The sequence below is a fragment of the Spiroplasma helicoides genome (genome assembly GCF_001715535.1).
GTDB classification, from domain to species: domain Bacteria; phylum Bacillota_I; class Bacilli_A; order Mycoplasmatales; family Mycoplasmataceae; genus Spiroplasma_A; species Spiroplasma_A helicoides.
In genome coordinates this window covers 461,372-576,714 of record NZ_CP017015.1, presented here as the reverse complement: position 1 = coordinate 576,714, position 115,343 = coordinate 461,372, and the positions used below count along the sequence as shown (strand labels likewise).

The following is a 115,343-nucleotide window of genomic DNA, read 5'->3' as shown; positions in this document are numbered from 1 at the left end:
TGAAGTTTCTTCATTATCTATTTTTGTAATTGCTTCATCAAATGAAGTATATTGTTTAATGTAATCAGCAGTTCCATCAGCAGATGTAGTTTTTACTTTCGCATCATAACTTCCTGAGCTATTTTTTGTAAGTAATCTTGAGACACCTGTATATGTGCTTAAATCACCATTGATAGCAATTGTATTTAAATATGTGGCTGGGTCAGCGTAATCAGGCCCTCAACCACCAATATATAGGTCGTAGTTACCTTTTTGAGCACTAGCTATATATTCATCTGAAGAAGTTGCTGCAATTGATTCTATTTTAATTGGATTATTTGGAATAGCATTAAATCTCTCAAACATTATGTTTAATTTTGGATTAAGACTTGCTACATGATCTGGATTTTGTAGATAATTTATTGTAAAAGTATCTTGTTCATTATCAATAATACCTTCATTTTTCATATATTTTCTTAATTCTTTAATTAATGAATCTAAATCCTTTTTAGTGTAAAGTTTAACATTGTCTTTTAAAGGATCTGAACCATCTGATAAACTAAGATCTGTTTTTCCAGCTATTTTATTAACTGCCTTTTCAACAGTTTTTGAATAATCTTCATTTTCAAATGAAGCAACTCCCGGTGCTGTATACACATTTCTTAACATTTTTGATTTATCAGAATCACCATCAAATTTTTCAGAATAAAGTTTAACAAAAACACTTCTATCAATTCCAGTTGCTATTAAAGCTCTAGCCAATTTATTTTGTAAAAGTTTACTTGCTTTAATTTTATTTTGATTATTATCATCAATTAAACTATTATATGTATTCATATATAAAACATATGTTGATACACTATCTGCTGATGGTGCATCATATAAATAGTTAAAAGTTGGATTATCAATATCAGAACCAATGTATCTTTCTCATCCTTGATTATCTGAACTACTTATTTTAAATTCTGAAGTATCTCCTGCTTCAAATAAAGTTCTTCCTAATGAAGTAGTTCCTTTAGCAGCATTTAAATATTTAATTTTATTAATTGTTACTAAATCTTTAAATCAATAATTTTGATTTTTTTCTAAAACCATCTCTGTTTGTGAGTCAACCTTAGTTGGTAAATAAGCTCCTGAATAATAACCTTTTGTAAAATCACTAATTTGACCTACATCTGCTACATTTTCACTTTCTGAATGCATTGGTGAAAACACAGCATAACATAATAATGATTCAAAATAAGGTGCTGATTTTTTTAATTTATATGTAACTGTTCCATTATCATCATTAACAGTTAGTCCAAAACCACTTGTTCCAGCTTTTGATTTAGCCTCACTTCAGCTTGCTGTTGGATTTTTTGATAAATATTCACTCACTTCTTGAGCGCCAACAATAAATCCTTTTCATAAATTGGCAACTTGTGATCCAGTTTGAGATGCTCTCATAATAAATTCTGCTGCTTTTTCAAAATCACTTGCTTTTATTTTTCCAGCATCTGTTCCATCATATTTATATCAATGTGCATTATCTCTTATTTTATATGTTCATGTTTTGTAATCATCTTGTGGTTTACCTATGTATTGTTCTTTTATATCCCCTGATTCAAATATATCTCCATAAACTCTTCCATATTCATCTACTCCTAATGGAGTTGCGTTTGTGTTAGCTAAAACCTTGTGATCTTCAGCTTGCATTGTATATGCAGTATTTCATGAAGTCATTGCATAAGAAAAAGTTTTAATGTATGTATCAGTTGCTGCTTCTCTATCAATAATTTTTTGAATATTGAATCCACAAGCCACAACACTTGAACTTGCTAATCCTACTCCAGCAAATGCCGATAGTGTTGATAGCAATTTTTTACTTGTAATTTTCATTTTTTATTCCTCTTTTCTAAAAAACGTTTGGATTGCAAAAATTTTTCCCTTATTTAGTATATATAGAAGACAATAAATTTACAATAAACTATTAGATAAAACTAAATAAAAAAAACATTCTTTAAGAATGTTTTTCATAAATTATTATTTTTTATATAAGATATAGTTTCTATCGTTTTGATCATCTTTTTTATAATTATTTTCAAAAGTTAAAGAATTAGCATAATCTTGAACTCTTTGTTTTTGAGCATTTGCTTCATCTCTTGAAACAATTTTATTTTTTAGCATTTTTGTAAAATCTTTGTATGAAGCTGTTCCATATGCAAATGCATAATTATTTGTATAAGGTATTTCTTGAGAAACGCTATAGTTAACAGGTGATGAATCAATAAAGAATGGGAAGATTATAAAGTTTTTATACATATAATCTACTTCTTGCTTTGCAAATTCTTTAAATCTTTGACTATTTGGTAATTTTGCAACATCTGCTTTGATAATCTCATTATTAAATGTTGTATAGGCATCAGCAAAATCTTCTGAAACACTTGACTTGGTTTTTGCGGCATTTTTGATTGAATACGTTTTTGTACCATCATCATTTACTTTTTCATCAAATGCTCTACTTGTTCCAGTAATAGTTTTCATATCCCCATCAACTGTTAAACTGTATAAATAACATCCAGGATCTTGATAATCAGGGGTTCAATCAGTTCAACCAAAATCAATGTCTCCTTTTCAAGATTTAGCATATGCCTCTGTTCCACTATTCACTTTTTCAGCGCCCAATTTAATTGGATTACCAGGTATTTCATTAAATCTTTCAAACATATTATTTCTTGCTGCATTTAAAGCTGCATCATTTGAAGGTGATTGAATTGTGTCAATTTCAAACTTTTCATCACGGCTACTAATGATTCCTTCATCTAGCATAAAATCAGTTATCTCTTTAATAATTTGCTCAGTTGTTTTATTAAAAAATAGCTCTGAATTATTACCAAGAACATCCACTCCATCAGATAAATCTATTTTAGATAACTCTTCTTTTTTATCTGGATTTACATTAACAAATGCTTCTTTAATATAATCAATGTAGTCTTTGTTGTTTTCATCATAAGCAAAATTTGCTGGTGTATAAATATTTCTTAACATTTTTGAAACATTTGAATCACCATCAAATTTTTCAGAATAGTATTTAACTAATGCGCTTCTTTGAATACTTGTAGCTATAAATCCTTTTACTAGTTTATTTTGTAAAAGTTTACTTGCTTTAACAGATCTTCTACTTTTTTCAGTACCCATTGGGTTATCAGGATCAATATTGCCATTATATGGATTAAAGAAGAAAAATGATGATGCTAATGAATTTCTTACAGGTGTATCATATAAGTGATCAAATGTTGGATTATATACATCATCACCTATATATCTTTCTCAACCAAAATTATCAGCACTATTTATTTGAAAACCTGATGAATCTCCAGCTTCAAATAATTCTCTTGCTTTAGTTGCTCCATTAGCTTGTAAGTATTTGATAGATTTAATTGTAACCATATCTTTAAATCAATAATTTTCATTTTTAACTAAGTCAATTTCAGTTGAATCAAATGATTTTGGTAAATATGCTCCTGAATAATAAACATCTTTATAAGATATGTCTGCACTTATGTCCTTAGCTTTTTTACCATTATCTAAGTGAATTGGAGCATATGATAGATGACATAATAAAGTCTCAAAATACTCTGCACTTTTAATAAGAGAATACTTTACAGTACGTGTATCTTTATCAACTGTCATTCCAAAACCATCTTTAACACCTTGAACAGTTATTGGTTTACCATCAGTTCCAGGGTAATCTCAATCATTTTCAATCGCTGCAAAAGCCTCTTTTATAGTTTTTTTAGGATTTTTAGTTAAATATAAATTTAACTCTTTTGCTCCTCTAATAAAACTATTTCAAAAACCAGTAACTTGAGAAGTATTAGTTGAGCTTCGCATTATATAGTCAACAGCTGTTATAAAATCATCAGTAGTAATTTTAGCCTCTTCACTACCATCTCATTTATATCAATTTATATTATCTCTTATTTTATATGTTCATTCTGTAAATTCTTTATTTGGTTTTCCAACGTATTTTGAAGGATTATTTGTATCACTATTTGATTCAAAAATATCACCATAAACTCTTCCATATTCATCAACACCAAGTAATGATGCATTTGTATTTGCCAATACTTTATGATCATTTGACATATAAGTCTGAGCTGTATTTCATGATGTTATAGTTCCACCAAATGTTTTTATTAGTTCATCTGATGACTTTTCTCTATTAATAATTTTTTGTAAACTAAAACCACATGCCACTACGCTTGATGCAGTTAATGTCATTCCAGCAACTGCAGCTAATGTAGTTAATAATTTTTTACTTGTAATTGCCATTTTGTTTTCTCCTATATTGTTCTATTTTTTTTCCGTATTTTTTAAAATTATTTTCAAAATTGTTACAATTTGAATTTCTTTAAAAAATATAATATCATTTTGCAACAATTTTATATTATCTTATAGTGTGTGAAATATTTTTTCTTTGTACAAAATGAAAAAAAAATACTATCTACAAATTGTAAATAGTATTTAATAAGATTTTTATGAGTTATTTTTGTGGTGCAAATAAAATATGGTTTCTTTCATTTACATCATCTTTTTTCATGTTTGAATCATTTTTAAATGAAGCAACATAATCTTTTACTCTTTGTTTTTGAGCTTCTGCTTCTACAGTAGAAACAATATGTGAACTCAATTGTTTTGATCAATCTTTGAAACCTGCAATACCATATGATCAAGCATAGTTTGTGCTATATGGTACAACATAACTAACTGAGTAGTTTTTTGGTGCAGATCTAATATAGAAAGGCATCATAAAGAAATCTTTATACATGTAACTTGCTTCTTGTTGTGCAAATTCTTTAAATCTTTCTACTTTATTATCAGTTGTTGTTGAGTCTGTTTTAGCAACATTTTTATCAAATTCTTGATAATCTTTAACAAAATCATCTGATACATCTGTATGTAATGCACTGTAATTTTTATTACCTTTATCATTTAACACTTCCATAATTTTTGCTGAACCAGTGTATGTGTTCATATCTCCTTCAACTCTAAGAGTATTTAAGAAAGTTCCTGGGTCTGCATAATCTGGACTTCACCCTGATATATCTAAATCAAATTCACCTTTATTTGTTTTTGCTTGATAGTCTTCTTTTGATGCAGCGTCTACTGCAACTAAGTGAATTGGGTTGTTTTGAATTTGATTAAATCTTTCAAACATTTGATTAATTTTTGGGTTTAATGATTGGTTTTGATCTGGGTTTTGTAACAAATGTAATTCAAAGTAACTTTGTGAATCACTCAAAATGCCTTGTGCTTTCATTCACGTTCTTAATTCTTCCATTAAAGCACTTTGTTCTTTACCTGAATATAGTTTTGCTTTACCTAGTAATGGGTCTTGACCATCAGATAAATTTATAGATGAAGATCCATCATTAGCTTTTACATTGGCCAATTCTTTAACTGCATCTTCAACATATGATGAAAAATCTTTACCTGTGTCATCAGCTGCAACACCAGGTGCTGTATAAACGTTTCTTAGCATTTTTGAAGTTGTTGAACCACCATCAAATTTTTCTGAAAAGTATTTTACAAAAACACTTCTATCAATACCTGTAGATATTAAAAGTCTTGCTAATTGATTTTGTAATAATTTACTTGCTTTAACAGCTCTTTCTTTTTTTGTATCTTCTCCTCCATCAATATCAGAATGATACATATTAAAAAATAGTACAAATGAAGCCAATGCATCACTTGTTGGGGCGTCATACACATAATCAAACACTGGTTTTTCTATGTCGCTACCAACATATCTGTTTCAACCTTGTGAGTCATCGTTATTTACTAAGAAACCTGATGTTTCCCCTGACTCAAATAACTCTCTACCCTTAGAAGAAGTACCTCCTGATGCATTTACATAAGTTATTTTTTTAATTGAAACCATATCTTTAAATCAATAATTTTCATTTTTTTCTAAAACTATTTGGTTTCCATCGTTTATTTTTGGTAAATATGCTCCTGAGTAATAACCTTTTGTAAAGTCAGCTCTTTTATCAACATCTTTAACTTCTCCCTCAGGAACATAAAGCGGTGAAAACACTGCATAACATAGTAATGATTCAAAGTATGGTGCAGCTTTTGTTAATTTATAAGTTACAGTATTGTCATCACCAATTATTAGACCAAAACCTGCTTCAACCGCTTTAACCTCTACTACTTTTTCATCAGACCCAGTACCAGTTTTATAACTAAATCCCTTTTTAATTGCAGCTTTAGCATCTGTTCATGAACCATCACCTTTACTTCCTTGAACACTATTATAGTTACTTAAGTAAAGATAAATTTCTCTTGCACCAACAATAAAGCTAGATCATAAACTAACTAATTGTGACCCTGTTGTTTTAGCTCTTAAAATATACTCAGCTGCTTTTTCAAAATCACTAGCTTTTATATCTCCTGCTTTAGTTCCATCAGATTTATATCAGCTAATATTTTTTCTAACAGAGTATTTTCAAGTTTTTCCTCCATCTGAAGATTCACCAACTTGACTTTTTGAAAGGTCTGGGTTAGGTGCAAAAATATCACCATAAACTCTTCCATATTCATCAACACCCAATGCGGTTGCATTAGTATTTGCAAGAACTTTATGATCTTCTGCTTTAAATGTATATGATGAGTTTCAAGACTCAACTGGATATTGATAAGTTGTAAAGTATTCTTCATCAGATCTTACCCTATTAATAATTTTTGAAAGGTCAAAAGTACCACATGCAACTACACTTGATGCTGTTAAACCAACAGCACTTATAGCTGACAATGCAGACAGTAACCTTTTGCTTGTTATTGCCATTTTTTTTCTTTCTCCTTAATTTTTTTATTCATTCATCTCATAAAAATTTTTTAATGTGGAAATCAACAATATAAACTATTTATTTCCAATTTGATTATATATGAAAAATATTTTAAATCAACTTTTTTGATTAGTAAATTTTTATTTTTTAAATAAAATATAGTTTCTATCATTTTCATCATCTTTTTTATGAGTTGATGATTGTGATATTTGTTTTGCATATTCTTCAACTCTTAATTTTTGAGTTTCTGCTTCTTGTTTAGAAACAATTTTGTTACTTAATATTTTTGATCAATCTTTATATCCTGCTATACCATATGATCAAGCATAGTTTGATGTATATGGTAAAACATAACTTACAGTATAATTTTTAGGTGCTGCTCTTTTATAAAAAGGCATTATGAAAAAGTTTTCATAAATATATGAAGCTTCTTCATCAGCAAATTGTTTATATCTTTCACTTCCTGATGCATCAACATCTGTTTTTCCAACTGCTTCATCATAAACTTTGTAACTATCCATATAATTTTTAGAAACATCAGATGATTTTGCAAATAGTGAATCATATTTTTGTCCACTACCACTTGATAAAACATTCATTATTTTAGCTGAACCAGTAAATGTATTCATATCACCATTAATTCTTGTAGTGTTCAAATATGTACCTGGGTCAGCATAATCTGGTCCTCATCCTGCTATATCAAAGTCAAATTGTCCTTTGTTTTCTTTTTCTTGAAAATCTTCTTTAGTTGATCCTGAAATAGAAACTATTTTAATTGGATTATCTGGAATTGCATTAAATCTGTCAAACATTTGGTTCATCAATGGGTTAGCTCCATGGTTTTCATCTGGGTTTTGAATTGTTCTAATTTCAAAAGTAGATTCACCATCACCCAAGATATGTTCATCTTTCATATAAGTTCTTAACTTTGAAATAATACTTGCTTGGTCTTCTCCAGTATAAACTTTTACATTATCTTTTAATGCATCATTACCATCTGCTAATTGAAGGGAAACCCCACTTTTTTTTACAGAATCTAAATTTTTAACAGAATCTTCTACATATGAAGAATAATCTTTTCCAGAGTTATCTTGTGCTACCCCTGGAGCTGTATAAACGTTTCTAAGCATTTTAGAAACACTAGATCCACCATCAAACTTATCTGAAAAGAATTTAACAAAAACACTTCTATCTAAACCAGTAGAAATAAACGCTCTTGCTAGTTTGTTTTGTAACAACTTACTTGCTTTAGCCGCTCTTACTGATTCATCTCCACCAGCATCGATATCAGAATTATACATGTTGAAAAATAATGTACGTGTATATAAAGAATCACTTGTTGTTACATCATATATGTAATCAAAACTAGGTTCATCAATATTACTTCCTACATATCTACTTCATCCTACATTATCATCACTTGCAAGACTAAATCCAGAAGTACTTCCAGATTCAAAAAATTCTCTATCTTTTGTTGAAGTATTTGCAGAAGTGTTTACATATTTAATTGATTTTATGCTAACCATGTCACTAAATCAATAGTTTTCGTTTTTTTGTAAAACCATTTCATCCCCAGTAACATTTTTTGGTAAATATGCTCCTGAATATCTTCCGTTTTTAAAATCATCTACTCTACCAACTTGCTCTACAGTTTCACCATTTTTAAGAAAAAGTGGTGAAAATACTGCATAACATAATAATGATTCAAAGTATGGAGCTGGTTTTGTTAAATGATATGTTATTTCCCCTGATTTAGATGTATCTAAACCAAAACCTTCACTAACTCCTTTAACTTCCACTTTTTTACCATCACTACCTGTATAACTAAAACCTTTTCGAACAGCTGACAAACCATCTTCTCAGCTATATTTTCCCTTTGATGCATCAGAATTAAAATATGTATACATTTCTTTAGCACCAACTATAAAACTAACTCAAAGGTTAAATAATTGTGATTGTGTTGTTTTTGCTTTTAAAATAAATTCTGCTGCACTTTGAAAATCTTTTTCTGTTATATCTCCAAGTTTAGTTCCATCATATGAATATCAATGCAAACTAGATCTAATTTTATAATTTCAAGTTTGTTCATCTATTTTTTTACCTACTGTTTCAGATTTAACATCATCATTAGGTGCAAAAATATCGCCATAAACTCTTCCATATTCATCTACACCAAGTGGAGTAGCATTTGTATTTGCTAAAACTCTATGATCATAAACTTTAAAAGTATATGAGCTGTTTCAAGATTGAACTGGATATTGATAAGTTAATACATATTCATTAGTAGCTCTTTCTCTACTAATTATTTGACTAAGATCAAATCCACGACAAGCTACAACACTAGACGCAGTTAAAGCAACTGCACTCATTGCAGAAAGTGTAGACAATAATCTTTTACTAGATATTGACATTTTTTTTATTTTCTCCTTTTATTCACTATTCATTCATTCATTTATACTTTTTTAAATTAAACTTTTTTTGATAATTTTTAATTCTCTTTTATTTGCATGAACATAATGACCTTGTTTAACTTCAACAAAACTTGGTAAATCAAAATCATAATCAAAATGTTCTTTTTGTGCATCATAGACTACTAAATCTTTTTTAGAAGATAGTTCTGGATCTGGAATCGGAATTGCACTTAAAAGAGATTTTGTATATTGATGCAGAGGATTTTTAAATAATTCCTCCGCTTCTGCTAACTCAACTATTTGTCCATGATATATAACAGCAATTCTATCTGCAATAAATCTTACAACTGACAAGTCATGAGTAATAAATAAATATGTTAAATCATATTCTTCTTTAAATTTTTTAAACAAGTTTAAAACTTGAGCACGTATTGAAACGTCAAGTGCAGATATTGGTTCATCTGCAATAATAATCTTTGGTCTCATTGCTAAACTTCTAGCAATACCAACTCTTTGTCTTTGTCCTCCAGAAAATTCATGAGGATATCTTGACAAGTGTTCAGGAAGTAAACCAACTGAACTAATTAATTTTAAAATAATATGTTTTTTTACATCTTTTGATTTTACATCCTCAAAAGATATCATTGAATCTGGAAATTCTTCATTATGTTCATTGATATATCTTTGCATTGCTTCTTGAGATTTAAATAATTCTGTAAAGTTTTCTAAACCTTCTGCAATAATTTCTTCAATAGCCATTCTATCATTTAGTGAGCTACCTGGATCTTGGAAAATCATTTGAATATTTTTTCTATTTAGTCTTTTTTGTTTTCTGGTTTGGTTTTCAAACAAGTAAGAAGACTTAACAAGTTCATCAATTGATGGTAACTCTAAAAATTCACATAACTCAATAATCGATTCTCTAGATTCTAGTGAATAATCAATTTCAATATTTCTTCATTTATAAAAATACTGAATAGATTCTTCATCTTTAACAATATTTTGTTTAACTATTTTTTTAATACTTTTAAATTCTTTATTTAAATCATCTATCTCTTTTTGCGACAAAACTTTTTGCTCATTAATAATTTTTTTCAAATCATTTTCAAAATGGGTATTTTTTAAAGTTTCTAAAAGTGCAGATACATTAACATTTTGTTTTTTGTCTTTATTTGAAATATAGTCAAGTAATTCTTCACATGACTTTAAATTAATATTACTTTTAGATCAAAAATCACTAATAAAATCTTGAATTTTTAAAATCAATTCTTTATTTTTAGAAGGATTATTTAATTCAATTTCTAATTGTTTTTTTGATTCTAAAAAGAATTCATCTCTATCGATGTAAACCATTTTTCAATAATAATGTTTGAACTTATCTCTTTTAGTTGTTGGAGCAGATAAAGCTAGGTTTTGAAATTCATATTGAATTGTTTTTTTAATTTCTTCTAAAACCGTTTTTTGTTCTGCAACTGCTATTTTAAGTTCACTAAAAACATCAATCATTAATTTTGAAATATTGGTTTCTTCTTTTTTGTTAAATTTTTTTATAATGCTTTTAACTTTGCTAATTGATTTATAAATTATTTCAAAAGATTCTTTAATTCCCATTACAGATTCTTTTGTTTTATTATTTTTTAAAATAATTGCTTTTTCTAGTTGCACAGAAATTTCAGGATTGTATTCATTTATCCCATTTGTAAATTTATTAATTCTATCAAAGTATTTAATTATTGTGTTTACATATTTTAAGTTATTTAAAACAATGTCTTCTACAAAAGTTAATTTATTTTTTTTCAACATTTTAGAAGCTTGTTTTGCATCTATATCAGAATTACTTTGTGAAAAGTTTTCATAAACTTTTTTTAAATCTTTAATTAAATTATTTATATAACTTGTTGTCATAGATAATTTAACATCAATATTTTTTAATCTTTTATAAATTTCTTTATTTAAAGTATATAAGCTCGTTGGCTTTCCAGCAACTAAATTATTTTCTAAAAAAACTGATCCATCCTTTAAAGGTTGAACACCAACTATTGCTCTACCAATTGTTGTTTTACCACTACCAGATTCACCAACTAAACCAAAAATCTCTCCTTTAAAAATATCAAAGTTAGCTCCTTTAACGGCTTGAAACTTTTTACCTCTATTTCTAAATTCGATAACTAAATCTCTTACATTCAAAAAGTTTTCTGCTTTTGAGTTAGACATAATTTAATTTCCTTCCTGACTTTCTTTGATGATACTTTTTAGTTCTTTTAATTGTTCTGGTTTTGTAATCTTTGGTGCATTTTCATGTAACAATCATGTTTTTGCATAATGTGTTTCTGAAACTTTAAACATTGGTGGTTCAGCTATGTAATCAATTTTCATAGCATGTTTATTTCTTGGTGCAAAAGCATCACCTTTTATATTTGAAAATAATGATGGTGGTGTTCCTGCTATAGAATAAAGTTCTTCACCTTTTGTTCCTAATTGAGGAAGTGATGAAAGTAATGCTCAAGTATATGGGTGTCTTGGATCATAGAAAATATCTTTTGCAGTTCCTACTTCCACTATTTGTCCAGCATACATAACAGCAATTCTATCAGCAATAGAAGCAACAACTCCTAAGTCATGAGTAATAAAAATTACTGAGAACTTTAATTCTTTTTGTAAATCTTTAATTAATTCTAATATTTGTGCTTGAATTGTAACATCTAAAGCTGTTGTTGGTTCATCACAAATTAAAACTTTTGGACGACAAGCAAGAGCAATTGCAATAACAACTCTTTGTCTCATACCTCCAGAATATCTTCCAGGAATATCTTTAAAACGTTTTTCAGGTTCAGGTATTCCAACTTTTCTTAATAATTCTATCGCTTCTTTTTTTGCTTCAGACTTTGACATTTTTAATTGTTTTCTTAAAACTTCTGTAATTTGATGCCCAACTGTTAACAATGGGTTTAAAGAAGTCATAGGATCTTGGAATATTGTTGCTACAGTTTTCCCTCTTAAATGTCTAATTTGTCTAATAGCTTTCATTTTATTTAAAATATCAAAATTAGATATTTTACTTCAGTCAGATAAAATATTTTCAAAGTGATCAACATCAACTGTTTGTGAATTTATAATTTCATTAACAATATCTTTTAATTCAGATTCAAATCTAATCAAATGTTTTCTTGAATCAAAATAATTTTGTGTAATATTTATTTGTTGTTCATTAAAAGGAACTTTATTAGTTATAAATGTTGCAACTCATTTAACAATTTTTTTCAAAGCAAATCTTTGCAAAATATTTAAAGGTTTAACTTTTGAAGTATCTGAATATAAATTTTGTATTTCTTTTGTTGCTAAATCCACTTTTTTTTGACGATATTCTTTATCATTGATAATTTTCTTTTGTTCTTCTAACTTCTCAAGTTGATGTTCTGCTTTTGTAACTTTTTTAAATACTCTATTTGAATTTGAAAAAGTTTGTGACTCTTTCATTTTATTTAAAGTTTCTTGAGCTTGAGAAATTTTTTGATCAATAACTAAATTATTTTTTTTAATTGTTGCTTTATAAGTTGCTTCATCAATTCCTCTTTTTTGATCTTCTTCAACCAAACTTGGATTTAATAAAAAATATTTTTTTATTTCTGATTTTAATTTTCTGACTTGTTTTTTATTTCTTTTAGAAATAAATTTAATAACATCTTTTGAAATCAAAGGTTTTTGTAAGTTAACTAAGTCAACTGCTTTTTTAAAATATGCATTAGGATCTTCTTTAGAAGCTTCGTTAGGTCTATAAATTATTGAACCATCACTTATTCATCCGTTATCTTCTAACATTCCTGTAAATGTTTTTGTTACAACAGATTTACCACTACCAGATTCACCAACGATTGCTAAAATTTCTTGATCGTAAACATCAAAAGAAACATTTCTAATCGCTGTTAAGTATCTTCCTCTAACTTGGAATCTTACTTCTAAGTTACGTACTGATAAAAGTCTATTTTCTTTGTTTTCCATTATCTGTTTCCAACCTATCTATGTGTTTTTGGATCTAATGAGTCGGCAAATACTTTACCTGCTAAGAAGAATATCAATGAAATTCCTCCAACAAATGCAACTGGCACAATTAATAAGTGCGGTGATAGTTGTCATTGTGATCCTGATAACAATTCATTAAGGATTGATCCTAATGAAGCTTCTTTATTTGTTGTTGTTGGAACAAAACCAAATCCATAGTACGCTAGTAGTGAATCGATTGAAATTGCATTTGGAATTGCAAATGTTGATGTTTGAATTACAATTGGTAAAATTTTTGGCATAATATTTTTTCTAATAATTTTTGGTCCTTTAGATCCTAAAACTTTTGAAGCAATATTATATTCAGTGTTTTTTGTTAATAAGATTTGTACCCTAATAACTGAAGATAATCCAACTCAACTTGTAATTGATATTGCAAATGTAATAACACCAACACTTTTGTCTCCACCAAACAAGAATATAATTATCAATCATAAAATTAATGAAGGTATTAATGTTAAAAACCTTGTAATTTCGATAAATAAAATATCAAATTTTGAATAGTATCCTCAAATTGCTCCAATAATAATTCCTAAAACAATTTGAATACCTGCAATCATTGCAGTAAAGATTAACGTTGTTCTTGTACCAATTCAAATTTTATTTCACAAATCTTCTCCATATAGTCCAATTCCAAAAAAATGTTCTGCACTTGGTGCTGCATTTGTTGGACCATCTGGATATGTAGGAACAGCAGGTATTCCTCTCGCTAAAAAAGCTGCCATAAAAATAATAATTGTTAACAATATAGATGAAATAATAAAAGTCGGACTTTTAGACATTCTTTTAAAAACTGATTTTCAATAACTATATGGCTTTGAAGTAATTCTTTCAGCCATTTCTGGACTTGCCCCAACAACCTCAAAAAGAGATTTATCAAGATTTTGTAAGTCTAAATTTTCAAATGATTCCAAGTCTAAACTACTTGGATCAAAATGTTTTTGCATTTCCATAATAATCTCCCTTCTTATTTTGTTGTTAGTTTTACTCTTGGGTCTAATACAGCCAATAGTAAGTCTCCTATTAATGTTGCAAATACTCCAGCTGATGCTGAACAGAAGATATAACCTAGAACAAGGAATGTATCTTTATCAGACACCCCATCTAGAATAAACCTACTCATACCATTAACTGTTCAATGTCTTTCTACTAAAATACTTGAACCAAACATTGTTAAAATAAATATTTCTGGTATGTATTTTACAATTCTTATTCCTGCATTTCTAAAGACATGGACAAAGAATACATATGAACCCGATAGTCCTTTAGATACAGCAAACTTAGTATAGTCTGATGTCATTTCATCAATAACATACCTTCTAGTTTCAATAATAACAATTGGCATTATCATCAACATAATCCCTATGACCGGAAACATCTTTGTATATAAAGTTGAATCAGTCCATCTGGCTCCTGCACCAAAGACATATATTGCCATTTGATATAGTAATTTAATAAGTACCAACGCTGGAATAGCTGTAATAGCTAAACTTGTACCATTAATTGTACTGTCTTTTCATTTTTCTTTATTTCTAGCAGCAATAATACCAAGTGGTACTCCTAAAATATAAGATAGCGCTACAGCTGTTCCCCCAAGCATAAACGATACTGGCATTGCAGTTTTAAATGCATCTTGTACAAGTGAACCTGGAACTAATCCAGATGATCTTCCAAATACAACTCCTAAATAGAATCACATTCTTTCTGTTCTACCTTGAATTTCTCCGCTTGAGTTAATGATTGGATCTCTAATAATATCCTTTGGAATAATTGGTGTCACGTTTCGCAAATATATAAATATTTGTTTTAACAATGGACCATCTGCTCCATAAAGTTTTTTCCTATTATTTACTAAGTTGTTATACTCAGGTGATCCATATTTGATACCTAACTTATCAAGATTTAAATCCATAATATATGTAGTATCTGTTGTAACCGCCCTTAATAAAGCATATGAAACAATAATTGCAACATAAAGCGTAATAAAAGCATAAATTATTCTTTTTAATGAATAACTAAATAATGGAACTTTTTGCACAAATTCAAGTCTTGATTCATTCACTTTTAATAAAAAATATTTGAACTTTTCAAAAAATGACTTGTTTGTTTTTTTGACTTCATGATCAAGTGAAACTTCGTTAAATAATTGATCTATTTGTGAAGCCTCAGTTAAATCATTTGACCTGTTTTCCATAATAATTCCTTTCTAGTTAGCTTTTTAAAGTGATAACCACTTATAAATGCTGTATTGATTTTTTAAAAAAGCACCTTTATTATTTTACAATAATTTTGCTAATTGCTCTTTTAGTTTTATTTTTTTATCTTCTGTTAGTCTTAATAACTTGTCTCGACTGTTTTTCTTGTTTTTTACTCACTTTTCCAAAAAAAAATTCATTTAATTTATAGATATAATTCTTTTGAAGAAATTGCACTCTATAAATTAAATGAATTAATAATTATTCAAGTAAACATTCTCATTTTACACAATGTATATGAGCAAATGTAATCAAATAGTTTTTTTAACTTATAAAATACTTAGGAATTTCTCTCCATATTAATATTTTTGTATGCGCCATAAATAGAAGCGCCGCGTAATGGCGTTTTAATTGAGTACGCAAAAGAAGCATTAAAAAACTTATTTTCTAATGACAAAGAAGATACTAAAAATGAAACTGTTGAAAGTAGTCAATTTTTCTTAAATAACTTGTTCATTTTTAGCACCTCCATGCCTAAAAAAATAATAGCAAATAGTTGGTAAAAAAACAAGTTAATTATGATATAAATGTTATTTTATAACCTAGATTTATTAAGCTTTTTTTGAAGTTTTTTTATCATACACTTTTTTAATTTCAATATTTGTACTTATAGGTTTTTTATAATAGCTCATGTTGAAAATAAATAAAATAATCGTAAATATTGCTCCTACAACAAAAGTAAAACCAAACATAATTACAATTGAATATAAATCAAATGAAAGTGTGTTGTTTTTGTAAAAAATATATAGAGGTGTATAAACAATAAAATTGACAATTATTGATTGAATTAGTATATATTGAATTTTTCCTTGACCATATAGTGAAGAGTTAATTGTGTCAGAAACAACATACGCAATATAAAATCAAATAATATTAATAAAAATATAATATGAAACATTTACTTGATATTCATTGTTATTAATTACACTAGCTAAGGGCTTTCATAAACCAATAAAAACGAATGTTACACCTAAAAATAAGCTTAAATTTATAGCTAAATAATTAAAAAGTATTTTTAGTTGCTCTTTTTTATCTTCAATATTTTGACTGACAGCTGCTTTTTGTATATAACCCATCATACTTAAAGGCAATAAAATTCAATTTCAGATAATTGAATTTGCAAGTCAGTAAGTTCCTGCACTTTGAATTGTATTAACCATTTTTGCAACCATCATTAAGTAAAAAATATTTCTTACAAATGATTCTAAAAAACTATATGTAACATTTAAAATAATTTCTTTTGAAAACTGTATTTTTTTAAATATGAAAAACTTTTTATAACCTATTTCTTTTAATATAAGTAAAAAGCTTGCTAAAAATAGGAAGAGTCCAGTTATTAAAGTACTTAAACCAATTCCAACATATCCATTTTCTTGTCCAACAACACTTGCATTAACTAGTGTGAAGTCAAATGTAATACCAAGAAGTAGTTTAACAAGAGCTATAATAAGAACTCATTTTCATTTATTCAAAGAACTAAGAACTGTAATTGATATTAAAAATAAAATATTTGGTATTTTTGCTCATAATTCTAATAAAAAATAGGTTTTTTGTAAAGATCCCTCATTACTTCCTGTAGTTAATTGAACAAAATCAGATACAAAGAAAGATAAAATTATAATTATTGATGTATAAATAATAAAATTTATAAAATAACTTCACTTAACTCTATCTTGAAATTCTGATTTTTTATTAGATTTTAAAGATACACCAAATCATCAAAACAAAGGTAAAACAAAACCCTCTTGTAGCATCTCAAGAGCAGAATTGACAAATTCTCATTGTGCCATTGTATTAATATCGGCCTTAGCAACATTTGTAATTACAAATGTTCTTACTAGTGTTCAAATTGCTGGCACAAGAGAAAAAACTAAAAAAGAAAGAAAAAGTTTTCAATCTATACTTTTAAAATCTAATTTAATATTTTTCATATAACTCCTTCATTTTTTTAGATTATAGCCAATAATACAAAAAAATAACACTTATGTTGTTATTTTTTTAAAGTTTTTTATTCATCATTTAGTACAATCTTCATGTCACTTTTTAATTTCTGTACTTGATTTGTATATATTTGTTTTTAAATTCTTTTTAGAATAGTCTAAAAAATCTAAAACATATTCATTCAACTTAGAAGGATTAAATTGTGGTTCTTTTTTAAGAACATATTTATAAACTTTATTTAAAACTTTTATTTTATAAGATTCAGGTTTTTTATTAGATAAAATATTTCCTCACATTATAAAAATGTACATAATATCATAATAAATTTCATCAAATCTACAATGATCTCAATCAATAAAGCCTTTAATTTGCTTAAATTTATATGAAAATACCACATTAAATGGTGAAATATCCCCATGAATAATGGTTTTTCCATATATTATCTTTGCTTTTTGATACATTTTGAACAAAATATTAAGCATTTTCTTACGTGTTTTGTAACCAAAGAAGTCATAATTGGTGTCAACAGAGCCTCTAATGTATTGCAATACATTAAAATCTCCCTGCTTTCCATAAAATACAGGACAATATTTAGGTTGAATTTTTCTTATAATGTCAAAAGATATTTGTTCTTTTACAACTTGTTTGTATATCTTATTCCCTTTTTTATATACTTTTTTACCTGATAAACCACCGGATAACTCTTCAAATTCATTTTTTATATTTTTTAAAATATTCATTTCTTCCTTTTTTAGCTTCAAAAGCATTAAACATAGTACAAAATAAAAAAACTAAACTATCAATCAGTTTAGTTTTTTTAAAGCAAATCATATAATTATTTGTTATTTGTGTTTTTTTGATTTGCATGATTGTCTGTATTTGATTTATAAGTTTTGTTATTATGGTTTAATGTTGTGTTATTGCTATTGTTAGCATTTGATTTTTGGTTATTTGCGTTATTATTTTTACTCATTTAACACACCCCCTTATAAGGTTTACTACAATCAAACTTATAGTAAACATTTATATTTTAACTCTGTTAATTTGAAAAACTTTTTTATAAAAATAATTTTAAAAACAAAAATTTTTTTACATATTAAAAAACACCCTCAAAAACATTAATATAAATGCTTATAAAGATGTTTTATTTATTTGTTAGAAAAATGTCTTATTTTTTTATAATAAATTTTCGATTTTAATTGTATCTATATTTAATAGTAATTCATCAATCAATTCTTTAGAAGCTATTTTGTTTGAAAATGCTGTTGCACTTCCGCATGTTATACCCATTTTTAATGAATCTTCTAACTTTTGAGTTTTTATATAATTATAAATAAATCCTCCAAGCATACTATCTCCAGCGCCCGCAGCATTAACAAGTGATTTATTTCACTTACCAATACTTGATTTAATAATTTTATCTTTATTAATTAGAATAGCTCCTTCGCTTCCCATCGAAACGATAACATTTTGCGCTCCTAATTCTATTAATTTTTTTGCAGCACCAATAGCATCTTCTTGAGTGTTTATTGGTTTGTTAAATGTTAGTGATAATTCATCTTTATTAGGTTTTATCAAAAATGGTTTGTGATTTAAACTATCTAGCAAAGCTTTACCAAATGCATCAACTACACAATAAGCTTCTAATTTTTGTGCTAATTTTGCAATTTTTGAGTAGATATTTTCATCTACTCCTTTTGGAATACTTCCTGTTGCAATAATATAATCATTTTTTTGAACATTTTTTTCAAGATATTCAAACATTTTTTCTATCTCTTGATCATCTATTGATGGACTTTTTACACTACATTCTGTTTGATTACTATCTATTAGTTTTAAATTAATTCTTATATCACCATTTGCTTTAAACTTTTTATAATTAATATTAAGTGAATCTAAATCTTTATAAAAGTATTCTTCAAAACTTCCGTTTGAAAAAATTATGGACTCATTTTTTAAACCTAAATTATTAAGTAACATGGAAATGTGAATCCCCTTCCCAGCAGCATACATTTCTGTATAATACGGTCTATTGGTTTTATCTTTTATAAAGTCATCAAACTTTAAGATGTAGTCAATTGCTGGACTGAGTGATATTACATATATATTATTTGCCATAATTCTCTCCTTTGTAATTTTTAAGCAACTTGAATTATTCTTGGTTTTAAAAGATTTTCTTTAATTTCTAAACTATGGATATCATTGTAGTATAAATATTTAATTATTGTTAAATCTTTATTTTTAATTGATTCAACTTTATTTACATATCCTTCAATGTTTGAATAGTATTTTAATGTTTCACCACTTAAATCTTTTTCACTTACAGATAATAGTTTTTCTAATTCTACTACTTTGCTTTTTAAAGCTTCTATTTTTGCTAATTTATAATTTGATGTATTAGAAACTTCTACAAGTTGTCTACCTTTTTCCATTTTTTCTTTATTATTCATTCCCAATAACTTTTGACCTTTGTTAAATAATGATGCATTTTTATCTTCTCTTAATTGAGTAAATCGATTGATTGTGTATTCTAAGTTTGATTTTTTAACACTTAATTTATAATGTTTTTTTGTAAATACATTTAGTTTTTTAAGATCTGCTAATGATTTTTTTAACTCATTGTACACATTATTTAATTGAACTTGTCTATCAGAGTTGATAACTTTTAATTTTTTAATAAGTTCATTATTAAACACTTTGTCTTGTTTATCACCTTTAATATTTTCAATTAAAGTTAAGATATCTTTTTCGATTTCTTTATTTATTTTAATTATTTCATTTTTAGAAATTTCAATATTATTTAATAATCACTCTTTATCAATACTTTTTTTATTTGATTTTCTAACTAATCTAATTAACTCTTGTGCTGAATAATCGTTTAATCCTTTTAAGTGCTCTAGTTTTGCAAATTTACTTGTAGTTTTTAGAGTTAAAGTTTTTTCAGTTTTTTCTTCTTTTCATAAGAAGTATGTTATTAAAATTCCTAATCCTAGTGAAGCTAAATCTATTACAATAGCTAATACTAAGTCATCTGTATATGCTAGGAATCCAACTATTCCACCAAGTCCAGCTAGATTATCAAGAGTTACTTTGAATATTCCAATCATTCAACCCCCAATACCTCCAGCTAAAACCCCTGTTAAGAATGGCAATCCTTTTGGTAAGTTTACACCATATATACATGATTCTGTTGGTCCTGAAATAATTCCAGGTAATGCTGCTAAGAAAGCTGCTGATTTATCAATAGTTTTTTTAGTTTTTAGTCCAACTGCAATTGTTGCTCCCATTTGTGCTCATGCTGCTGCAAATGCTGCTGCAAGGAAAATTGATGGATTATTATTTACACTTAGATCTGCAACTGCTGCAAAGAATAATATGTTGTGTACCCCAAGAACAACTAATGGTTGTCAAGTTAATCCAACAATTAATGCTCCAATTCCAATTGGTAAATTCATAAATCAGTTAAATGCTTTTAATAAAGCGTTTTCAACAATTCCCATAATTGGTCCCATAACAAAGAATGCTAAGAAACCTCCAATTAAAATAGTTAAGAATGGGTTTAAAATAAAGTTTGCTACTGGATGGAAATGTTTTTCCATAGCTTTTTGTGAGTAAGCAATAATAACACCCATTACAATAAATACTAGTATTGTTGAATAGAAAGGTTTGATTGATATTTGTCAGTCACCTAATTTAAATAAGTCAATTCCTGCTTCTGGTATTATTGGTGAAACCATCAATAAAGCTAAAGCTAAAGCGGTTGGTACTTTACCCCCTAAATATCTAACAACTGATCACATTGCAATTACACCCATCATTTTAAATCCATTAGATGAAATTACATTTAATACATAATCAAACATGTTATAGTCAACACCAAGTGTTCCTTTACTTGGATCTGACCCTAAATGAGTTCTTATTAAGAATTGTTGGAACGCCATAATTAGTCCAACTCCAATTAAGAATGGGATTAAAGGTCCAAAAAATGCTGATACAGATTTTAAAAATCTTCTTCATAAAGATACATTTTGCTCAGCAACAACTTTTTTAGTATTAAAATCTGTATTTGCTATTTCTTTTTTAGTATTATTATTGTTTAATTTTGATTTTAACAATTCTGTAATACTTGATACTTCTGCTCCAATGATTAATTGTAATTCACCATTAGCTCACAAAGCACCTCTTATGTTTGTAATGATCTTTAATTCATTAATTTTGGCTAAATCAGGGTTTACTAATGTAAGTCTCATTCTTGTTGCACAATTATAAACATCTTTTACATTATCGCTGCCACCAACTTTTTCCAAAATATTTTGAACCATAAGCTCTTGTCTTTCACTTTTGTTCATAAGCATAAGTCCTTTCTATCATAAAACTTTAAAATTATGATAGATTCATATCTAAACTTTAAAATTATTATGCGACAATTATATTTCCTATAAAAATTGAAGGACTTTCTTCACAAATTAGAGTTATATTTTTATCAGTTTCTACTTTAACTCTATTTTTTGAATTAAACTTACTTGAATCCATTAAAATAAATGATTTTTCAGAGTTTTTGATTACTTTTTCTTTGATCATTGCCTCTGGTATATTTGTTGTGTAAAAATTTTTATTATCGTAATTGTTCATACCAATAAAAGATTTATCAAAATAAAAATTATCTATAAACTTAAGTGATAGTTCACCAACTGTTGCATGAGTTGAAGGGATTATTGTACCCCCAACTAGGCAAACTTCAAAATCAAGTTCAATTAGTTCTAAAGCTATTGAATATCCATTGGTTACTATACTTATATTTTTATTTTCTAAATATTTAATCATTTGTTTAGTTGAAGAACCAGTATCGATAAAAACTAAATCACCATCTTCGATTAGATCAACCGCTTTTTTAGCAATTCTATCTTTAGAATCAGTGTTGATTAGTTGTTTTTCTTCATCAAAATGCTCTTGCATGGGCTTTGTTTGATGTTTTAAAGATTTTGCTCCACCATATACTTTAATTATTTTTCCTTCTTCATGTAACTCATTTACATCAGTAATTATTGTAGCAATAGTAGAATTTGTTAACTTGGCAAGCGTTATATTTTTAACAAAACCCTTATCATTGATTGTCTCAACTATTTTTTGTCTTCTTTCATCTTTTAACAAAGAAACATCCTCCTAACTCAATAATAACATATATTTTATAAAAGTTTATAAAACTTTATAATTATTTAAAAAACTTTATAAAAGTTTATAAAATAGATGTATTATAAATATATATTTATATTATAAGGAGAAAATAATGAAAGCAAGTTTAAAAGAAGAACTAATTAAAGCAAGAAATGGTAAATATGCCGTTCCTGCATTTAACTTTGACAATTTAGAAATGATGAAAGGAATTATTGAAGCCGCAGAAGAAGAAAAGTCACCAGTTATTCTGATGGTAACTGAAAGTGCTGCCAAATATATGGGGTTAGACTATGTATTTTCCTTTGCAATGACAGCAACTCAAAATGCATCTGTTCCAGTAGTATTACATTGAGATCATGGATTTGATATTGAATTAATCAAAAGAGCGATTGATGCTGGATTTTCGAGTGTAATGCTAGATTCATCTTTAAAACCATTTGAAGAAAATGTAAAAGAAACCTTAGAAATAGTAAATTATGCAAGAAGTAAAGGTGTTGATGTTGAATCAGAAATTGGTCATGTTGGAGGAAAAGAAGATGATAGAAACTCAGCTTCAAATGGTTATACAGATGTTAATGAGGCATTAGAGTTTGAAAAACAAACGCAAATAGATGCATTAGCAATTGCAATTGGTACTAGTCACGGTTTATTTAAAGGAGAAATCAAATTGCAATTTGATTTATTAAAAGAATTAAATGAAAAAATCAAAACCCCTCTTGTACTTCATGGGTCAAGTCAAGTCCCTCTAGAAGATTTACAAAAAGCTATTAGTCTTGGAATAACAAAAATAAACATCGGAACAGATTTAAAAATAGCTTGTGCACAAGGTATCAAGGATTGATTTGAAAAAAATACCAATGGTTATGATGCAAGAAAATATGGAAGAAAAGGAGTTGAATACGTAAAGCTTGTGGCAAAGAAAAAAATTCAAGCTTTTGGTTCAAATAATAAGGGATAAAAAAACACCTTTGCAAATGTACATCACACATTTTGCATCAAGGTGTTTTTATTATAACCAATTAAAACTAATTAGTTGTTGTTGTTGTTGTTATTGTTGTTGTTACAATTACATGAATTATTATCATTATTGTTATTATTGTTGTTGTTGTTGTTTGAATTCATAACTTATTCTCCTTCCTCATTCATATGGTTTATTATAAAAATATATAATAAACACTTATATTTTAACATTTATCTATAAAAATTTTTTTCAGTATTTTAAATATATATCCAAAATACTAATTAAGTAGTTTTTTTTAATAAATATTGTAGAATTGTGTTCCACTATCATTAAATGACTGTACATCAGCTATTACTCAATATGGTTTATCTTTATCATCACTTATATTTTTTCACACAACTTTATATTTATGTTTAACATTTCCAAATGTATTTCCATAACCATCATATTTTTTAAGAGCTTCATCATCCATGCTCAATTGTTCTTTTCCTAAAATAACTCCAGATTTTCTTGATGTATCGATTTTATCTTTTAAAGCATCACTTTCTGCAGCATCTTTTTGGTTCGCAACTATTGTTTGATATGGATTAAAGTTTTCAGGCACATCAACTTTTGTAGTTTGTTTACTTGCTGTTGATTCAGTATCACCAATTCCTGAGTATTCTAAAGTGAATTCCATAGTTCCACCAACTTCACTAGCAGTTTTTGCATTAACTTTTACATCTGATTCTTTTCAATATTCTTTATTATTGATGTATTGTAAAGCATTTTCATGTAGAGGTGCCATATCTTTATCTGTAAATGCTTTGAATGTATCCATAAATTCTTGGAATTTTTTAGTTCCAGCCGCATCTTGATTTGCAAATAAATCATATAATCTTTTTAGTAGTGAATTGTCTTTAAATTTGTGTTTTGAATAATCATATCCAACTTTATCAATAAGCTCTGCTTTTTTAGAAACAGTTAAATCATTAATTGATGTGTTATCATAATTTTCTAATAGTGAATCAATCATTGTTTTCATATCTGTTGATCCTAATAAATCATAAGAATTAGCAAGTCAATCAGCAAAGTCAGCTCCACCAGAACCATCTGCTTTGATTATATTTGATCACCCATCAGCACCTAAACCCCCTAGGTCTAATATCATTGCATTAGCTCTAATTAATAAACTATAACTTTTAGCAAAAGGTGTCTTTTGATTTCCCATTAAACCCAATTGGCTTGGATCACAATAAAATAGTAAATCTACAAATTTTTTCTTCAAATCTTCTGTTTTTAAATTTTTATGAAATTTACTCAATTCTTTTAAAAAGATAGAAACTTGTTTTAAATTTTCAAGTGGATCTGCAATATTATCCCCAGCTTTATAAATATTTTTTATTGTAACATCTTTTGCACCTGGGAAAGCCAGTGAAGGCACACCTAATGCATCAACTTTATTAATTTTTTTAGATAAAATTTCTTCACTAAATCCATTAGTTTTTAAAAACTCTTGAATATCAGCACTTTTGTTTTCATCTTGAATTTGATTTATAGCACTTTGAGCGTTGTATATAAGCATTGAAGCTGCTCCTTGCACTCTTAATTCTGTTGTATTTCCAGATTTTGTAAGCATTGGCATTAATCAGTTTGCTAATCTAAATGTTTCTTCTGCCCCAAAATCACTTTCTGCAACACTATCTTTTACAGATGCAAATCAATCTATATAAGATTTTTTTGATAAGCTATTTGTTGCCATCATCAATTGGCTACCTACTTTATTAAATTCTTTAGAGTCAACTTTTGGTGCTCCACCATTTTTTCCAGGCTCATATTTAACATTTTTCATTTTGCTGGAAATATCAGTTTTTGTTCCAGCGTTTGAAGATCCTTTAGAAAGAATTGAATTATAGTACAAGTAACCTGCACCATTAGTTCCACCATTATCTACTCTAGCTCCAGATTGTGGATTTGAAGTTCCTGCAGTTCCTCCAGGATAACCACCGTCAAATCCATTACTTAATAAGTAGTTAGATAGTGCTCCAGTGTCTTGAACACCTCAAGCAAGATTTCTTCTAGCTTGATCTTCAGATAATTTTAAGTCTTTATTAAGTCCTGCAAGAATTCCAGTGGCGTTATTTTTATCACTTTTATTATTTCCAACCCACCCTTGTCATTAAATGAATCTGCAAAATATCCATTTTTAATAAGGTTTTTATAAAAGTCATCATTGTACATACCCATAATATAGCTAGAATATATACCTGCATAACCTTCACCATTCATATTTTTTATTAATTCTGGAGCTAATAAACTTTTATATCTATCAATAGCAGCACCCATATTAACTTGTCTATTTTTGTATGTATATCCAGTTGGTAATCCTAAAGTTGTTGGATATGGTGCTAAATAATTTGATAGTATTTCATTTGCATTATAGTTAAGATTTTCATGTCTACTTGCAAGAATTAGTCTTGAAATTACTTCTGCTCCTGCTTTCATTTCGTTTTGTTCAGATGAAAGCTTTGTATTTCAGTTATAGTCTGCTAAATCGGCTGCAGGTGAGCTTAAGTCTGGTAAATCTGTACCAGGTTCATTAGTTCCGGGTGTATTTGTTCCCGGTTTATCGTTGTTATCTTTGTTTCCTTCATCACTTGGCGCTGCATTTTTATTACATGCAACAACACTAACAATTGGCGAACTTACAAATGCTAAGCTTGCTAATGTATATAGTAGTTTTTTCATATTAACAATCTCCCTTTTTAAATAACAAATCCCTTAAACTTGTTATTTATAAAATTTTAATATAATAGTCAAAATTAACAATAATTTCTAAATTTTAATTATAAATTAAAAAAATTTTAGACCTTTGAAAAACTTTTAATAAAAAACGCCTTATTTTATTATAATCATATTAATTGAATGGAGTTTTTAATGATGGTAGAACTCAAAAATGTAGTTAAATCCTATAAAAAAAGAGCTATTTTAGATATTGAATATTTTAAATTAGAAGAAAATCAATGCTTAGGGATTATTGGTCATAATGGTTCAGGTAAAACAACACTAGGTGAGATATTAATTGGTGTTTTAAGGCAAAATTCGGGTGAGGTTATTTTTGAGGATAATTCAATAATTAGAAATGCAGTTTTTCAAAATTTTCTAATACCCTATAATTATAAATTACTGAAAATAGCTAATTTTTATAGAGATATTTTCAACTCAAAAGAAGATCTTAAACCCATATTTGAAAATTTAGATTTAAATGATTTTAAAACACATAAGTACAATAAATTATCTGAAGGAGAAAAGCAAAAATTCAAGTTATTAATAGCCTCTCAAACAAACCAAGTTTACAACTACTTGATGAACTAACAACAAATATGGATGATAAATGAAGAGATAAAATACTTAATTACATAATAGAATATATAAAAGAAAATAAGGCCACAGTTATTTTTATATCTCATGATATTCCAGCTATTGCTCAAATGTGCAATAGAGTAGTTATGCTAAACAAGGGTCAAATTAAAAAAGACTTTTTATTAACCAATGATTATGAAAAAAACATGTCTATCTTAGAAAAAGAAACCATTTATAGTTAAAAATAGAATAAAACTTATAGTATACTTTTATAAAAAGGAGTAAACGAAATGATAGAAATTATTAATTTAAAAAAATCATATAGCAAAAATGAAGTTTTAAATATTAGTAATTTAAAGATTGAATCAAATCAGTGCTTAGGAATAATGGGCCAAAACGGTTCTGGTAAAACAACTTTATCAGAAATTATTATGGGTTCTAAAAAACAAAGTAGCGGTGAAATAAAACTAGAAATTGAAAATATATCTAAAAATGCTGTTTTTCAAGAATGTCAGTTTGAACCTGATTTGAGTTTAAAATCAATAGTTAAATTTTATAAAGGTCTTTTTAAATCAAAAGAGGATACTGATGAACTTTTTAAAAGGTTTGATCTAGAAAATTTGAAACGTAAAAGATTTAATAGACTATCAGGTGGGCAAAAACAAAAATTTAAACTATTAGTAGCATTTATAAATAGACCTAATTTATTATTATTAGATGAGTTAACAACTTCTCTAGATTATGTGTGAAGAGAAAAGATTCACAAAATTATTATTGACTATGTTAAAAATAACCCAACAACAGTTTTATTGGTTTCTCACGATGTCAACGAAATCGCTAAAATTTGTAACCGTGTTATTCTTTTAGATAATGGTTCAATAGTAAATGATCTAAATTTAACTGATGACTTTAAAAAAAATTTAGATATTTTAGAAAAAGAGGTTGTTTATGCTACAGATAATTAAACAAGAGTTTATAAAATATGCTAAAAACCCTTTTGGCATCGTTTTTGGTTTTGGATTTCCAATTTCATGAACAATAATTTATGGTATGGTTTGAGGAAAAGAAGATGTTCAAGGGTCATTACTAATGAATTATTTATTCCCCCCATTATCAATTATGGCTATATTGTCCTTTTCAATATCATCAATACCAATAACAATGTGCGCCAACAGAATTGACAAAAGAATAAAAATAATAGCATTAGCAAATATTACTAAATTAAAATATATATTTTCTTTAGTGGCTACATATTACACAATGTATTTTGTTGAATTTATGATTTGTTTAATCACAGCAATTGCAGCATTTAATTTAAGTACTTCAGCAACTATGATTTCAACTTTGTTGTTTTTACCAATTCCTATTTTTATAGTTCATTTTATGATGTCTGTTACAATGGCTAACTTTGGTAAATCAATTAACTTTATTACTTCAATGTCATTTTTTATTTTAATGATAAGCTTATTTTTCTCAGGTGCAACAGTTCCAGGTTTAGCTATTGATACTAATGATGTTTGATTTAAATACTTTCAATATATTTTACCAACAGGAAACGCTGTTTTACTTATGGAGTATATTGCAAATGGTTTAGATACAACTCAGATATGGTGAGTTTATGTTACATCGATTATTTATACAGCATTATTTGCTTTTTTAGCTATAAAATATTTCAAATGAGATTAAAAATAAAAATGCATCAACAAAATGCATTTTTTTAATAACTAATTATCTTTGCTCTTAAAAATAAATATGTTAAAGTAGGAATAAGAACTAATAAACTATAAATTATATTCACATATTTGTAAAAACCATTATATAAGAAAGTTAAAAAAGAATATATAAATATAACAAATGAATAATAATTATTTATATTAATAAAAGATTTGGCTGAATCAAATGATATAACAATAAAAAAAATAATATAAATAATAATTATAAAAATTAATTCCAATCATATAAATAAGTTTTTATTTCTACTACCAGTATAGTTTATTATTGATAAATTTATTAAACCAAAAATTCCCGATAAAGCAAAAGTTAAGATGAATATATTAAAACCTAAAAACATATAGTTTGTTATGAAATCGTTTTCTTTAAAAATAATGTAAAAAACATAATTAGAAAATAAACCCAAACATAGAATTGTTAAATGAAATATAATAAAACTTATAAAACTAATAGTTGCTATTTCTTTTTTGGTAACACCCAATAACATTAACATTCTATTGTAATTTGTAACTATTAAATAATAATAAAAATAATATGCAGAGAAAAAAGCTGCGAACAGATAAACTGCATAATTAACAATAGAATAAGTTAAATAAAAACCACCAGTATTATGAAATCCTATTAATTCAAAAATGCTATATAGAGTCAAATCTTTTATAAAAAATATCACAAAAAAAGTCATTAATAAAATAAGTAATTTTTTTTGTATTAGATATAATTTTTTTTGTAAAGTTTTCACAGTTTTTCCCTTTCTTTAAAAATTTAGTTTATTAAAGTTTTTATACAACAAATAAGATAATGGTGGAATCGAGATCAAACCATAAATTATGTTTATATATTTATAAAAACCATTATAACAAACTGATATATGAGAACAAAATAAGATAAGCAATGAAAAATAGTTAAAATTAAATGTAAATTTATTTTTAGCTGATGAAAACATAACTAAAGTTATTTGAACGAAAAATGCAACAACATGTAATAAAATTATTAAACATAAAATTGCTTTAGCTCAAAATCTACTTTTCATTCTATAATAAAGATAAAATATGTTGTAAAATAAAACACCTACAAAAGCAGCATAAATAAATAAATTTAAATTTAAAATAAAATACTCATTTACAAAAACTTTATTTTTACTAATAATGAAAAAGATAAAAAGATAAAAGAAATTTAATAACAAAGTTAAAAAACAATAAGCAAAGTAATTTAATAAATTAGATCAAAATAATTGCTTTCTACTAATACCAAGAAATATTATTAACCTATTTTTAAAATTTATAGTATTCAATATCAAATATAAAAATGGAATAAATATTGTTAAAAAATAACTAAATAATAAATCTAACATGGTTATAACTAAATTAGTTGTATATATATTATCATTACTACCACTTACATAACTATGCGATGATATTGCAATAATTACAGTTTTTACAAAGTAAACTACAAAAAATATCAATAAAAAAGAAAGAAAGTTTTTAAATGTTAATCTTTTTAATCTAATATTTTTTGTCATAATTCCCCCTATTATTTGTATAGTTCTGCGTATTTTTCAAAAACTTGACTATCTTTAACTTTAAATACTTTTTCTATTCTATTATTATTTAAAACAATAACTTCATTACATAAATCTCTTATTTCTTCTAACTTATGTGATGAAAAAATAATTAACTTATCTTGCAAATTATTTTTAATAAAACTTATAATATCTTCACAACTAATAGGATCCAATCCTAATGTAATTTCATCTAACAAATATATATCTCTTTGATAACCAAATGCTAAACATAATTTTATTTTTTGATACATTCCAGTGCTTAGCTCTTTTATATACTTTTTTGAATGAATATCTATGTCTAGCAAATCTGAAATTTTATCAAAGTCATCTTTTCTATCTTTATTTATAAATCTAGCTAATTTAAATACTTCAAAAACTTTTATAGTTTCAGGTAAATCTTTATCACCACTAACTAATGCAATTCTTTCTAGATTAAAATTATTTTCTTTATTGTTTAAATCATTTATAATTATTTTTCCATCGTTATAAAAAGTTATTCCAGATATTAGTTTTAACAAAGTTGATTTTCCACTACCATTTTTTCCAAGTAATCCATAAAAACCCTTTTCAAAATTGTATGTAATATTTTTAACTCCACTAATATCATCAAACATTTTTGAAAGATTTTCTATTTTGATCATATATTTACTCCTCTCTTTTAAAAACTTTACGGTAATTTGTTATAACTTCACTGTTTTCATCAACATTAAAAATGGTCTCTACTTTATTATTTCTTAAAACAATTGCTTTACTACATAGTGCCTCAACTTCTTCTAATTTATGAGAACTATAGATTACTAAGGCGTCTTTTGAAAAATTTTTGATAAATGAAATTATTTGATCTGTTGATACAGGATCTAAACCCAAAGTTATTTCATCTAATAAATATATTTCTCTAGGATAACCAAAAGCTATACAAATCTTTAATTTTTGTAGCATTCCTGTTGATAGTTGACTTATTAGTTTTGTGGAATTTATGTCAAAGTTAAGAGCTGCTGCCACTTCATCAAATGTATCTTTTATATCATCATTAAATTCTCTTACAAATTTAAAAAACTTTTGAATTGATAATTGCATGGGTAAATCTTGTTCTGCACTAATATATGCAATATTTTTTAAATCAAACTTATTATTTTTATTACTTAACCCATTTATAACAATGTCTCCTTTTTTATAATGAATTATACTTGCTATTAATTTTAAAAGCGTTGATTTACCACTTCCGTTTTTACCAAGTAATCCATAAACACCCTTATCAAGTTTTAAGTTTACATCTTTTATACCACTATGTTTATCAAACATTTTAGTCAAATTAATTATTTCAAGCATAAGTAACACACCTTTCAAAATCTAATAATTATATTTTTTAGATAATAAATATTCAAAATAAGTGAAAATTGGAAATAAAACAATAAAATAAATCAAGTTTATAAATTTATAAACACCTTCATAGTTTGATGTTATTTTTGAGAATGTAAGCGGTATAAATGAATAAAATGATTTATGAATATCTACATCTGGTAATGCAGAATACGATAAGCTCACCACCATAAATCAAATATAAACATAAAATATAACAAGAAAAAAATATAAAAGTTTTTTATTTCTCATTTTAACAAACAAACTATAGAAAATTATAAATAATGTTGCAAACAATAATGCTTCAATAAAATAATTAAAACTTAAAAATAAATCATCTTTATAACTCATTTTATAATCTAAAACATTATCATAATAAACAAAGAGTAAACCATACAAAATTTGATTAATTAAGTATAAAACTATGATTCCTAAAAATATTAATACTCTGTTTGAAAAATAAATCTCATTTCTATTTAATCCACAAACCAGAAAATACCGATGTGTATTTTTTTTAAATCCTAAATAATAAATACGATAACTTAAAACCAAAGAAAACAAAATATAAAATGCAAATGTTATCCCCTCAAACACTTCAATGTAAGTACCAACGAATTGCTCATAAAAAGATGATCCTTCAAAAATATTTGCTGCTGAAGAAGAAGACACAACTGAAAGTAAAGTTAAAAATATATTTCCACATCCAATAACTAAAAATAATGATCAGTTTTTTAAAAAGTTTTGCTTCGTTGCAATTAATATCTTATTAAGTCTCATACTACCTTTTTCCTTTTAATTTACACTTATTGTATACCTTTTTTATTTATATAACTAATAATTTTTTAAAATAACTTTTATAAAATAAAAAAAGCGTAATGAATTTTTAAATCACCACACTTTTAAAATTAAATTAATGTTAGTTTTCTATAAATTAAATATCCAGCAGTTAAAAATAAAACTCCTAAAACAAAATATCCTATATACACATAATCAACATTAATAACATTTTCTGTTACAAAAACATTTTTTATACCTATATTTTCATACTTATTATATAATGTATTTTTTTCTCCAAATTTTCAGTTATATAAATCAATATATTCATAGTTTTCATTTTTCTCATATTTCACTATTTTTAGTGGTAAATGATCAAAAGGTGAAAGTTGCATTGCAAATTTATTTTCTTTTAATGATTGATTTTTATTTGTATACATCAGCATAAATGTTTGAAAATATAACGGATTACTTAAAAAATATTGTCTATATGAACCAGGATTTTTTTGATATGTTTCATAATCATAGCCAAAAAATATACCACCATTAATAATAAAATCTGGATAATACATCAAATTATCAATCATATCAAATAATAGAGCCATATATAGTCGATTACCATCTTTTAATAAAGCATTATCATACAAGTCTCTTTCTGAAACAAACAACATCTTTGTAGAGTTATCTATAGTAGAGTTATTATTAAAATTACGAAATATTAATTGTCAATTTTTATTATCCATATCTAAAAATCGATTATCATTTACAACTCAAAAATCTTGATAATAATAGTACAAAATATCATTTAGAGTTTTAATCTCATTTATAACTTGGTCTTTTGTAGCCTCTAAGTTTAATGAACTAATAATATTATTAACTACATTATCTTGAATAATATATTTGCAATAATCATTATATTGATTACTCCCTGTTATATTTTTTTGCGACCTTTTATAGAAGTAAGTACTTGTTAAGTTATCTGCTTTTGACTCTTTTAGTGAACTTTTTAAAAATTTGTAAACAATATTTTGTTTATAACTATCAAACAATTTAAATTCATAGTTTGAATTTGATGATTTACTATTATTTAAAAAATATTCTGAATCAAGCATCAACCCCAAAGAAGCAATTTTACCATACCTACTAACAGATTCAGTAAATTCTTCACCCTTGTAGTATGAGTTGTAAAGGCATATATATCCAGAAGATAAACAATCATTATTTTTGCTATTAGTTTTTCATTTGAGATCATAACGATAATCATCGTTTAAAGTATACATATTATTGAGTAACTTATTTAATATTCCTTTTTGTGAATTTGCAAAATCAAGCAATATTTGAAAATATTGTGCAGATAGTGTCGTTCTTGATTCATTAATTCCTTGAAACTTATTTCTTGAAAATGTTTGTTGAACACCTCCCAAAATTGGCGATAACGACATTAATCCTGTGTAAATACCCGCTAAACAAAATACAATTCTAGATATTTTAAAAGAGCTAAATAAAACAAATATACCCATAGTTAATCAATCAAGAGCAAAAAATGATAAAAAGCCGTAAAACAATACATTTTCAAAAAAATATTTGCTATCTGGTTGCATAATTAATAAATTAAGATAAAAAAAACCAATCATAATTACATTATATGAAATGCTAATAATTTTAGATGTTATCAACTTACATACTAAAATGCTTCCATGATTATACCCTTTTGATATTTCAAGATCTAAAATACCATTATGTCTATCTTCAACCATTGCGTTTGATATACATACTAAATTTATGTAACAAATATTTAGAATTCAAAAAACTATTAAAAGCGGACCTCATACATAAATTGTATAAACGGCTTGACTAGTAATGATACACATTCAAAGTATTACACATATCATAACAATCGAAACCGATAAAACAATACCAATAAATAATTTATCTTTAAGAGTTCTTTTTAAATGAAATGCTAATATTTTATTCATTGATATTTACCTTTCTAAAATTTATTTTATATATTTTTATTATATGTGAGTTTGTTTATTTTCCTTTAAAATAGTTTAATAAAAAAGACAAACTTAGTTTGTCTTTTTTATTTAATTAACTCATCAATTTTAATTTTACTTGTTCTTGTGTTACTTGTTAAGTTAAAGTATATTCTCGCTATATTATCTTCTGGAGTTAAGTAGCGATCAAAAACAACTTCACCTTCATTGATAATTACAAGTTTATTAATGAACTTCTGTAATTCATCAATAATATGACTTGTTATTAAAATTGTTTTACCCATTCTTGCTAATTTTTGTAATAAAGCTACAAACTCAATTCTTGAACTAACATCTAAATTAGCTGTTGGTTCATCTAAAACAATAATGTCAGGATTGTTTATTAAACATATAGCTAGCAATGCCCTTTTTTGCATTCCTGCAGATAATGATTTAAAAGTTTTTTTCTTATAGCTAATCAAATCAAGAGAAGTTAGTAAACTTGTAGCTTTTTGTTTTGCTTCTTTTGCTTTTATTCCTGATAATTTACCTGAATATACACAAAAATCAAATATTGAAATAGATTTTGGATAAATACTTTGATCTGGGAAAAATGAGAAACGTTTCATAATGGCTTTATTCACTTCTTCATCATTATATAAGAACTGACCCGAGTCTTTTTTATAGTTGTTGAACATACATTTTAGTAAAGTTGATTTACCAGCTCCGTTATCACCAACTAGACCAACAATGTCTCCTTCATTAAAAGTTATATTGATGTCAAAAATTCCTTTGTTATTATCGAATTTTTTTGTTACACCTTCAATTCTAAACATTCCTATCCCTCCTTATAAAAAATATTTATTTTAAAATCATTTAAATTACTTTCACCAATATTGTATTGCATTACTGTACTTTTTGCAATTTTTAGTTTTTCTATATCAATTGAAATATCTAACTCATATTGTTTTTTATTTTGTTCTGGTGTAATTTGGCTAAATATTGAGTCAACAACTATTTCTGGGTCATTTAAAAATTCTTTTATTTCATTAATCCTTCTATATCAATCAGTATTAAACTTGAAAGCAATTAAAGATGATGATGTATATAAATTAAAACAATTATTTGCAGAATCAGCCGAAAAATCTAAATATGTATTATCCTCATCTAATGATTCAAATTTTGCTCCAGAATTATTATCAAAAACACTTATTTTTGGGTAATCTTCACTATTATATGATGTACTCATATTAATACTATAATTTTTAATTTTATCTGTAAAAGTTATGCCATCAACTATTGTTTTAAAAGTTGCTTCCCCAGTGAATCTACCCCCAGGTTTTCTATTTGCATATCATCAAGATTGAACTTTAAGAGTTTTTTCATTACTAAAAGTTCAAGACCTTTTGTTTATTTGTTTTCCGTTTTCAAAAAGATAATTTGATGTGTCATTTAAAGAAATGTTGTCTGTTAATTTTAAATCATACACATTTTCATTTATGTCAAAACTTTTATAAACACCATTAACTAAAGTTAAGGTATTTTGATTTTCATCTAAGTTTTTTATTAAATTTAATTTATTAATATTTACATAAACACTAGTATCTAACTTTCTATCTTCTAAATCAACAGCACTAATAATTAAAGTAACATATGTATTTTCATTAAAACTATTATTTTCTTTTTGACCAAAAGCATATCCTGTGATTATTCCGGTTTTTTGATCATAAACAACATTTTCTTGAAAGTTATAATTAGAGCTGTTTACTTTTACATTTTTTAATTTTTTATAGTTAGTTATTGTAAATGCAAATTTTTGCCCTCAATCTACTTTTTGACTACTTTTATCAACTACAATTTCACTATTTTGATACTTATAGAAGTTAGTAACTCTAAGACTTGCACTTTTTGTAGCATTTTTTGCGGTAACATCAAAGTTAAATATTTCAAAATTTGCACTTCCAGAAAATTGTTGCATTGAAATGTTGATTTTATTTTTCTGTTCTTTATCATATTCTCATTTGCCATAAAATGGATTTGAGACTTTGGGTACTAATTCCACACCCACTAGTTTATCAAGATTAGTAATCACAAATGATGCTATAGGACTATCGGGAGTATTTGCAATTTCGTTTTTATCAATAAGAACCGCATCAACGTCTTCAACTTTTCTATTGACGCTTAGTTCAGATTTTTGGCAATAAGTTTCATCAAAATAATAATTATTGTCTTTAGGTGATGCTTTAGTAATCAATATATTAAAAATTATATTTTTTTCTAAAATGCGATTGTCTTCAATTTCAATCAAATAGTCATCTTGCTTAGGTGTTTTTGTTTTATCAAAAACAATATATTCATTATCTTTAAATAATATTTTAATTTCATCTAAAACAGCTGTTTTATTATTGAATAACTTTTTAGAATTATTAAAATAATCAGTTATCTTTGACATAATTGATCTGTTTGAGTTTTGATTCATGTAATCAGGATAATCATTTATAGATGAGTTACATGAAATTGAAAGAACTGGAGTTAACAAAATAGAAAAACATGTACTTAATTTTCATAATAATTTTTTCATACCATCACCTCTTTTTTAAATAATACTTATTTTTCTATAAATTAAAAATCCAATTAATCCTGTAAATCCACCAAACAATATATATCCCAGATAAATAAAATCTGGTTCAACAATTCTTGGACTGATATTGACTTGTTTTAGGTATATATTTTCTAATTTGTTATACATAAATCTATCATCTCCAGTGTTTGTGTTGAAATAATTAACAGGAATAAAATTCTCATTTTTAACAAAATTAACTGCTCTAATAGACAATGTTTGTCAAAGATTTGATTTAAAAGAAATCATTTCTTGTGCTAAACTCATATTTTTATTACTATACATCATTAAATAAGTTGGATAATATAAGGGATTACTAATTCATCAAACTCTATATTCTCATGGATTTTTTTGAATTATATTATATAGTTGATTTGTGTCTTCACCAAAACCATTACTTCCAGCACGCATATAATTGTTTATGAGTTCAAATAATAAAGCCATATATAGTCTATTTCCATCTTTTAAAGTTGCATTATTGTAGATATCTTTTTCATCTGCAAACTTTAAATTAATATTAGAAATTAAAGAATGATCGAAATTTCATCATTCTAGTAAGTCTATTACTTCATCATATGGATGATTTAATTTTGTTTTTCATATATTTACAAAGTATTTTTTTAAAAGCTGACTTAATTCATCGATTTCTTGTTTGATACTATCTTTAGATTCATTGATGTTTAGTGCTTTAATTAAACTTTCAGTAACACTATCTTGTAATAAATAATTTGAATATTCATCAAATTGATTAGGTCCGCTAATATTTTTATCAGAGACTTTATAGTAATATGTACTGTTTAAATTATTGCTGTTAGATTGTTTTATTGTACTTGTCAAAAATTTGTAAACTATATTTTCTTTGTACTGATCAATAAGCTTAAATTTATAATTTGTACTTAGTGTGGGACTATTATTGACAAAATACTCTGAGTCAAGCATCATACCTAAGTAACTTATATAACCATATCTTCCTAAAAGAACTGTATAATCAGGATTATATTCAGAAGAATGCTTGTTATATAAACATTCATAACCAAATGATGAACAAGATGAATTTGAAGCAGTATTTTTAACATCAAGAGTGTATCCATAATCTTGATTTAAAGTATACATGTTTTTCATTAAAGAATAGACAATTCCATTTCTACTATAAGATAATTGTTCAAGTTTTTTATAATAGTCAGATAAATAGAAGTCTTTTTTAAAACCAATTATTGGAAACTTTCTTTCAACAACTTGCTGTTGAACATTACCAGTAAATGTTGATATTGTAAATAGTAAAGTTATTGATGAAATCAAATAAAATACCAGCCTTTGCTTTTTAAATGAGCAAAAAAAGATAAACATTCCTGTTGTTAGCCAATCAAACGCAAAAAATGATAAATAACCAATTAAAGTACATTTTTCAAAATAGTCAATATTTATCGGTTGAACAATCTCTAATACTAAAAACATCAAAATTAGCAATATAGCATTAAATCCAATAGTAACTATTTTATTTGCAAGTAATTTATACATCAATAACTCATTGTAACTATAACCTTTTGATAACTCTAAATTTAATAAACCACTACTAGAATCTAATATCATTGCATTTGAAATGAATATAAAATTTATATAACAAATTATTGTTAGTCAAGCAAGCATAATTACAGCAGTTGTTGATGTTATTATTGTTGTAATATCGTTATTAGAAAGACCAACAAGAACACCAAAAGATATAAAAATTGCTAAAAAAGCTAGTGATAATGTACTAATAAACACCGGATTTTTTAAATTTCTATATCAGTTAAAAGACATTATTTTAAGCATTTTTTTACTCCCTATGAGTAAAAGTATATTTAGATTTTAATAAACCTCTCTTTTTATAATTTATACTTTCATTACTCTTTCTTGTAAATATTATATATCAAGATATATACTAATATATTTTTAAATACGTAAATTTTTTTAAAGTATGTACATAAACTAAGATAATGTTATAATCAAAAAAGGTATTAAATTAATTTATTTGTGTAAAATTTTAATTAATTTAGTAAAAGTAATTTAATATCTAATAATTAAAATTGATAAAGAATGATGAGAATGAAAAATAGCAATGTATAAATCAATAAAAAAAACTAAAAAAAATTCTAATATTTACCAATAATTATATTTACTTTTAAATATTTTTTAATGTTTTACTATCTGAAAATTTAATTCAATCAAAAATAGTTAAAAATTATTAAATTATAAATGTAATTTTAAGTAAATATAAATTTAAATAGAATTAAATTTATATTTTTTTACTTTTTTATCAGTTTATTAAAGAGAAAGGATAAAAAAATGGATAGTAGTAGTAAAAATAACCCAAAGTTGGATCCAACAGAAACACTTCATATGCATTTGAATAACAAGAAAGTTAGAAAATCAGCTGCATTTGATTTTTGAAGAGTATTTTCAGTTGTTTTTGGTAATTCAATTGGTGTGGGTATTTATATGAAAAGTAAACAGGCCCTAGGTGCTGCTCATAACCCCTATATTGTAATTATTATGCTAATTGTTATGGCGTTTATTGGGGTTTCAATGGTGTTCGTTTTCATTGAACTTGGAACAAGTGCAAGAAATAAATATCATACACATACATCATTTGCTGAAACATTTATTGGAAGGCGGACAGGAAGCATGTTCTCCCTATTTTATTGCATAATATATATTCCTGTTTATGTTGGAATAATGGCAATAACAGTATCATATTATGTTTTTAGATCTGTTGATGATTACTATAATAATGAAGTTTGAATGAATCCTGATTTAGAAGCATTTTTAATAATTTTTATAGCTGTAATAATTGTATTTTTTATGTGTATATCAAATGGATATGCATCTAATGGGTGATTTAAATATTTACATATTTTTTTCAATAACTTAAAATTTGTTCCCCTATTATTTGTATTGGGACTAGGATTTTATGCAAAATTCCATTTAAGCACAACAGCATTTGTTGAATCAAATACTTCACAATGGAAAATGAGTTACTTTATTTTAGTTATACCAATGTTATTGTTTGAACTTGATGGATTTATGTATGGATCAAGTATCGAAAAAGAAATAACTCATAAAAGAATGCTTGTTTTTGGGCAAGTTGTTGGAGTTATTTTAGTGGTTATGATTAATATGATGTTTGCATTATCACTATACTTTGGAACATCTGATGCAGATTCACTATCACTAATTTCTAATTTCCTTCCAAGTGAAGGCGCCTTAGTATGTAAATTAATTATTGCTTTAGTTGTTTTGGGATCAGTTGCAGGATTTACTAGTTTTGGAGTTATAAACTTAAGTAGTACAACAGATAACGATGGAGTTCAACTTGTTTATTACAAAAAAAGTAAAGAAATGATTTCACATAAATTAAGTGGATACATAAATGCAGTAATGATTTCTGTAGTTTTAGTAGCAATAAACGCAACTTCATGAATCATTTACAAAGACTCGCTCGAAAGGACAAACCCTAGTGCAGAGTATTATTATGTGGGACAAGCAGTCACATATTTGATAGATAAAATCTCTGATGCGGTTGTTGTAATCGCGTTTACTACTTACCTAATTCTAATGCTAGCTGCATTGGCAAATCATAAAACTAGAAAAGTTGATGATGTAATGAATGTTAAAGGAAGTGTTTACTATAACATTGTTGCTTCAACATTGATGGGACTATTTATTTTGTACATTTACTATGACATTTTTTCACAACTTGGAACTGGGCAAATAGGAAAAATGCTACCACCAATATTTGTAATAATATTCTTCCTAATGCTAGCTATTTCATTTATTATAAATGAGGCTAAATTATCAAGAATTCATATTGATGATAATGATTTTGTATTAAGACTTAATCCTAAAAATTGAGGAAAAAACTATGATAGACAAAAAGCTATTGAGCAATACAAAGTAAAACATCAAAAATTTTATGAAAGTCTTAATAGCAATTAAAACTTAGATTTAAAAATCAGCAATTAATGCTGATTTTTTTACTTAAAGTAAGCCTACTTATAATTTTGGTTAATTATCAATCCAAAACCATTTTCATAGTTATTATTAAAAATATTTGCCTTAATAATATTGCAATGTACATGAGTTAGCTGCAAATTTTTTAAATCATCTATATCATGAATTCCTCTAGTTGTAGCAATATGCATTAGCTCTTCAAATCTTATTTTTGGGATGATGTGATCTATATTTCAATTTATTTCGTCATCATCTTCACATTCTATATATGCCTCAAATAATACTCGATGATTACACAAAGCGCATAACTTGTGCTTTTCTTTACAATCTTGTTCACCACAATTGCAATCTTTACTTTTATTTCAGACTTCTAAGTCTTTTTCACTTAGATATTCATATGGACTTTTAGTCATAAATATCCCTCCTAGTAAAAAATTGATAATTAATAGGAATTGGTATTTTTATTATCTTAACACTTATTTAATGACATAAATAAGATAATATAACTATTTTTTGTTACTTACAAGATACATGATAATGTATGAAATAGATAGAACTAGATATCCAAATAAGGGAATTTGAGCAACAATAAACCACGGTCAACTTACTTTACCCTCTTTGCTAAAAAGCTTAGATTCTCCAAAAAAGCTATCTATTGATACAAGAGAAAAGCCATTTATAAATAAGCAAAAAACTACCATTATAAATGAAAACATTGCACTTTGAGTGACTTTTTCTTCACTTAGAAAAGCTGTATTAATTTTTACATAAAAATAAATTAAACCTATTATAAGAATAGTTACAAAAAAGAAAAATATTGTAGAAAATAAAATTTTAGTATCATCAGATAATTTACTACTTTTTTGTTCTTTTGGTTCTTTTATAAAATTGTCTTTTTTTTGTAAAATAGATAAATATAAAAAAATCAATATCATTGATGGAATTGTAATTATTGCAAGACATGTATATGGAATTGTTGATAAAATTGTAACTTTTTCTTTTTTAAGCTGATTTTCTTTTTTATCAAAGCCTTTTCAAAAAGTATAAATGTAAGCAATTGATAAAACAAAACCAACAATACTTATATAAAATAGAACAAAACCTCATCATGGGACAATTGTAGTTTCGTCCTGCCATAAACTTAATATTTTTCCATTAGATAAGCAAATAACAAAAATAGCTATTGAAATTATCGTGGTCAAAAATAAACTTACGTAAACAACATACTTTAGAAACATACTATTACTTTGTGTTTTCATTTTTTTAGCACCTTTTTAAAAATTATAACTCTAAAAGTATGTATTATTTTTAATTATGTTTTAATCCACCTTTTTTGATATAAAAAACAGCATAGATAAGAGCTCCGATAAATGGAAACGCTGATATTATAAATCATTTCTTATCTACTAATTCATTATTCAAAAAATATTTTGTATTCGATAAAAGGGAAGCACACATAAAGTAACTAATTACGAAAATAAAAGTTGCTGCAAAAACTAATAAAAAATAGTATGTATTTAATGACAAAAAACCTCGATTAATAAGATCAAATTTGATTGTTAATGATAATCATACAATGTATCCTATCAATAAAAATACATATACAAAAAGTAAAGGTTTTGTCTTAATTTGTCTTTTACTTGTTTGATTAATTTTAAGATAAACCGCTGCTTCTTCATTGGTTCTTACTTTATTTAGTAGTGATAAATATTTGAAAAGCAAATATATATTTATAAAAGATAAAAATGCTAAAGAAGATAAAAATAAAGTTGCTTTAATATAAAAATTCATTTGATTTGTTGTATACATTCTTTTACCTTGTACAGTTGTAAATCCTAGCAAAACCGTGTTATGAGTAAAATATGTAAAACCCAAAATAAATAAAACTACATATAAATATATAAAATTCCCATCTCAAATATTTGTAATAAGACCATCATAATTCAAAGTATAATGAATAACAAATAAAATCATTGAAAATCCAAAAATCATTAATAAAATTGAGCAAATTTTTATTAACTTCTCATATTTTTTTAGATTTTTCATATCATTTAATAAATTGTTATCTGGTTGATTTATTAAATTGTTTTCTTCCATAACTCCCACCTCTTTTTCGAAATATATTGTTATTTTAATAGAGATAACAATAAAAATAATTTTATATTAATAAAATTATTTTTTTTCCTTTTATATCATCGTAAAGTTATTCAAAAGTTTGCCAAATTTTTTTTATTTTAAATAACTCATAACCTTTTCTAAAAATTCATTTCTTTTTGTTTTATCTTTACTCCATCAATCAGTTGATAAAATTCTTGCAAATTTTCACCCTCTTTTTTCTAAATAATATTGGCGATCAATATCTTTTTTTCTATCAAAATCTGAGGAATGATATTTATAACCATCACATTCAATTGCTAGAACATACTCATTTTTTTCTTTATCTAAAACTGTAATATCAATTCTATAACCAGCAGTTTTTGTTTGATTTCTCAATTCATATCTATTTGAGTATGGAGCTATTAATCTTTGCAGTTCGTTAAAAACTTCGACCTCAAAATCTGAGTCAAATTGTTCTAATTGAAATTCTTGATCATTGTAATTATTTTTTAAGATTGTTTGACTTGCTTGCTCAACAGTTTCTTTATTTTGTAAAAGTTCAGAGTAGTATAAAAAGTCTCTTAGATCGATTGCTCCTTTTTTATTTGGATTCATAACTGACGAATGAATAGATTTTACAATAATCATTTTTTCTTTAGCTCTTGTAATTGCAACATTTAGACGTCTTTCTCCACCCTCATTATTTAGTGGACCATAGTTATTAATGAATTTACCATCATTTTTTGGGGCAAAAGCAATTGAAAAAATGATAATGTCTCGTTCATCTCCTTGGACATTTTCAATGTTTTTAACAAACAATTCCTCACCTTTTTGTAAATTTAAGATATTTTGTAAACTAGTTGAATGTTCTGCTTCTTTTTCTATTAAAGAGTCAATTAATTTTTTTTGTTGTGAGTTAAATGTGATTACTCCAATTGTTTTATTTTGATACAATTGATCTTTTAGTAACTCTAAAATTAATTTAACAACAATATGCGCTTCTTTAACATTGACTCCATCTTCAAAATTACCAGAAGTTGAAATAACTTCAATTGGTAAAAAACTTCTCTGATTTTTATTGACAACTAATAATTTAGATTCATAATATTTAGCGTTTGAAAAGTTTATTAATTCAGTATAAAAACTTCGATAGTGATATTGAAGCATGTTTTTAGGATATCGTGAATTTGCAAAATCAATTAAGCTTTCAGTATTAATGAAGTTTTGCTCTTCAGGATCTTGATATATTTGTTCAATATCAATTTCATCACTATTTAATTTATCGCTAAAAAAATTAGTTGGTGGTAATTGTTTATCATCTCCAACAATAATATAATTTTTAGCTCTATATAAAGCTGGAATACATTTTTCAACAAATATTTGAGAAGCTTCATCAAAAATTGTAAAATCAAATTCTTTTTCAACAAGCTTTAAAAAATTATTGTTAGCAGCATTATTTGGGTTAGTAATAATAATTGGAAACATTAATTTTAATAAATCAATGTAATTTTTAAAATATGTTGTCAATCTAATTTGTTTTCTAATTCCAATAGCATTACCTAAATTTCTAAATAGTTTAGCATAGGCAACTCCTTCATAACCCTTTTCACTACTTTGCTTAATTTTAAATGCAATTTGCTCTAAATGAGTTTGATAAATTAGTTTCAAATCATTTAAAAATCTATTTTTTGAAGTTTCACGAATAGCATCAATTCACGAATTTGCATTATTTAAAACTCTTGCAAATCTTTTCTTATGATCATTGATATACATAGCACATAAATAATCAAAATTATAGTTAATCAAAGGTTGACTCAGTTGATTTGTTAAACAATATAACATTTTAAAAATTAGGCTAAAAGTAATATTATCAATAAAATTGATAACTTCACAAAAACTTTCATAATTAGTATTTTGAATTTGAGTACTTAAAAATTGCTCATATTTCTTTTTAGCGAAAATTCCCAGCTTAGTTTTATATTTTTGCTTTGTATAGTGATTAAAGTAAAAAACTTTTCTCTTGTAATCATCGTTATAAATTTCTAAATATTGTCGTTTTTCTCAAATTTTTTTAATATCAAGATCTTTAAATAATTCTAAAATAATATTAAACTTATCGCTTAACTTTTTATCATTTAATGATTGTAATTCTTCAAAACATTCATAACTATCCATTGTCATTACAAATTTATTTTCAAAACTAAATTTCTCAATCTTATTTTTTAAATGTTGTACACTTAGTAAATAATACTTACCAGTATAGATTGTGAAATGATTTTTATATTCTTTTGCTAAATCAATATAACTATCAATTTTTTCTCCATAATTTTGAAAATTAAGATTAGAATTACTTAGATGATTGTTTTGTTTATCAATCTCTTCTTGAATTTTGTTATGAATTTTTTTAACTTGTTCATGAAATTGCACTCCTTCAGTTTTATGAAATAACATCAAACAAAAGTCTTTTAAGTCTTTCATTCTATCATAAACAACATCAGATGCAACTTTTTTTTCTGTAATAAATAATGCTCTTTGATTTCTAAAAATAATATTTGCCAATAGGTTGACAATTGTTTCTGATTTTCCTGTACCTGGTGGACCTCAAATAAATTGACTTCTTGATAAAGAATTTGCAATTGCGGTTTTTTGAGTAACATCTAAATCTGAAATTTGTACAATTTCTTTTTCGCTTCAATCAACATCAGGTTCAATCATTGAACTTTGTTCTGAAGCAATTATTTCAGAAATAAAATCAGAACGATCATTATCTTCAATTGTATTATAAGCAGATAAAATTGAAGATGATGCAATATCATACAAACCAAAAGAAATGTAGTTTTTTAAGCTAACTTCATTTTTATCAATTTTATTTACACTATTAAAATAATTATGTAACTCTTCTTTTGTGTAATGAGTGGCTTGTTCTAATTTATTAATATCAAAATTTTGTTGTGAATCTTTATTGACAAGAAACCCTGTTTTTTCAATCATTTTTAAAACATAAGCTAGTTTATTTTGATCAAAATCTTCATCGGGTTCACTAAATTCTCAATTAATATTATTTTTAGTTGCCATAAATAATAAAATCGAGTTATTTAATTGAGGTTCATGATAGTTGATATCAGAAATCGTTACAATATTTCCTTTAATACTAATGTTTGCTGGATACAAAATCAATGGAGCTCTAAATACATTTAATTTATTATTATCTAAAACTCCTTCAATAAAAAAAGTTCCCACAAATAATAAACTGGGAAAAATAAATTCTACACTAGAAAGAGGTGTAGAATTTTTTATGTCAAAAAACCTAACTGTAGAAGAATGAATGAAAATAATTCAAATATATAAAAAACAAGGAATTCAAATTGCAGAACAAGAATATCGTATAATTAAAGCAAAACAGATTAAATTTTCACAATTTATTAAAAAAAGAATAAAACAAAAAACTTATTTAGTAGATAATTATGGTATGAAAAGTTTAAATAGAAAAAAAGGCTCTGGAAGATACAAAAAAAGAGATGATTCTGATATTCCAGGAATAATTAGTGATCTAACTGAAGAGCAAAAAAGAGAAATAATTGAAGATTGAATAAAAAGTCAGAGAGATAAAAAGGAAAGAAATGCGATTAGCAAAATAAAATCTCTAAACATAAGTATGAAAGCAAGAATTATATCAATGCATAGAACAACATTTTACAAAAAACCAAAAGTTAGAAGATATAAATACAATAATTTAAAAAACACAGTTGAAGAAATATTAAAGGAGTCCAAGTTTATATATGGTAGCAGAAAAATAAGTGTTTTATTAAAAGAAAAACATATGTCAATCAACGATAGAACTTTAAGGCACTATCTAAAAAGATGAGGTTTTATAATTAAAACCCGAATTAAAAAAAGACAAGCAGAATCAAAAAATATTAATACTAAATTTAAGGATTTAGTGAAGCGCAATTATAATCCTACTATAGACAATATAATTGCTACTGATGTTTCTTACATTCCGGGTTTGGTAGAAGGAAATAATTACTATTTATCTGCAGCTATTAGTCATAAAACTAAAAAAATTGAATCATGATGTTTATCAAAAAACAACAACTCGCAATTAGTTATAGATACTTTAAATAAAATTAATAAATCAAATTTTATATTACATTCAGATCATGGCTCTCAATACTCTAGTAATGAAGTTATAGAATTGGTAAAACAAATGAATTGTCAAACTTCAATGAGCAGAGTTGGCAATTCCTTAGATAATAGAGAAATAGAGTATTTTTTTAGTTGTTTAAAAGGTGAGTATCTAAATCACATTAATACAAACAAAATGAATATTGATGAAATTTATAATCATATAGATTGATATATAGATTGATATAATAATAAAAGAATACAAAAAATTTTGAATTGAAAAACGCCAGCTACTGCCGGCGCTATTATTTAAAACTGTAGAATTTGTTTTTCCCAGTTTAATAAAGAATGAATATTTTTTTCTTGTAAAATTAAGGTATTTTTCTTTGAAATCTTACTAAATTGATTTTTTAAAATCTTATTAGAGTCTTTTGTTTCATTGATATTTTCAACTATTTTAAATTCATAATTAGTTTTTGTAAAATCAAACCCTTTTTTACTAGCAACCGATGAATTACATGCTTTAAGTAAATCAATTGACATAGAGTTTTCTTTAAAACTGTTAAAAAATACTAAAGTTTTTTTGTCAGTTTGTACTAATCTACTTTTTAATTTATTTAAAATGGTATCTTCTTTTTTTACAATATTTTCCATAACTAGTCCAATCTAAAGTATATAGTTATTTTAAAATATAAACAAATAGTTATAACTAATTAAATAATAAAAAAATTCACCATAAATTCTGGTGAATTAATCTATTTTTTTATAATTATCAATTATACGCAAGTACAATACATTAATAAATTAACTTTTAACCTTGTTATAACTCTATATAAGTCAGAGTCTTGAATTAAGCGTGGTTGTATGTATATATATCCCATTTTGCCTTTTGCAGGAATATCTTCATCTTTAATAATGATATTATAATCAACCCCTAGCACAGCAAACATGTCATATTTTTCCTTCATAATGTTTTCTATGTAATTTGTCATATATTTTTTATAAAATTCTTTATCTTTTGTGTATTTTTCGAGAACTTCTGCTTTAACTAATGCTTTATCTACATTATTCATTTCCGAAAGATCTCTGATCTCCCCTTTTACTTGAAAACGCATTCAACCCACAAATCAATCACTATTTGAAGTAGCTTCAACAATTATCGTTCCGTTTTCTGCTGTATAACCATTTTTTTCTTTTTTAACTCTATTAGGTTTTGTAGATACACGATAAGTATAGTCTTTTCCATAAACAGGTTTTTCAGGAGTTTTGCAATTTTTATCTAAAAAATCTTCTATCAATTGAATATAAATGCTTTCAGTATTTCGACTCGGTGTAAACAAGACTTTTGTTGTATCTATTGCTGAAAGATTTACTCTCTTGAAAATAGTTCCATAATAATTTGTTATAAATTGTGCACCATCTTCAACTAATTTACTTGATTGTACTGCGTTTACCGTAATTGAGCCAGTGTTACCATTAACTTTTGAAGGTTTAAATCCACTAAATACAATATCTTCATTTTCTTTTACATTTATTTTTAAAACGCTTGCTATTCTACTAATAACAGCTTTTTTTACATCACTTTCTAAGTTTCCAGATGGACTTACTTTTAAATCGTCATTTTTAATTACGGATAATGATAATTTTCTTACAATTTCTTCTGTTTTATATTTAACAATAAATTTTGTTGTATTGTATAAGTAACCATCACTTTTCAGCGCTTTTATTTCTAATGAACCATCTGAATCCTGAGTTGGTTGCACATAATTACCAAATTCATAGTCAACTCCTTCTTTTGCTCTAGAAGAAAACTTAATTATTTCTAATTTTGCACTATTAGATGCAGCGTCTTTTATATTTGCGCTCGGTTTTAAAGTAATGTTTTTTAAATCAGCTAAATTTTTATTATATTTAATTGTTAAAACTGCTAAGTTATAAAAATAATAACTTTTATCAGTTGCTTTTACCAATACATAACCATCATCATCATTTGAAGGTGCTTTATAATTTTCCAGCACATAATCCACATCAATTTTTGCTAAACTATAATAACTTGAAACTATTCTTTGCACTTCTGATTTTGCACTATCAAATGAAGCACTTTTAATCGCTATGGAATTAGTTGGAAGACTACCAAGATTTACTTTGTATTTTAAAGTAAATTTAACAGAGTTTATTAAATAACTACTATTTGTTTTTGCATTAACTATGATAGATCCATCTGTTGTTTTGCTAGCTGCTTTGTAATCACCATAATCATAATCAACACCAGCTTTTGCAAATAAATTGTAACTTGAAATGACTTGGTCTACTTTGGATTTAACTTTTTCCAAAGAAATTTCTTCAAAAGATAAAATATTATTAATTATTTTTGCTAAATCTGTTTTGTATTTTATTGTAAATTTAAAAGAATTTATTAAATAATGACTGCTTTGAAGCGCAATAACTGTCAAAGAACCATCGGATGTTGCAGTTGCTTGGCTATATGAATCAAATTTATAATCAATATTTTCAATAGCTTGACTAGCATAAGATTCTATAATAACAGCAGCTTTTCTTTTAATAGAAGTTTCTGCATTATCTGAAGAAGATATTTCTTTTTCTTTTATATTACTTAAATTGAATAAATTTTCAAATTTTCTTACATAATCATATCTCAAAGTAACTGATCCTTCAAAATTAGTAGACTCTTTTTTAGCTTTGATAATTGCACTAGATGTTGAAGGTTGTTCTATAAATTTAACTTCATTAACATTTAAATCTAAGTTATCATTGATAATATTTAGTTTAGAAACTAGTAATTTCAATGATGGTAGATCTTCTGTATCTGAAATATTACCTAAATCTTTATTGTCAATTTCTCCTAGACGTTTTTTTTCTATAACTATTGTATAAGTAAAAGTAACCTTTAATGAGCCTGTAAAACTTGCAGAACTACTTTTAGCCTGAATAATTGCAGATGAAATTGTTGGATCTTGTGAAAAATCAACATCACTTTCAGTTAAATTTAAGTTATCATTTTTATCATTCAAGTTTGTAATTATCAATTTTAGTGAAGGAAGATTATCTTTACCCGAAATACTACCAAGATTACTATTTTTAATTTGTGCAAGTTGTTTTTTATCGCTTGAAATTTTAGCTTTAAAAGAAAAAGTAGCAGTTCCAGTTATTAAATTACTCTTGTTTGAAGCAATTATTTTAATATTCCCAGTCTCATCACCATCAGATCAAAAAAACTTAGAGTCAAAATCTCTATTTTTAACTATTTTAATAGAAAAAGTTTGGTTTATTTTATTAATAACAGCTCTTTCTGCTGCTGTTTTAGTGTTAGAATCAATATCAATAGATAAATCATCCCCTTTTAAAGAAGATAAATTTACTTTTTCCACTTCATTTCGAGAGCAAGAAAACACCAAATTTCCAGCACTGACCGTAAGCATAAAACTAGACATAAGTAACAACAATTTTTTCATAAATAATAAAGACCCCTTTAAATAAATTTCAAATTATTTTTAACATAAAGTATTTTTACTACATAAATTATAATACTATTTAAGAAAATTTCAGAAATATATAAAAAAACTTAGCTTATTTTTTTATTAACAAAAACTTAAAAAATGAATCAAAAAAACCAGTTATTAAAACCTTGCTTCTTAATTAATATTTAAGATTTTATTTGTAAACAAGTTCAAATTCTTCAAAAACTACCACTAAATCTTCATCAAAAACAAAATTGTTATCTTTTGCTATTCTTCTAAAAAATTTACTATGATTATTTTTTCATGACTTTAGATTCTTATCTTCTCCTTCTAATTTGCAAATTTCATATGTCATATCACCATATCTTATAAAACTAACTTTGGTTGTTTTTATTATACATTTTGGTTGATTATAAAAGTCAGTAACTATGGCATAATCGCCAATGCAAGGCAAATTTTCTTTTTCAATTTCATACTGTTTTTTGCAAGATAAACTGGGAAAAATAAATTCTACACTAGAAAGAGGTGTAGAATTTTTTATGTCAAAAAACCTAACTGTAGAAGAATGAATGAAAATAATTCAAATATATAAAAAACAAGGAATTCAAATTGCAGAACAAGAATATCGTATAATTAAAGCAAAACAGATTAAATTTTCACAATTTATTAAAAAAAGAATAAAACAAAAAACTTATTTAGTAGATAATTATGGTATGAAAAGTTTAAATAGAAAAAAAGGCTCTGGAAGATACAAAAAAAGAGATGATTCTGATATTCCAGGAATAATTAGTGATCTAACTGAAGAGCAAAAAATAGAAATAATTGAAGATTGAATAAAAAGTCAGAGAGATAAAAAGGAAAGAAATGCGATTAGCAAAATAAAATCTCTAAACATAAGTATGAAAGCAAGAATTATATCAATGCATAGAACAACATTTTACAAAAAACCAAAAGTTAGAAGATATAAATACAATAATTTAAAAAACACAGTTGAAGAAATATTAAAGGAGTCCAAGTTTATATATGGTAGCAGAAAAATAAGTGTTTTATTAAAAGAAAAACATATGTCAATCAACGATAGAACTTTAAGGCACTATCTAAAAAGATGAGGTTTTATAATTAAAACCCGAATTAAAAAAAGACAAGCAGAATCAAAAAATATTAATACTAAATTTAAGGATTTAGTGAAGCGCAATTATAATCCTACTATAGACAATATAATTGCTACTGATGTTTCTTACATTCCGGGTTTGGTAGAAGGAAATAATTACTATTTATCTGCAGCTATTAGTCATAAAACTAAAAAAATTGAATCATGATGTTTATCAAAAAACAACAACTCGCAATTAGTTATAGATACTTTAAATAAAATTAATAAATCAAATTTTATATTACATTCAGATCATGGCTCTCAATACTCTAGTAATGAAGTTATAGAATTGGTAAAACAAATGAATTGTCAAACTTCAATGAGCAGAGTTGGCAATTCCTTAGATAATAGAGAAATAGAGTATTTTTTTAGTTGTTTAAAAGGTGAGTATCTAAATCACATTAATACAAACAAAATGAATATTGATGAAATTTATAATCATATAGATTGATATATAGATTGATATAATAATAAAAGAATACAAAAAATTTTGAATTGAAAAACGCCAGCTACTGCCGGCGCTATTATTTAAAACTGTAGAATTTGTTTTTCCCAGTTTAAGATGACGTAGCTTTTTTAACTCCAATCATTACTAAATTGGCTAAATTATTAGCCAATTTTTTATTATTTCCAAAGTAGAAATGCTCTTTATAGCCAATATTTTGTTCTATATTTTGTTCTTTAATAAATTTGTTTCAATATTTATCTATATTTGTATTCATTTTTATCCTTTTAAAATACCAGTTTAATAAACTCATATGTATATTTATGTATACAAAATATTCTAATAATTTATACCAAAAATATTCAAAAGCTAACTATAAATAATGCTTATTTTTTATTTGTAACATTTTTAAATAAAGTATTATTTCACTCTATGTTATAGCCTTTTAATTGATAAACTTGTGATTCTTTCAAGTCTGATTCTACTACTTTATGATTAATTATAAATGTTCTAACTGAAATTGCATGTTCTCCATTATTAATAAATATCTCCATACAACTTCTGTCAATTAATATTCTTAAAGAGTTTATTTTTAAGTCTTCAAAGTTGATAACTGAAGGTAACTCCACTTCATCATTATAGTCCATTTTTGATCTATCAACTATAAATTGCTTGTTCTTATTGGAAATAATGATTTGTTTATTATCACTTTTTATCTTTATTTCAAAGTCCTTGTTAGCAATATTATCAGCTAGCAATTCGACAGTTCCATTTTCATAGTTAAAAAGTCCACTTTTTGAGTTGATTTCACTTGTTCTTAAATTATTCATCTCTTCAATTGGATATTGATATAAATTATTATTAACTTCACTTAGCTTTCTTGGGACAGTTAAGTTGTTACTTCATGTTGTTAACTCTTTAGGAAATGGATTTGATCTTGAATTACCTAATCAACCAAGCATTATCTTTCTATCAGCAGTATTTGAAAATACTTGAGGAGCATAAAAGTCAAAACCTAGATCTATTTTTCTCAAATCACTCAAAAATGAAAAACTTCCATTCTCTTGAAAATCAACTTTTCGATATTGCACAAAATGACTTCCATCTTTTAATGAAGCGTCTTGTTCAAAACAAGCAAAAACAAATTCTGATTCATCAATTTTAAAATAGTTAGGACATTCAACCATATATGAATTTTGTTCGAAGTTTTTATCTAATTCCACTTGATTTTTAAACTCTCATTTATTATCAACAAATTCATGGACTGCTAAAACCCCTTTTTTATCGATTGTTTGAGCCCCATTTATCATAAATAATTTATTGTGTTTTTCAAATACAACAGGATCTCTAAAATGACCAGTATATTTTTTTAAATCACATTCAAATAATAATTCTTTACTAACTAGTTTTTCTTTTAAATCAATTAAAGCTCTTAAAGTATAACTTGTTCTTTCTACATCATTAAATTCAATATTTCCAGTATAATAAATTTCCATTTCACCTTTATCATTAACTCTTGCACTCCCTGAAAATACTCCATGTTTATCATAATCGTTTGATGGAGTTAAAGTAATCCCCTCATATTGATAATTAATAAAGTCTTTTGTTGTGTATAGAGCTCATGATTTATTATAGTGATAAATACTAAATGGACAATTTTGCATAAAAATGAAGTATTTACTATCAAAAAATACTAATCCATTTGGATCATTGATTGAACCACAATATCCTGATAAATGAAATTGATTATTATATCAATCACTTTGTTTTTTTGTATGATATTCATTAAATAAATCTAAATCTTTGTCTGTTATTAAACTATTTCTTTCTCATTTCATATTTTTTTACCTTTTTATACCTTTCAAAAGTGTTTTTTTAATTAATTTTTAATGCTATTTTCAGCCAATATTTCTAATCATATTGCTATAAACTTGGTTGAATTTAAAATCCAACTTTCTTAAAAAATAACAAAATAGCTATTTTTATAACTTTATTATAAAACATTTTTTGTTTTATAACCCATATAATTGGCAATTGATATAATAGATTTTTATTTAAAAAGGTTATTTTATACTTAAATTTTTTTTTATAAACTTATAGTCTATATGATAAAATGAAAAAGAGTGAGATGAGGAAATGAATAATGAAAAGAATGTTAAGCCTTATAGGTGTTTTTACTATTACAACATCTATAAGTAGTTATGCAATTGGTTGCAATAAAATGTCGTCAAAGTTTCCTGATATGGAAATGATGACAGATAAACAAATTTTTGATAAGTTTGAACAACAATTAAAAAATGATACATTATATATTAATAATATTGATGATATTAATCAAATTATTTACAATGCTTTTATTTTAGATTTATACATTGTTTTTGGTAGCAGCTTTGAAATACTAAGAGAAGGTTATTTTGTATCTTCACAATTGATGTCAGAAGATAATGAATCTTTAACAATCAAATTAATTGTTAAACCAATTCAAAAAATTGATGATAATTTTAAAATTATAGATGATAAAGCAACATCAAAAGAATTTAAAGTAGCAAAGCATAATACTTTAGTTAAAGTAGTTGAATTTAAAGAACATGTTTTTGAAGTTAGTGGAGATAGTGTTATAAAGGAGAAAATTTTAAACTACAGTAAAATTATTGGTCCTAAAATAAGTTTATATCGCGGCTATGATCCTAGTGATTTTAAATGTTTGAAAAGTTTTAAAATCGACAATAAAACTCAAAGCATTGTAATTGAACTTACACCAAATTATACAGAAAAAGAAATAGAAATAGTTTTTGAAATTTCTGGTGATAATATTGATTGAGGTACTGAATTAACAATTTATGCAAAATCAATTAAGAAAGGATAAGTATATGAAAAAATTATTAAGCTTATTATCAGTGTCTAGTATTTCAATAAGTAGTGCGTCGTATTTAACTTCATGCACAAATCCACAAACAAAACCTTTTATTTACAAAGAAGAAATATTAAGAATATTTAAAGCACAAATAGTTAATAGAAAGAGCGGATTTTCTACTTTCAGAGATATTGAAGCAGATGTTTTTTCTGCTTTTACAGACTATGATTATATTACTTTAGATGAATCAAAAGCAAATCAAGAAGGATATTTAATTAAATTAGAAAATATTGGTGAAGATTCTTTGCATTATAATATTAATTTTAAATTATATGCAATAAAAAAACAAGATAGTAAATTTGTAGCAGATAAAAGTGAAGCTCTTGTAAATCAGTCTTTTCAAGTTTTAAAATCAGTATATCATACTGGAGTAGAATTAGAAACTGGTTTTATAGGCGTTACTGAAGCAGGAACTAAGGATTTAAAAATACTTAATAAAGAAAAATTAAAAAATGTAACAATTGGTTTTGTAAGTTATGAATATTCGTATTTGTTAGAAAGTTATTCAGTTGATTTAAATGCTGGATATTTACACTTAAAATTTCAAGAAAATAAGTTAAAAGAAGATGTCTTATTACTATTAAAACTTAACAGCGAAAGTCTTGGAAGTTCAACTCTACAAGCTAAAGTTTATACAAAAAAAATTGATAGTATAACTCTTTTAAACGAAAAAAACGATAATGAAACTTCAAATATGGGACAAAGGTTTGAGTTTTTTGTTGATAGAGGTCCTACAATAAATAATTTAAAAATTGATTTTTTCTATCGATTTAATGACCAAGAAGTTCACTTTAAAACAAAGTATGATATTTTTAAAAGATTAGACGATGGTGTTTTATATGTTTCAGGATATTTATTTTTTGATAATGATAATGTAAATAATTACATTGCGTCCTGAGAAGGAAAAGACCCTACTAGTGTTGTTGCGATAATTACAGCTGATGGTATCAAAACAACTGCGAGTCATATATTTAGTATTAAAAATATTGATTTATTTAAAAATTATAAAAACAATTTAAATTTAACTCAAAAAAAAGTTTATTCTGTAGATATTGATACTAATAGTATAAAAAATCTTGTTTTAAAATTTGATAAAAAACTAAGTGATATAACATCATTTGAATTCCAAAACGGAGTCAAAAAAAATGATTATGAAATAGACTTTAGTAATGAAACAAGCATATCAATAAATGCTATAAAGTATGTTTATGATGAAGATCCATTGAAAGTAAATATGAACTTTGACTTTGTATTTAAATCAGATAAAGGAGAAGATTTAATATATAATTTTAAAAATTATAGTAAAACTATTACAATTAATGATGATGATGAATGAGTTGAAGAATAAATTAATATTTAATTTAAATATTAACATGTATTTATAACAATAAAGTTTGAAAAAACCATTTATATTTTAATAAATGGTTTTTCTTTTTTTGGTATGCAAAATTAGATTATATATAAACTTTAAAAACTCTAGCCAAATTATTGAATATTTTATATACTTGCATTTAAATAAAGTATATTATAAATTTTTTTAAAATAATAACTAATAATATGCAATAACTTGATTTACTTTATAAATATAAACATCCCCTACATACCTATTAAAAATAGTTTTTGAAACATAAACTTTATTCTCAACACTATCATAACTAATAATTGATTTTAATAAAGCCATCCCAGTTGATCCAGATAAATGAGTATTATTTTTAATTTGTGTTTTTGACAATGTATAGAATATCTTGACAATATCTTTATTACTATCATCAACAGTTTTTATACTAGATATAAATATATAATAGTTATTTGCAATTCTACTTACAGAACTTACTAAAACATTACCCAAATTATCTACAAATACTGAATCAATATCACGATTATATTCTAAACCTATTACACTATTTGATGCTTTTAAATTAGCTTGATCAATATCATAGCGATAATAAGTTCAAAAGCTTGTGTTTTGCATTGATTTAGTAAATATATGAATTGAATTATTTTTTAAAATAAACTTAATTTTTTTACTTTCATCATTACCTAAAGCACTACTTAAATTTACTTTATGCAAAATATTTGAGTTTAATACTGTATAAAATACATAATTTTTGTTTGTTGCATAAATAACTTGATCATCATAAATTTCATAATTTGAAATTTCACCATAATCTCCTGATACACCTATTCTTTCACTAAATTGTAAGTTTTTAAAACTAAATAAGACGTTTGTTCCATTTAATATTAACATGTTGTCATTTGAAAACTTAACATCTTGAACATCATCAATCAGCAATTCATCAGCATCTAGTTTAGTGAATGTAACTTCATCAGAATCAACAGTTAAATTTACAACAATTGGATTTATATCTTCAAAGCTAACCAGAATTGAATAATCATTTAGAGCAAATACATTTTTAATACTATTTGCCTTAACATTAAGTTTTTGTTCTAAATCAATATTTACTTTTTTGTTTGTTAAAGTGTTATAAATATAAAACTTGTTAATTTTAGTATTTGTAATTGTTCGATAAAAATACATATCTGCTTTATCTGATAGACTCAGAAATTTATTTCAATTTTCTATTCAAACATCATAAGAAAACTTATTTTCATCAGTTTCAAGAATATTATTATCCCCAATATATGATAATTTAAAAACAATTGTTCCAAATAAATAATCTTCACTAGTCATAAAAGGTTTTACAAAACTTACTTTTAGTTCCCCCTGACCACTAAAAGAATTTGATTCTAACATGACTTGATTTTCTTGAACATCATAATCATTTACTTTAGAAATTGTTTCAATAATTTGAGTTTTATTATAATATGTTTGACCTTGCTTTTTAAAATAAATTGTACTTCATGGAACAACTCCTAAATAAGTATTTTTCAAAACTGTTTGAGCCTTGATAGGTCCAGTTAGATTTCCTTTTAAAATATTTTTAAAAGGATTGAATATTTTTGGTAAATCACTTTTTGGAGCGACACTGTACTTTCTTAAATTTTCGTCGATATTTATTTCTAAATACCTATTTACATCATCGTCACTACATTGTGAACTTTGTACAATAATTTTTTTTATTTTTTCTGTTCAAATTTCTTTTTGATTTTCAACTTGCTCACTATCATTAAAAACTGTTGTAAATGTAATTTTATTTAAGTCATATTGTGTTTGATTGTTTTTACCTATGTTAACAAAACCTCAAAAACCTTGTTCATACTTTAAACAAAATTGAGAATCACGATCATAATAAGTTGTAAATTTTTTTGCATCAATTTTATATTTTTCATAGTTACTTTTAAATCCTTCTTTATTTGAATAATATTCATAAACATCATTAGTTGAAACTTCTGCAAATGAGTTTATAATTTCTTGATCTACTAGTTTATCAATTCTTTTTTCTGGTAAAAAATTAACTGTCACACTTCCATAAGTATTAATAAAATATTTTAAGTAATAATCATCTCATGAACTTTTATCATAGATTTCATCAAAGTTAAAATTTACTTTATCAACATAGTGATAAGTTTGATTGATAATTTCTTCTTGTTTAAATTTGTATTCTTTAATTTCTTTAGGAAAATAATATTTATTAATTAAAGTATCGTATAAATTATTAAAATTATCAACAAGGTCAATTTCACCAATTGAGTCTGTATTTAATAATTTAGAAGCTTGTACTTTATAATCAACATTAAAAGTTATATTTTTATTTTCACTAAAATTTAATGTAAAAGTATTACTGCTTTTATCAATTGTATATTGTGGAAGTTCTGCTCCAATTTTGTTTGAATCATTTGATACATAATTTAAAAACTCTTTGACATTTTGATCATCTAAATTAATCAAAAATATTTTGTGTTTGCTTAGTTTTTCAAACTCACTGTATTGTGAATCGTTGTTACTAGATTGATTATTTCCCACATTACTACTTTGTGGTGAACTACATGATACTGCTGTTATGCTTGCTGAAAAAATAACACCAAGCAATGTTAAAAAATTTAAAATCTTTTTCATTTTAAGGTCCTCTCTTTTTATAATTGTTTTTTTGGTATAACAAAATAAGCTATTTAATAATAAATAGTTTTTTATTTTTTTAATTTAAATTGTGTTTATTTGAATTATTTTAATCTTTTAGTTTACTTGAAATTTTTAATCTTTTAGTTTACTTGAAATTTTTAATCTTTTAGTTTACTTGAAATTTTTAATCTTTTATTTTACTTATATTATTTTAATCTTTTAGTTTACTTGAAATTTTTAAATTTGAGCATGTTTATAACCATAACTCGAGTTTACTTGAAATTTTTAATATGCGAGCCTGTTTATAACCCTTAGCGCTCTTATTTACTTAAATAGAAACGATGATGTTTTAATCCATTTGAAAACAGTGCATTTCTCTAAGTTCTTTATAACACTAATAATCTAAAATAGCAACAAAAAGTTTAATTTTTTTTTAATTTTCAATTAATTTATAAAAAAATATTTGCTTAATTTAAATTTATATCTAGAAGAAAATTAAAAAAGAACTATCAAAACTAGTTCTTTTTTAAAATCTATAATGATTCCAATAACTTTATTTTTCTTAATTCAGGCTATTAAAATCAGTCTTCGTCTAAACCTCTTATTTGTTCAAGAAGCTCTCTTAATTGATCATCTGAGTATTCGTAATAATCACTTTTTTTAGTTTCTTTTTTATTCATGTTATCCTCCTTTGTTTTATTATAGTATAGTTAAATAAATTAAGTTAGAATAACGGAAGTTAAGTAGACCATTTGCAAATATAATAAATGGTCTTTTATATATTAAAATTATATTTTATTTGTTGTAAATTATTGTAAATATTTGAGAACTTCTTAAAATAATAATAAAAATTTTCCTTATTTTCAAATTTATTACCAAAAGTTTTATAAAATTTTTGTTTAATTCATCCATTTAGACTTTCGGTTGGTGCATTATGTTTAAAGCCTTTTTTAGACATAGAATGAACTATAAAATCATTTTCATTTACATAGTTAAAAATAAGCTCATTAGCAAAGGCAGAACCTCTATCAGATTGTATTATCTTTTGATTTGCTTTTTCAATGGCATAGTTATTTGTTTCTTTAAAAACAGATAATGCACTATTTGAATTTTCACTTTTATCAAAACTATAACTAACTATAGTTCTTTTTTCTCAATCATATGATATTAAACAATTAATTTTACTTCTGTTTTTTCCATTATTTAAAAATATCTTAAAGTTTGTTCCATCCATACCAATTATATTTGGTCGACTATAATTCATTTCCACCAAGTCTTCTCTAACATAGATATTATGTTTTTTTGATTCTGATTTCTTAACACTACGTTTCTTTCTACTTGGATTATTTAATATTCATGGATGATCTACTCTAATTTTTCTAATCATTTTTTCAGATACTTTTACGCCTTTATTTACATAAATTCACTTACTTATTAAATTTGCGCCGCTTTCAAACTATTATTTTTTAGATTATATCTATTATTAGTTTTTTGGCTATTGTATATCTAGGACTATTAAAATTTGGTAAATCATTAAAATATAGACCATTTTTAAATATAATTATTGGATTCTCTAAATTATTTTTTAGTTTAAACTTAGAAAATGTATTTTTATGAATTTTAAAATAACTAATTAATCTATTAGTTCCCAAGCCATGCTTTGCAATAAAATAATATATTTGACAGCATGCATAATGTTTATAAGCTTTTGTTGCCATTATCATTATCTTGTCCTTCATGCTCATCTTCAACATGTTCAACATTATAGTTGTTGTTCAAGAAGGTATGGACTTTTCCAAAATTTCTTTACTTGCCATTGCTAATATCTTTTCTTCTTTTTCGAACTTTAATTGTTTTTTTAAAAGTCTAATTTTTTCTTTTAAAACTTTATTTTCTTTTTCTTTTGTTTTTAAATCTTTAGATACAAATTCTTTTTTTAATTTTTTACTCATTATTTCGACTTTTTTGCATGTTTTAATTCTACTATCATAATGAATAAGTTTACTTTTTTTATCTCAAATCTTATTAATTGAGAACCAGCCTTAATATTCATTTCTAAAGCAATTTTATCTAAATTTTCTCCTGATCATCACCTTTTTAAGGCTTTCTTTTTTAAATCTTAACTATACTTTCTAGGCATATTTTCCTTTCTAATATAAAAACCAGTTGTATACGCAACTGGTCTACTTAGCTTCCTTTTTTCTTAGTTACTATAATCTTATTTTCATATTTTTTAAATATAAATCTAGGTTCACTAGAACTTTCATTTAAGTTTAATAAAATAGATTCATGTATATGAAATTCATCATTCTCTTTAAAAATAATGTTAAATCTTAATATATTCTCAACCATTCTTCTTCTTTGTCAATTATAATATAAATTCTCTTAATTATGCTTTTTTGTAAATACTTAAGTCTGCCTATATCACTTTTTTTAATAATTCTATAACCATATAAAAAACTAGCTAATTATGTCCAGTCATAATCTTTTTTTATGAAATCAATCTTACTGTTTAAATTATCAAATTTAATGTGACTACTTTTATACTCTCATTTATTAATATTGCTTAAGATTTTTAATATTATATTACTAGCTTGATCATTGGCAGAAAACTGTTGAATTACACCATCATTAATTAATTCTTGACAATGCTCTTCGCTAATAACTAATTGTTTTTCATTTTCAGGTTTTATTACATATAAATTACTTCTAAAATAATTTACAATAATATCTCCATATAAATCTTCATTTGCTGAATCAATATGTAAAACATACTTCTCAAAATTTTTTATATTATAATAATCACTTAATTTACAAATAGAATACATATGTTTAATTGATTCTTCGATAAATAATATTGTTTTATGATTATCTACACAACTAATGATTACTAACTTATTTATATCTTCAAAATTTTTTATTTTACCTGATGAGTTAATTATTTTAAACAACAACAAATTACTATTTAAAAATTTATTGATACTATATCAATTTTTAAACTGACTTACATTATTAATTTTTTTTTATAAAGATTCTGCTTTGTACAAACCAACATCATGCATTTAAAAAGGTTGTATTACAATATTTTTAAACTCAACTTTATCTCCATCGATTAAAAATAAATTATAATTACTATTTAAGAACTTTGCTAATTAACCTGATAATAAACCACCCGTTCCACCAACACCAATTAAATAAATACTTTTGTTCATGTTATTTTCCTTTCAGTTTTTTCCCTGCGGAAAATTAAAATATTTCCTTATTAAAATTAATAAGTTCTGCTTTTTCACTATCTCTTTTATCATCACCGTCTAATCGAATTTCTAAATCAACAATACCTTTTATTCTCGATATTATTTTTTTAGAAGTTTGATTGTCTAAACTTTTTAAATAATATTTTTCTAACTCATCAATGCTATAGATTAAAGTGATGATAGTTATAAAATTATTTTGTAATCTTGTTGTTTCATATCTTAACTCAAATAATTTATATATGTAGGGTGCTGTTGAAAAATGTATAAATTCAGCTCCTAAATCATCAAAAATTAAAACTTCTTTACTTTTTAAAGTTTCAGATGGTGTTTGATTGATATTTTCAAAACTTCCAAATTTTCACGATAATTGATAATTAGCAATTCATTTTTGTATATTAATTATTTTTTTATTTGCTTTATTTATTTTTAAGTATAAATATTTAACAAGTTCTGTTTTACCTACTCCAAATATTCCATACAAATAAATACCTTTAATTTTCTTATTTTTTCCATTATTAATTAATTCAATATAAGGTTTAAAATTTAAATAACTTAAATCATGATCAATATTAATTTTTGTTTAATCGTATTAATTAATTTCCTTATCAGTTTTTATTTCTTTTACAAAATTTCTATAAGCTTCAGATTTTTCATTATTAAGATCCTCAAAATGATTTACTATATCTTCTCCTTTTATTAGGTTAACTTTTTTACTGCTAAAATCATATATAATCTCTTGATAATAATGATCTTGATTTGTTTTATAATTTTTAATATTTACTTCAATCCCAAATCAGCCATCAAATTTACTAATCAAATAATAAGATTTATAAAATCATATTGTTCCATTCAAATTTCATGGTGATTGAATAGCAAACGCTGTTTTATTTGGATTTCAACCTTTAAACCAATGATTTAATAACCATATTTTTTTGTTCATGTTATTTTCTCTTTCCATAATTGTTTAGTTTAATAAGTTTTCAAAGAACACTAGTTATAATCTTAGATTATAATCTTAGATTAAAAAATAATTATGTAGATAAAAGTGTATTAAAATAAAAATAATTAACTAACAAAATAATTAATAATTGAATAAATTCTAGATAACAATCATAGATTATAATCATATATTATAATCATAGATTAAGTTATCTTTACTCATTTTTACATTATAAAAACAAACTAGAAACTTTAATAATTTATTTATTATGAAGTTTTTAAATTTATGTCATGACTTGATATTAAGAAAATAAAGCGGTTATATATTTATTAATGAAATATTTTATTAATCTAAAATCAATAAATTTATTTATTCGCTATTATTTCGCGATAGTTACTCACCCTCTTAATCTTTAATAACCAAAATAAAAACTGCTTTATTAATAGCAGTTTTTTATATAAATGGTTTTATTTAAATCCCCTAATTATTTCTCTCGCCCAAATTAAAAACGCCGGGTTGTTACGGCGTTAATATTTATTAAACTTAAATTTTATTATATTAGTTTATTATCTTTAATAATTTTTTTGCGTACTTTTATTAACTTAATGGTAAAAAAATTAATGCTTCTAATGTCGAATTCTTATTATTATAGTAATAAATATATTTGGAATTAGTAGATTCAGTTTTTTGGGACTTAATTTGTAAAGTATCAAGCACAAAGGTTTTATTTAAATTGAAAGTAATATCATTATAGTATGTGGATTTGCGTTCTATATTAAATCTTTTTTTTAAAACTTCATTATCTGAAGCTTTTATTAGTATATTTGAGTAAACTTTTCTAAAATAATCAGACAATTTATCTCATATAGTAGGATGATTAATTTTAAACTTATTAGTTTCATAAATTAAATTGTTATTTTCATCTGATTTTAGGTAAAAATCTGCATCATTGGATCCGTTGAAGTTTTTTATTATATTGTCTAAATCTAAATAAAAAGTTCCAATTATGTAATTAATCTGAAGTATTTTAACAAATACATCAACTTTATTTCCATTTTCATCTATAGCAAAAGTATTATAAGTAAAAAAACTCACATTTTTTTCTCCATTACCATTGTTATTAACAAATAAGTTTGAAGGTACTATTTTCCTTGTATCTTTTTTTAAATTCATTTCATTAATGTAATCATCCAATATTAAACTATCTAATGAAGACATGTTTAATGATATGGCACTCATTAATTCAATATCATAAGGTTTTTCTTCACTAGGCATTTGAAGTATTGAAGAATCTGTAAAGTAAGAGTTAATTTTATTAACTTCAATATTATTTTTTCACATATTATCTGAAAAACTAAATTTATATTTGTCAGAAACTAAATTCAATTTATTTTCATTTATATTATAAATTTTTAAAGTTCCTAACTGTCCTGAAACGTCCTCATTATTTCAATTTAATTTTGTAACTGGGTTTTTCTCTTCATGCATATCGCTGGGATTATCTGAACAAGATATAGTAACAAAACTTTGAAAAACCAACATAAAAGACACTACATAATATAATATTTTTTTCATTTTTCTCCTTTATTTTTAACAATTCTATTTTACCATTATTATAAATATTCTATTTTTATTATAGCATTGATTGATAAATTTCTTCGGTCAAATCATCGATGTTTGTATATTCATTTATAAAGCAATTTTATCTAAATTTTCTCATGACCAATACCTTTTTAAGGCTTTCTTTTTTAAATCTTCACTATACTTTCTAGGCATATTTTCCTTTCTAATATAAAAACCAGTTGTATATACAACTGGTCTACTTAGCTTCCTTTTTTCTAAAATATATTACAGTATATTAATAAAAAATTAATTAATTATACATAAAATAAAAAAACCAAGTACGACCATGGTATAGAAATGGTCTACTTAGGTTTTTTAAAAGAGTGTTAATTAGTAACCTTATATTTTAATTTAATATATACAATTATTATAATTAAATTCAAAATTATAATATTGGTGAAAGTAATCTATTTTATAAAAGGTTTATATTATTATATTATGGTTAGATAATTAATTTTTTTTAACTATTTTGTAAAAATAGTTTATTAAAGAAATTGAGTTATCAAATGAGAATTTATTAAATTAAATTTTTAGGTTATTATAAGGATAAAATTTTTATTATCTTATACTCTTTAACTGAGTTTTAAACAATTTGTATTTTTTATTTTATTATGACTAATAACTATTATTATTTTATTTTTTGATAAATCATTTAAAATATCATATGCCACTTCTTTTGATTCCTTGTCAAAAGCACTATCAAATTCATCAAGTAATAGCACTTCTCTGTCTTGTAAAATTACTCTAATAAATAATATTTTTTGTAACTCTCCTTTTGATAATCAAATACTTTCATTGTCAATTATAGTATCTAATTTATTATCAAGTTGCATTAACTTGTTATATAAGTTAAATCTTTTTAATAAATTGGTCAACATATCATTATTTAAAATACTTACTCCATATGTCAGGTTATCAAAAATTGATTTATCAAATAAATTTAAATTTTGACCAATATAACTAATGCTCAAGTTATTTTCGATAGTTTTAGAATCCGTTGAATTAAAATTAATTAAACCTTCATAACTCAGTTCTAATCTAGCTATACAATTTAATAAGACTGATTTACCAATACCATTTTTTCCGGTAATATAATTTATTTTGTTTTTTTCAAATGAGTAATTAATATCTTTTAGTACGCATTTCTCATCTATGATAATTGAAAAATTCATTAGACTTATTGAATTAATTAACTCATTAAATGATAATTTATTTAAAAATAGACTAAAATCATCATTATTTAATTTATATAATTTTAAATTTCTAATATTTCGGATTAGTTGCATCAAAGGCATACACATCATACCAATAGATATAAAAAAGACAGGTAAGTATATTGCAATCTTTGAACTATCTGAAGAAAATACAAAACCAATACCTATTATTAATGCACTCATTGCTAAAGGACATAAGAAAGTTAATAAGCTATTAATTAAATTATTAAATATTTCAATAATTGATATTTTTTTATTTTTATTTTTATTGTTGGTTATTAATAGATCTTTTTCTCTTTGAATCGATGAGCTTATTTTTATTTCATCTATATTTACACATAGATTTACATAGTCTTTGTCAAGATTCTTAACTATTGATTTATGCTTAAATACATATTTATTCTTTAAAACTCAAATAATCAAACACAGTACTAATACAATTAAAAAGCAAGACATAACTATGAAGTATAACATAAAGTTTTTTAAACATAGCACAATTGATAAACCTACAAAAATAAAAGCAACTTGACCAAGAATTAATGGAATTTTTTTTCAATAATCTTCAACTTGACCAAGTGTATCAATTAATTTATTTTTATAATTATCTTTAGATAGTTTTCCAGTTAATTTATTATCAATATATAGTTTTTTCAAGTATATATATTTATACTCGTTTCTTTTATAAACACCTAACTTTTTTGATAATGAAAATGATAAAAATAAGAATATGAAATTAAATACCATTATAACTATTGTGATTCAAATTCAATCATTTCAATACATTTTATATTTAAATAAATATGTGTAGACACTAAAACCATCAAAATAAACATGAGGATAAAAATCTCATAGATAATATTGTGTGGCTTCATCATTCAACCCAACAGTTTTAGCTAATCTGACATAAAACTTTGAGAGTAAAAGAGAAATTATTTGTTCACTAATTAATACTTGTACAATTATTAATATTGTTGAAAAAAATATAGTTAATTGTAATAAAACTATTAAATAATTACTTTTAAAGATTTTCATATCAAATAACACCCCATGTTTTTTGTAAAAATGATATTTTATTATGTTATATACGTGAATTAAAAAAATACTTTATAAGTATTTTTTATTCTTGAGTTGTGACGTTTAGAATCATCCCACCATTATAAGACAATGATTTATCTGCTTTACCATAATTATAACTTCCTGAATATAGGACATATTGCACTACATTATCAATGGTTTTTTCTTCTACTAAAAATAAATGTTTAAAAATTGAATTTACAAATGGCTCGATTTTATCTTCAGACACTTCATCTATTTTAAATAACTTACTTATAAATGTTTTAGCGTCTACTTTATTAAAGAATAAATTTGCAAATGCATAAACTTGTTGAATAGTTTTGAAATTAAAATCATATCCTTCAAATCCTTCAGTTTTATTTTCTTTAATATAATTTTGAGCAATGGTAGCAACATATTCATAATTAAAACCTAAATAATAGTAATATTTTCCACTAATTACATCATCAACAGGTTCATCCTTATTTTCACTTGGTTTTGAATACTGTTTAATAATTTTTGATATTATAGCTTCTGACGTTTTATCTTCCTGTATTTCAGATTTTTTTAGAGTAATATCTTTACTTATACCATCTAATGAAGTAATATCTTTATCAATCTCACCAACTTCTTTACTTGATGTTCCATCTCCACATGAAATAACACTTGAAGCTGATACTGAACCAATACTAATAGCTCCTAACAATCCTAATATTTTTTTCATTATATACCTTTACTTTTCTAACATAGTTTATCTTACCATAAAATAATATCTTTAAACTTAAAAGTTTATAAACTTTTAAATAAGCTGTTAATAATATAAATTATTTCAAAAATATAATTCAAAGATGAATAATTATATAAAAGTAATTATTTTAGACACAATAATAAAATAAATTGAACATAAATATATATCTTTCAATTATATTAAATAATATTAAAACAATATAAAACACTTTTGTCTATAGAAGACATACAAAATGATAAATTAAATAATATTAACTATAATCATAATTATTTATTAATAAAACTATTGGTAAAAAATTAAAGTTAAAAAAGAATAAAGTGCTAAAGATTAAATTATAACTTTTAAAGATAAGTATTTTGGCATTAGAATGTATGAATAAAAAAAAAAAAAATTAATAAAAATTAATTTTTATTAATTAATATGAAAGAAAATAAATAAGTAAATTTTACAATAAATAAAAACAATTAAATTGAGAAATTATTACTTTTATTTACTAATTAAACTTTAAATAATAATTAACTCAATATCCTTATCTTAAAAAATAAGATCCAACTAAAGTTAGAAAATAAAATTTATTTCTACTATTAAAATATTAGATTTTATAAATTAATCTAATTTTTTATAAAATGTGTAACTGATGTAAATTATTTAAAATGATATTTAATTGATGAATTGCATTTCATTTTAAAAATATTTTTTTATATATAAATTACTCTGTATTCAAATGAACTAACTAGATCTATTTTCCCTCAATTCAATTATGTTTTAGTTTAATAAGAATTAAAATTACTTAATTTCACCCCTCTTTTTTACTAACTCAAATAACATTTCAACACCGTTAATATCATTATGATTAAAAAACTGTGAAACACCTTTATCCAAAGATTTAATTTGTTCTTTATCTTCATTAGATAGACTAAAATCAAATATAGAAATATTCTCTTTCATTCTTTCAATATTAATACTTTTTGTGATAAATGGAATATCTTTTTCATATAATCATCTTAAAACAACTTGTGCTACAGATTTGTTATGTTTGTTTGCAATTTCTTTTAATATTAAGTTATTAAATATATCATTTTTTCCCTCAGCAAATGGAGCTCATGCCATTGGTTTAACTCCATATTTCATGTTATTTTCTATTGTTTTTTCTCTTTGAAAAAATGGATTTATTTCAATTTGATTAATAGCTGGAATAAAATCACTATCATTAAATAAGCATAAATCAGCCAGTTTATCATCATAAAAATTTGATATACCAATTGATTTTATATGACCTAACTCTTTTAATTTTAAAAGTGCGGACAATGCTTCTCTATAATACCCAAAAGGTTGATGAACTAAAACTAAATCTACATAATTTGTTTTCAATTTTTTTAAAGAATTATAAAATGACTCAGTTGTCTTATTGGAATTATAATTAGTCACTCATATTTTTGTAGTTAAAAAAATTTCCTCTCTTGCAACATTTGTTTTTTCTAGTGCATTACCTATTGCTTCTTCATTGAAATAACTTTGTGCAGTATCAATTGCACGATATCCTACTTCCAATGCATTTAATACAGCTTTTTCACATAATTCTAAATCTGTTATTTGATAAGTACCAAAAGATATAAGTGGCATTTCATTACCATCATTTAATTTTATTTTTTTCATAGTTTTCCTCCTAATTACATAATTGTAATTAATTATATAATAAATCATTAGAGTTACTCTAAGTCAATATATATTAACTAAAAGTTTTATTTTATATGATATATTTTTAATAGGTGATTTTATGAATAAAAAGTATTATATAAACAATTTAGCAAAAATGTATTCTATTTCTGAACATACACTCAGATATTATGATAAAAAAAATATTTTAACTTGTTTCAAGAGAGATACTAATGGATATCGTTATATAGAAGAAAATGATCTTAGATTTATAGAACTTGTGATTTGTCTTAAAAAGACTAATTTAAGTCTAAAAAATATTCAAAGATATTTGCAACTTATAGAGCAAGGTGAAACTACAATGAAAGAGAGATTTCAAATAATAGATAAACAATTAAAAATAGCAATAAAAATGCGAAAAGATATTGATGAACAGATCAATTTTTTGAAAAATAAAATTGAAATTTTTAAAAAACTTTTAATTTAGTACAAAAATGTATTGCATTAGAGTTACTTTAATGTTTTACCATTATATTAAAGTTAAAATATTTTGACTTTAATATAAGGAGGTATCTTTGAAAAAAATTTCAAAATGAGTATTTAGTGTGGCACTAGTTTCTAATTTATCAATTGGTGCTGTCAGCTGTTCAACACCTGATATAAATAACGAAATAAACAATAACACTAACGAAAATACAAAATCAAAAACAATTGTAGTATATTTTTCTTGGTCAAATGGCACTGAGAATATGGCAAATTATATTGCTAACAAACTTGGTGTAAAAACCTTTAAAATAGAAAGAGAATTACCATACTCTTCAAATTATTCAGAATTATCAGAAGACGCAAAAAATGAAGCGGTAAATAATTTAAGACCAAAAATGAAGGAATACCCAGATTATATAAACAATTATGAATATATATTGTTAGGTTTTCCTATATGGTGGCATGTTGCACCTATGATAATTGGTTCTTTTTTGGAGCATTATAACTTAGATAATAAACATATTTTTCCATTTATTAGATCTTCTGCTTATTTAAGCGAACATTTAAATAGAGCATTAAACTATTTAAAAGATAATTCATCAAAAGATGCTATTATAGAAAAAGAAGTTTATTCAAGTAGTAGAAACGATGTAGATAAATGACTTGTAAATACATATTTAGATAAACTTAAAACTACAGAATAGTTCTTTACTTTTAATTATTAATTTTAAAAGTTTTTTTATAGAAAAATATAAAATAAATTTCTTAATTAAATTGAATTTAAAAAATGCTTTCTCCATACAAATTTTTTATGGAGTTTTTTTTATTTCGAATAGATCTATCGCAAATATAAAAACCAGTATAATCAAAAATTAATAAAAAGTTATTTGAATGAAATAAATAATTTGATTTAAATTAATAAATGTACTAAATCATTATTGTACCGATAACAAATTTACATGAAACATTATTAGGTAAGTTACTCTTCTTACATATATATATTTTTTATATTTGCACCACATAAACTTTTAAAGTCTATTTATATAAAGTCTGTATTTGTAATATTAAATTATAAAAGGTTAACTTTCTTTTATTGCAAAAATAAGTTCCTATAACATAATTTATCATTAGGTCTATTATAAAGTTTTTTATTAACAGTTTTAGAATAATATTAGTTATTTTAATAAACTAATATATATTTTTTGATTTAATCTTTATAAAATTTACATCAGTAATAAATATTTGATTTATTATATGTGCATTGAATTTTATATTTTATAAATTACTATGTCTTTATGAATCTAATATATAATATTCAATGGTTCTATCTCCTAAATATTTTTAAGTTATTATTTTTCATATAAATGATTATTTAATGGTCTTAAAATATAATTATAATAATTGATCCTTACTTTTATGCTTAGTTCTTCAATTCTTTGAACATTTTAAATGACCAAATTTTGAAAAAAATAAAATATTTACAACTAATTTAAAATTGAATTTTTTTCAATAAAAAATAGTAAAGTCATTTTGTTAAGTCCTCTTTGTAAAAAGTTTATAATCCATTCTAATTTTTAGAAATTTATTAATAGTTTCTTTTGTTTTATACAATTAAATTATACAAATTAGTATTGATTATATTCTTGTTTCTATTTTAAATCTCAATTGTACTTGTGTTAACATCATATATTAATACAGAACTTGCTGTAATTACTTTTGTATTATTAATTATCATAGATTATCTTTTTTAGTCAAAGCTTGATATAAAAATAACAATAATAAATAAGAATCTATATAAAAAAAACACTTTATTAATTTTAAATTTATTTTAGGTATTGTATAAAATATTTTTATTAATAATCTGTTATGATTTAAAATTTATGTCAATATAAGACAATCTTTAATGATAATTACATTAATTATAAAGTACTGAATATAACAAATATTGAGCTACACTATCAATGATATTTTCTTATGCTAAAAATAAATTTACCAAAATATAAATCTGTTAATAGTTTTATATTAAACCATAGCCTACAGATTCTTAATTTTATATAACCTCAAGCAATTATAACAACTGCATCGTAATTAAAACCTAAATATTTTTAATATTTTCATTAATATCATCATCGATGTAATGTGGTTATCTTCGCTTAAATTTAAATACTATTAATAATTTAAAATATAGCTCCTATCCTTTTAATTTCGTAGATTTAATGTTTTTTATATTAAAATCTTTGCTTATACCATATAATGAAGTTGTATCTTTATAACCTCAACAAATTCTTACCTTAACTTTAAGTTTCATCTACACATTAAATAACATTTGTGACTGATAAAATAATTCTAATAGGTTTTACAATCAAAATATATTCTTCATTTATGTACCTCTACTTTTCTAAGAAGATTTATTTTACTATAAAATTTATTGATTTAACATTAGTAGATAAAATTTTACATTAATATAGATAATTGAAACTATGTCAAAAGTAAAATCTACCTTGTGGAAAATATATGAAAAAATAGTTTAGACATATTGAAACAAATAAAATTTAAAGTAATTAGATAACTATAAAATACACAAATAATTTTAAACATCATTCAAACCAAGGTAATCAAGAAAATTTATACATCAAAATCATGAGTAATTTAGAAACGTTAGTCTTGACTTTTAATTAAATAACAATGATAAAAATTATACAAAAATAAAAGAACTGAATATATAGTTAAAACTATATAAGGATAAAAATTTACTTCAGTATTTTAATTTGTGATAAAATTGTTGGAAAATTAGAGCAAATTTTCATTAAAATATATACTAATATATCTTTAAAACTTGTATAAAAATAAAGATAGAAATTAAGTTAATATAAATTACTTAGATTTAATGAATAACGTTTTGAATATTAATTTACATGTTATAACTAAATTAAAATATCTACACATTATTGAAAAAAAACAAAATTTAGATGCTTTTTTTTAGAGTTATGCTTTAAATAATAAATGAATAAAGTAGTTTATAAAAAAATAACACATTATGATTAACAAATCTGTAAAAAGCAGGTTATTTAGTAGGCAAGAAACTACATAAAATATTATAAAATATGCATTATATTAATTAAAATGTATCAGTCAATTAAATTATATTTAACTAAAAACTAATAAAGAGTTTTATGGTTATTCACAATCTTATGCTAGATTAAAGTTTAATAAAAATTTTTTAACTATTGAAATAAAAAACTTATATACTGCGAATAAAATAGTAATAAAAAACACCTTGGCAAGCATAAAATAATATTACAAAAGTAATTAAATAAACAAACTAAAATAATTTTTTATATAAATATATATATTAAAATTTTGAAAAAAGTAAGTAATAATTAATTTTTATCCTATTAAATTTTATAAATAATATATTAAAAATTTACATTAGATTAATATATTATTTCTTAATACATATCATCAAGAGTTTTAAAAAATTTACAATCATAAATTTTGATAATAAAATTTATTTGTTAACTTCATATTAAAAAATAAAATTTAAAATCTAAACAAATGTTATAATTACAAAAATTAAATAGGACATATTATTATTAAATTGGTAATTTTTTTATTACATAATGTGAATTAAAATCATAATTTCTGATGATGAAACTGGTATGATTGTATTTTTTTTTTTTTTTCTTTTGAACAAGAATAAATATTTGAACTACTAGAAACCAATAAACCCATTAACCCTGAAGCAAGTAATATTTTTTTAACATAATATCCTCCCCTTTGCTTTATAGTGATCTTTTATAAAAAAGTGCGTATGCTGTGTTAGCGTTATTTGCATAACGTATAATTCAAATAAATATAAACCAATCAAATCTTTATTATCAAAATCGAAAGTTTCAATATTAATTGTTGATGAATCATTTTGATCATACTCTTTAACAATTATGCGAGAATCATGATCATATCCCAAAGTTTCAAAGCTAACGTTTTCTAAATCTTTATAATTTAGAACTTTAATTTTAAGTTTAACTTTATATTTTTTAGTTTACTTGTTATAAATCATATCTTTATCAGAAATATTATACAAATACATATCTAGTAAAATATCTTGAACAGCTTTGTTTTTTTGTATTTTAATAACCTTACTTTCAGTGTTTAATTCATCTATTTTATAATTATCACTATATTCATCACCATCATCTACTTTTATAATATCTGTTAATGTTACTTTTAAATTGTAAAAGTTTTCGCTATCTTCTAAAAAACTATATTGTACATAATAACCTTTTTGATTAGGGATTCAGTTTTTATCAAATGTATAAGCTCTTTTGCCAGAATAAAAATTATAGACTTTTTCCTCTATATCTTCATGATTTTTAAATAATGTATATCTTGCTATTAAATAATTTTTTAATTTTAGAAATTCTTCTGGTTTACTATAAATATTTTGTTCTGTATTAAAAATCATGCCATTCCCTTTACATGAAACTGGCATCATACAAGAAGTTTGTATCATAGCTATAATTGATAAAGATACTAACATTTTTTTCATAAATTAACGACCTATTTTAAACACTTTCATTCATTGTTTTTAATTATTTATTTACTTAAAATAAATATATTAATAATTTATATTAACTATACTTTAAGTATAATATATTTTAAAAAAAAACTACACATTTTTTGTGTAGACTTTATTTTTTGCAACTTTAATTATCTTGCTTTTTTGAACTATTATATACATTATATCAGAAGTTTTGAAGCATCATTTTTTTTATTTCATCCATATAATTAATAATATTGTAATTCTTATGAACTTCTGTTTTTGTCATTTGATCTAAAACATATGCATTATTGCGAATGTAATATAAATATAACTTTATTAATTCTTGGTTATTTAAATCACCATTGATTTTTTTAAGATAATTATTTTGAACTAGAACTAACATTTTTTTAACAATTTTATTTTGAATTATGTCCAAGTATTTATCTATTGATATCAAGTCATATTCTTTTGCTAATTCTAAATTATTAGTAATTAAACTATCTATTTCTTGATCTTTTGTGTATATGATATTTTTTGTGTAATTTTTATTAAATTTTATATATAAGATTATCAATACTATAATTGAAGATATGTATATAACTAAAATTGTTATTAAATAATAAATATAGTCACTTTCATAAAACTGATAAATAAAAATAAATCCAATAAAACCTAATGTGTTTAACAATGCGAATATATAAAATGAGCAATATACAACTTTATTTTCCTTTTTGAAAAACACAGGAGTAATACCAAAATGTTTTTTAATATTTCAATATTTTCTTTGATATATTAAAAATGCTATTATATAACATCAAACTCCTGAAAATAAACTAGTTGTAGATGGTAATGCAATATATAACCAGAACATGATAACCTCCTCAAAATTCATTTTAATTTATTTTTACTATATCATATTAGATAAAAATAGAGGGCTATTATTTTTTTATATTAGTAAATTTATTTAGTCATCAATATTTCTTATCAATAAATTAATTAAATTTGTTCTTGGATTTTGATAATCACTCGTTACTTGTTGGACAAAAGTTTCACGATTACCACTCTTGAATGAACGCTTATTTTACGAGATTTACTAAGCGATTCTCTTCTATTAACATCTATTTTTTAAGCTTTATTAAAAACTGCTTTTTTTTAATAAAAAATCATTTATTAGTTATGCTACAAAACCTAAAGGATGTTTTCTAATCTATCAACTAAAGAAAGCTCTTAATTATAGGCATTAATTTACTAGCTTGCCTAAAAAAATTTTTAAAGCTATTTTTTCTCATTCTTTTTACTAGAAAAAAAATAAATTTCCACTAGTTTTTGATTTTTATTCCTTACTTGTAGCAATTTATTTAACTTTAACTTTAGTTTTTTTAAGTTTAGCTTGGTTAATTTATTTTACAGTGTAGTCAATATTTTATAAATTTTTTTCGAGATATGATGAAAATATATCCTTCTAAAAATTAAATATTAATTCAAATTCTTCATTACAGATTCTTATTGATTATTATTTGTACCAATAAATAAAAAATAATTAAAAATCTATCATAAGTTAATTTAAATGTTTTCTTTAAATTAACTTAATTATTTTTTTTACATTGAGATTACATAAAAATTTGAAAATTTTTTTAATATTAGTTTTTTTATCAACAATAACAGTAACTGATCTTGAATTATTTTCTGATTTTACTGGTATAAAATTTTTTTTAATTTAAAAGATATATTAAATACATCTCTTGACTTTATAAATTATTTAATTCCTGACTTAATAATACTTCATAACCACTTAGCTCACTAATGTCATGATATCTAAACTAACCATAAGATATTGTAAGTAAACTACTTAAAGCAATTATTCAACATGAAGATAGTAACTTATTAATCACTTTAAAACAAACATTTTTTATATGCAAATTTAGCTAAAAAATCTATTTTACAAATTTATTAAAAAAATCTTTCTAAATTATTCGCCCCATTTTCTATTAGGACTAATTTCTCATTCACCTTCCATGTATTTAGAAGAAGGTAGCGCTTTTATCTTTATTTTATTTAGTTTTTTCATATTCGAATTATTTGGATCGTATATTAACTCTATTTTATAGTCAACATCTCTTTCAACTGTGTATACATTTTTTATAAATGTTTTTTCAACTGTTTTTATTAAATCGTCTTCATACTTTTTAAAATCTTCTTCTGTATTATTTGGCTTGTTAAAATAAAATATTTGACTCAAATTCAAATCTATTTTATTTGTAAATTTATTCTCACTATTTAAAGAAATATTTATAGATTTAAAATTAACATCAACACTACCAGAAATAAATTCTGAATCTTTATTTGCTGTAATTTTTGATTTAGTATTTTTTTCAATCAAAAGGTTTTCGCTATTTAAACCTTCATATCCTTCAAAATAAAAGTCATTATTATATTGAATAACACTCGATAAAATATTGACGCGATATAAATCTACTATATCGCTTACCATTTTTTTATAATAAACAATTTTATGTCCAGCTTCTAAAATAATAGACTTATTTAAACTAATAGATGCTTTTTTAGTTTTAAATCTAAATTGATTTTTTATTGCTTGAAAATTCTTATATACTTTAGGAATTAATTCAATCGTTTTATTGGCTTTAAAAATAAGATTATGCAAGTTCTTTTTACTACCAAATTCACTTAAATAAACAACATCATCTTTTGAGTAACTAAAACTAAACAAATCTTCTCATTTACTTTGAAACAAATAAGTTCTGTCTATATTTTTATTGTTAGTATAAACGTAGTTTTTAATTCTATCAAATATTTTATCTCCTGCATTTTGTAATGATTCTCCAGCATAAAAATCATCTCACTGAAGGTAATTCAAATCAATTTCAGGTAATTCATTTGGTTCTTCTGTTCTTTTTGGAGCATTTGTTGGTTTACAACTAACAACCATACTAGCGGGATAAACTAAAAAATTTATACTTAATAATAATTTTAAAAAATGTCTCATTCTTTCTCTCTTTTCATATTTATTATAACTTATTAAAAACATTTATAGATTTTAAATTAAAAAATGACTTAATTTAGTCATCATTGTTTGCTATTAATAAATTAATTAAATTCGTTCTTGGATTTTGATAATCAGTTGTTACTTGTTGAACAAAAGTTTCACGATTACCACAAATAAATACTCTTTGTCGTCCTCTGGTAATAGCTGTATAAGCAGTTCTTTTTGAGTGGAAGTTACCACTTGCTCCACTACCTGCAACTGCATAAACAATTGTATTATACTCTCCACCTTGTAGTTTATGTAGACTGACTGCAAAAGCAGATTCTAACTGTATTTCTGCTTCACCTTTGTTAACTAAAGTGGTTCTTCTTTGTTCATCAACATATACTTCAATAATACCTGCATCAAATCTAATTCTTGCTCATTGTAAACTTTGAGTCTCATTATTTTGTCTTGCAACATCTCGATTTTCAATATTTAACACAACTCCAATATCGCCATTAAATAGATCAAAGTTTAGATTTGAATTATGTTTGTATAAATTTTTTTTAACAATAACTCTTTCTAGTGCCAAAAAACCATAAGTTCTATTATTATTGTTTAATAACGCATTTGTAATATTTTGATTTAATACTTGAGTTGCATACAATCCATCTTTATTGATATCATTAACATTTGATATTACTTGACAAGCTTTTTGTCTTACATTTCTAAGATCAATATTTCTATACTGATTAACTATTAAATCATAGACTTCTGTTGGTTCATTATTAAATCAAAAAGTAATATTTTCCATATTGTTGTTATCAATAATTTGATTTATTTCTTCAGCTGTAAATCCATTGTTAACATCAATTATTCTATTAGCAAAGTTAATTAGTTCATAATTTTCACTTTGTCGCATATTTTCATGTAAATAAACTGTTGGAAATATATTTGCATGAATCAAATCTTCAAAAACGCTTCCTACATTAATTGAAGGTAGTTGATTTACATCACCAATCATGACAATTTTTTTAATATTATTATCTGTAGCTATTAGTAAATGATAAAACATTCTTAAATCAATCATTGAACATTCATCAATAATTAAAACATCACAATTTAATTTATTGCTTATATTATATTTAAAGTTATTTAAACCTCTTCCTTTTAACATTCTATGAATTGTGTCAATACTTAAATCAGTATAATCTTTATCAAATGAGTTTTTAACATTATTAGCAGCCATTCCTGATGGTGCACATATCTTTATTATTGCATCTTTATCATTAAATTTAACAATATCAACTAGTGTTTGAATTAATCTTGTTTTACCAGTTCCAGCTCCCCCACTTACTAAACAAACTTTATTGTTCATAAATGTATTTATAGCTCTTACTTGATCTGGATTTAAATCTGAATAAGTTTCAATTTGTTGATTTAAAATATAATCTTCTAAAAAGTAAAATTGATTGTTATTTCTTGCATGTAATGCTAATAATTTATTTGCAAGTCCTTGTTCATAATCAAAATAAATTGAAGGATAAAATAAATGTTGTAGTTCATTATTAATTAAATTATTTTCTAAACAATATTCAATAATTTGATCAACATGAATTAAGTAGTTATTATCATGTGATTCATCAATTTTAGAGTATTTTAAAATTTCTCATTCTAAAACATCTAAGCAAACACTTTCTGTTTCTGAACATTGTCGATACATTTTTAAAGCAAAATATAATGCTTGTATTTGAATATCATTCATTCTAAATCTAGCTGATAGTAAAAAATCATAAATTGATTGATAATAATTGTTAATATCAATATAAATAGTGATGTTTTTTATATAGTTATAAATTTTTTCTAATATTTGATCTGTAAATGTATCTAGGTCTAATGTAAAACTAGGATAAAAAAACTCATTTATTAATTCAAAATCTAATTGATTATTATAAAAAAACATAATCAAATTATAAAACGGTGTATTAACTAAATTATATTCAGTCAAAAATCATTCAAATATATTATGAGATCTATTAACCTGATTTAAAAATCTGTTTATTAAGTATAAAGAAGAAAAGTTATAATTATTTCTAGAAAATGTATAACTATAAACATCTAAAAAAGTTTCAAATAAAAAGAAGTCAAAAGATTGTTCATCATATACTTGAACAATTTTGGCTTCACTTCTTGTTATAAATCAATATGCTTTTATTTCTACAACAACTGTATGATTTATACTTCTTGAAAGTAATCTAACTAATTCTTCATTTACGTTTTCAAGCGAAAACTCTAGAAGAATATTATTTACCCTTAAATATAGATTATTGTTTTCAACTCTTTCGATTATACCTCTGTTGTATTTTTTATACATAATTTTTTCCTCGTTTGTTTTTATTAAAAATTGATATAAAATATAGTATTGAACAAAATAAACAATCTTTAAAATTTTTTAAATGTTTTTTTCTAATAAAATTTCTAGAACATTGTTTTCTATTCATTTTCTAAATTCATAATTTTCATCAGTCAATAAACTTTGTGGTTGTCTTTCAATTCTTGATATACTTATTTTGTTTTTATCTAAATTAAAATCGTCTTTTACTGTAAATAAAATTACTTGCTTTTTTTCATTTAAGTTAGAAATAAGAAATTTATTCAGTAATTCATTTCTAGCTGTAATTGTATCTTCATCTTGTTCTTTTTCTCTTGGTGAATCAATAACATAGAATGAATTCAACTTAGAAAAATTAATAAAGTTTAAATATAGTTTAGAAAGACTATATATTGTAGCTGCAGCGCCCGAGTGTACTTTGCTATTAACAATAAAACAATTAATATTAATATCATATTTAAGTTTTAAACTGTTTATGATATTTTTTAATTGATCTGACAAGTTTTTATCATAATCTTCAAATTTTTTTATAAGACTATCTACTAGCTTTTTTGCCTCTCTTTTTTCCATATTTATATTACTTACTTCATTTTTTATGTTTTTAAACTCTATTCGGCTTTTCTCTATTATCTGTTTTATTTTTAAATCATAATCTTTTTCTATTAACTCATTTGATAATAGACCCAATTCATTAATTGTTATATCTGCATCTTTTATCTTATTTTTTAACATCATTATTTCTTTGTTTATATTATTTATTTCTTTGTTTTTTAATTTAATTTTTTCCAAAACGGTTTCTTTATTTATTTTATTTAACTCTTTTTTAACTTTAAATTCCATTAAATCCTTAAAATATATTTTATGAACTTTATTTTCTTCTAATGTTACTTTCGAATAAAAGTCTCCATACTCTTTTTCTAAATAACTTAGATTTGAAATGTTTTTATTATTATAACCTAATTGTTTTTTAAGTTGATTAATCTTTATTTCTATCTCTTTTTGTTCTTTTGATAAGTCCATTAATTTCTGTTCTAACTCGCTTTTATTTTTTAATATTTTTATTGCTTTATTATTTATTTCTAAATTTTGCTTAATATCTTGGTCAGAAATAATTTTTTCACTTAACTTATTAATTAAAAAATTCAATTTGACTAAATACTCATTTTTTGATTTTACATCAAAATCGGATGTGAAATACTTTATTCATTCTTCTAAATCATTTTTATAAAATTTTTCTGATAAAAAACCATGTATAAAAGGTATACTTTTTTTATCAATTTTTTTTAAATCAGAATTAAAAACCTTTCAATCTTTTCCTCAAAAAGATTGACTTATATAAAAAAACTCAAACAAAATACCTGTGTATGGACTTTCAAAAACAGTTTTATCCTTATAATCATTTTTTATTTTTAAGTCACCTAGATCAAATAACTCTAAAATTTTTTGTGAGTAATTTTGTATGTTTTCCCCTTTTTTTGAACCAGATTTACCCTTTCATATAATTTTAAATTCTTTGTTTAGTATAAATAAATTGTGATTGTAATTTTTAGATTTTAATCTAAAAAAATAGTATATAGTTTTATCTATTTCCAATTCAACAAAAGTTAAAAAATCTTTATATACTTCACTTATATCTTCTAATTGAGTTGAACAACCCAATGTGTAAAAAGGTAGTTGTGCAAGAGTTGTTTTACCCACTCTATTATTTCCTAAAACTATATTAAAACCCGATTCAAAATAATGTCTATAAGAACCTGCACCCTCAATATTATATATACCCAATGAATTTATTTTTACACTACTCATTTCTATCCTCCATTAAGATAATTCCTTCTATATATAAATATGCTAAATCTAGTGCTGTATTTTCTTCTTTATTATTTTCTAATTTTTCCTCTAAATAACCTTTTAATTGAGCTCTTCCCTTTATTTTTTTATCATTTATATCATTTTTCATTTCATCATATAGGTTAAAAACTCCTCATTTATATTTAGATTCTAAAGAACTATAGTTATAGAATATTTCCTTTTCAATGCTTTTTAAATTTAAGTCATTTAATACATCATCAAATAAATTTTCTATAAATTTTTTTGAACTTTTGTCCAAAAAAAGTGTATCTTCAACCGCATCTATGATATTGCTATATTTTAACCCTTTTTGGTCGTTTAAAATATCACTATTTTTACTCTCAACATTTATTTTATCTACAACTTCATCTATTGATCCCAATAAAATTCTAATAATTTTTATAAGTCTATCATTATCTAGCTCATTTTTATAAATTTTTTTTAGCTGATTAGATATTAAAATGATTTGTTGGCTTTGTTCAATATTTAGTCATTCTATAAATAATTTATTTTCTATTTTGTATAAAAAATTATAATTATTGTTGTTAATTATCATTCCATAACTTGTCAAATTCTTAATCGGTTTTCTATTATAATTAATAATACCACTAAACACTAATCTGCCACATGTATAAATATGTGAATTTTTTTTGTCAAAATACTCAATTTTTTTAATCAATGTTTCAATGCTATTTTTGAATGTGTTTAATGCAACTGAGTTACTTTTTGTAAATTTAGATTTAACTTGGCAAAGCAACATATTAATAGGGTTATTATTTTTACTTTCTAAAAAAGTTATATCCTCACCTTGCTCATAAAAAGCTGTAATATCATAGTTTTTTTTAATAAGTAAAAAATATATAAGATATATTTTTTGAAAGTTATATCCTTTAACTCCAAATATTCCAGAATTATCTATCAAATCTGAACTAAGAGATATAATTTTTTTATTATATTCATTGCTCATAAATTTACTCCTTACATAAATTATAAGTTATAAACTAATAGTTTATGTAAAAGATATAAAAAAATTAAAAACTTATAAATTCAATATCATCTATAATAAAATTAATAAATTTATCAGTAATTTTTGGTATGTTTGTTATAAAATTTCTTTTATTATTTAATTTTCACATTTTATTTAATTTTGCCGCTTCTACAAAAGCATAAAAATAATCGCTAAATCAAATATTTGTATATACTTTTTTTGTTAAATCTATATGAAAATTAACTAAATTATTTAAAACTTTTTGACTTTTTGTATTAATTTGTGTAATTTTTTTTCTTGCATATCTTATTATGATTGAAAGAGTGAAAACATTTATTTTTTTAATATTATTCATTATCAATATTAATTCATTAACGTTAATATTGATTTTAACTAGTATATAAAATAGATATATATGAGATAGTTGATTGTATTCTTCAAATTTTTCTTGTATCACTTTTATTACCCTATTTTTAAAATCATTTTTATCTAAAAGAAATTTATGTAAATATAGAGCCAATTCCGTTACATGTTTGCTTAGATCGGAATTTATAATCATCAAATTTAAAAAATATATTATTAGTTTTTCAGCTATTTTATCAAATTCTAAATATTTTTTAATATACTTTTCTTTATCTTTTAATAATTTATAGAAAATAATTAAGCAGTACTTCATGTTTTTAGGGTCAACTGTATCAAAAAACGTTATTATATCATTAGCTTTAGTTTGTCAAACTGAGTTTTTAACTAAAATATTTTGTAAAAAGTTAAAGTTCATTATAGTTTTATCATTAAAATCATTAAAACTTTTTAAAGCAACTTTTGATGAATTTATCTTGAGATTTAGCTTTAGCAGTATAGTTTCAAACGAACTTTGTATATAACTAAAATTAGTTTTATCGTTTCCAAAAAACTCAAAATCATCTCTATAAAATAAAAAATTCTCACCTATATTTTTTTTTAACTCAAAACAGATATAAGCAAGCAACAATTCAGAAAAAATATGTGATGTATAAGGGCCAGTAATTAAAAGATTTGTCTGACTTTCATTTTGTATTTGTATCAAATTATCAATGGTATTTGCAAAATTAGTTCATGAGTCGAATGAAACTTTTGAAAACTTATTTTCATCATATACTTGTTTTATAAAACTCAAATATTTTGGTTGTCCATATAAATGTGTATATATGCTGTCATAAAAGTTACTTATATCTAACTTTAAAATTTTTGTATTTCCTAATATAAACTCATACTTTTTCAGCTTGTTTTCTGCGTAATTATTTATTAGTAAATTATTATTTATAAATACATAATCTTTACTATTTCAAATTGTATAGTCATTATTATATTGAAATTTTAAGTTTATTTTTCCTTTAGTTAATAATTTAGCTAAGCTGTTATTATTATAATTTATAATTTGATTTATAATATTTTTATTAGCTATTTGAAATAAAAAAATTAAAAAATGATTTAAAAAATGAGGTATTCTAATTGTTCTTAGGGTATTGTCTGATTTATGTATAAAAAACTTTGCTGATGGAATTCCTTTACTTTGATTTTTGTTATCATTATATTTAGTTGAATTCTTGATATATTTAATTATATTTGAAAAAGAACTGTTATTAGAAAAATCTTTCAAGAAATCTGGTTTCTTAAATAATGTATACTTTTCAGATTTTGTTGTATTTAAAAAATTTAAAACCTGTAATACAATTTTTTTACTATCCTTCGTTATAAAGCAATTAGGCAGATCATTAAATAGTCCTTCACAAAAAAATACATTTAATTCTCTTTTATCAATTTTATTTTTATTTATACTACTTATCAAATCACTTATTTTCATTTCATACCCCTTTTCTAATTAAATTATCATTTTAAATTTTTATATTGTATTTATCAAGCAACTCTAAATAATAATCTTTATATTGAATTGTTTTTTCAAACATATTTGATTTTTTTCATATTTCAAAATCACCATCAAAAAATGCTTTAACTTTTTCCAGTAATTCTTCATTTAAAAGACTTTTTAATTCCTGAGCAATATCTTCAAATTTTAGAGTCTCTCTTGTAACTTTTCTAGCAATTTCAGCATAACTTAAATTTCTCGGATTCAATTGATCTGTTTTATGATCAAATTCTAATTGACTTTTATTTTCAACAAATCATCTTAATCTACGTGAATAAAGATAAACAAATATTAGTTCAAAAATTTCATTTAATACTTTTTTATCTAACTTGTTTGCTTCTGCATATATATCAAGTCAAACTATCAAAGGATTATATTTAACAATTGATATATCTGCTAATTTTTTACAAATATCATGTTCATAATTTACACAATACTTTACATATTTAATCATATAAACTTTTAAATCATTCATAAATTCTTGACCATATGCTACTGCTTTATCACCATCATTAAAAGCTTTTAATCTCTTGAATAAATCTTTAAGCAATCATGTATAACCAATAAAAACAGCTTTTGCTTGAGAAAAAGGTTCATCCTCATTTTTAAATTCATCAATGTATTTTCATGAGTTTAAATGTAAAAAATTAGCTGCACTAGCTTGAATAAATCTTTCTTTTGCATCAAGTTTTTTTGCTTTTAAATAATTACTCATTAAAGGTTCTTCAATGCTTTCTTCATAAAATTTTGCAAAAACAGATTGTTTAGAAATTTGCATACCTTGATTTACAAGTTCAATATCATCGATTGAATACAAATAACTTTTTAAAAGTGTTGAAAATGACAGTTGTCTTCCCCTACTATTTAATTTCATAAAAAGATCAATTTTTACATCATCATTTCTCTCAATGTATGGTCAAAAATGTACTTCATGCAATAAATAATTATAAAATTCATTTTTTGCATCATCTGTTGGAAATTCTTCAGATATATATTCTTTTACATCTTGATACGTATTAATCATATTTTTAACAGTAGTATCATCAACTAAATTTTCATCACTTTTACCTTTATTGCTAATAAAAAAATCAAAAAATTCTTTATATATTTTTTCTAACTGAGAATCTTTTGAATAACCACTCAATATTCTTTTTCTATCCTCATTATATATACTATGTTTAAAATTTTTAACTGATAGTGTTGATTTTGCTGCTTCAAGAACAATCAAAGTTGTAGTAAATCTTTGCTGACCATCAATAATTTCGAAGTTAGTTTGATCTTTTGTATATAAATAAAATACACCAAGTGATGAAAAACCTGGTTCATTTCTTAATGTAAATCCTTTTTTAAGATCTTCAAGAAACTCATATAACTGTTCTGTCTCTCAACTATATCCTCTTTGAAATTCAGGAATTGTAAATAATATTCTATTATTGACATTTCCCTCTTCATTTATTCCCACTAAATCATAAAAACATATTTTTTCTGCTACCATATAGTTCTCCCTTTTCTATTCATTCAGAGTAATCCTCAATACTCACGCTGTTTTAATACTCAATCTGGAAATTCTTTGAGCTCATATTTATCAATAAACTTTAATTTATATTCTTGATCAATAGTTAAATTGTCATCAAAATATAATGGAAATCTAGTTATTTCATAACCTTTATCAATCACATACTTTTTTAGTCTAATTTTAATGTCTTCAAAGTCATCATCATCAATTTCTAAATAAGAATTTCTAAATAAAAAATAACTTAGTTCATCTATATTAATAATACTAAAATATTTCAAGATATTGTCTAAACAATAATATATATCATCAAAATCTTCAGCTGATAAAAGTTCAAAGATGTTTACATAAACTCTTTTTCTGCTTGAAAGGATATTATTTTGAAAAAAATAACTATCACTTGTAACTATTTTGTGTTTTGTTGGACTTGGTTCAACTTTATTACCTAAATCAAATATTGATTTTTTAACTTTACCAAAAATGCTTTGCTCAATTTTTTGTAGTTGCTTTTGAGTTGGTTCTTTGTCATAAACTTCATTATCTTTTCCTTCGCTATCATCAAATGAAAAGTCATAGTCAGATTCCTCTTCAAAAGGATCGTCATCATCACCAAGTTGGTTGTCATCATCATCAAAGTCGTCGTATTTAATATCTTCAAATTCTTCATTATCATTTATTTCTGAAATATTTGACAAGCTTAGCTTAATATTCTCGAATTTTTCTTCTACAAATTGATTAGATTCTGATATATCTATTTCACTTATCTCATCTGTTTTTTTTGGACTATCAATTTCTTCTAATAAATTTGTAGAAAATAAATTTATTCTCTTTAATTGTTTAAATATTGGTTTATTTGAGTTTTCGACTTTTTTTTGATTTACTTCAGCTTCATTTGTGACATCGCTAAAAAATGATTCATAATAATTTAAAAACTGCTCTTGTTTAAATTCAGTTATAAAGTGACTTTCTGACATAAGTCTTTTCTCTTTAAATTTTTCTAAAATAAGATTAATTTCAATAGTATCATAAAAACCTTGTCTTCTTAGCAAATCTCTTACATCCATTATAGACAAATTAAAACTTTTAGGAAACTTAAACCCATCCAAGAATATTAACAAGTTTTCAAATTCTAACTTCATAACTCATCTATTTTCTCCAACTTAGATTTTGTTGATTTAAATTTTTTACTAGAAATAGCTTGAGAATAATCTAGTAATAAAGATTTTATTAAATCATACTCCTCTTTGCTTATAACAGAAATAACAGCTTCTTCTGTTCCTGCTTTTATAGTTTTATTGTCCATAACATTTTTAAGTCTTACTAGTTTTTCAAGTAAATTTATTCTATATGTAAGAGTATATGGTCCAGGAGCAAAAATAAAATAGCCATTATATGGTTTTTTTACAGCATACTTTAAGTTTGCTCCATCTTTATCATTATATAGTATTTCCTTAGATATTTCTTTAATTTGATTTTCCTCAATTATTTGATAATCATTTACAAGTTGATTATTAATAACTACATCAATTCTTTCTCTAGAATTACCTTTAGCTGGTCGATAAAATGTATTAGTTATTTCATCAAATTTAAGTTTTTGCAATCCTCTAATCCCCAATGAGATTTTCCCACTTCTGCTTCTAATGTGTTTACCAATGTATCTATTTTCTAATAAATCTCTTTCATATAGTAAAGTTTTTCTAAAAGATACTACTTCTTCTAAATCTAAAATACCATTAAAAAACATATTATCAATTCAAATATTATTAGATAAAGGACAAACTCAGCAACCTCATCTAGAGTTTCCACAACTATCTGCCTTATTGGCAACAACTGACATATCAAATGAAGTTACACATTCTTTTGAAGAATCTTGATACATTTGATAAAGAATTTTAAAGTTAGAGTTTCAATAACTTTTTTCTTTTGAAAGCATATAATCTCAAAGTTCTTTAATATCAAATTTCTGAATTGGTGCAAAAATTATGTTTCTTTCTTCTTCAAAATTTTTAAATAAAAAAGATTGGTCTTCTGTTTCTGAGACCTCCATCTTTTTTCTTCTAATGTTTGATTCACTTCTTCTTATACCTAAAACATTAACAATATTTTTATGTTTTGCTTGGATTTCGTAAGATGCCAGTTCCATTGGCTTTATCTTTAAATGTCTAGTACATCATCTGAATCTATTAAGTGGTAAAGGATACCCTCTACCAATAATTAAAGTTCAAAATGATTCATTAATATCAGGTTGTGCTCTAATAAAGTTAATTTTTAAATGATCAACCTTGCCTGATCTTATAAAATCTTCTAGTTCATCAATTCTTTTAACAACAAACGGATTTTCAATTAAGGTATCAGAACTTATTATGTATGTTGGCTTAGTTATTTTTTTTGGATTCTCTTGATATATTTCTTCTAAGGAGTTTAGTACCAAGTCTAAAGTTAAAGTTGAGTCTTTCCCACCTGAAAAACCAATTAAGAATGGATCTTCGTTTAGCAAATATATCTCTTTAATTTTATCAATAGACTCTTCAACTAAACTTTTGGTTATATCTCTCATTTTTATCTCACTTTTTTAAATATATATAAATTATATTTCTAAAAAGTTTTTAACCTCTTCTATGTTGTTTTTTTCAATTCCACTTAAATTAATTTTTAATTTTATACTTTCAACATTATTTCAAATTTCTTCTTTTGATATTTCGTCTAAGAAAGGTATTTTTTCTTGAATTTTATTTGGTAAATAAAGTTCATATAAAGCATTTTCAATATCATACTTTAAGTCTTCACAAAACATATCGTGATCTATATTTATTTTTAAATTTTCTAAGTATTCTTTAAAGTCAGGATCTCATTCTTTTAAATCTAATAATTCATTTACTACCTCAATTAACTTGGTTCCGTTTTGGTCTTCTTTTAACATAACTACACCAAAGCTGGTTTCATTTGGTTTATAAGTTAATTGTTTTACATTTAAAGTAACAGTTTTTGTTTCTTTAACTGATGTTTTTATTTCCAAATACTTATTATTGTTGTATATATAAAAATCAAATAAGTCTCCTTCATTATTATTAAAATACTTTGCTATTTCAATATTTTGTTTTTCTAATTGGAGAATGAACAAAAGTTCGCCCATTTTACCAGCCACTTTTTCTCTTGTAAACCCCAAAACTCTTCCAAAAGTATTTTGAACATATTTAATTGATTCTTTTAAATTACTTACTTTGCCCTCTTCAAATAAGTTATTTATAAAGTTATAGATTAAAATTGCTTCTTCTTCTACTATTGAGTATTCTTTAAAAATTATAGTTTCATAAACTTTTGAGTCTGATTCAAAGGCTGATAAATAATAAAACTTTGAGTAATTATCCATTTTACCTACTTTGTTTGATGTTTTTCTAATGATGTTATACATTAAAACTTCTTTATCTTTCAATTCACGTTGTAAAATAGTACCTGAGTTTTTATTTTCTAAAATAATTTCTACCATATTATCCAATACTCAACCTTTCCAAGTTAGTTTCTTTTCTTTTTAAACTTAAATATAAACTATTTATATCACTAATTACTCAATTTTTGCCAAAATGATTTATCATCATTATTTGTATTTCTTCTGCTTCTAAAAAAGCTTTTTTAACCTTATCATTCATTATAATTTTAATATAATCTTCATATTCAGTTCTATATCCAAACCATCTTGCTCTTTGTAATAAAACATCAATTTTACTTTTTGATTCAGGAGCATTAATCATAACCTCTGTTGTTAAATTTTCAAAAGTAAATCCTCTTGACACAAGTACTCCACCAATTAAGATACAACTTTCTTGACCTGATTCGTATTGTTTTATCAAGTAATCATTATTTTCTTCAGAAGAGCTTGAATTCAATATATAAATATTAAATTTAGTGTGAAAATTATTTATCAAATCACATATCTCTTCTAATTTATTTTCATCACAATTATAGCCCATATATTCTAGTTTTGTTTTTATTAGATTTTTTATACGTTCACTATTACTTGAATAGCCTAATTTTCAACTTTCTAATTTAGTAACTATATCATTTCTAATTTTTTCATGTTGAAAATTAACTAGGTCTATATTAACTAAACATTCTGTCATTTTATTTTCTTTTATCCTTATTAAGTAAGAATAAAAGAAATTAAGTAGACCTTTTTCTAATGAATCTTCAAATGTATCCTTTTTCTTTGTATTTTGTGTCATAACATAAACTTTATCAGCTCTTTTATTAAATCATCTCAAACCTGTATATTTGCTATAATTTGTATTTAGCAATATTGCTTTATTAGGAAAAAGTCCTAAGGATTTTGAACTATTAAAGTTTGAATAAGGTGTTGCTGTCACACCTATATAAATTGTTTTACTATATGAAAATAAACCCAATATATCTTCAATACTTTTTCTTATTCCACCATCTTCTTTAAGATCTTTTACATTATTGCTGATTGAAAAATAATCGCATTCATCATCAATTATTAGTAACCTTTTTTTAACTAAATCCGCTTTATTTAAACAAGATATAAATCTATTTAAATGCGAGCTTTGTTTCAATACTAAGGATAATACTTTTCTTTTGGATGATAAGGAATCTATTAACATACTTTCATTGGTTCTATGTGCATCACTATCATAAAAAAATAATTCCGACTTATATCTACTAACTGATGAAGTTGCTCCATATCTCGAAAAAGTTTGTCTAGCTAAATTTTTATTAGTTCCTGACAACCATAGAACGTGATCATAAATATCATTTTTTATAACAAAATCTGCTATTTCAATCAAATTATTAGTTTTACCAGATTGAACTTCACCAATAACTAAAATATTTTTTGTTTTATCATAAGTATCCAATTTAATTTCTTCGCTAATATTTTTCACATTAAATTTTAGATTTTCTTCAATTCCAAAATCAAAAAAATCTTTTGTTATTTTTGTAATCTTTTCATTTTTTTGTTCTTTATACCTTTTAATCAATTCACTAGGACTAATCATTTTCATCACCCAATATTTTCTTAATTCTTAAAACTTTTTTATCATTTTTTGAAAGAGTTTCATCTTCTTCTATAAAGAATTCCAATGCTTGCTTTGCTAAAAAGTCTTGTAATTCTCTACTATTTTGAATTTTATAACTTTCAAAATAATTTTTATTTACAAATATTTTAATTAAATTGTCATAAATCAAAGGTAATTTTGTTATAACTGTAGATTTTGAGAAGCTTATTTCTGGTACTCATTCAAGATTAAAATTTTGTTCTCTCACTTTACTTAAAATTTTGTAACTAAGTTCTTCTAATTTACCAGAACCAGGTTTAATAATTCCTCCATCTTCACTTTCAGGTTGAGGTTGATTTGGTGGTAAAGGCGTTAAACCTCCATTACCATCGTATGTGCCGTTTCCATCACTATTATCAGTATCTATTTCTTTATTTTTTAAATAATCTATATATAAATTTTTGGTTTGAATTAACATTAACTTATTTAAAAAATTTTCTAACTTTAATTGATAAGTGTCTTTAAAATAAGCAAATAAGTTTGACATAAGTTCTGGAGGTCCAGTCACAAGCTCTTTACTTTTTTGAATTACATTTTTGTCAAAGTTTTTTTCTACATAGTCATCAACATCTACAAAACCTATAAATCTTCTCACAACAGATTTACCACCTCTAATTGAGTCTTGTTGCATAAATGACAATGGTTCTGGTAAATCAATGTTTTTACCTTTTACTCTTGGCCCATGCGAAATAGCTCTATATGCTTGATAGATAGATAAACCATAATAATCTTCATAAGATTTTTTTGAGTAAGAATTTAGTTCCATAATTCCAATTTTATAAGGATAAGAATACTCATTTTGTTCATTATCATCTGTTACAAAAACACCACTAAAAGCTAATTCTTTATTCTCATATATACATGATTTTAATCAATCATCCAACCCAACAGAAGAAACTGTACTAGACAATTCATTGTATAACCAGTCATTGAAATCAGATCTTTGTAAATTATAGTTTTTAAACTTTTTTTGTAAGTATTCAAAATATTTCTCAAATGATTCATATTTTGGTTCTTCATTTTTTAACTTACCATCTGTTTTACTATCAGTTTTGAAAACATCGTTTTTAAATTTACCATCTTTTTCTTGTAAATGAAGCTCAATTCTTAATCCTTTTTCAATATACTTACCATATCTTCATCCTAGAAACTTCGCAAGCAATTCATAATTTGAACGAGAATATTTTGTTTCATCATTTGTGTATATGTTAAAAAACGATACTTTTGTACCTTTTGTTACATCAGCATTATCAGACATAAATTTAAGTTGTGGGTTTTCAATATATTGATATGTATATTCGTTTTGTTCTCCATCATCTTTTCATTCAACATTTATTTCAAAACCAATATTATTTCTTTTAGATATTAATTTCAGCTTTTCACCAGATCAGATTGCAGCTTGTTTTAAACCATGTCCGTAAACATTAAAAAAGGGTTTTTCATAATAGTTTTTTCTTCTTCCATAAACCATTACACCTTCAATAACATTATCATCAGCTTCAATACCCCCACAATTATCTGTAATATGTAGATTTGTGACTTTATTATTGTCTACTTCTTTTTCTTCAAAAAATATTTCAATTCTATTATTTAAAATATTATTATTTTCGCTAATGTCAATACCGATTGAACCTATTGAATTATCTATAATTTCACCCAACATGTGAAACATAGTAGTGCGATAATTTCTAATAAGATCAACTGTAGTTCCAAACTCAATTTTTTTAGTCTTTACTTTATCAAAATCTATTCCACTCATAAATTACCTCTTTTATTATATTTTACATAATACTTTGTTTATTTAAAAAAATGTAATAAAAAAACTTTTAAAAATTAGATATTAAAACCTCTTTTATAAAACCTCTACCATTTTTATTTGAATTAATCATTCTTCTTGCATCAACAAAAATAATGTTATAGTTTTTATAAATATCTAATATAAATTCTGTTGAATGATTTGAAACCAAAAAATAAGCTCCAACATTATTTATATAATCGCAAAAATCTCTTAATTTTTTTTGATCCTCTCTTGTAAATTCTGATGGATTATAGCTGTTAAAAGTAGTTTTATTTAATTTGTCATATGGTGGGTCTAAATAAACAAAATCGCCTTTTTTTATATCATCTCTGAAATTATCAAAACTTTTATTAAATATTTTAACAGTTTTTAAAAAATTAACTACAGATTTTAAATTATCCAAGTCAAATAAATTGATGATTTCAGCTTTTTGATTTCATGGTACATTAAAGTTATTTTTTGAGTTAACTCTATACAAACCATTAAAACAAGTTTTGTTTATCAATAACGTTCTAGCCGCCTTAAAGTATTTACTTTTAGACTCACTCATAGTTTCATATTCATCTCTTAAAATATAATAAAAAACCCTAGGGTTTTTATTATATTCTTTAATAAAAAAATCTAGAAAACCTAAGACTTTTTTATAATCTTTTTTTAAACAATCATAAAAATTGATAAGTTCAGTATTTATATCGTTAATTATTGTGTCTTTGTGCATTAAATCAAAAGCTAATGCTCCTCCACCAATAAATAATTCAAAATAGTTATTAAAATTTTCTGGTAATCTTTTTTTAATTTCTTCTAATAACTGCTTTTTTCCACCTGCTCATTTTAAAATTGGTTTTGCCATAAATGCACCCCTAATCTAATAAAAATTCTAAACTATTATTTTCAAATTCTTCTAAATTAAATAAATAATTTATTTTAAAATATGCATCTCTAATTTGATTTTTTGCTGTATTTCATCCTGCTCCATCAGTAATTCAAACAAACTCGATATTATCATATTTACTGATAATTTCATTTAATAATATATAAGATTTTGCAGTTTCATTCAACTTACTACCACCATTTGAGAAGAAATTTACTTCAGTTAAGTAATATTTATTATTAAATTCAAACATAAAATCAAACCTTTTAGGTGCATTTTTACCAGAAAATGCTTGTTGAATTTCATTGAAGTTAAAATTTGGGATTTTTTCTTCTAATTTTTTAACATCAATTTGTTTATGAAATTTTACTTTTTTTGCTTTTAAAATATCTTCGCATCGTTTTTCCATTAAAGTACCAGATCTATTTTTCCTTGCATTAGTGTCCATCCCAACTTCAATTCCAGTTAAATAATCTGTTACATTTGTTATTTTTTTAAATTCTAACAACTTAAAAAACTCTATTTCTTGAATAGCTTTAAATAAATCTTCATTACTCATATTTTCACTAAAAACATATTCCTTAGATTTTGTATAGACTTTTTTATTCCTTAACGCAATTAAACTAGGTATTATTACTTTAAGTTCTGGTTTTTCTATAAATAAGTTATAAAAATCTAGCTGAGTTTTTCCTATATAGTTATTTAAAATACTTAACTCATCTTTAACTTTATCCACATTGATAGCTATTTTTTCAAAGTCAACATAATCTTTGAGTTCAAATGAAGTATTTTTTAATGCTTTCATAAACTTTTCAAAATTCTTTTCATATTTATTCATATATTCATTATATATTAGTACTTGTTAAATTCAAATACACAAACAACTATTATAAAACTTACTTTATTAATAAATTTAAAAAATTCTTAATTAACTTATCTACTTTTATTAATTGATACGAAATGTTACTTAATAAATAAAATAAATATATAAGAGAAGCTTCAATATCTTTATCTTTAGTAATTTTAATACCACTTAATATTTTTAGTAAGTTTTTGTCATTTAAACCAACCATTGTGGTTCCTGTAGAATATACTTTTTTTAGTTCATAAAATTTATCACTTAAAAAAAATGAATAAATTGAGTATTTAAAATCATCATTTATATTTATTCCTCACATCCCATTAGACACTATAAATGTACTTTTTACATGTTCGCTATATAAAAACTTTTTTTCACCCAAAAGTTTAGATATATAAAGCGTTTTATTTAAAAAGTTAAGTCTAGCTCTTGATGGAAGCGGATTCATATTATAATGTATTTTTTTTATCTTATTGTTAAAATCACCTATGTCTGCAGTTTGTATATAATTGCCTTCTTTATAACTAATTTCCTTTTGCTTATTGATAGTCACTTTTCCCCCTTTTTCATCAACTATAAATAAACCAATATTAGAAATAATAGAGATAACTTTTTTATTTATTTCAAAAATCTTATTTCTTAAATTTTCTAAAGGTTCAATAATGTCAATTAATGCATTTATATCACTTTGACAATTATTCAAATTATCAATTCTAACTGTTTCAGGATATTTTAAAAATATTTTTTCATTTTGTTCAATAATGTCAATTATTTTTTGTTGTTCAATTAAATTTGGTATTTCCAATTCTAAGTCTTTAATATCTTTGTAATATACATGTGGTTGAGCACTACCTTTTTTTTGCTTCTTGATATAATCTTTATTCTTAATTAATATAAAATTTAAGTATTTTAACTTTATTTTTTCAGTTATGGGTAATAAGCTGAAACAATCAGCTGCAAAATACTTTTCATTTATAATTGTTATATGTCCAGCATTTGCTCCTGATGACGAGATAGAAGGTATTAATTCATCTCTATTATATTTATTTATATAACCTTTTATATTTACACCAGCAGAAACAATTGGATATAAACCTTGTGCTTTAAACTTAGAAAATCCTTTGTCTGATTCTCCTCTTTTATATATAACCAAATCTTCTAGTTTATAAATAGCCATTATTGAACAAAAAAATACCTTATAAAAGGTATTTAAAAATATTCATTATATATTTTTCAGTTATCTTCTAGAGACAAATTTAAATATCTATAAGTTGTTTCTACTTTTTCGTGCCCCAATTGTGTCATCACCATTTTAGGGCTAGCACCATTCAATAAAAGGTGTGTTGCCATTGATCTTCTAATTGAGTGAGGTGTAAATTTTTCGCCTAAAATCTCTTTTACTCATAATCTTAGGGTTTTAGTTGTATATATAAATTCTTTAATAGACTTTGTGGTTTCATAATTATGAAATATTTCTCTAACTTTATTTCCTTTACCTAATATTTTCAAAGTTTTAGATTTTATCTCTATTATATTGAACAACTCATTTGCTCTAATACCAGTCTCAAATAGAAACTTTACTAAGTTTTTTTTATATTTACAAGTTTCTGAATCACCTTTTTTTAACTTAGTCTTTTTTAATAAGTATTTTTTTGTAAAAACATTCATGTATACTACCGGTATTTTTGGTAGTTTTATTTGTTTCAATATGTCTATTCTTTTATCTGATGCTCATTTCATGTAACTGCAAATAACATTAAAATGAGTATGAATAGTATTTGCGTTTTTATATCTATTTAATATTTTATTTTTAATTTTTACAATATTTTTAAAATCATTTTTATATAAACTTAAAATGTTAATATATGTGACAATAGTATTGTTAGAATAGTTATTTTTTTCTAAAAATAACTTAAAGCTTTTTATTTTCATTTTTAATTCCCTTTATTAATAATAAATACTATAGTATTATAAATAAATAGGAGATGTTCAATAATGGCTATTTATAAACTTAAAGATGTATGCACTTACATGGAAGGTTATGTTAATCCACCTATAAATGAAAAAAAATATTTTGGTGGTAACATAATATCTTGAATGAAAGTTGCAGATTTTAATCATTGTGGGTATGTAAAAACAACAACTATGTCACTTAGCGAAGAAGGTTACAAATTAATAAAAAATAAAAAGCAAATATTTAAAAAAGGATCTATTGTTTGATCTAAATCAGGTTCTGTTGGTTTGACATCTATATTAGATATAGATGTCACTGCAAACAGAGGAGTTTTAAATATAATTCCGAAAGAAAAAATTCTCTTAAAATATTTATTTTATTTTTTATGCATAAATAAATCAATTTTTGAAAAGCAATCTACTGGAGCGGTTTTAAAACATTTTTACGGACCGAATTTATTGAACACAACCATTGATTTACCAGAAAAAAAACTACAACAAAAAATAATTGACATTATTGAACCTTTTGAAGTTCTGTGTTCATCAATTTTAAAGCAAAAGAATTGTTTATTAAATATCATAAAAAATCAAAAAACAAGTGAAAAAACAGTTTTTTTAAAAGATATAGTAACAGAAAAAAAAGATAAGCCTTTAAATATTGGACAAGTTTCAGCAAAAGTTTTACATAAAAGAGATACATTTATATATAATTTAGAAAAACCAAACACTTACAAAACTAATAGTTTTTATGCAGAAAGAGGTAGTTTACTTTTTTGTTCAATAAGAACTTACTTAAATAAATTTGCAATATTACCTTATGAAGCGGATGTTAATGGTACTCTTTATTCATTTAAGGTTGTTAGTAACCATACATCTATAATTTGTAATTTATTAGATGATAAATTTTGAGAGCTTTGTCAACAATTTTCTAAAGGAACTAAGATGCCGGTCATGGCAAAACAAGATTTGTTAAATAAAATACCTTTAAAATTAGTAATTAGAGAAATTACAAATATATGAGAGTATCTTATAATTTTAAATAAACTAATTATTAAGGCTATTAAAATAAAGGATAAATTGATGAAATTGATAATAAAATAAAAGTATTTAATCTTCTTCAAAATCAAATGCTTTTTTTATTGAATCTTTTATTTTAGGTGTTATTTCCTCAAGTTCATCCATCAAAGAGAATAGCTCTTTCGATAAACTTTGAATATCTTCTTTTATTTGTTTTTTATCAATACTTTTTTCTTTTGTTCCTACATATCTTCCTGGAACAAAAGAATAATCATTTTCTGATAGTTCTTGACTTGATATTGTTTTAGCTAAACCCAACTCTTCAACATCTTCTCCATTTAAATGCATATTGTAAAAATCTGCTACATTTTTTATTTCTTCAATGGTTAATTCTCTTAGCTTTTTAGAAATCATGTTTCCTTCAAAATTTTGAGCTGAAACCATTAAAATATTATCATTTTTTTTGTTATTATTGAAAACTCATATGCAAGCTGGAATGCCTGTAGTATAAAATAATTTATCTGGTAACTCTATTATTGCATCAACTTTATTTTGTTTTACAAATTCTTCTCTTATTAATTTTTCATTTCCTGTAGTCGATGACAAAGAACCATTCGCTAAAACTGTTGCTGCACGTCCGTTAGTATTAAGTTTTGAAATTATATGTGACAATCATGCGTAATTTGCATTATTTGCAGGTGGAATTCCTCATTTAAATCTAGGGTCTTCAAGTAATTTGTCTTGGCCTCATTTTTTCATATTAAATGGTGGATTTGCCATTATGAAGTCAAAGAGTTTATTTTTATGCTGATCGTCAGTAAATGTATCTGCAGACCTTTGTCCTAAAACACCATTTTGTTCTGTATCTAGTAAGGGAAATCCATTTAAAACTAGATTTAATTTCGCTAACTTTCATGTAACATTATTAAATTCTTGACCATAAACTGTTATATCTTCTAATTTACCACCATGTGATTCAATATATTTTTTAGATTGAACCAATATTCCTCCAGAACCACAAGCTGGATCATAAATAGTACCCTTTGTCGGAGAAATTAAATTAACCATAAGTTGAACTATTGATGTTGGAGTATAAAATTCCCCTCCACTTTGTCCTCTATCTCTAAAAAACTTACCTAGAAAGTATTCATAAATTCTACCAATGATATCTTCATCATCATCAGAAAAATCTTCATCAGAAAAAATTTTTATAACTTCTCCTAATCTTACTTGATCTACTCCTTCTTTATTGTAATTTTTATTAAATATTCCTTGAAGCATTGAATTACTTTCTTCTAATCTTAGAAAAGCATTATCTAAAACTTCTCCTATTTTACTGTCATTTGCATAACTCATTATATAATTTCAATTTGATTCATTTGGAACTATAAAAGCATTATATTGATAGTAAAATTCATCTGGTTTTATTAAGTCCAAACTTAATCCATCTTTTATCAAGTTTTTTAAACCAACTTTATTTCTATCAGAAATATATTTTAAAGATAATATTCCTAGTATTGTATGCATATACTCTTCAGCTGACATGTTTCCTCTTAAAGTATCTGCTGCATTTCATAGTTTAGTTTCTATATCTTGTATATTTTTGGCCATTTTTTAATCATCCTTTCTAAAGTAGCTTTCATTTATTTTGATCTCGTTTTTTATTCTATCTATTAAAATACCTGATAATCCACCAAGTTTTTCAGGTGGATAACCATACTTTGTTTTTAAAATTTTTTTCAATTCAATTAAAACCTTAGTTTGCACTTTTGGATTATTGCTAAATTGATCTGTAAAATTTTCTTTAACAGAATCCATCAAATCTATTGCTATTTGTCTTAATACTTCTGAGTTTTTGTTGTAATGTAAATATTCATCATTTGAAATAACTTCAAAAAATGCTTGTAATTGTGGATCTTGAAAATCAAGTTCTTTATTATTTTCATACATTATTTCTCTAGCTAATTCCTTTAATAATTCAATAACTTTTTGAATATCATCAATTTTTTCTATTTTTTCAATTATCTCTTTTAACTTTTCTGAAGCCATTTTAGCAAAAAATGGTCTAATTCTTTCAATTTGTTGTATTTGTGCTTCTATTGAATGTTTTAACAATTCTAAAGCTACTCTTGGTGCTGTTTTAATAAGAGACTCTGCCTCTGTTGCTAAAATGTTTGCGACTTCATTTATATCTTTAGAAAGCTTTGATTCTAGAATTTCAACATCAGTAACTCTTGTATCAATTGCTTTTTCAATAGCTTTTTTTAATGCTTCAATAGTTAAAGCTAAATTTATGTCTCTTTGAATGCTTGTTGAGGTTAAAAGTGAATTTACTATTTCGATACATTTTGCAATAGTTGATTCGTTTTCACTGATTGAAGAATAAGCTATTTTGAATAATCTTTTTGATTTTCTTGCCAACTTTACAAACTTGTTTTTTTCTTCTACAGGTAACTCAAGTATGCTATTAAGTGATTTCATTATAAAATTATATCTTTCTTGAGAATTTAATTCATTAAATTTTAATAAATCTTTTATATAGTGATCGTTTACTATCATAAATAGTTCATTTAACTTTTCTAAAGCTTTTTGGACATCTTCTATATTTATGTCTAATGATTCACCAGAACCTGATGCATACTGAATTAAAGCATCAGCTAAAAATTTTCAAATTCCAATATAATCAACTATCAAACCGGTTTCTTTAACTTTTTTAGTTTTAGGGTCTTCGAAAGTTCTATTTACCCTTGCTATTGCTTGCATTAGATTATGTCATTTTAATATCTTGTCAAGATACATTACATCTAAATCAGGAACATCAAAACCTGTTAACCACATATCAACAACAATAGCTACCTTGTATTTTGAGTTTGGTTTTCTAAATTCAGAAGCTACTTGATTTACGTCTCTTTTTTTAACAATTGCATCTATCATTTCAGGGTTAGTATCTTTATTTGATTCAGTTATTACAAGTATTACTTTATCTTTATATTCAGGAAAGTTTTTTAAAATACTTGAATAATATCTAAAAGCCCCTTTTCTACTGTTTGCAACTATCATAGCTTTACCATTTAGCAAACCTTCTCTTGACTTAAGATGATTTAGCATATCAATTGATTTAGCTTCAATTACTTGTTCATCATCTAAAACCTGAGAAATATTTACAGATTTTAATAAAGTATCTATTTTTTGCTGTGAATTTATATCATTTGGATCTAAAGTATTTATATACTCATTTTGAATTTTATCCATTTCAGCAAGATATTTATCATTTAATAAAATCTTTGGCTTTCTCATTTCATAATGAATTGGTACAGTTGCACCATCTGCAACAGCATCATTCATAGAATAAACGTGTGTATAATCCCCAAAAACAGCTCTAGTGTCTTTGTCGTATTTCATTAATGGAGTTCCTGTAAATCCGGTAATTTTTGCGTTAGGAAATGCATCCCTCATATATCTTGCATAACCAAACTTTATTATAAATTCTTTTAACTCTTTTGATATTTTCTTTTCACCATCTAGATTATTTTGTGTTCTATGTGCTTCATCTACTAAAATAAATATATCATCTCTTTCAGATAAAACACCTGTTTCTTCTGTGAACTTCTGAACAGTCATAAAATAAATTCCAAAATGTTTTTTTCCATCTAATTTTTCAATCAAATCTTTTCTTGAATTAATAGATACAGCTGTTGTTCTCAGATAGTTTTGTGCATTTAAAAACCTTTTAAACAACTGCTCATCTAAAGTATTTCTGTCTGTTACCAATAGTATTGTTGATTGTTTAAATGTTTTCATTATTGTTTTAGATAAAAATACCATAGTTACTGATTTTCCAGAACCTTGAGTATGTCAAACAACACCACCTCTATTGTCATTAGTATTTTGTAACCTAATAATAGTATTTTCAACTGCCTGAATTTGATGTGGTCCTGCTAAATATTTAATAGCAGCATTTTCATCAGAGTAAAATGTATACACATTAATAATTTTGTATATCATTTCTTTATTAAATAAAAATTTTATAGGATTAGAGTTGTTGTCTATATCTCATTTATTTCAACCGTAAAAGTGTTTAAGACTTGCTGTAGTAGATCCATACTTGGTAATTAATCTATTACTTACAAAATTTAAAACATTAAACATCCATAAAGTCTTATTATGAATTTTTAATGATTCATTTTGATTGAAAGCTTCTTCAATTCCTTCTAATGCAAGTGGACTTTTTAACTCCATTATAACTATTGGTAAACCATTAATGAATAAAGTTATGTCAGGTATCCTATTATTTGCCCCATTAGAAACTTTAAACTGTCTAACATAATTATATGTATTTTCATCTATTTTATCTGAGATTAATTTTACAGTTAAGTATCTATTTTCTTGATCATCATAAACCTGAATTCCTTCTGTCAAATGCTTATGAGCTGTTTTATTCATCTCTAATAAAGAATCGAGATTCTTTCGTATTTCCATTATTGCTAAGTTTGCAATTTTTTCACTAACTTGATTAAGTTCTATCAGCTTTTTTTGCAATAAATTGTAATTTATTGCTTCTTGATTGTCCCTTCTTTTAAAGTCAATTTCATTTATGACTTTTCAACCCAATTGTTCTAATTCATTTTGAATTTCATTTTCAAACTTTTCTTCTTTTATTAAAAAATTATTATCCATGATTATATTATACTCTATGTTTTTATATAAACTTATTTTTGATAAATTATTTAATTATATAAAAAATATAATTTTTTTTATAAAATAATCATATTCAAGATTTTTGAAAAGACTGTCTTTATAAAATCTTTTAATATTATTAAAAGTATTCTTTATCAAATTAATGTTATTTTGATCTTCTTTAAAAAATAAAATTATTAATTTATAATTATCTCTAATCAAATTAGCTATAAATTTATTTACTTGATAGTCCGAGTTAGAAAAAGAGTAACCAAATATATATAAAGTTTTATTTATGCAATCTTTATTTGTGTATTTTAGTTCGTCTGTAATTTTTTTTAAAACATTTTTTGGGTAGTTTTGTATAAATAAATAAGGGTTTCTATTTTTACTTAAAAAAATTAATTTTTCTTCTTTTACCAACTCATTACCTAAAATATTTAACTGAAATGCCTTTTTAGTGTTTATATTAACATTAAGTGGACTTTTTCGGTATTCTATCTGATTTATATATTTTTTTCTAACTATATCTGTGCTTAAGGAGTTGAAATCAACCAAAATATCAAAAGACTGTCAATCGCCCAATATTGAGTAATTTAGTATTTCTGTATTTTTTCTAGGAGAAAGTATATTTAAATTATAATTTCAAAAAAACAGTCCCGTTGTTATATAGTGCAATAAAAAAAGTTTTGAGTTCAGCACTAAATCATTATCTTCAAATAACTTTATAAAATTTGTATAGTTTAAAGATAAAATAATATCTTCTTTTTGTGTTAAATTTAGAAATCTTGTTATCTTATTTATTCCTTCATTTTTTGAATGATTATTTAACAAATTAGTTTCACTTATATAGTATTGTGATGTTAAATATGAAAAAACTAGATATCCTTTTTTTAATCTAATAAAATATAACTCTTTTGATTTATTATATTTTATTTTAAAATAAGATTTAAAATCTTTAAAACTACACGCTAATATTTCTTTAAAAATGGTATATATATTACTTTCTAAATTATTTCAGGCATTATTATCAAGTTTAAGTTTAGAACATATTTTTTCATAATCATTCAAAAAACTTTTTAAACAACTAGCTTGTTGTAAATTTAGCTCATATTTAAAATCTCTTTCTTTAATTCATGAAACATAATCCTTAATACTTGTATTTAAACCTAGCGCTAAATCAAAACCATTTCCAATTAAGAATATATTAATAATAAAACCTCTTTTCTTTTACTGTTTTATTCCATTTTAAACAAATTATTTCTAGTTAGTTAAAAATTTGTAAATGATACATAAGTTTTTTATTCTGTATGTATAATAATTATTTTATAAGTTTATTTATAAAAAATCTTTAAATTACAAAAATTTCATGATTAATAATTTAGTTAAACAAAAAATAAATCTTTAAACTTTTTAAATTAATTTTTAAAGAAATTAATTTGTTTAAAAATTTATATTTTTATTAATCATTATCAGTATTTTTATAATCTAAATTACCTACAATAATTTCTAAAGCTTTATTATAGTCTTGTGAGTCCATGTCAAGTGTTATAAGTGGTGTTCTTTTATCTTTAATTTCTTCTATTTTTAAAACAGCATCATTGTCTTTCAAATTATTTAATAGTTCAAGGTGTTTTCTTGAATCCATTTTATATTTACCTATGATTGTAACTGGTCTTTTATTATTTATATTATTTATTAATGACAAGTTTTCTTCTCTCAATTTTAAAATTTCTTTATATAAAATAGATATTTTTTCTGAATCACTCATATTAGAATTTACTATACTATCATATATATCGCTCATATTTTTTTTATTATTTTGCATCAATAAAAACCTCCTATTTTAAAAAAACTTTTCGTAATTGCATTTAATTGTTAATTTATTCAGAATTTCTTGTTCTAAATGGAGCGCTGTTATCTGGATTAATTATTGCTTTATTTGAATAGGCTTTATCAATCAAAGACTTTAAGTTTTGTGAACTTGATTTATCTCATTCTATAACAACAGCATAACCATTTTTAACATTATCGTATATTCTTTCTCCAGAATTTTGCTGGGTAATATTAGTTCCAAAGCTCCTTACAAATTCAGGTAACAAAATAATTACAAGTCCACTTCTAGGGTTTTTACCAGTGTCTCTCAAAGAAGAACCTATTTCTCTATCAACATGTTTTCTTTTTTTTGTATTTAAACCTAATAGCACTATTGTTACAGATGTATCTCTAAGATATTCATCTCTTATTATTTGATAAATTCTTTCAGCAGGTAAATATTCATCTATATCTCCTGTATCAACAGAACCATCAATAAAAACTTTGTTTTGTTCACTTCATTTTACTAGACCATCTTTGTAAATTTGATCATCTTTATGATAATAAGATACAAAAACTTTTCTCATATAAAATACCTCCTATTCTTCAATCTCTATTTTTTCTATTGACTCATTTATTTTTTCATCAATTTCTTTTTCTTCCTTTGACTCATTATAAAATTCTTCATAATTAATCAATTTGATTATATCATCATTTGTTATTGTGGATAGAGAACAAATTGCTAAAAACCTAAGGTATTTTTTTTTCTATAAGTTCTTTTCTAAAATCTTTCATTTTATTTCAAAACTCATTTTTGTCATTTACACTAATTTGATTATCATTTATTTTATTACTATCAGTAGGAGAAACTTTTGGAAAACTTCTTGTTCAGGTTAAAATTGGTCTTATTTTTGTATTCAAAATCTTAAGAATAACATCAGATACTAAGTTATATCCATCCATATCTAGTAGTAGTTTTTTTGAAGATTGAAACACTTTGTATATACTATCTACAGCTTCTGAAATAAGACCTTCTGATTTATTCGCTAAAACTGAGGTTGTTAGTAATACAAAAAAGTCTCAAGCTGAGTTCTTTATTTTATTTTTGCTTCTATGTATTTCTACATTTATAAACTTGTAAACTAACTTTTCATTGTATGCTCCTATAAATAAATCCTTAAAATATTCTTTCATACCTTTAATAAACTGTTTTTTTTCTTCTTCATTACTAAACTTTTGTTCCTTTAACAAAATCTTTTTTAAATTTATTTTTTTGCGGTTGCCGCTAATAAACTTAATAAATGTTTAGAAATAAAAAATAAGCTTATTACTAGGAAAACTATAAATAATATAAACTCTGGACTTTTACAATTCATTATTTTCACCCTAAATCCTTTAGATAAATTCCTTTTTTATTTATGTTTATTATACATTTAATTAAATAAAGCAGAACAACGAAATTTAAGTAGATCTCTTATTGTATTTGAAAATCGTCTACTCAGCTTAATTTTTCCTGAATAATCTTATTTATATTTTTTTATATATTTATATGCTCGTATTTTTTAATTTATAAATAATTGTATATTTTTTACTATAAAATTAATTTTTAAAAAATACAAAATGAAAATCCTTAATTTTAAAATTAAGGATTTTCATTTTTCAGTTTTAATATAAATAAAAACTTATACTCTAGTTTTACTATTAAATAACCAATATGATAAGAATTTTATAAATTCTCTTATGCTACTTGATTTTCATAAAAATTGATCATTTGTAAATTATCAATATTTATTGATTTTAAGTTTATTGTTTCTTCAATACTTATTTCTTTTTGACTATTTTCTTCATAATTACTGTAATTTTTTGCCAAATGGTCAAAAATTATTTCACTAGTTACTTTTGGGTTCAATAAGAAATTTAAGACATATTGAGCTGATGAAAAAACATTCCCCATTATATTTGGCTTATCATTAGAAGGAATAAGTCCAAATTCTTTTATTAGTTCTTCTTCCACTTTTCTACACTTGCTTTCTTCTTTTTTACTTGGAGTGTAAAAATTTTTATATAATTTATTTCAATTTATTTCATTTTTGTTTATTAGTTTTGCAGTCTCAAACAATAAGACTAATACACCTATATAATCATCATTTTCACTTGAAAATATTTTTGTTATAATATTTTCTTTTTCCTTTAAAAAACTTATAAAATTGCTTTTATACTGTTTTAATAAAATTATTCCTAATTTTTCAACAAAATCTTTATTTTCAGCCAGTTTTTCTGCTTTTTTTCTCAATTCTATAGAAACCAAATTATCACTATAAAAATCGTATTTTTTTCTCATAACGCACCACTTTTTTCATGTTTTTTTGTAATTATTGATATTTATATTTAAATTTTATCACTTTTAGCTATTTTTTTGTCTCTTTTTTCATAACTTATTTTTAGCGAAGTTATTTTGACTCTTTTTAACTTCCCTTAATTTTTGTTGAAATATGTTATATTTTTCTTCAAAATACTCTTCATTAGTATTATCGATTGTATTGGCAGTATTTTGTACAGTTTTTTGATATTCAGAAGCTACAATATTGACTATACCAATCAAATTGTGATTTAAACTTTCTAATATATTTTTTATATCCTTTTTATATTCTTCATCCCTTTTTTTAGCGCTTTTTCTAAATATTACTCCAAAAAAAGCAATACAAACTGCCTGAATAAAGCTAATAACTCCAAAAAAAATCGCAATAATATCACTGTTGGATAAATATTCTGAAAAAAGCATTTTTCCCCCTTATTAGTAAATACTATAATTAATGAGATATATACTCATTTATTTTAACATATATAAGTTTGCATAATTACTCTCAAAATTTGGTTATTGATATTTACTTATTATGTCATTATTAAGGGCTTTAACACTCTATATTTTGCCTAAATATTCAATAAAAAAGAGAGCAAGACAATGTCTTTATTTAAGAAAGAAAAAAGGAAGCTAAGTAGACCAGTTGTATATACAACTGGTTTTTATATTAGAAAGGAAAATATGCCTAGAAAGTATAGTGAAGATTTAAAAAAGAATGCCTTAAAAAGGTATTGGTCAGGAGAAAATTTAGATAAAATCGCTTTAGAAATGAATATTAAGGCTGGTTCTCAATTAATAAGAATTTGAGATAAAAAAAGTAAACTTACTCATTATGATAGTAGAATTAAAACATGCAAAGAAGTTGAAATAATGAGTAAAAAATTAAAAAAAGAATTTGTATCTAAGGATTTAAAAACAAAAGAAAAAGAAAATAAAGTTTTAAAAGAAAAAATTAGACTTTTAGAAAAACAATTAAAGTTCGAAAAAGAAGAAAAGATATTAGCAATGGCAAGTAAAGAAATTTTGGAAAAGTCCATACCTTCTTGCACAGCAACTATAATGTTGAACATGTTGAAGATGAGCAAGAAGGACAAGATAATGATAATGGCAACAAAAGCTTATAAACATTATGCATGCTGTCAAATATATTATTTTATTGCTAAGCATGGTATGGGGACTAATAGATTAATTAGTTATTTTAAAATTCATAAAAATACATTTTCTAAGTTTAAACTAAAAAATAATTTAGAGAACCCAATAATTATATTTAAAAATGGTCTATATTTTAATGATTTACCAAATTTTAATAGTCCTAAATATACAATAGCCAAAAAACTAATAATAGACTATAATCTAAAAAATAATAGTTTAGCAAGCGGCGCAAATTTAATAAGTAAGTGAATTTATGTAAATAAAGGCGTAAAAGTATCTGAAAAAATGATTAGAAAAATTAGAGTAGATCATCCATGAATATTAAATAATCCAAGTAGAAAGAAACGTAGTGTTAAGAAATCAGAATCAAAAAAACATAATATCTATGTTAGAGAAGACTTGGTGGAAATGAATTATAGTCGACCAAATATAATTGGTATGGATGGAACAAACTTTAAGATATTTTTAAATAATGGAAAAAACAGAAGTAAAATTAATTGTTTAATATCATATGATTGAGAAAAAAGAACTATAGTTAGTTATAGTTTTGATAAAAGTGAAAATTCAAATAGTGCATTATCTGTTTTTAAAGAAACAAATAACTATGCCATTGAAAAAGCAAATCAAAAGATAATACAATCTGATAGAGGTTCTGCCTTTGCTAATGAGCTTATTTTTAACTATGTAAATGAAAATGATTTTATAGTTCATTCTATGTCTAAAAAAGGCTTTAAACATAATGCACCAACCGAAAGTCTAAATGGATGAATTAAACAAAAATTTTATAAAACTTTTGGTAATAAATTTGAAAATAAGGAAAATTTTTATTATTATTTTAAGAAGTTCTCAAATATTTACAATAATTTACAACAAATAAAATATAATTTTAATATATAAAAGACCATTTATTATATTTGCAAATGGTCTACTTAACTTCCGTTATTCTGAAGCAAAATTTTATAAAAAGTACTTATTTTATAAATAAGTTTATATTAAAGTAGATGAATATTTAGTTTAAAAGCAATCTAGTATTTTAACTAGTTTTATTGAATTTGCCTATTTTGTCTTAACTTATAATTTGATAATAAGGTTGTTTTTTTTATATCATCTATAAAGTTAGGTATTTACAAATACTTTACTTTTCAATACCCAAAAAGTCAAATAAAACATCATTAATACTATCGAAATCATAGCTATTATTTTGATATTCTATTTTAATATTATTTGTACTATTTAAATTTGAGTATCTTTCAAAAATAAATGAACTTGATCTTAAATAACTTAAAAATACTTTTACTCTTTTAAAATCATTACCATCAGTATCCTTTAATTTTTTATTAAAAACTTTAACAAATCTATTAAATACAAAAAAGCTTTTGTTAGAATCTCTTAAATCAATCATTTTAATTTCATTAAATCTTTATTAAATTTAGTTATTAATTTATGGTTATTAAGAATATCTATTAAATCATTTTGTTTAACAAATTTATAGTTTTTGAATAATCTTTTTTTAACTCAAAAAACCATAATAAATTTAAGATTAAAAAACCAATATATCCAATTGTATTTCCAATAATATAGATTATAAAAAAGTCAAAGTCATTAAAATCAACAAAATAAAAAGATCCACAATAAATAAAAGTCAATAAAATAAAGCTTGTTAAAAATGGTCTATAAACAACTCACTGGTCTTTTTTTACCAATATTGGAATATTGTATTATTTAATTTGCTTAGAAAAAGTTTTTTTAACTAAGTTAAACTTTAAATAGATTAATAATCTATATCCAGGATTTGAAAATATTAAACAAAATTCATATACAATAATTTCACCTAATAAAATTGCATAAATAAGATCCACATTATCTTTCCTTTCATGTTAACTAAAGATTGTTTAGATAAACTTTATCTAATAACATTTTTTTATAACTTATGTTAATTATTAATCTTTATCACTTTTTTCTCTTTTAAAAATTATCTATTTATAAAATATCAACTCAAATAAAAAGATTAAAGTATCAATAATAAAGTAGTTAAATGTATAAAATATGTTTATTAAATTAAAAAGTATTTTATATTTAACTAAAATAAACTAAGTAGATTTATTAAAAAATGCTTTACTTAGTTTATAGATATATTAGTTTAAGTATATGGAATTTATTCGTTATATTAATTATTAGCGCCTCTTAAAACTCTAATACTACCCATAGTAGATATAATATTATCAACTTGTACTAAAACTTTATCACCATTTTTAGTGTCAATCATAATATCGTATTTTAAAGAATATTCAACTCCATTATCACGATCATCTTTTACTTCCATAGTAGAAATAGCTATATTTGATTGTGAAGTTAAGTCAACAGTATTATAATCAATTACTCCATTTCTGATTTTGAAAGTATCAATATCATCTATACTTCTTTCAAAAACCATTTTCAAATTTTTTATTCTTTTATCAATATCAATAACATAATCTTTTTGCATTAAGAGTTTCATATGATTTTCATAACCCACAAATGGATTAATATTATTAACATAAACTGTCAAAGTTGCATATCCATCATCTGCAATTCCATCAGCACTTATTACTAGAGGCAAATGTGTAGTATTTCAATAGCCTTCTAAAAACTGCTTGTTAAACTCATTATTATCAAATATTCAATATCCTCTTACAATGATCATATCGTTTATAACTTCTTGTTCCAAATCATATTTAAATTTCATATCTGTATTTATTATATTTTCTGGTAATTTACTTTTTTCAGCTAATTTAATAGTTACATTTTTCACAAGATCAGCTCTTAAAATTTGAAACTCAAATCTACCACCTAGTTCTACATTATTTACAAAATTATTAAGCAAGAAAAGTTTATTATTTAGTCTATTAGCATATATTGTAATGTTAATCATACATGAATCTAAATTTTTTGCATCTATAAATAGTGATAAATGAGCATCTTTTCTAGAAATATTTTCTTTAAAATTTAAATGAATAGTTCCATCTTTACTTTTATCAACTTCATAGCCTTCTAGTAAATATTCATAATCACCTGTTCAGCGCATTTTTAAACCTTCAAGTTTTTCAAAATTTTTAATTTTAAAATCTTGAATACCTGGTTTTGTTACACCTATATATTTTTTATCAACTTGGATAGCTTCATTATAACCTTTTATAAATTTGAAATTTTGAACTATAAGATCATTTGATTTATCAACTTGATATCCATTATTCATTTGTTTTACAGCATTAATTTTAAATTGAATTTCTCAAAATGAAGGTGTTTCTTCTAAAACATTAAGACTAATGAAATAACCTTCTTGTTTTGCATATTGTTCATCAAATATCACATAATCATATCCATAATAACTTTTATATGTATTTTCTTTTATCTCCTCTAAACTTCGAAATCCAAAATTTTCTGTTCACACATCATTTTTAAAAATAGATAGTAATTCATTTTCATATAGATATTCCATAACTCCTGGACCATGCTTGCATGAAGCCACTAACATACTACTTGAACTTATCAAAGCAATTGATGCTAATGTACTTTTTAATTTTTTCATTTGTTTTCTCCTTTTTATTTATTTTGTGTGTTGGCTAATAAATATACATCAAGTATTACTGGTCTTTCACAATTTGATGCTCTAATTTTAAAATCAAAATATAAATCTTCTTTTGTATCATTTTTATTAAAATCAAAATTGATTGTTCCTAAGTTTTTTTTATCAAAATTAGCATCTTTTAAATAACTTTTGTTATCAGTAATAGTTTTTGAACTAGTATCTAATTGTACATTATATAAATCTGCAAAATTAGTAACTTTTACCTGTATAGATCCAGGGCCTTTTAATTCAAAAAAATAATTATCTAAATAAATACGCTCAACATTAGTTTTGGGTAAACTAAAATTTCTAGCAACATTACTATCTTCATCAATTTTGTAATAACCATCTTTATCATTTATATCTTCAATATTTAACTTAACTTCTCATGTAAGACTTGTTTCTGATAAAAATTCCAAATTTAAATAATAACCATTTCTTACTGGTTGAATATCTTTGTCAAAAAGAATATAAAAATTATATTTATAAGCATCAATATATGTATCTGTAATTTCTTTTTTATTTGCATATTTATATTGTGTGCTTAACAAAGAATTTTCAAATACTTCAAATACTTCATCTTTTGACATTAATGTAATTGAAGGATAATATTTATTAGATTTACAACTAACAGCATAACTGCTTATTGATGTTCCTAAAAACACTACCCCCATTAAACTTACTATTTTTTTCATCACTTTCTTACTCCTTAACTTTTCATAAATTTTTTTATATTTTTTTACACTTCAAAATATAAGAAAGTTATTGTAAAACTCTCTAAATTACTATTTTCTTGTTTATAAGCAAAAACAACTTTTTTTGTTTCTCTAAATCTATCACGAATAATAAAATATTGTACAAAATAGTCTGGATCTTTATTGTTTACATAAAATCCTAAAGTATGAGCAAAAATAGATTCTTCAACTTCATTTTCAAAATTTTTAATATTATAGGTTTTTCTAAAAAAATCATAATTAATTTTAAAATCAACTTTTGAACTATTTGTATATATATTTATATTTTTTTGCTCTTTATCAAGTTCATATTTCAAATAACTATTTGGTGTATTATTTACGACCTCTATTTTAGCTTCTTTATCAAAAATACTAATAGTTTTTTGACTTCATTTGTCTACTAAAAAATCAATAGAAGCACCTTTTACATTCAATATCTCTTTTTTACCATCGTTATTATATTCAAAGTCAAAATCTATTAAGAAATAGTTGACTTTCTTAGCATTATTTAATGGTGGTCTTTTTGCTTGAACCACAATTTCATTTAAGCCGATATATGATTTTTTATCCTTATCAACAAGACTTCCATTCAAAAACATAGCATTATCATAATAAAAGTCATCTTCAATAGATATTAAAGTTAAGTTTTTAATATTTTTACTCATTTTTAAAACTCTTGGATTTTCAACATCTATTGATATATTAGAGTTTTTATCTTCATTTTCAAAAATATTTATTTTGTTTATTTTTAATAAAAAACTTTGTTCATAGACATCATCTGCTTTAATGTTGATTGTAAATTCATGGGTTTTAGAAATCCCATTATAATCTTTAAATAAAGCTAAACCTTCTACATCTCCTGTTAAATTATTGATTGAAAAGTTTTTGGCAAAAGTGAATCTATTGTTTAGTTCTTCTATTTTTATATTTTTTAAGATTTTATAATTAAGGATTTTAAAGGTAAATTTATCTGCTCATTTTGTTTCAACCACTTTTTTATTTAAAACAACTATTTCACTTGAATAGTAATTGTTTTTAATTTTTATAGTTGTGTTTTTTGATGTATTATCAGAACTTACTAGAAACTCGATAAATTGATAATCAATATCATATAAAGGGTAAAGCTCAATGATAAAGTTATTTTTATTGTTTTTATTATATTCAAAATTTTTGTAGTTAAATTCTTCAGAGCTTGCTTTAACTTTAAAATTTTTATAATTTATAATATTTTTTATTGTAAAGTAAGCAAAACCATTGTTTGAAGAAGTTTCAGATTCTGTTTGAAGAAATTCAATATTATCAACTAACTCAAGTTGTCTTTTTATATCAATATCAAAGCTGTAATAATCATCATGATTAAAAACAATATCATTTTTTATATATTTTGTACCTATTAATTTAAAATTATATTTAAAATACTGCTCATTTCTAGATACTTCTTTATATTCAAATAAATAACTATCTTTTTCTTTTATAATACTTTTATCATCAAAATAGACATAACTATAGCTAGATAAAATTGATTTTAAATATTTTAAAACTTCTGTTTGATCTTTAAATTTTTGTTTACTATTAAAAAAACTATCTTTAATCATATCAGCGATAGTATCTGGAGAATCATTTATTTGGTCATATATCATTGAATGTTGATCACATGAAATTGAAAAAATTGGAGCACCTAGCACCAAACTTAATAAAAAAACTCTACTTATTTTTCTATTCATAAATACCTCAGTCAAAAAATATGTTTATAATTTTAAATACAATTAATATATTCAACAAATACTTAATAAATTTTATAACCAAGAATATTATGCTTTTTTATCACTTTTAAATTCAAAAATACTCACTATAAAAAATAATTAACATCACTCATTATTAACATATATAATGATTATAACTTAATAAAGGTGATTTATGTCAAAATAATCAAAAACGAGATTTTTAAATAATAAGTAAATTTAAATCTATAAAGTCCATTTTGTTATTAATAAAATTAGCAATTGAGTTATTATTTATAGTTTCTTTTACTTGTTATGTAATTTGAGAATAAATGTATAAAAACTTTAACTAAAACTAAAATAATCATTTTTATAATCGATTGTATATTCTCCAACAAGAAATTTTGAACCTTCAATCGCTTTAACAGTTACACTATTTAATTTAACAAAAATTGGGTATTTTTCATTAGGCTCATAATTAAATATTAATTGATAACCTACATCTATTTTTACAGCGCCACTATAATATCTATATACAAAATCTGAAACATAATTTTTAAAGTCATTTTGTATAAAAAAAAATATGAGGTTCAGGAGTTTTATGTGGAAATCATAAAGTATCTGTAGATAAATTCAACGCTTTTGTATAAAAGGCTTGTTTTATTTCCCCTTCCATATATTGTGGTGCTTTTTTTAAACTGACTTTAATTTTTAAGCATATTTTCCTTTCTAATATAAAAAACCAGTTGTATATACAACTGGTCTACTTAGCTTATTTTTTTCTTAATAGATTTTTTACAACTTATATTAATTATTAATAATTTTAAATCTTTAATTATTTATTCATCAATTGACTTAGATGCAAAAATAACTCCGGTTGATTTTAAAATTAAATTAATATAATTGTCTGCAGGTGCTCGATTTTTATTTTAGAAAAAAGCAATATTTTTATATTAATAGCAAAATTAACTTCTATAATTGATGCTTATGTAAAATATTGTAAAATTAGGTGATTGAACGCTAAATTTTACATTTTTTTTATCCTTGAATTGTTGTAAATCATAACTAAAGTTTATATTTGTATATTCTGAGATCACACTCGGTTTATCATATGACAAATCATTTTGTAAGTTATCTTCATTATTTGTTTTAAATCTAATTCAACTATTTGAATATCTAATAAAGTTTGTATTGGTTTTTAAAGTTATATTTTCTTTATTTGTATTTATTTGCAATGTCTTTACATAGCCTTTATTTACTCACTTTCAACTCAGCTTATCATCTAGATTTGAACTTACATCAAATCAATTTTGATCCACAGTTCGCTTAGGATCAAATTTAAAACTTTCAATGACAAAAGTTG

90 protein-coding genes (2 of these 90 running past the window's edge) are annotated in these 115,343 nt (G+C 23.9%); 14 read left to right on the top strand and 76 right to left on the bottom strand.

Annotation, left to right across the window (positions count from 1 at the left end; all coding sequences use genetic code 4):
- The 15 genes from SHELI_RS02600 to SHELI_RS02540 all read right to left on the bottom strand — a co-directional run.
- On the bottom strand, nucleotides 1–1,857 hold the 5' portion of the coding sequence (locus SHELI_RS02600; protein ID WP_069116412.1) for an ABC transporter substrate-binding protein. 327 nt of this gene lie to the left of the window's left edge; 1,857 of the gene's 2,184 nt are visible here — the first part of the coding sequence; the start codon lies at nucleotides 1,855–1,857; the stop codon falls past the left edge of the window.
- 144 nt (nucleotides 1,858–2,001) lie between these two features.
- Nucleotides 2,002–4,293, bottom strand: a complete 2,292-nt coding sequence (locus SHELI_RS02595) for an ABC transporter substrate-binding protein (protein ID WP_069116410.1) — start codon at nucleotides 4,291–4,293, stop codon at nucleotides 2,002–2,004.
- Nucleotides 4,294–4,504: 211 nt separating this feature from the next.
- Nucleotides 4,505–6,808 carry an ABC transporter substrate-binding protein gene (locus SHELI_RS02590; protein ID WP_069116408.1) on the bottom strand — a complete coding sequence of 768 codons (2,304 nt, stop codon included), beginning with the start codon at nucleotides 6,806–6,808 and terminating at the stop codon, nucleotides 4,505–4,507.
- Between the two features lie 141 nt (nucleotides 6,809–6,949).
- Nucleotides 6,950–9,220, bottom strand: coding sequence for an ABC transporter substrate-binding protein (locus SHELI_RS02585; RefSeq protein ID WP_069116407.1), 2,271 nt, complete (start codon nucleotides 9,218–9,220; stop codon nucleotides 6,950–6,952).
- Nucleotides 9,221–9,271: 51 nt separating this feature from the next.
- The gene (gene oppF, locus SHELI_RS06240) at nucleotides 9,272–11,434 is read right to left on the bottom strand and encodes an oligopeptide ABC transporter ATP-binding protein OppF (RefSeq protein ID WP_069116405.1); all 2,163 of its coding nucleotides are present in this window, start codon (nucleotides 11,432–11,434) and stop codon (nucleotides 9,272–9,274) included.
- Between the two features lie 3 nt (nucleotides 11,435–11,437).
- Nucleotides 11,438–13,219, bottom strand: coding sequence for an oligopeptide ABC transporter ATP-binding protein OppD (oppD, locus tag SHELI_RS06235; protein WP_069116403.1), 1,782 nt, complete (start codon nucleotides 13,217–13,219; stop codon nucleotides 11,438–11,440).
- A 14-nt stretch (nucleotides 13,220–13,233) separates the two neighbouring features.
- The gene (gene oppC / locus SHELI_RS02570; protein WP_069116401.1) at nucleotides 13,234–14,232 is read right to left on the bottom strand and encodes an oligopeptide ABC transporter permease OppC; all 999 of its coding nucleotides are present in this window, start codon (nucleotides 14,230–14,232) and stop codon (nucleotides 13,234–13,236) included.
- Nucleotides 14,233–14,246: 14 nt separating this feature from the next.
- Nucleotides 14,247–15,473, bottom strand: coding sequence for an oligopeptide ABC transporter permease OppB (oppB, locus tag SHELI_RS02565; protein ID WP_069116399.1), 1,227 nt, complete (start codon nucleotides 15,471–15,473; stop codon nucleotides 14,247–14,249).
- Between the two features lie 341 nt (nucleotides 15,474–15,814).
- A complete protein-coding gene (locus SHELI_RS06030; protein WP_157087579.1) occupies nucleotides 15,815–15,991 on the bottom strand; it encodes a hypothetical protein in 177 nt (58 codons plus the stop codon).
- Nucleotides 15,992–16,085: 94 nt separating this feature from the next.
- A complete protein-coding gene (locus SHELI_RS02560) occupies nucleotides 16,086–17,465 on the bottom strand; it encodes an MATE family efflux transporter (RefSeq protein WP_069116397.1) in 1,380 nt (459 codons plus the stop codon).
- A gap of 51 nt (nucleotides 17,466–17,516) precedes the next feature.
- Nucleotides 17,517–18,215, bottom strand: a complete 699-nt coding sequence (locus tag SHELI_RS02555; RefSeq protein WP_069116395.1) for a phosphotransferase — start codon at nucleotides 18,213–18,215, stop codon at nucleotides 17,517–17,519.
- 95 nt (nucleotides 18,216–18,310) lie between these two features.
- On the bottom strand, nucleotides 18,311–18,448 hold the full coding sequence (locus SHELI_RS06095; protein ID WP_198146110.1) for a hypothetical protein: 138 nt from the start codon (nucleotides 18,446–18,448) through the stop codon (nucleotides 18,311–18,313).
- A 203-nt stretch (nucleotides 18,449–18,651) separates the two neighbouring features.
- Nucleotides 18,652–19,593: a 1-phosphofructokinase family hexose kinase gene (locus SHELI_RS02550; protein WP_069116393.1), complete on the bottom strand. Its 942-nt coding sequence runs from the start codon at nucleotides 19,591–19,593 to the stop codon at nucleotides 18,652–18,654.
- A gap of 20 nt (nucleotides 19,594–19,613) precedes the next feature.
- Nucleotides 19,614–21,824, bottom strand: a complete 2,211-nt coding sequence (locus tag SHELI_RS02545; RefSeq protein WP_069116391.1) for a PTS transporter subunit EIIC — start codon at nucleotides 21,822–21,824, stop codon at nucleotides 19,614–19,616.
- A 67-nt stretch (nucleotides 21,825–21,891) separates the two neighbouring features.
- The gene (locus tag SHELI_RS02540; RefSeq protein ID WP_069116389.1) at nucleotides 21,892–22,626 is read right to left on the bottom strand and encodes a DeoR/GlpR family DNA-binding transcription regulator; all 735 of its coding nucleotides are present in this window, start codon (nucleotides 22,624–22,626) and stop codon (nucleotides 21,892–21,894) included.
- 136 nt (nucleotides 22,627–22,762) lie between these two features.
- Here SHELI_RS02540 and SHELI_RS02535 point away from each other — a divergent pair, with 136 nt between their 5' ends.
- On the top strand, nucleotides 22,763–23,608 hold the full coding sequence (locus tag SHELI_RS02535; protein ID WP_069116387.1) for a class II fructose-bisphosphate aldolase: 846 nt from the start codon (nucleotides 22,763–22,765) through the stop codon (nucleotides 23,606–23,608).
- Nucleotides 23,609–23,906: 298 nt separating this feature from the next.
- Here the strand turns inward: SHELI_RS02535 and SHELI_RS02530 are convergent, their stop codons facing one another.
- Nucleotides 23,907–25,511, bottom strand: a complete 1,605-nt coding sequence (locus tag SHELI_RS02530) for a hypothetical protein (protein ID WP_069116385.1) — start codon at nucleotides 25,509–25,511, stop codon at nucleotides 23,907–23,909.
- A gap of 179 nt (nucleotides 25,512–25,690) precedes the next feature.
- A complete protein-coding gene (locus SHELI_RS02525) occupies nucleotides 25,691–26,338 on the bottom strand; it encodes a Vmc-like lipoprotein signal peptide domain-containing protein (RefSeq protein ID WP_069116383.1) in 648 nt (215 codons plus the stop codon).
- 192 nt (nucleotides 26,339–26,530) lie between these two features.
- On the opposite strand from SHELI_RS02525, the gene SHELI_RS02520 reads away from it, so the two are divergent.
- The 4 genes from SHELI_RS02520 to SHELI_RS02505 are packed head-to-tail and all read left to right on the top strand — an operon-like array spanning nucleotide 26,531 to nucleotide 28,639.
- Entirely contained in the window at nucleotides 26,531–26,965 is a 435-nt protein-coding gene (locus tag SHELI_RS02520) for an ATP-binding cassette domain-containing protein (protein ID WP_198146109.1), read from the top strand.
- A gap of 8 nt (nucleotides 26,966–26,973) precedes the next feature.
- Nucleotides 26,974–27,195, top strand: a complete 222-nt coding sequence (locus SHELI_RS02515) for an ABC transporter ATP-binding protein (protein WP_069116379.1) — start codon at nucleotides 26,974–26,976, stop codon at nucleotides 27,193–27,195.
- 48 nt (nucleotides 27,196–27,243) lie between these two features.
- Complete coding sequence (locus SHELI_RS02510; RefSeq protein ID WP_069116376.1) at nucleotides 27,244–27,918, top strand: ATP-binding cassette domain-containing protein; 675 nt, start codon at nucleotides 27,244–27,246, stop codon at nucleotides 27,916–27,918.
- Complete coding sequence (locus tag SHELI_RS02505) at nucleotides 27,902–28,639, top strand: ABC transporter permease (RefSeq protein ID WP_069116374.1); 738 nt, start codon at nucleotides 27,902–27,904, stop codon at nucleotides 28,637–28,639. The genes SHELI_RS02510 and SHELI_RS02505 overlap by 17 nt, the downstream gene beginning before the upstream one ends.
- 31 nt (nucleotides 28,640–28,670) lie before the next feature.
- Here the strand turns inward: SHELI_RS02505 and SHELI_RS02500 are convergent, their stop codons facing one another.
- The 9 genes from SHELI_RS02500 to SHELI_RS02460 all read right to left on the bottom strand — a co-directional run bounded on the left by SHELI_RS02500 (nucleotide 28,671) and on the right by SHELI_RS02460 (nucleotide 38,786).
- Nucleotides 28,671–29,423 carry a hypothetical protein gene (locus SHELI_RS02500; RefSeq protein ID WP_069116372.1) on the bottom strand — a complete coding sequence of 251 codons (753 nt, stop codon included), beginning with the start codon at nucleotides 29,421–29,423 and terminating at the stop codon, nucleotides 28,671–28,673.
- 15 nt (nucleotides 29,424–29,438) lie between these two features.
- Nucleotides 29,439–30,203, bottom strand: a complete 765-nt coding sequence (locus SHELI_RS02495) for a hypothetical protein (RefSeq protein WP_069116370.1) — start codon at nucleotides 30,201–30,203, stop codon at nucleotides 29,439–29,441.
- 11 nt (nucleotides 30,204–30,214) lie between these two features.
- Nucleotides 30,215–30,886 (bottom strand): ATP-binding cassette domain-containing protein, encoded by a 672-nt coding sequence (locus SHELI_RS02490; RefSeq protein WP_069116368.1) that lies wholly within the window; start codon nucleotides 30,884–30,886, stop codon nucleotides 30,215–30,217.
- A 4-nt stretch (nucleotides 30,887–30,890) separates the two neighbouring features.
- Nucleotides 30,891–31,574 (bottom strand): ATP-binding cassette domain-containing protein, encoded by a 684-nt coding sequence (locus SHELI_RS02485; protein WP_069116366.1) that lies wholly within the window; start codon nucleotides 31,572–31,574, stop codon nucleotides 30,891–30,893.
- Between the two features lie 21 nt (nucleotides 31,575–31,595).
- Nucleotides 31,596–32,381, bottom strand: a complete 786-nt coding sequence (locus SHELI_RS02480) for a hypothetical protein (RefSeq protein WP_069116364.1) — start codon at nucleotides 32,379–32,381, stop codon at nucleotides 31,596–31,598.
- 128 nt (nucleotides 32,382–32,509) lie between these two features.
- Nucleotides 32,510–34,354, bottom strand: a complete 1,845-nt coding sequence (locus SHELI_RS02475) for a hypothetical protein (RefSeq protein ID WP_069116363.1) — start codon at nucleotides 34,352–34,354, stop codon at nucleotides 32,510–32,512.
- 107 nt (nucleotides 34,355–34,461) lie between these two features.
- On the bottom strand, nucleotides 34,462–35,190 hold the full coding sequence (locus tag SHELI_RS02470; protein ID WP_069116361.1) for an ABC transporter ATP-binding protein: 729 nt from the start codon (nucleotides 35,188–35,190) through the stop codon (nucleotides 34,462–34,464).
- Between the two features lie 2 nt (nucleotides 35,191–35,192).
- Entirely contained in the window at nucleotides 35,193–36,935 is a 1,743-nt protein-coding gene (locus SHELI_RS02465; protein WP_069116359.1) for a hypothetical protein, read from the bottom strand.
- Nucleotides 36,936–36,950: 15 nt separating this feature from the next.
- Complete coding sequence (locus tag SHELI_RS02460) at nucleotides 36,951–38,786, bottom strand: ABC transporter permease (protein ID WP_069116357.1); 1,836 nt, start codon at nucleotides 38,784–38,786, stop codon at nucleotides 36,951–36,953.
- A gap of 513 nt (nucleotides 38,787–39,299) precedes the next feature.
- Between SHELI_RS02460 and SHELI_RS02455 the strand changes: the two genes are divergently transcribed.
- On the top strand, nucleotides 39,300–40,949 hold the full coding sequence (locus SHELI_RS02455) for an amino acid permease (protein ID WP_069116355.1): 1,650 nt from the start codon (nucleotides 39,300–39,302) through the stop codon (nucleotides 40,947–40,949).
- A gap of 53 nt (nucleotides 40,950–41,002) precedes the next feature.
- On the opposite strand, the gene SHELI_RS02450 is transcribed toward SHELI_RS02455, so the two are convergent.
- From SHELI_RS02450 to SHELI_RS02435, 4 genes are all read right to left on the bottom strand, one after another.
- Nucleotides 41,003–41,377: a hypothetical protein gene (locus SHELI_RS02450; RefSeq protein ID WP_069116353.1), complete on the bottom strand. Its 375-nt coding sequence runs from the start codon at nucleotides 41,375–41,377 to the stop codon at nucleotides 41,003–41,005.
- A gap of 93 nt (nucleotides 41,378–41,470) precedes the next feature.
- The gene (locus SHELI_RS02445) at nucleotides 41,471–42,223 is read right to left on the bottom strand and encodes a hypothetical protein (protein ID WP_069116350.1); all 753 of its coding nucleotides are present in this window, start codon (nucleotides 42,221–42,223) and stop codon (nucleotides 41,471–41,473) included.
- Between the two features lie 49 nt (nucleotides 42,224–42,272).
- Nucleotides 42,273–43,061, bottom strand: coding sequence for a hypothetical protein (locus tag SHELI_RS02440; protein WP_069116348.1), 789 nt, complete (start codon nucleotides 43,059–43,061; stop codon nucleotides 42,273–42,275).
- A gap of 132 nt (nucleotides 43,062–43,193) precedes the next feature.
- Nucleotides 43,194–46,301, bottom strand: a complete 3,108-nt coding sequence (locus tag SHELI_RS02435) for an AAA domain-containing protein (protein ID WP_069116346.1) — start codon at nucleotides 46,299–46,301, stop codon at nucleotides 43,194–43,196.
- Between the two features lie 55 nt (nucleotides 46,302–46,356).
- Between SHELI_RS02435 and SHELI_RS05930 the strand changes: the two genes are divergently transcribed.
- Nucleotides 46,357–47,499, top strand: coding sequence for an IS3 family transposase (locus SHELI_RS05930; protein WP_084449221.1), 1,143 nt, complete (start codon nucleotides 46,357–46,359; stop codon nucleotides 47,497–47,499).
- On the opposite strand, the gene SHELI_RS02425 is transcribed toward SHELI_RS05930, so the two are convergent.
- The 3 genes from SHELI_RS02425 to SHELI_RS06090 all read right to left on the bottom strand — a co-directional run bounded on the left by SHELI_RS02425 (nucleotide 47,496) and on the right by SHELI_RS06090 (nucleotide 51,158).
- Nucleotides 47,496–47,840: a hypothetical protein gene (locus SHELI_RS02425; RefSeq protein WP_069116344.1), complete on the bottom strand. Its 345-nt coding sequence runs from the start codon at nucleotides 47,838–47,840 to the stop codon at nucleotides 47,496–47,498. The two genes, SHELI_RS05930 and SHELI_RS02425, sit on opposite strands and share 4 nt — an antisense overlap.
- A 122-nt stretch (nucleotides 47,841–47,962) precedes the next feature.
- Nucleotides 47,963–50,659, bottom strand: a complete 2,697-nt coding sequence (locus tag SHELI_RS02420) for a hypothetical protein (RefSeq protein ID WP_069116342.1) — start codon at nucleotides 50,657–50,659, stop codon at nucleotides 47,963–47,965.
- Between the two features lie 199 nt (nucleotides 50,660–50,858).
- Complete coding sequence (locus SHELI_RS06090) at nucleotides 50,859–51,158, bottom strand: ASCH domain-containing protein (protein ID WP_269745962.1); 300 nt, start codon at nucleotides 51,156–51,158, stop codon at nucleotides 50,859–50,861.
- A gap of 46 nt (nucleotides 51,159–51,204) precedes the next feature.
- On the opposite strand from SHELI_RS06090, the gene SHELI_RS06025 reads away from it, so the two are divergent.
- A complete protein-coding gene (locus tag SHELI_RS06025; RefSeq protein ID WP_198146107.1) occupies nucleotides 51,205–52,347 on the top strand; it encodes an IS3 family transposase in 1,143 nt (380 codons plus the stop codon).
- A gap of 25 nt (nucleotides 52,348–52,372) precedes the next feature.
- On the opposite strand, the gene SHELI_RS06020 is transcribed toward SHELI_RS06025, so the two are convergent.
- Both SHELI_RS06020 and SHELI_RS02405 read right to left on the bottom strand, forming a co-directional pair.
- A complete protein-coding gene (locus SHELI_RS06020) occupies nucleotides 52,373–52,537 on the bottom strand; it encodes an ASCH domain-containing protein (RefSeq protein WP_157087574.1) in 165 nt (54 codons plus the stop codon).
- A 109-nt stretch (nucleotides 52,538–52,646) separates the two neighbouring features.
- On the bottom strand, nucleotides 52,647–54,098 hold the full coding sequence (locus SHELI_RS02405; RefSeq protein WP_069116338.1) for a glycoside hydrolase family 32 protein: 1,452 nt from the start codon (nucleotides 54,096–54,098) through the stop codon (nucleotides 52,647–52,649).
- A gap of 305 nt (nucleotides 54,099–54,403) precedes the next feature.
- Between SHELI_RS02405 and SHELI_RS02400 the strand changes: the two genes are divergently transcribed.
- Together SHELI_RS02400 and SHELI_RS02395 are read left to right on the top strand one after the other, a co-directional pair.
- A complete protein-coding gene (locus SHELI_RS02400; protein WP_069116336.1) occupies nucleotides 54,404–55,126 on the top strand; it encodes a hypothetical protein in 723 nt (240 codons plus the stop codon).
- A gap of 4 nt (nucleotides 55,127–55,130) precedes the next feature.
- Complete coding sequence (locus SHELI_RS02395) at nucleotides 55,131–56,522, top strand: hypothetical protein (protein ID WP_157087573.1); 1,392 nt, start codon at nucleotides 55,131–55,133, stop codon at nucleotides 56,520–56,522.
- A 201-nt stretch (nucleotides 56,523–56,723) separates the two neighbouring features.
- On the opposite strand, the gene SHELI_RS02390 is transcribed toward SHELI_RS02395, so the two are convergent.
- From SHELI_RS02390 to SHELI_RS02345, 11 genes are all read right to left on the bottom strand, one after another.
- Nucleotides 56,724–59,192: a hypothetical protein gene (locus SHELI_RS02390; RefSeq protein WP_069116332.1), complete on the bottom strand. Its 2,469-nt coding sequence runs from the start codon at nucleotides 59,190–59,192 to the stop codon at nucleotides 56,724–56,726.
- Between the two features lie 778 nt (nucleotides 59,193–59,970).
- The gene (locus tag SHELI_RS02385) at nucleotides 59,971–60,582 is read right to left on the bottom strand and encodes a hypothetical protein (RefSeq protein WP_069116330.1); all 612 of its coding nucleotides are present in this window, start codon (nucleotides 60,580–60,582) and stop codon (nucleotides 59,971–59,973) included.
- A gap of 79 nt (nucleotides 60,583–60,661) precedes the next feature.
- The gene (locus SHELI_RS02380) at nucleotides 60,662–61,147 is read right to left on the bottom strand and encodes a hypothetical protein (RefSeq protein ID WP_069116328.1); all 486 of its coding nucleotides are present in this window, start codon (nucleotides 61,145–61,147) and stop codon (nucleotides 60,662–60,664) included.
- Nucleotides 61,148–61,382: 235 nt separating this feature from the next.
- Complete coding sequence (locus SHELI_RS06015) at nucleotides 61,383–61,547, bottom strand: hypothetical protein (protein ID WP_157087572.1); 165 nt, start codon at nucleotides 61,545–61,547, stop codon at nucleotides 61,383–61,385.
- 116 nt (nucleotides 61,548–61,663) lie between these two features.
- A complete protein-coding gene (locus SHELI_RS02375) occupies nucleotides 61,664–62,146 on the bottom strand; it encodes a hypothetical protein (protein WP_069116325.1) in 483 nt (160 codons plus the stop codon).
- 295 nt (nucleotides 62,147–62,441) lie between these two features.
- Complete coding sequence (locus SHELI_RS02370) at nucleotides 62,442–62,930, bottom strand: hypothetical protein (protein ID WP_069116323.1); 489 nt, start codon at nucleotides 62,928–62,930, stop codon at nucleotides 62,442–62,444.
- Nucleotides 62,931–63,038: 108 nt separating this feature from the next.
- Nucleotides 63,039–63,389, bottom strand: coding sequence for a hypothetical protein (locus SHELI_RS02365; protein ID WP_069116321.1), 351 nt, complete (start codon nucleotides 63,387–63,389; stop codon nucleotides 63,039–63,041).
- 597 nt (nucleotides 63,390–63,986) lie between these two features.
- Nucleotides 63,987–64,964, bottom strand: coding sequence for a hypothetical protein (locus SHELI_RS02360; RefSeq protein ID WP_069116319.1), 978 nt, complete (start codon nucleotides 64,962–64,964; stop codon nucleotides 63,987–63,989).
- Nucleotides 64,965–65,584: 620 nt separating this feature from the next.
- Nucleotides 65,585–67,258 (bottom strand): ATP-binding cassette domain-containing protein, encoded by a 1,674-nt coding sequence (locus SHELI_RS02355; protein WP_069116317.1) that lies wholly within the window; start codon nucleotides 67,256–67,258, stop codon nucleotides 65,585–65,587.
- Between the two features lie 85 nt (nucleotides 67,259–67,343).
- Entirely contained in the window at nucleotides 67,344–68,003 is a 660-nt protein-coding gene (locus SHELI_RS02350) for a hypothetical protein (RefSeq protein WP_069116315.1), read from the bottom strand.
- 810 nt (nucleotides 68,004–68,813) lie between these two features.
- A complete protein-coding gene (locus SHELI_RS02345) occupies nucleotides 68,814–69,683 on the bottom strand; it encodes an aldo/keto reductase (protein WP_069116313.1) in 870 nt (289 codons plus the stop codon).
- Between the two features lie 121 nt (nucleotides 69,684–69,804).
- On the opposite strand from SHELI_RS02345, the gene SHELI_RS02340 reads away from it, so the two are divergent.
- Complete coding sequence (locus tag SHELI_RS02340) at nucleotides 69,805–70,170, top strand: MerR family transcriptional regulator (protein ID WP_069116311.1); 366 nt, start codon at nucleotides 69,805–69,807, stop codon at nucleotides 70,168–70,170.
- An 88-nt stretch (nucleotides 70,171–70,258) separates the two neighbouring features.
- Nucleotides 70,259–70,873 carry a flavodoxin gene (locus SHELI_RS02335; protein WP_069116309.1) on the top strand — a complete coding sequence of 205 codons (615 nt, stop codon included), beginning with the start codon at nucleotides 70,259–70,261 and terminating at the stop codon, nucleotides 70,871–70,873.
- Between the two features lie 3,338 nt (nucleotides 70,874–74,211).
- Here the strand turns inward: SHELI_RS02335 and SHELI_RS02330 are convergent.
- The 17 genes from SHELI_RS02330 to SHELI_RS02250 form a co-directional block, all read right to left on the bottom strand.
- Entirely contained in the window at nucleotides 74,212–74,718 is a 507-nt protein-coding gene (locus SHELI_RS02330) for a hypothetical protein (RefSeq protein ID WP_069116308.1), read from the bottom strand.
- A gap of 157 nt (nucleotides 74,719–74,875) precedes the next feature.
- Nucleotides 74,876–75,583 carry a hypothetical protein gene (locus SHELI_RS02325; protein WP_069116307.1) on the bottom strand — a complete coding sequence of 236 codons (708 nt, stop codon included), beginning with the start codon at nucleotides 75,581–75,583 and terminating at the stop codon, nucleotides 74,876–74,878.
- 1,098 nt (nucleotides 75,584–76,681) lie between these two features.
- Nucleotides 76,682–77,716, bottom strand: a complete 1,035-nt coding sequence (locus SHELI_RS02320; RefSeq protein WP_069116306.1) for a hypothetical protein — start codon at nucleotides 77,714–77,716, stop codon at nucleotides 76,682–76,684.
- A 73-nt stretch (nucleotides 77,717–77,789) separates the two neighbouring features.
- Complete coding sequence (locus SHELI_RS02315) at nucleotides 77,790–80,072, bottom strand: ATP-dependent DNA helicase (RefSeq protein WP_069116305.1); 2,283 nt, start codon at nucleotides 80,070–80,072, stop codon at nucleotides 77,790–77,792.
- 78 nt (nucleotides 80,073–80,150) lie between these two features.
- Complete coding sequence (locus tag SHELI_RS02310; RefSeq protein ID WP_069116303.1) at nucleotides 80,151–81,896, bottom strand: coiled-coil domain-containing protein; 1,746 nt, start codon at nucleotides 81,894–81,896, stop codon at nucleotides 80,151–80,153.
- Nucleotides 81,889–82,905, bottom strand: coding sequence for a hypothetical protein (locus tag SHELI_RS02305; protein WP_069116301.1), 1,017 nt, complete (start codon nucleotides 82,903–82,905; stop codon nucleotides 81,889–81,891). Before SHELI_RS02305 ends, SHELI_RS02310 begins: the two co-directional genes overlap by 8 nt.
- Nucleotides 82,906–82,969: 64 nt before the next feature.
- Nucleotides 82,970–84,769: an RNA-directed DNA polymerase gene (locus tag SHELI_RS02300; RefSeq protein ID WP_069116299.1), complete on the bottom strand. Its 1,800-nt coding sequence runs from the start codon at nucleotides 84,767–84,769 to the stop codon at nucleotides 82,970–82,972.
- 31 nt (nucleotides 84,770–84,800) lie between these two features.
- Nucleotides 84,801–86,327 carry a DUF262 domain-containing protein gene (locus SHELI_RS02295; RefSeq protein WP_069116297.1) on the bottom strand — a complete coding sequence of 509 codons (1,527 nt, stop codon included), beginning with the start codon at nucleotides 86,325–86,327 and terminating at the stop codon, nucleotides 84,801–84,803.
- Nucleotides 86,321–87,484 (bottom strand): hypothetical protein, encoded by a 1,164-nt coding sequence (locus tag SHELI_RS02290; RefSeq protein ID WP_069116295.1) that lies wholly within the window; start codon nucleotides 87,482–87,484, stop codon nucleotides 86,321–86,323. The genes SHELI_RS02295 and SHELI_RS02290 overlap by 7 nt, the downstream gene beginning before the upstream one ends.
- The gene (locus SHELI_RS02285; RefSeq protein WP_069116293.1) at nucleotides 87,475–88,902 is read right to left on the bottom strand and encodes a phosphoadenosine phosphosulfate reductase domain-containing protein; all 1,428 of its coding nucleotides are present in this window, start codon (nucleotides 88,900–88,902) and stop codon (nucleotides 87,475–87,477) included. Before SHELI_RS02285 ends, SHELI_RS02290 begins: the two co-directional genes overlap by 10 nt.
- A 30-nt stretch (nucleotides 88,903–88,932) precedes the next feature.
- Nucleotides 88,933–89,832 carry a hypothetical protein gene (locus tag SHELI_RS02280; RefSeq protein WP_157087571.1) on the bottom strand — a complete coding sequence of 300 codons (900 nt, stop codon included), beginning with the start codon at nucleotides 89,830–89,832 and terminating at the stop codon, nucleotides 88,933–88,935.
- 1 nt (nucleotide 89,833) lies between these two features.
- The gene (locus SHELI_RS02275; protein WP_069116290.1) at nucleotides 89,834–91,354 is read right to left on the bottom strand and encodes a Z1 domain-containing protein; all 1,521 of its coding nucleotides are present in this window, start codon (nucleotides 91,352–91,354) and stop codon (nucleotides 89,834–89,836) included.
- Nucleotides 91,347–93,173, bottom strand: a complete 1,827-nt coding sequence (locus tag SHELI_RS02270; protein ID WP_069116288.1) for an ATP-binding protein — start codon at nucleotides 93,171–93,173, stop codon at nucleotides 91,347–91,349. The genes SHELI_RS02275 and SHELI_RS02270 overlap by 8 nt, the downstream gene beginning before the upstream one ends.
- A gap of 67 nt (nucleotides 93,174–93,240) precedes the next feature.
- Nucleotides 93,241–94,062, bottom strand: coding sequence for a DNA adenine methylase (locus SHELI_RS02265; RefSeq protein WP_069116286.1), 822 nt, complete (start codon nucleotides 94,060–94,062; stop codon nucleotides 93,241–93,243).
- 10 nt (nucleotides 94,063–94,072) lie between these two features.
- Nucleotides 94,073–94,921: a DpnII family type II restriction endonuclease gene (locus SHELI_RS02260; protein ID WP_069116284.1), complete on the bottom strand. Its 849-nt coding sequence runs from the start codon at nucleotides 94,919–94,921 to the stop codon at nucleotides 94,073–94,075.
- Nucleotides 94,922–94,979: 58 nt separating this feature from the next.
- Nucleotides 94,980–96,119: a restriction endonuclease subunit S gene (locus SHELI_RS02255; RefSeq protein WP_069116282.1), complete on the bottom strand. Its 1,140-nt coding sequence runs from the start codon at nucleotides 96,117–96,119 to the stop codon at nucleotides 94,980–94,982.
- Between the two features lie 32 nt (nucleotides 96,120–96,151).
- Nucleotides 96,152–96,874, bottom strand: coding sequence for a tyrosine-type recombinase/integrase (locus SHELI_RS02250; RefSeq protein ID WP_084449234.1), 723 nt, complete (start codon nucleotides 96,872–96,874; stop codon nucleotides 96,152–96,154).
- Between the two features lie 63 nt (nucleotides 96,875–96,937).
- Between SHELI_RS02250 and SHELI_RS02245 the strand changes: the two genes are divergently transcribed.
- Nucleotides 96,938–97,996: a restriction endonuclease subunit S gene (locus tag SHELI_RS02245; protein WP_069116280.1), complete on the top strand. Its 1,059-nt coding sequence runs from the start codon at nucleotides 96,938–96,940 to the stop codon at nucleotides 97,994–97,996.
- Nucleotides 97,997–98,002: 6 nt separating this feature from the next.
- Here SHELI_RS02245 and SHELI_RS02240 read toward each other — a convergent pair whose 3' ends face one another.
- The 8 genes from SHELI_RS02240 to SHELI_RS02205 form a co-directional block, all read right to left on the bottom strand.
- On the bottom strand, nucleotides 98,003–99,523 hold the full coding sequence (locus SHELI_RS02240) for a type I restriction-modification system subunit M (RefSeq protein ID WP_069116278.1): 1,521 nt from the start codon (nucleotides 99,521–99,523) through the stop codon (nucleotides 98,003–98,005).
- Between the two features lie 3 nt (nucleotides 99,524–99,526).
- Nucleotides 99,527–102,589, bottom strand: a complete 3,063-nt coding sequence (locus SHELI_RS02235; protein ID WP_069116276.1) for a type I restriction endonuclease subunit R — start codon at nucleotides 102,587–102,589, stop codon at nucleotides 99,527–99,529.
- A 54-nt stretch (nucleotides 102,590–102,643) separates the two neighbouring features.
- The gene (locus SHELI_RS02230) at nucleotides 102,644–103,660 is read right to left on the bottom strand and encodes a hypothetical protein (RefSeq protein WP_069116274.1); all 1,017 of its coding nucleotides are present in this window, start codon (nucleotides 103,658–103,660) and stop codon (nucleotides 102,644–102,646) included.
- Between the two features lie 391 nt (nucleotides 103,661–104,051).
- Nucleotides 104,052–104,417 carry a hypothetical protein gene (locus SHELI_RS02225; protein ID WP_069116272.1) on the bottom strand — a complete coding sequence of 122 codons (366 nt, stop codon included), beginning with the start codon at nucleotides 104,415–104,417 and terminating at the stop codon, nucleotides 104,052–104,054.
- Between the two features lie 55 nt (nucleotides 104,418–104,472).
- A complete protein-coding gene (locus SHELI_RS02220; RefSeq protein ID WP_069116270.1) occupies nucleotides 104,473–104,991 on the bottom strand; it encodes a TIR domain-containing protein in 519 nt (172 codons plus the stop codon).
- Nucleotides 104,992–105,154: 163 nt separating this feature from the next.
- Nucleotides 105,155–105,655 carry a hypothetical protein gene (locus SHELI_RS02215; RefSeq protein ID WP_069116268.1) on the bottom strand — a complete coding sequence of 167 codons (501 nt, stop codon included), beginning with the start codon at nucleotides 105,653–105,655 and terminating at the stop codon, nucleotides 105,155–105,157.
- Nucleotides 105,656–106,142: 487 nt separating this feature from the next.
- Nucleotides 106,143–106,745, bottom strand: coding sequence for a hypothetical protein (locus tag SHELI_RS02210; protein ID WP_069116266.1), 603 nt, complete (start codon nucleotides 106,743–106,745; stop codon nucleotides 106,143–106,145).
- 63 nt (nucleotides 106,746–106,808) lie between these two features.
- A complete protein-coding gene (locus SHELI_RS02205; protein ID WP_069116265.1) occupies nucleotides 106,809–107,186 on the bottom strand; it encodes a hypothetical protein in 378 nt (125 codons plus the stop codon).
- Nucleotides 107,187–107,366: 180 nt separating this feature from the next.
- On the opposite strand from SHELI_RS02205, the gene SHELI_RS02200 reads away from it, so the two are divergent.
- Nucleotides 107,367–108,815: a hypothetical protein gene (locus SHELI_RS02200; RefSeq protein WP_069116263.1), complete on the top strand. Its 1,449-nt coding sequence runs from the start codon at nucleotides 107,367–107,369 to the stop codon at nucleotides 108,813–108,815.
- Nucleotides 108,816–109,053: 238 nt separating this feature from the next.
- Here SHELI_RS02200 and SHELI_RS02195 read toward each other — a convergent pair whose 3' ends face one another.
- The 5 genes from SHELI_RS02195 to SHELI_RS02170 all read right to left on the bottom strand — a co-directional run.
- Nucleotides 109,054–109,320 (bottom strand): hypothetical protein, encoded by a 267-nt coding sequence (locus tag SHELI_RS02195; protein WP_069116261.1) that lies wholly within the window; start codon nucleotides 109,318–109,320, stop codon nucleotides 109,054–109,056.
- Between the two features lie 765 nt (nucleotides 109,321–110,085).
- Nucleotides 110,086–111,486, bottom strand: a complete 1,401-nt coding sequence (locus SHELI_RS02185; RefSeq protein ID WP_069116257.1) for a hypothetical protein — start codon at nucleotides 111,484–111,486, stop codon at nucleotides 110,086–110,088.
- Between the two features lie 14 nt (nucleotides 111,487–111,500).
- Nucleotides 111,501–112,220, bottom strand: coding sequence for a hypothetical protein (locus SHELI_RS02180; protein ID WP_069116255.1), 720 nt, complete (start codon nucleotides 112,218–112,220; stop codon nucleotides 111,501–111,503).
- Nucleotides 112,221–112,264: 44 nt separating this feature from the next.
- Entirely contained in the window at nucleotides 112,265–113,983 is a 1,719-nt protein-coding gene (locus SHELI_RS02175) for a hypothetical protein (protein ID WP_069116253.1), read from the bottom strand.
- 962 nt (nucleotides 113,984–114,945) lie between these two features.
- Nucleotides 114,946–115,343, bottom strand: the 3' end of a protein-coding gene (locus SHELI_RS02170) for a lipoprotein (protein ID WP_069116251.1). It continues 1,300 nt past the right edge of the window; 398 of the gene's 1,698 nt are visible here — the last part of the coding sequence; the start codon falls outside the window, past its right edge; it ends in the stop codon at nucleotides 114,946–114,948.